This is a genomic window from Barnesiella intestinihominis YIT 11860, assembly GCF_000296465.1.
In the GTDB taxonomy this organism is placed as follows: Bacteria; Bacteroidota; Bacteroidia; order Bacteroidales; family Barnesiellaceae; genus Barnesiella; species Barnesiella intestinihominis.
Window position 1 is genome coordinate 57,672 of the sequence record NZ_JH815205.1, and the last position, 115,343, is coordinate 173,014.

93 protein-coding genes, 2 tRNA genes and 2 pseudogenes (2 of these 97 cut by a window edge) are annotated in these 115,343 nt (G+C 47.1%); 43 read left to right on the forward strand and 54 right to left on the reverse strand.

Annotation, left to right across the window (positions count from 1 at the left end):
• From traK to HMPREF9448_RS09145, 12 genes and pseudogenes are all read right to left on the reverse strand, one after another.
• A protein-coding gene (gene traK, locus HMPREF9448_RS09090; protein WP_004291519.1) for a conjugative transposon protein TraK crosses the window boundary here: on the reverse strand, window positions 1-218 show its 5' portion. The gene continues 406 nt to the left of window position 1, outside the view; the window shows 218 of its 624 coding nt (coding positions 1-218); the start codon lies at window positions 216-218; the stop codon falls past the left edge of the window.
• Window positions 219-249: 31 nt separating this feature from the next.
• Window positions 250-1,254 (reverse strand): conjugative transposon protein TraJ, encoded by a 1,005-nt coding sequence (traJ, locus tag HMPREF9448_RS09095; RefSeq protein WP_004291518.1) that lies wholly within the window; start codon window positions 1,252-1,254, stop codon window positions 250-252.
• Window positions 1,255-1,257: 3 nt separating this feature from the next.
• Complete coding sequence (locus tag HMPREF9448_RS09100; RefSeq protein ID WP_004304283.1) at window positions 1,258-1,887, reverse strand: DUF4141 domain-containing protein; 630 nt, start codon at window positions 1,885-1,887, stop codon at window positions 1,258-1,260.
• A 23-nt stretch (window positions 1,888-1,910) separates the two neighbouring features.
• A complete protein-coding gene (locus tag HMPREF9448_RS09105) occupies window positions 1,911-2,291 on the reverse strand; it encodes a DUF3876 domain-containing protein (protein ID WP_004291516.1) in 381 nt (126 codons plus the stop codon).
• A gap of 260 nt (window positions 2,292-2,551) precedes the next feature.
• Window positions 2,552-4,375: a reverse transcriptase domain-containing protein gene (locus HMPREF9448_RS09110; protein WP_008862302.1), complete on the reverse strand. Its 1,824-nt coding sequence runs from the start codon at window positions 4,373-4,375 to the stop codon at window positions 2,552-2,554.
• Between the two features lie 561 nt (window positions 4,376-4,936).
• Window positions 4,937-7,324, reverse strand: a pseudogene (locus HMPREF9448_RS09115) (TraG family conjugative transposon ATPase); the annotation flags it as partial.
• Window positions 7,321-7,653, reverse strand: a complete 333-nt coding sequence (locus tag HMPREF9448_RS09120) for a DUF4133 domain-containing protein (RefSeq protein ID WP_004291514.1) — start codon at window positions 7,651-7,653, stop codon at window positions 7,321-7,323. The pseudogene HMPREF9448_RS09115 and the gene HMPREF9448_RS09120, both read right to left, overlap by 4 nt.
• 10 nt (window positions 7,654-7,663) lie before the next feature.
• Window positions 7,664-7,981, reverse strand: coding sequence for a DUF4134 domain-containing protein (locus HMPREF9448_RS09125; protein ID WP_002560983.1), 318 nt, complete (start codon window positions 7,979-7,981; stop codon window positions 7,664-7,666).
• Window positions 7,982-8,182: 201 nt separating this feature from the next.
• Complete coding sequence (locus HMPREF9448_RS09130) at window positions 8,183-8,911, reverse strand: hypothetical protein (RefSeq protein WP_004304280.1); 729 nt, start codon at window positions 8,909-8,911, stop codon at window positions 8,183-8,185.
• Between the two features lie 16 nt (window positions 8,912-8,927).
• On the reverse strand, window positions 8,928-9,281 hold the full coding sequence (locus tag HMPREF9448_RS09135) for a DUF3408 domain-containing protein (RefSeq protein ID WP_004291505.1): 354 nt from the start codon (window positions 9,279-9,281) through the stop codon (window positions 8,928-8,930).
• Window positions 9,282-9,283: 2 nt separating this feature from the next.
• Window positions 9,284-9,724 (reverse strand): DUF3408 domain-containing protein, encoded by a 441-nt coding sequence (locus HMPREF9448_RS09140; protein WP_004291503.1) that lies wholly within the window; start codon window positions 9,722-9,724, stop codon window positions 9,284-9,286.
• 2 nt (window positions 9,725-9,726) lie between these two features.
• A complete protein-coding gene (locus HMPREF9448_RS09145) occupies window positions 9,727-10,653 on the reverse strand; it encodes a ParA family protein (protein ID WP_005783105.1) in 927 nt (308 codons plus the stop codon).
• Here HMPREF9448_RS09145 and HMPREF9448_RS14850 point away from each other — a divergent pair.
• The 4 genes from HMPREF9448_RS14850 (at window position 10,652) to mobC (ending at window position 14,901) form a co-directional block, all read left to right on the forward strand.
• Window positions 10,652-10,816 (forward strand): hypothetical protein, encoded by a 165-nt coding sequence (locus HMPREF9448_RS14850; RefSeq protein WP_196029218.1) that lies wholly within the window; start codon window positions 10,652-10,654, stop codon window positions 10,814-10,816. The two genes, HMPREF9448_RS09145 and HMPREF9448_RS14850, sit on opposite strands and share 2 nt — an antisense overlap.
• A 381-nt stretch (window positions 10,817-11,197) precedes the next feature.
• The gene (mobA, locus tag HMPREF9448_RS09150; protein ID WP_004291488.1) at window positions 11,198-11,626 is read left to right on the forward strand and encodes a conjugal transfer protein MobA; all 429 of its coding nucleotides are present in this window, start codon (window positions 11,198-11,200) and stop codon (window positions 11,624-11,626) included.
• Complete coding sequence (mobB, locus tag HMPREF9448_RS09155; RefSeq protein WP_004291483.1) at window positions 11,605-12,852, forward strand: conjugal transfer protein MobB; 1,248 nt, start codon at window positions 11,605-11,607, stop codon at window positions 12,850-12,852. The genes mobA and mobB overlap by 22 nt, the downstream gene beginning before the upstream one ends.
• Before the next feature lie 30 nt (window positions 12,853-12,882).
• Complete coding sequence (mobC, locus tag HMPREF9448_RS09160; RefSeq protein ID WP_004291482.1) at window positions 12,883-14,901, forward strand: conjugal transfer protein MobC; 2,019 nt, start codon at window positions 12,883-12,885, stop codon at window positions 14,899-14,901.
• Window positions 14,902-15,032: 131 nt separating this feature from the next.
• Here mobC and HMPREF9448_RS09165 read toward each other — a convergent pair whose 3' ends face one another.
• From HMPREF9448_RS09165 to HMPREF9448_RS09225, 13 genes are all read right to left on the reverse strand, one after another.
• A complete protein-coding gene (locus HMPREF9448_RS09165; protein WP_004291481.1) occupies window positions 15,033-18,287 on the reverse strand; it encodes a P-loop NTPase fold protein in 3,255 nt (1,084 codons plus the stop codon).
• Window positions 18,288-18,303: 16 nt separating this feature from the next.
• On the reverse strand, window positions 18,304-19,434 hold the full coding sequence (locus tag HMPREF9448_RS09170) for an ATP-binding protein (RefSeq protein ID WP_004291480.1): 1,131 nt from the start codon (window positions 19,432-19,434) through the stop codon (window positions 18,304-18,306).
• Window positions 19,435-19,735: 301 nt separating this feature from the next.
• Window positions 19,736-20,341, reverse strand: coding sequence for an RteC domain-containing protein (locus HMPREF9448_RS09175; RefSeq protein WP_004304269.1), 606 nt, complete (start codon window positions 20,339-20,341; stop codon window positions 19,736-19,738).
• A 238-nt stretch (window positions 20,342-20,579) separates the two neighbouring features.
• Window positions 20,580-21,002 carry a dihydrofolate reductase family protein gene (locus tag HMPREF9448_RS09180; protein ID WP_004291474.1) on the reverse strand — a complete coding sequence of 141 codons (423 nt, stop codon included), beginning with the start codon at window positions 21,000-21,002 and terminating at the stop codon, window positions 20,580-20,582.
• A 279-nt stretch (window positions 21,003-21,281) separates the two neighbouring features.
• Complete coding sequence (locus HMPREF9448_RS09185; protein WP_004291471.1) at window positions 21,282-22,604, reverse strand: sigma-54-dependent transcriptional regulator; 1,323 nt, start codon at window positions 22,602-22,604, stop codon at window positions 21,282-21,284.
• A complete protein-coding gene (locus tag HMPREF9448_RS09190; RefSeq protein WP_004291467.1) occupies window positions 22,597-24,915 on the reverse strand; it encodes a hybrid sensor histidine kinase/response regulator in 2,319 nt (772 codons plus the stop codon). Before HMPREF9448_RS09190 ends, HMPREF9448_RS09185 begins: the two co-directional genes overlap by 8 nt.
• Window positions 24,915-26,840 (reverse strand): tetracycline resistance ribosomal protection protein Tet(Q), encoded by a 1,926-nt coding sequence (gene tet(Q), locus HMPREF9448_RS09195; RefSeq protein ID WP_004291466.1) that lies wholly within the window; start codon window positions 26,838-26,840, stop codon window positions 24,915-24,917. Before tet(Q) ends, HMPREF9448_RS09190 begins: the two co-directional genes overlap by 1 nt.
• Before the next feature lie 657 nt (window positions 26,841-27,497).
• Window positions 27,498-33,314, reverse strand: a complete 5,817-nt coding sequence (locus HMPREF9448_RS09200) for an N-6 DNA methylase (protein WP_004291462.1) — start codon at window positions 33,312-33,314, stop codon at window positions 27,498-27,500.
• A complete protein-coding gene (locus tag HMPREF9448_RS09205) occupies window positions 33,304-33,756 on the reverse strand; it encodes a DUF1896 domain-containing protein (protein WP_004304266.1) in 453 nt (150 codons plus the stop codon). Before HMPREF9448_RS09205 ends, HMPREF9448_RS09200 begins: the two co-directional genes overlap by 11 nt.
• A 162-nt stretch (window positions 33,757-33,918) precedes the next feature.
• The gene (locus HMPREF9448_RS09210; protein WP_004291456.1) at window positions 33,919-36,006 is read right to left on the reverse strand and encodes a type IA DNA topoisomerase; all 2,088 of its coding nucleotides are present in this window, start codon (window positions 36,004-36,006) and stop codon (window positions 33,919-33,921) included.
• A gap of 60 nt (window positions 36,007-36,066) precedes the next feature.
• Window positions 36,067-37,638, reverse strand: coding sequence for a DUF3945 domain-containing protein (locus HMPREF9448_RS09215; RefSeq protein ID WP_004291455.1), 1,572 nt, complete (start codon window positions 37,636-37,638; stop codon window positions 36,067-36,069).
• Window positions 37,639-37,658: 20 nt separating this feature from the next.
• A complete protein-coding gene (locus tag HMPREF9448_RS09220; RefSeq protein WP_004291454.1) occupies window positions 37,659-38,009 on the reverse strand; it encodes a helix-turn-helix domain-containing protein in 351 nt (116 codons plus the stop codon).
• A gap of 3 nt (window positions 38,010-38,012) precedes the next feature.
• Window positions 38,013-38,438 carry a helix-turn-helix domain-containing protein gene (locus tag HMPREF9448_RS09225; RefSeq protein ID WP_004291432.1) on the reverse strand — a complete coding sequence of 142 codons (426 nt, stop codon included), beginning with the start codon at window positions 38,436-38,438 and terminating at the stop codon, window positions 38,013-38,015.
• 138 nt (window positions 38,439-38,576) lie between these two features.
• Between HMPREF9448_RS09225 and HMPREF9448_RS09230 the strand changes: the two genes are divergently transcribed.
• Together HMPREF9448_RS09230 and HMPREF9448_RS09235 are read left to right on the forward strand one after the other, a co-directional pair.
• Window positions 38,577-38,876 (forward strand): helix-turn-helix domain-containing protein, encoded by a 300-nt coding sequence (locus HMPREF9448_RS09230; RefSeq protein WP_004291426.1) that lies wholly within the window; start codon window positions 38,577-38,579, stop codon window positions 38,874-38,876.
• A 31-nt stretch (window positions 38,877-38,907) separates the two neighbouring features.
• Window positions 38,908-39,213: a helix-turn-helix domain-containing protein gene (locus HMPREF9448_RS09235; RefSeq protein ID WP_004291424.1), complete on the forward strand. Its 306-nt coding sequence runs from the start codon at window positions 38,908-38,910 to the stop codon at window positions 39,211-39,213.
• A gap of 77 nt (window positions 39,214-39,290) precedes the next feature.
• Here the strand turns inward: HMPREF9448_RS09235 and HMPREF9448_RS09240 are convergent, their stop codons facing one another.
• Window positions 39,291-39,653, reverse strand: coding sequence for a hypothetical protein (locus HMPREF9448_RS09240; protein WP_004291423.1), 363 nt, complete (start codon window positions 39,651-39,653; stop codon window positions 39,291-39,293).
• Window positions 39,654-39,664: 11 nt separating this feature from the next.
• A complete protein-coding gene (locus HMPREF9448_RS09245) occupies window positions 39,665-40,900 on the reverse strand; it encodes a site-specific integrase (RefSeq protein ID WP_004291422.1) in 1,236 nt (411 codons plus the stop codon).
• Between the two features lie 427 nt (window positions 40,901-41,327).
• On the opposite strand from HMPREF9448_RS09245, the gene HMPREF9448_RS09250 reads away from it, so the two are divergent.
• Genes HMPREF9448_RS09250 through HMPREF9448_RS09265 form a run of 4 tightly spaced genes read left to right on the forward strand, consistent with a single transcriptional unit; the run spans window position 41,328 to window position 43,777 of the window.
• On the forward strand, window positions 41,328-41,855 hold the full coding sequence (locus tag HMPREF9448_RS09250) for a nitroreductase family protein (protein ID WP_021891999.1): 528 nt from the start codon (window positions 41,328-41,330) through the stop codon (window positions 41,853-41,855).
• A gap of 14 nt (window positions 41,856-41,869) precedes the next feature.
• Window positions 41,870-42,637 (forward strand): Rossmann-like and DUF2520 domain-containing protein, encoded by a 768-nt coding sequence (locus tag HMPREF9448_RS09255; protein WP_040296197.1) that lies wholly within the window; start codon window positions 41,870-41,872, stop codon window positions 42,635-42,637.
• A gap of 11 nt (window positions 42,638-42,648) precedes the next feature.
• Window positions 42,649-43,173: a KdsC family phosphatase gene (locus HMPREF9448_RS09260; RefSeq protein ID WP_008862305.1), complete on the forward strand. Its 525-nt coding sequence runs from the start codon at window positions 42,649-42,651 to the stop codon at window positions 43,171-43,173.
• Window positions 43,174-43,195: 22 nt separating this feature from the next.
• A complete protein-coding gene (locus HMPREF9448_RS09265; RefSeq protein WP_008862306.1) occupies window positions 43,196-43,777 on the forward strand; it encodes a Maf-like protein in 582 nt (193 codons plus the stop codon).
• Window positions 43,778-43,917: 140 nt separating this feature from the next.
• On the opposite strand, the gene HMPREF9448_RS09270 is transcribed toward HMPREF9448_RS09265, so the two are convergent.
• The 3 genes from HMPREF9448_RS09270 to HMPREF9448_RS09280 form a co-directional block, all read right to left on the reverse strand.
• Window positions 43,918-45,114, reverse strand: a complete 1,197-nt coding sequence (locus HMPREF9448_RS09270; RefSeq protein ID WP_008862307.1) for a TPR end-of-group domain-containing protein — start codon at window positions 45,112-45,114, stop codon at window positions 43,918-43,920.
• A gap of 474 nt (window positions 45,115-45,588) precedes the next feature.
• The gene (locus HMPREF9448_RS09275; RefSeq protein ID WP_008862308.1) at window positions 45,589-47,943 is read right to left on the reverse strand and encodes a PKD domain-containing protein; all 2,355 of its coding nucleotides are present in this window, start codon (window positions 47,941-47,943) and stop codon (window positions 45,589-45,591) included.
• Between the two features lie 14 nt (window positions 47,944-47,957).
• Window positions 47,958-50,822, reverse strand: a complete 2,865-nt coding sequence (locus tag HMPREF9448_RS09280) for a T9SS-dependent choice-of-anchor J family protein (RefSeq protein WP_008862309.1) — start codon at window positions 50,820-50,822, stop codon at window positions 47,958-47,960.
• Between the two features lie 410 nt (window positions 50,823-51,232).
• Between HMPREF9448_RS09280 and HMPREF9448_RS09290 the strand changes: the two genes are divergently transcribed.
• Together HMPREF9448_RS09290 and HMPREF9448_RS09295 are read left to right on the forward strand one after the other, a co-directional pair.
• Window positions 51,233-52,402, forward strand: a complete 1,170-nt coding sequence (locus HMPREF9448_RS09290; protein ID WP_008862311.1) for a hypothetical protein — start codon at window positions 51,233-51,235, stop codon at window positions 52,400-52,402.
• Between the two features lie 869 nt (window positions 52,403-53,271).
• Window positions 53,272-54,609: a DEAD/DEAH box helicase gene (locus HMPREF9448_RS09295; RefSeq protein ID WP_040296198.1), complete on the forward strand. Its 1,338-nt coding sequence runs from the start codon at window positions 53,272-53,274 to the stop codon at window positions 54,607-54,609.
• 10 nt (window positions 54,610-54,619) lie between these two features.
• Here the strand turns inward: HMPREF9448_RS09295 and HMPREF9448_RS09300 are convergent, their stop codons facing one another.
• A complete protein-coding gene (locus HMPREF9448_RS09300) occupies window positions 54,620-55,303 on the reverse strand; it encodes an RluA family pseudouridine synthase (protein ID WP_008862313.1) in 684 nt (227 codons plus the stop codon).
• 326 nt (window positions 55,304-55,629) lie between these two features.
• Between HMPREF9448_RS09300 and HMPREF9448_RS09305 the strand changes: the two genes are divergently transcribed.
• Window positions 55,630-57,783, forward strand: a complete 2,154-nt coding sequence (locus tag HMPREF9448_RS09305) for an outer membrane beta-barrel protein (protein WP_008862314.1) — start codon at window positions 55,630-55,632, stop codon at window positions 57,781-57,783.
• A gap of 75 nt (window positions 57,784-57,858) precedes the next feature.
• On the opposite strand, the gene fabG is transcribed toward HMPREF9448_RS09305, so the two are convergent.
• Both fabG and HMPREF9448_RS09315 read right to left on the reverse strand, forming a co-directional pair.
• Window positions 57,859-58,605 (reverse strand): 3-oxoacyl-[acyl-carrier-protein] reductase, encoded by a 747-nt coding sequence (gene fabG, locus HMPREF9448_RS09310; RefSeq protein WP_040296157.1) that lies wholly within the window; start codon window positions 58,603-58,605, stop codon window positions 57,859-57,861.
• 59 nt (window positions 58,606-58,664) lie between these two features.
• Complete coding sequence (locus tag HMPREF9448_RS09315; protein ID WP_008862316.1) at window positions 58,665-59,243, reverse strand: TetR/AcrR family transcriptional regulator; 579 nt, start codon at window positions 59,241-59,243, stop codon at window positions 58,665-58,667.
• A 240-nt stretch (window positions 59,244-59,483) separates the two neighbouring features.
• On the opposite strand from HMPREF9448_RS09315, the gene HMPREF9448_RS09320 reads away from it, so the two are divergent.
• From HMPREF9448_RS09320 to HMPREF9448_RS09340, 5 genes are all read left to right on the forward strand, one after another.
• Window positions 59,484-59,555: transfer RNA gene (locus HMPREF9448_RS09320), tRNA-Met, on the forward strand.
• A 346-nt stretch (window positions 59,556-59,901) separates the two neighbouring features.
• A complete protein-coding gene (locus tag HMPREF9448_RS09325) occupies window positions 59,902-60,531 on the forward strand; it encodes a hypothetical protein (RefSeq protein ID WP_008862317.1) in 630 nt (209 codons plus the stop codon).
• A 736-nt stretch (window positions 60,532-61,267) separates the two neighbouring features.
• Window positions 61,268-62,851 (forward strand): hypothetical protein, encoded by a 1,584-nt coding sequence (locus HMPREF9448_RS09330; RefSeq protein WP_008862318.1) that lies wholly within the window; start codon window positions 61,268-61,270, stop codon window positions 62,849-62,851.
• A gap of 37 nt (window positions 62,852-62,888) precedes the next feature.
• Window positions 62,889-64,469: an NAD(P)/FAD-dependent oxidoreductase gene (locus HMPREF9448_RS09335; RefSeq protein ID WP_008862319.1), complete on the forward strand. Its 1,581-nt coding sequence runs from the start codon at window positions 62,889-62,891 to the stop codon at window positions 64,467-64,469.
• Window positions 64,466-64,891, forward strand: coding sequence for a GtrA family protein (locus HMPREF9448_RS09340; protein WP_008862320.1), 426 nt, complete (start codon window positions 64,466-64,468; stop codon window positions 64,889-64,891). The genes HMPREF9448_RS09335 and HMPREF9448_RS09340 overlap by 4 nt, the downstream gene beginning before the upstream one ends.
• A 108-nt stretch (window positions 64,892-64,999) precedes the next feature.
• Here HMPREF9448_RS09340 and HMPREF9448_RS09345 read toward each other — a convergent pair whose 3' ends face one another.
• The 7 genes from HMPREF9448_RS09345 to HMPREF9448_RS09375 form a co-directional block, all read right to left on the reverse strand.
• On the reverse strand, window positions 65,000-65,494 hold the full coding sequence (locus HMPREF9448_RS09345) for an SPOR domain-containing protein (protein ID WP_040296200.1): 495 nt from the start codon (window positions 65,492-65,494) through the stop codon (window positions 65,000-65,002).
• A 177-nt stretch (window positions 65,495-65,671) separates the two neighbouring features.
• Entirely contained in the window at window positions 65,672-66,799 is a 1,128-nt protein-coding gene (gene hisB, locus HMPREF9448_RS09350; RefSeq protein ID WP_008862322.1) for a bifunctional histidinol-phosphatase/imidazoleglycerol-phosphate dehydratase HisB, read from the reverse strand.
• Window positions 66,800-66,810: 11 nt separating this feature from the next.
• Window positions 66,811-67,845, reverse strand: coding sequence for a histidinol-phosphate transaminase (gene hisC, locus HMPREF9448_RS09355; RefSeq protein ID WP_008862323.1), 1,035 nt, complete (start codon window positions 67,843-67,845; stop codon window positions 66,811-66,813).
• Between the two features lie 11 nt (window positions 67,846-67,856).
• The gene (hisD, locus tag HMPREF9448_RS09360; protein ID WP_040296201.1) at window positions 67,857-69,143 is read right to left on the reverse strand and encodes a histidinol dehydrogenase; all 1,287 of its coding nucleotides are present in this window, start codon (window positions 69,141-69,143) and stop codon (window positions 67,857-67,859) included.
• A gap of 7 nt (window positions 69,144-69,150) precedes the next feature.
• Window positions 69,151-70,002, reverse strand: a complete 852-nt coding sequence (gene hisG, locus HMPREF9448_RS09365) for an ATP phosphoribosyltransferase (protein ID WP_008862325.1) — start codon at window positions 70,000-70,002, stop codon at window positions 69,151-69,153.
• A gap of 270 nt (window positions 70,003-70,272) precedes the next feature.
• Complete coding sequence (locus tag HMPREF9448_RS09370; RefSeq protein WP_008862326.1) at window positions 70,273-71,292, reverse strand: inorganic phosphate transporter; 1,020 nt, start codon at window positions 71,290-71,292, stop codon at window positions 70,273-70,275.
• Window positions 71,293-71,311: 19 nt separating this feature from the next.
• The gene (locus HMPREF9448_RS09375; protein WP_008862327.1) at window positions 71,312-71,959 is read right to left on the reverse strand and encodes a DUF47 domain-containing protein; all 648 of its coding nucleotides are present in this window, start codon (window positions 71,957-71,959) and stop codon (window positions 71,312-71,314) included.
• A gap of 239 nt (window positions 71,960-72,198) precedes the next feature.
• Between HMPREF9448_RS09375 and mnmD the strand changes: the two genes are divergently transcribed.
• Window positions 72,199-72,855 (forward strand): tRNA (5-methylaminomethyl-2-thiouridine)(34)-methyltransferase MnmD, encoded by a 657-nt coding sequence (gene mnmD, locus HMPREF9448_RS09380; protein ID WP_040296159.1) that lies wholly within the window; start codon window positions 72,199-72,201, stop codon window positions 72,853-72,855.
• A gap of 5 nt (window positions 72,856-72,860) precedes the next feature.
• Here the strand turns inward: mnmD and HMPREF9448_RS09385 are convergent, their stop codons facing one another.
• The 4 genes from HMPREF9448_RS09385 to hypF are packed head-to-tail and all read right to left on the reverse strand — an operon-like array spanning window position 72,861 to window position 76,886.
• Window positions 72,861-73,481 carry a class I SAM-dependent methyltransferase gene (locus tag HMPREF9448_RS09385; RefSeq protein ID WP_008862329.1) on the reverse strand — a complete coding sequence of 207 codons (621 nt, stop codon included), beginning with the start codon at window positions 73,479-73,481 and terminating at the stop codon, window positions 72,861-72,863.
• Window positions 73,478-74,227, reverse strand: a complete 750-nt coding sequence (hypB, locus tag HMPREF9448_RS09390) for a hydrogenase nickel incorporation protein HypB (protein ID WP_008862330.1) — start codon at window positions 74,225-74,227, stop codon at window positions 73,478-73,480. Before hypB ends, HMPREF9448_RS09385 begins: the two co-directional genes overlap by 4 nt.
• Before the next feature lie 21 nt (window positions 74,228-74,248).
• Complete coding sequence (locus HMPREF9448_RS09395; protein WP_008862331.1) at window positions 74,249-74,599, reverse strand: hydrogenase maturation nickel metallochaperone HypA/HybF; 351 nt, start codon at window positions 74,597-74,599, stop codon at window positions 74,249-74,251.
• Window positions 74,574-76,886, reverse strand: coding sequence for a carbamoyltransferase HypF (hypF, locus tag HMPREF9448_RS09400; RefSeq protein WP_008862332.1), 2,313 nt, complete (start codon window positions 76,884-76,886; stop codon window positions 74,574-74,576). The genes HMPREF9448_RS09395 and hypF overlap by 26 nt, the downstream gene beginning before the upstream one ends.
• Before the next feature lie 84 nt (window positions 76,887-76,970).
• Here hypF and HMPREF9448_RS09405 point away from each other — a divergent pair, with 84 nt between their 5' ends.
• The 10 genes from HMPREF9448_RS09405 to HMPREF9448_RS09450 all read left to right on the forward strand — a co-directional run bounded on the left by HMPREF9448_RS09405 (window position 76,971) and on the right by HMPREF9448_RS09450 (window position 86,961).
• The gene (locus tag HMPREF9448_RS09405; protein WP_040296203.1) at window positions 76,971-77,219 is read left to right on the forward strand and encodes a HypC/HybG/HupF family hydrogenase formation chaperone; all 249 of its coding nucleotides are present in this window, start codon (window positions 76,971-76,973) and stop codon (window positions 77,217-77,219) included.
• Window positions 77,209-78,294, forward strand: coding sequence for a hydrogenase formation protein HypD (hypD, locus tag HMPREF9448_RS09410; RefSeq protein WP_008862334.1), 1,086 nt, complete (start codon window positions 77,209-77,211; stop codon window positions 78,292-78,294). The genes HMPREF9448_RS09405 and hypD overlap by 11 nt, the downstream gene beginning before the upstream one ends.
• Before the next feature lie 10 nt (window positions 78,295-78,304).
• A complete protein-coding gene (gene hypE, locus HMPREF9448_RS09415; protein WP_008862335.1) occupies window positions 78,305-79,345 on the forward strand; it encodes a hydrogenase expression/formation protein HypE in 1,041 nt (346 codons plus the stop codon).
• Window positions 79,346-79,367: 22 nt separating this feature from the next.
• Window positions 79,368-80,555, forward strand: coding sequence for a hydrogenase small subunit (locus HMPREF9448_RS09420; RefSeq protein WP_008862336.1), 1,188 nt, complete (start codon window positions 79,368-79,370; stop codon window positions 80,553-80,555).
• Between the two features lie 11 nt (window positions 80,556-80,566).
• Window positions 80,567-82,285 carry a nickel-dependent hydrogenase large subunit gene (locus HMPREF9448_RS09425; RefSeq protein WP_008862337.1) on the forward strand — a complete coding sequence of 573 codons (1,719 nt, stop codon included), beginning with the start codon at window positions 80,567-80,569 and terminating at the stop codon, window positions 82,283-82,285.
• Between the two features lie 24 nt (window positions 82,286-82,309).
• Window positions 82,310-83,071 (forward strand): Ni/Fe-hydrogenase, b-type cytochrome subunit, encoded by a 762-nt coding sequence (gene cybH, locus HMPREF9448_RS09430; protein ID WP_008862338.1) that lies wholly within the window; start codon window positions 82,310-82,312, stop codon window positions 83,069-83,071.
• Window positions 83,040-83,561, forward strand: coding sequence for a hydrogenase maturation protease (locus HMPREF9448_RS09435; RefSeq protein WP_008862339.1), 522 nt, complete (start codon window positions 83,040-83,042; stop codon window positions 83,559-83,561). The genes cybH and HMPREF9448_RS09435 overlap by 32 nt, the downstream gene beginning before the upstream one ends.
• A 371-nt stretch (window positions 83,562-83,932) precedes the next feature.
• Complete coding sequence (locus tag HMPREF9448_RS09440) at window positions 83,933-84,775, forward strand: DUF4886 domain-containing protein (RefSeq protein WP_008862341.1); 843 nt, start codon at window positions 83,933-83,935, stop codon at window positions 84,773-84,775.
• A gap of 11 nt (window positions 84,776-84,786) precedes the next feature.
• A complete protein-coding gene (locus tag HMPREF9448_RS09445) occupies window positions 84,787-85,605 on the forward strand; it encodes an endonuclease/exonuclease/phosphatase family protein (RefSeq protein ID WP_008862342.1) in 819 nt (272 codons plus the stop codon).
• Window positions 85,606-85,893: 288 nt separating this feature from the next.
• The gene (locus tag HMPREF9448_RS09450) at window positions 85,894-86,961 is read left to right on the forward strand and encodes an MBL fold metallo-hydrolase (protein WP_008862343.1); all 1,068 of its coding nucleotides are present in this window, start codon (window positions 85,894-85,896) and stop codon (window positions 86,959-86,961) included.
• Window positions 86,962-87,146: 185 nt separating this feature from the next.
• Here the strand turns inward: HMPREF9448_RS09450 and HMPREF9448_RS09455 are convergent.
• Together HMPREF9448_RS09455 and asnA are read right to left on the reverse strand one after the other, a co-directional pair.
• Window positions 87,147-87,220, reverse strand: a tRNA-Asp gene (locus HMPREF9448_RS09455).
• A gap of 149 nt (window positions 87,221-87,369) precedes the next feature.
• Window positions 87,370-88,404: an aspartate--ammonia ligase gene (gene asnA, locus HMPREF9448_RS09460; protein ID WP_008862344.1), complete on the reverse strand. Its 1,035-nt coding sequence runs from the start codon at window positions 88,402-88,404 to the stop codon at window positions 87,370-87,372.
• A gap of 294 nt (window positions 88,405-88,698) precedes the next feature.
• Between asnA and HMPREF9448_RS09465 the strand changes: the two genes are divergently transcribed.
• From HMPREF9448_RS09465 to HMPREF9448_RS09480, 4 genes are all read left to right on the forward strand, one after another.
• Window positions 88,699-89,667, forward strand: coding sequence for a DUF2156 domain-containing protein (locus HMPREF9448_RS09465; protein WP_008862345.1), 969 nt, complete (start codon window positions 88,699-88,701; stop codon window positions 89,665-89,667).
• Between the two features lie 173 nt (window positions 89,668-89,840).
• The gene (locus tag HMPREF9448_RS09470; RefSeq protein ID WP_008862346.1) at window positions 89,841-92,393 is read left to right on the forward strand and encodes a zinc-dependent metalloprotease; all 2,553 of its coding nucleotides are present in this window, start codon (window positions 89,841-89,843) and stop codon (window positions 92,391-92,393) included.
• A gap of 67 nt (window positions 92,394-92,460) precedes the next feature.
• Complete coding sequence (gene hflX, locus HMPREF9448_RS09475; RefSeq protein ID WP_008862347.1) at window positions 92,461-93,693, forward strand: GTPase HflX; 1,233 nt, start codon at window positions 92,461-92,463, stop codon at window positions 93,691-93,693.
• Between the two features lie 44 nt (window positions 93,694-93,737).
• Window positions 93,738-95,744: a DUF4954 family protein gene (locus tag HMPREF9448_RS09480; protein WP_008862348.1), complete on the forward strand. Its 2,007-nt coding sequence runs from the start codon at window positions 93,738-93,740 to the stop codon at window positions 95,742-95,744.
• A gap of 170 nt (window positions 95,745-95,914) precedes the next feature.
• Here HMPREF9448_RS09480 and HMPREF9448_RS09485 read toward each other — a convergent pair whose 3' ends face one another.
• Window positions 95,915-96,763 carry an urea transporter gene (locus tag HMPREF9448_RS09485; protein WP_040296208.1) on the reverse strand — a complete coding sequence of 283 codons (849 nt, stop codon included), beginning with the start codon at window positions 96,761-96,763 and terminating at the stop codon, window positions 95,915-95,917.
• 51 nt (window positions 96,764-96,814) lie between these two features.
• Window positions 96,815-98,002 (reverse strand): carcinine hydrolase/isopenicillin-N N-acyltransferase family protein, encoded by a 1,188-nt coding sequence (locus HMPREF9448_RS09490; RefSeq protein ID WP_008862350.1) that lies wholly within the window; start codon window positions 98,000-98,002, stop codon window positions 96,815-96,817.
• Window positions 98,003-98,166: 164 nt separating this feature from the next.
• Between HMPREF9448_RS09490 and HMPREF9448_RS09495 the strand changes: the two genes are divergently transcribed.
• The 7 genes and pseudogenes from HMPREF9448_RS09495 (at window position 98,167) to dprA (ending at window position 105,336) form a co-directional block, all read left to right on the forward strand.
• On the forward strand, window positions 98,167-98,778 hold the full coding sequence (locus tag HMPREF9448_RS09495; RefSeq protein ID WP_008862351.1) for a TetR/AcrR family transcriptional regulator: 612 nt from the start codon (window positions 98,167-98,169) through the stop codon (window positions 98,776-98,778).
• A gap of 61 nt (window positions 98,779-98,839) precedes the next feature.
• Window positions 98,840-99,400, forward strand: a pseudogene (locus HMPREF9448_RS09500) (class I SAM-dependent methyltransferase); the annotation flags it as partial.
• A 38-nt stretch (window positions 99,401-99,438) separates the two neighbouring features.
• Window positions 99,439-101,250 (forward strand): ABC transporter ATP-binding protein, encoded by a 1,812-nt coding sequence (locus HMPREF9448_RS09505; RefSeq protein ID WP_008862353.1) that lies wholly within the window; start codon window positions 99,439-99,441, stop codon window positions 101,248-101,250.
• A gap of 18 nt (window positions 101,251-101,268) precedes the next feature.
• A complete protein-coding gene (locus HMPREF9448_RS09510) occupies window positions 101,269-101,895 on the forward strand; it encodes a class I SAM-dependent methyltransferase (protein WP_008862354.1) in 627 nt (208 codons plus the stop codon).
• 3 nt (window positions 101,896-101,898) lie between these two features.
• Window positions 101,899-103,629, forward strand: coding sequence for an ABC transporter ATP-binding protein (locus HMPREF9448_RS09515; RefSeq protein ID WP_008862355.1), 1,731 nt, complete (start codon window positions 101,899-101,901; stop codon window positions 103,627-103,629).
• Between the two features lie 188 nt (window positions 103,630-103,817).
• Window positions 103,818-104,216 carry an acyl-CoA thioesterase gene (locus HMPREF9448_RS09520; RefSeq protein WP_008862356.1) on the forward strand — a complete coding sequence of 133 codons (399 nt, stop codon included), beginning with the start codon at window positions 103,818-103,820 and terminating at the stop codon, window positions 104,214-104,216.
• A gap of 22 nt (window positions 104,217-104,238) precedes the next feature.
• A complete protein-coding gene (gene dprA, locus HMPREF9448_RS09525) occupies window positions 104,239-105,336 on the forward strand; it encodes a DNA-processing protein DprA (protein ID WP_008862357.1) in 1,098 nt (365 codons plus the stop codon).
• Between the two features lie 76 nt (window positions 105,337-105,412).
• On the opposite strand, the gene HMPREF9448_RS09530 is transcribed toward dprA, so the two are convergent.
• The 5 genes from HMPREF9448_RS09530 to HMPREF9448_RS09550 all read right to left on the reverse strand — a co-directional run bounded on the left by HMPREF9448_RS09530 (window position 105,413) and on the right by HMPREF9448_RS09550 (window position 109,709).
• Complete coding sequence (locus tag HMPREF9448_RS09530; protein WP_008862358.1) at window positions 105,413-106,363, reverse strand: cation diffusion facilitator family transporter; 951 nt, start codon at window positions 106,361-106,363, stop codon at window positions 105,413-105,415.
• Window positions 106,364-106,373: 10 nt separating this feature from the next.
• Window positions 106,374-107,432 (reverse strand): tryptophan--tRNA ligase, encoded by a 1,059-nt coding sequence (gene trpS / locus HMPREF9448_RS09535; protein ID WP_008862359.1) that lies wholly within the window; start codon window positions 107,430-107,432, stop codon window positions 106,374-106,376.
• Window positions 107,433-107,558: 126 nt separating this feature from the next.
• Window positions 107,559-108,353 (reverse strand): inositol monophosphatase family protein, encoded by a 795-nt coding sequence (locus HMPREF9448_RS09540; RefSeq protein ID WP_008862360.1) that lies wholly within the window; start codon window positions 108,351-108,353, stop codon window positions 107,559-107,561.
• A 72-nt stretch (window positions 108,354-108,425) separates the two neighbouring features.
• Window positions 108,426-108,902, reverse strand: coding sequence for an Lrp/AsnC family transcriptional regulator (locus tag HMPREF9448_RS09545; protein WP_008862361.1), 477 nt, complete (start codon window positions 108,900-108,902; stop codon window positions 108,426-108,428).
• A 174-nt stretch (window positions 108,903-109,076) separates the two neighbouring features.
• Complete coding sequence (locus tag HMPREF9448_RS09550; RefSeq protein ID WP_008862362.1) at window positions 109,077-109,709, reverse strand: HAD family hydrolase; 633 nt, start codon at window positions 109,707-109,709, stop codon at window positions 109,077-109,079.
• 366 nt (window positions 109,710-110,075) lie between these two features.
• Between HMPREF9448_RS09550 and HMPREF9448_RS09555 the strand changes: the two genes are divergently transcribed.
• From HMPREF9448_RS09555 to HMPREF9448_RS09565, 3 genes are all read left to right on the forward strand, one after another.
• A complete protein-coding gene (locus HMPREF9448_RS09555) occupies window positions 110,076-110,609 on the forward strand; it encodes a GNAT family N-acetyltransferase (RefSeq protein WP_008862364.1) in 534 nt (177 codons plus the stop codon).
• Window positions 110,610-110,752: 143 nt separating this feature from the next.
• Window positions 110,753-111,631 (forward strand): metal ABC transporter solute-binding protein, Zn/Mn family, encoded by an 879-nt coding sequence (locus tag HMPREF9448_RS09560; RefSeq protein ID WP_008862365.1) that lies wholly within the window; start codon window positions 110,753-110,755, stop codon window positions 111,629-111,631.
• Window positions 111,612-112,274, forward strand: coding sequence for a metal ABC transporter ATP-binding protein (locus HMPREF9448_RS09565; protein WP_008862366.1), 663 nt, complete (start codon window positions 111,612-111,614; stop codon window positions 112,272-112,274). Before HMPREF9448_RS09560 ends, HMPREF9448_RS09565 begins: the two co-directional genes overlap by 20 nt.
• Before the next feature lie 106 nt (window positions 112,275-112,380).
• Here HMPREF9448_RS09565 and rpoC read toward each other — a convergent pair whose 3' ends face one another.
• Window positions 112,381-115,343, reverse strand: the 3' portion of a protein-coding gene (gene rpoC / locus HMPREF9448_RS09570; protein ID WP_008862367.1) for a DNA-directed RNA polymerase subunit beta'. 1,312 nt of this gene lie beyond the right edge of the window; 2,963 of the gene's 4,275 nt are visible here — the last part of the coding sequence; its start codon lies off the right edge, out of view; its stop codon occupies window positions 112,381-112,383.

Consider the following 115,343-nt stretch of genomic DNA (forward strand, 5'->3'; position numbering starts at 1 on the left):
TCCGCCGGGCGGTTCTGCGACAAATCCTGAGACAAGGCGAGCATCAGGCTCTTGCCGTTGTCCAGCACATAGATTTTCTCCCGTTGCTTCTCTGCGAAACGGTAGGAGTTCCACACGCTCCACACCGTCACCACGGCGCACAGCGAGAGGAAGACGATACCGAACAGGCGTATCTGCCTGAACGACGATTCGATGTTTCTAAGTGATTTGAATTCCATTTATATTTTCCAATTTATGATTGCACATTGATTATTTCAGCAATTTGCCGACACGTCCGACTGCGTTTCCTGCGGCTGCACCCGCCACGCTGCCCGCCATGCTTCCGGCTCGTCCCGCCATCTGGTTCACGTTGCGACCGTAACCGCCCATGCCTCCGGCTTGGATAATCCAGCCCGCAACGGTGGGAATGGTAAAGTAGCCGATGATGCCGATGCAGAGGAATACGATATACACCCCGTCGCTCGAATCCAGCGAGAAGTTCGGGTCTGCCTGCATCCGCTCGATGTCGTTTTGCAGCATCAGAACCTGTATCTTCGCCAGTATGGTGCTGAACATGTCCGATACCGGTAGCCACAGATAGACCTGTATATAGCGGCATATCCACTGCGTGAGCGTGTTTTGGAAACCGTCCCATACCGACAGGGCGAAGGCTATCGGACCGAGAATCGCCAGCACCACGAGAAAGAAGGTGCGGACGGTGTCTATCACGAGGGCGGCGGCTTGGAACAGCAGTTCGAGTATCTCGCGGAAGAAGTCGCGGATGCTCTTCTTCATGTTGTACATTCCCCGGTCGATATACATTCCCGCCATCGTCACCATGTCGGAGGGCGACCAGCCGAGTTCCTCCAGTTGCTTGTCAAATTCCTCGTTGGACACGAGGTAGGCGGTTTCGGGGTTGCGTACCATCGCCTCGTATTCCAGTTTGTCCTTCTGCTCCCGGTATCGGTTCATGTCCAGCGTTTCCGCCTCCAGCATCTTTGCCGTGCCCTGTACGACGGGTGAGAGGATGCTGTTTATCGTGCCCAGCACCACAGTCGGGAAGAACATGATGCACAGACCGATGGCAAAAGGACGGAGCATCGGGAATACGTCTATCGGTTCAGCTCTCGCCAGCGACTGCCATACCCGGTAGGCGACGTAGAACAGCGCACCCAGCCCGGCGATGCCTTTCGCCACACCAGCCATGTCCCCACACAGCGGCATCATCTGCTCATAAAGTGAACGTAAAATCTGATGAAGGTTGTCGAACTTCATAGGCTACCAGTATCTTTCGTTCATGTTCCCGTACAGCCCCATGATGCGGTCGAGGTCGTTCTTCTTTTTCGCACGCAGGTAACTCACGGAGATGTTCTTGTTCGTGTAGTAGCTCACGAGGTTGCGGTAACGCTTCATCTTCGAGTGGCAGCGTTCCACCACGTCCATGCGCTCCTTGTCGGTCATGGAGAGCGTGGTGATGTTCACCACGTTCCTGAGTTCCGTCAACACTTCGTTGCTTTCCTCCAGCAGTTTCGTGTAGCCGAAAGCGATTGCGGAAAGCTCTTCGGGTCTGAAATTCCCGTCACGGAGCATCCGTTGGAAACTGTTCACATAGATGTCTGTGATGTCGCCCACCATCAGGATGGTCTGCTGCACCTTGCGGGCGTCCTTGACCAGATTGTTCACCGATTTGAGGGCATCGTAATACTTCTTGCCCTGCTGATAGATTTTCACCGTCTCCTGAAAGTTGCTCACCATGTTCGTGGCGGTCTTGGAGGTATGGATGATGTTTTTGGAGGCATTGATGATGCCCTGCGCTAGATTGCCCGGATCGCTTACGACCCACTGTGCGCTTGCCCTGCCCGCGAAAAGCAGGCACAGGCAGATAATCATTGTTATTCTTGTTCTCATGTTACTTTGGATTTTAGTGGTTGTTATTCTTCGGTCGGATGTCCCGGCTGCGGCTTCACCCGCACATAGTCCCCGTTTGGCGAGAAAGTCAGCACATCCGTGGCCTCGTTGTAGGACACGTCGATGCGGAAGCCGGTGTTCATGAACAGGTTGCCGTTCTCCTCCTGCAAGAGATAGGTTTCCGGCTTGAGCTTGCGGCGCAGACCGCTACGACGGAACACCGTCACTTTGTAGGCTTCGCCCTCCTTGTAGATAAGCACGTCAGGTTTTCCCTCCACGCTCTCCCAGTTCCCGCACAGCATGTCGCGGCGGTTGTCGGCCACGTCGCAGGATTGCAGCATCATGACCGCCAATCCGATAAGGCACTTGCTGACTTGCAGCATTTTCACTTTTGGTAAATTCATACGCGTTTTTCTTTTTTGGTTGATACATTCTGTTTTTTAGTTATTCCTTGTTTCTCCGCCTTTCGGCAAGCTGCCGGATGGCGGCTTCGATGTCGTCGCCCAGCTTCTCCGCCAGACGGTAAACCTCCACTTTTTCCGTTTCCTCGGTGGTGTACGCGTAGGCTAAGTACCCAGCGCCTTGTCATATTTCTATGATAGGTTTCCGGGCACTCGCCCCCGAACCGGACTTACAAGTCTCCCTGTATCCGGCTCTCCACTAATTAATTCAGTCTGATCCGTCGGTCGGGGTCTATCTTTGCATGACATTTCGAGCAGACCGCCAGCGTTTTGCGCCGCCGTGCGATCATGTTCTTCTCCCAATCGGACTTACCTTTCAGGTCTTTGAGTTTGCGGACATGGTGCATTTCGAGTTTGTCCGTAGCACCGCATAATTCGCAGACTTGGAGTTTCAGCCTTTCCATTAGGCTGTTACGACCGCCCGTTATTGTAACTGTCCGCGGGATAGTGTCGCATGAGGTAGCCCCTGCGATTTTTTTGCGTTTGAAACCGTCGTGATAGAATGATTGGTAGAGCGTTTTACCCTTACTGTTCTCATATGCCACTTTGAACGTCCCGTCCTTTTTGTACTGGAATAGGATTTTCTTTACAGACGACTTGTACTTTCTTGCGAAAGTCTTGTACATGCTGTATGACATGATGTGATAGAAAGAGTTGATGGCCGGGCTGTTATTGGCTATCGAGTAGTAGTTGTAGAATCCCCGGATTTCGGCGTTGAACTGACTGACTATTTCCAGGTCGTCCAAATCGATCATGTACGTTCTGACGATGGATTTCCATACCTCTTTGCCGTTCACGACCGCTATTCTTGCGGCCTTGTAGTCAAAGAGTTTCTTTCGCATCGTTTCAAAATTCAGATACAAGACCGGGACGTGTCCGAACGCCCTGACCGTTCTACCGTTTTTATCCTTGCGTAAATCATTGCTCCTACGGATAAAAATGTCGAATCCGAGGAACTTGGCGGGTTTCTGTGCGTTGGTTATCAGTGTCTTTTCATCTGACAGTTCCAGTTTAAGAGCCTCTTTCAAATAGTTTTTAATGTCCTCTTTTACCGTTTTGCAGTCTTCCAGACTACCGATTATTCCAATCAGAAAGTCATCTGCGTACCGAACGTATTTTATGCGTTTGATACTGCTGTCCATTTCATTACGCGCGGGAAACTTGTGCCTTTCTTCCCGTAGCCGCTTGATTTCAGCGGTCATCTGTTCTCTTACCTTTTCATCTTTCTCATTTTTCAGCTTCTTAGCCAGCCGGTATCTCCGCTGCTCGTAGAGCTTGTACTGAGCGTTGCCTTTCCGTATTTCCCCCTTGTTGAACCGATTGATGTATTCCCGGATGTACTTGTCGAACTTGTCGAGGTAGATATTCGCCAATATAGGACTGACGATACCGCCCTGCGGTGTCCCGCTGTACGTTCTGTGAAACACCCAATCTTCGATGTATCCGGCGTTAAGGAATTTGCGGATAAGCCGTAGAAATCTCTCGTCGGCGATGCGTTCCCGCAGGATGCCTATCAACACATCATGATCGATGTTGTCGTAGAACCCTTTGATGTCGCCCTCGATGAACCATTTCACGGCTGTGAATGACTTCTGTATGCTGATAAGTGCGGTATGGCAACTACGCCCGGGCCGAAACCCGTGTGAGGTATGCTCAAAACTGCCCTCGTAGATAGCTTCCAGTATCATTCTCACCACTTCCTGCACCAACTTGTCGTTGAATGAGGGGATGCCAAGCGGACGTTTCTTGCCGTTTTTCTTCGGTATGTACGCCCTTTTGGACGGAGCTGGTTGATAAGTCTCGTTTTTCAGACTTTCAATCAGTTGCTCAATGCGTTCAATGCTCATTCCACTGACGGTTTTACCGTCAGTTCCTGCTGTCATGTTGCCCGGTTTTGCGTAAATGCGCTCGTAGGCCACATAAAACATTTCCGCATTAAACAGCACTCTATACAGCCGCTCAAACTTGTAGTTTGAATTACCGCTGTGTTTAGACAGACTGTTTAACACATTCTTTGGATTTCTCATGTCTCACACATTTTCCGTTAAATTGTTAAACTTAATTAGCTGCTTCCCTTCGCCATGTACAGGGCGTTACCCTGCTCAGACTACTATGGAAGCTCCGTTGCCATGCCGGATATTCATAGGTCTACACCTAATAGCCTTGCGGCGTTCCGGTTTAGGCAATCCCCGTTTAGGAACTTGACAACTGTTTGGCGCGATAGATTGTCGGATACGACTTTCGTCCTTTACTGCTTATGGCAGTTGCCCTGCGGTCAGTTTATGCTACATCCGCTATCTGTCATCGGTGTAGTACCGCAGTGTGACGTATATAACTATCTTCCGTCACCGCCCAAGGATACGACTGCTCGGACTATCGTTCAACCAATGCAGGCTTTATCCTTATATCTATCTTTTTAACTTGCCATTCAGTCGCAGCCTGATAGTTGGCTGACTTATGGCTTTACCAACGTGCTGTGTTCCCTTATGGGGTTTCCCCCTCCGGTAAGCGGTTGTTAATGGGCATTTTAAACACTTGCCCAGTCGCTTGCCAAAGCGACATTCGTCAAATTCCCTTTACGGGCGCACCAGATACTCTTCCGCGCTGACCTCCGTGGCATAGACCGCCGACTGCGTGCCGCCCAAGCCTATCCACACCTCCTTGTAGAGCCGTGAAGGGTTGTTCGCCATGTTGATGGAGAGTATCTGCGACTTCTCCTTTTCCGTCAGTCCGAGCAACGCCTGTATCTGGTCGAACTTGTTCATATATTTCCTTTGGTCAAGCAGGATTTTACAATCCGAGTTGTTGATAATGCTCTCTTTGACCACCGGAGAACTGATAATGTCGTCCACCTCCTGCGTCACCACGATTGCCTCGCCGTAATATTTTCTGACCGTCTTATACATATAGCGCAGATATTCAGCCATGTTCGCCGATGAGAGGGCCTTCCAAGCCTCTTCCACGATAAGCTGTTTCCGCACGCCTTTCAGCCGCCGCATCTTGTTGATGAAGGCTTCCATGATGATGATGGTCACGACGGGGAACAGTTCGCGGTTTTCTTTAATCGAATCTATCTCGAAGACGATGAACCGCTTGCCGAGCAGGTCGATGTTCTCCGTGGAGTTGAGCAGGAAATCGTAACGCCCGCCCCGGTAATACTGCCGCATGGTGGTGAGCATGTTGTCGATGTTGAAGTCGGACTTCTCCACCTTGATGTCACGCTGTGCCAGTTCCTTGCGGTAGTCGTCACGCATATACTCGTAGAAGGTGTTGAACGACGGCACGATGCTACGGTCGGATTGGATGCGCTCAATATAGGCACTCACGGCACTGCCCAGCTCGCCGCTCTCCGTCTTTGTCACCTTGTCGTCCTCCGACTTCCAGAGCGTCAGCAACAGGGTCTTGATGCTGTCCTTCTTCTCCACGTCGAAGATGTAATCGTCGGTGTAGAACGGGTTGAAGCTGATGGGCTTATCTTCCGTGTAGGTGAAATACACACCGTCCGCTCCGCCTGTCTTGCGTCGGATCATGCCGCACAAGCCCTGATAGGAGTTTCCCGTGTCCACCAATACCACATGTGCGCCTTGCTCATAATATTGGCGCACGAGGTGGTTCATGAAGAAAGACTTGCCGCTGCCCGAAGGACCCAGCACGAACTTGTTGCGGTTGGTCGTGATACCTCGCTTCATGGGCAGGTCGGAGATGTCAAGGTGCAGCGGTTTTCCCGTGAGCCTGTCCACCATCTTGATGCCGAAGGGCGAGAGCGAGCTGCGGTAGTTGGTTTCCTCTGTGAACAGGCACACCGCCTGTTCGATGAAGGTGTGGAAACTCTCTTCCGCCGGGAAGTCCGCCGCATTGCCGGGTATCGCCGCCCAGTAGAGTGTCGGGCAGTCGATGGTGTTGTGGCGCGGCACGCATTCCATGCTTGCCAACTGGCTGCCCACGTCGTTCTTGATATGCTTCAGTTCCTCCGCATCGTCGCTCCACGCCATGACGTTGAAGTGTGCCCGTACCGAGGTCAGTCCGTAGGAATGGGCTTCGTTCAGGTATTGGTCTATCCACTCGCGGTTGATGCTGTTGCTCCTTGAATAGCGAGATAGCGACTGCATGTTACGGGCGGACTTCTCGAACTTCTGCAAGGTTTCCTCACTGTTGTCTATCAGCACATACTGGTTGTAGATATGGTTGCAGGAGAGCAGAAGCCCCACCGGGGAGGCGAATGACAGTCGGCAGTCACTCCGGTCGGTGGAGAGCTTCTCGTAACGGGTGTCGGTAGCCACCTTGCCCGGCAGGTCTTCCGCGTCGGAGAGGGTGTGCAGACACAGGCGGTTGTCGCCGATGCGCATCTCCCTTGCCGAAAGCTCGATGTCCTGCAAGGTGGTGTCACCTTCCGGCATGAGCGAGAAGTAGCGTTCAATAAGTCCCGTCTTTCCCTCAGTACCCACAATCTCATCGGTGGAGAGGCGGCGCAGCCTGACAAGCCCGCTGTCGTTCATGATGCGCTCGAACTGTTCGCAGGCTTCCAAGAACTTGGTCGTGGTTTCCCTGTCCAGCTCCTTCGGGATGATATGTCCCCGGCACAGCGTGCTGAAATTGCTCTGCATCCGGTTACGCTCCTTTGTTGTCTTGGTCAGGTAGAGGTAGCAGGTGTGTTTCAGGTACGGACGCTCGTTGAAGTGACGCTCGAAAGAGCGGCTTAAAAAGCTCATGTCGTCCTTCTGAAGCTCCGGTTTGTAGCGTTCCTTGATGAACCAGTCCTGTTTGTGGACGACGGAGTAGTCCGGCAGCACCTTGATAGCCTTGCACCAGCAACTGTGTATCGCCTCGTACTCCGCACCCGTCACGGTGTAAAGTTCCGGTAGTTCCACCTCGAAAGCCACCGTGATGTCGGCGTCCTTTGAGATGATGCAGCCATGCTCCACCGCTAAAAGTGGGAACCTGTTTTCCAGTGTTGTCATTTTCGATGTATTCCTCATTGTCTTTCTTCCTTTCGTTGTCGTTTGAACAGACGGGTTATCCGCCGCCGGTTGATAAGGTATCGGGGATGGCTCCGTGCCGCTCCTAATTTCATCAGCCCGTGTTCACCGTACCGGGCGTTCAGCGCGAAGGTCTGCCATACAAGGAGGGAGGACGATGCCGCGCCGAAGCCGATACATATCCACTGGTCGATACCGACCATGTAGAGGATGACGAACAGGACGAAGAGAGCCAGCAGACCTCCGCAGAAGATGAAGAGGTACTGTGCCTTCAAGCCCTTGAACTCTACCGGACGGCCGATACCCTTGTTGATTGGGTATTCAGCCATACATTATTTATTAAAGGAAGAATGAGCGCAGGATGGTGGCGGCAACAATCAGGAAGATGCACGCGCCGAACCACGAGGCGGCTGTCTTGCTGGTGTCGGGGTCGCCCGATGAAAACTTGCCGTACACTTTTACGCCCCCGATAAGCCCGACGACTGCACCGATGGCGTATATCAGTTTAGTTCCGGGGTCGAAATAAGAACTCACCATAGAGGTGGCTTCGTTGATGCCCGCGATGCCGTTTCCCTGCGCGAAAGCGGAGGCGGTTGCGGCGATGACAAGTGCCGCGGAGAGGATTGCTTTTCTGTTTTTCAAGATGTTCTTGTTCATAAACTGTTCTTGTTTTTTGCCGTCAAAAGGGTGGATGGTCCTTTGTCGGGCGGTTGATACTTTGTTTCTTTACTTTGGTTTTAGTGGATGCCCGTTTGTTTCCACGGACGTGGGCGTGTCCGTTGCGGATGGGGATGCGCCTTGCGTTTCCTCGCCGCGTGGGTTGATGTCATTCTTTCATGTTCATTTCTTTTATTGTTGTCATACATAGTTGCGAATGTCGAACTCCTCGATGTTGTCCGGCACGACGAACTCCTTTTCAGATTTCTTCAGCCGAATCTCGATAAGCCCCTTGATGCGGATGCCTATCTCCGAAGAGCCTTCCATCATTTTCTCGTACAACTCCGTGCCCTCCATGTCGGTGAACACCTTAGCCGCCTTTTCACGTTCCGCCTGTGTCGCGTCCGGGTTTTTGGCGGTCTTGCAGGCGTCGTCAATCTCGTCAAAGCTGCTGCCCGAAGCCCGTGGCGTGTCCGAGGCGTCCTCTTCCGGTTCGTCGTCCCCGTATCCCAGTTCCTCCGGCGGTATGCTCGTGAAGGTCTCATCGAGTTTTTCCTCCGGGACTTGTGCCGGGCGGGATGCGTTTCCCGTTTTTCCGTCGTCAAAAGTAGCCTCTTCCTCCGACAGCTCAATGCCTTTTTCAATAGTGGCGGCTTCTTGCGTCGGTATGGCAGCGGTTGTCCGGGTGGATGCCATCCTGAAACGGCTCTTGCCGATGATGTCCGCCTTTTCCGCAGGGACTTCCTCGTGTGCCGCTATGCGTTTAGCCTCATTCCCGTCCAGTGACCGCCATAATCCGACAATGCCCTTGAAGAAGCGGACAATCCGCGTGTCCATGATGCGCTCGTAAAGGAGCAGGAACAGGAACCAGAGGTTGCAGCCGACCGATACCGCCAGCAGAATGTCTGTCATGCTGATTGTGTAATTCATATCCTTCCGTTTTTGGTTAGAATACTGAATTGTAATTTCGGGCATAAAGGCTCTTTATCGCATCTTCGCACTGGTTGAAGTGGTGCGTCAGCACATGGTCGATGTAAGCGGACAGCGTAAGCCGGTCATGCCCGATTACACGGGTGATACGCATGATACGCTCGTGGTACTCCGGGCGCACATACGCCATCTTCCCCTCACGTGCCTTTACTTCCGGGTCGCGGATGAACAGGCGTTCATAGTCCTTCTCACTGCATTTGCCGCTTACCGGGACAGGCGACAGTATTTCCACACTCGCCTGCACTTGGGTAAACATACCTCCGCAGTCTTGCTGTGGTCTTTTTTCATTCGGTGTCATTTCTTTTTCCATTTTCAAATCAGATCTTCACGTTGTTTCTTGTACAGTTCGTTGATTCTCTCCTTGTGCTGTTCCAGATGCTGGCGCAGCACGGTATCCACATATCCGCCTACTGAGATTTCCCCTCCGGCGATGTCGTTCACGATTCTGAGGATCTTGCCGTGGACGTCACGGCTGATATAGACACATTGGCGGGTCTTTATCTCGTTGCGGCGCAGGAATAGCTCGTTGTAGTCCTCGTCCTGCCTTTTCCGGCGTCCACTTTCCCTCTGCGCTTTTTCCCGTGTTACGGGTTGCACAGGAGATGGTTCCGGTGCGGCGGTGTCCTCTTCGGTCGGTGCAGCTGCGGGTACTTCCTGTGCGGGGCGCAGTGTCCCGTCCTGTGTGCGCCGCCCGATGGAGGCTAACAGCAGTTCCTCGTCGATGCCTTCCGTGTTCACTTTCCTGCTGCCCATGCTCACTGCGGTCTGATGATGTCGCTTATCTCTTCGGAAAACTCCCGGATGCCACTCCCTTTCAGCAGTGCCGTGTCCATCGGGAAGATGGTGGAGCGGAAAACGCTCTTGCGCTCTTCCGAAAGGTCACGGCGGAACTTCTTGCTGTCGGGCAAGCGGGTGGAAAGTACCGGAAAGCCCATTTCGGCTATCACTTCCTCGTAGATGCCGTACAAGTCGTTCCTCTCCCTGCCGTCCACCATCGTCCAGAACAGATGCAGCCCCTTTGTTTTCGCCTGTCCGGTAGTCATCAGCCTGTCGCGGAACATCGTGACGAATTTCAGGGTACTCTCCACGACAAAGCGGTCGGCACTCAGCGGAGTGAAAATGTAGTCCATCTGCGAGAGCGTCTTTATCACGCCGTTGCTTCGGAGTGTGCCGGGCATGTCGAAGAACACCACGTCGGGTTTCACGTCCTCAGTGGCAATCATCCTCTCGGCATCGTCGAGGGCGTTCACCGCATTGCTTTTGACGATGGTGTAGGCGTTCTTTTTGATCCGGCGGAAATGGTCGCAAGCGAGAGCCTTGAAGTAGGTGCTGCTGTCGATAAGCCCCATTTCGTGTTCGCGCAGCCCGTGGATGCTGTGCTGCGGGTCGTCGCAGTCCACGACGGCGACATTGTAGCCTTTCACGTTGTGCAGGTAGCTGGCGGCAAGTGCCGTGACAGTGGATTTGCCGATGCCACCTTTCTGTGTTGCGAATGCAACGAAGATTTCCTTACTCATAGTTCCATTTATTTTAATTGTTGATGATTTGTTTTTCTGTTTCCATACGGATTTGGCTGTCGCACCATCCGCTTCCGTGACTACACACGCAGGCGGGTCGTCGCGTATCCGGTTCTGTGGTGAAGCGGTGCGTCGGACAAATGGTGATTGACGACATTGCGTCATGAAGTCATTGAATCCATACGTCACCGAATTGTCGGAGAACCGGGTTTCCGACGGTTCGGGTATCCGTTTCGGCAAGTATCCGAAGAAGCGGATTTCCGGGTATTTGAATGTTCCGTTTATCATATCTTCAAATCGTTCGTTTCTTGAATCATGCTGCAAATAAACAAGTATATTTTGGAACCTGTATCACTTCTCCGGCAAGTGGCGGCACGTTGCGCCGGTTGGCAGTCATTGACCGGGTCAAGCATCTGTCCGATACCGCTTTAAGGGCGTAACTTTGCACCCGGACAGCAGGGTTCGCCGATGACGCGCGGCCCGGAGTCCTGAAAGGTATTTTCCCAATCCGTCCCCTGACGGATTTTTATGTTCACCTGAACATAGCAAGATGTCTTTTCAGCCGCTCAAAATATTTTGAGCAGCCACGAAAAGCACTTGCCCTTGCAGGGGGCGGGCTTTCCCTCCGAAGTCGGGAAGCCTTTCAGAACTGCGGTGCTGTAATCCGAAGCGGCGGCTTATGCCGTCAATCCGCTAAATCCAAAGTAATATGAAAGAGAAAAGGAAAAGCAAATCAGGGAGAAATCCCAAACTTGATCCGGCGGTGTACCGGTACACCGTCCGTTTCAACGAGGAGGAACACAACCGTTTCCTCGCCATGTTCGGAAAATCGGGTGTCTATGCACGGTCTGTTTTCCTCAAAGCGCACTTCTTCGGGCAACCGTTCAAGGTGCTGAAGGTGGACAAGACGTTGGTGGACTATTACACCAAACTGTCGGATTTTCATGCACAATTCCGTGCCGTGGGTACGAATTACAACCAAGTCGTGAAGGAACTGAGGCTGCATTTTTCAGAGAAAAAGGCGATGGCGTTGCTCTACAAATTAGAGCAACACACCGTCGAACTCGTGAAACTGAGCCGCCGGATTGTGGAACTTTCAAGGGAAATGGAGGCAAAATGGTCGCAAAAATCAGTGTAGGAAGTTCGTTGTACGGCGCGATTGCCTACAACGGGGAGAAGATTAACGAGGCGCAGGGGCGGCTTCTCACCACCAACCGCATCTACAATGACGGTTCGGGAACGGTGGACATAGGCAAGGCGATGGAGGGTTTTCTCACCTTCCTGCCACCGCAGATGAAGATCGAGAAGCCGGTGGTGCATATCTCTCTCAACCCGCACCCGGAGGATGTGCTGACCGATATTGAGTTGCAGAATATCGCCCGCGAGTATCTGGAAAAACTCGGTTTCGGAAACCAGCCTTATCTTGTATTCAAGCACGAGGACATCGACCGCCACCACCTGCACATCGTGACGGTCAACGTGGACGAGAACGGGAAAAGGCTCAACCGGGATTTTCTCTACCGCCGCAGCGACCGTATCCGCAGGGAACTGGAACAGAAGTACGGATTGCATCCGGCAGAACGTAAAAATCAGAGATTGGATAATCCGTTGCGCAAGGTGGCCGCATCGGCAGGTGATGTGAAGAAGCAGGTAGGCAACACCGTGAAGGCTCTGAATGGGCAGTACCGTTTCCAGACGATGGGCGAATACCGTGCGCTCCTTTCCTTATATAATATGACGGTGGAGGAAGCGAGGGGCAACGTGCGCGGACGGGAGTATCACGGGCTGGTCTATTCCGTCACGGACGACAAGGGTAACAAGGTGGGCAACCCGTTCAAATCCTCGCTTTTCGGGAAGTCCGCAGGCTATGAAGCCGTACAGAAGAAGTTTGTCCGTTCCAAATCGGAAATCAAGGATAGGAAACTGGCAGACATGACGAAACGCACCGTCCTTTCCGTGCTGCAAGGCACTTATGACAAGGACAAATTTGTATCCCAACTCAAAGAGAAGGGCATCGACACCGTACTGCGCTACACAGAGGAAGGGCGCATCTATGGGGCTACCTTCATCGACCACCGCACGGGATGCGTGCTGAACGGTTCGCGCATGGGTAAGGAGCTTTCGGCGAATGCCTTGCAGGAACACTTCACCCTGCCATACGCCGGACAACCGCCGATACCGCTATCCATCCCTGTGGATGCTGCGGACAAGGCACACGGGCAGACCGCCTACGACAGTGAAGATATATCGGGCGGTATGGGCTTGCTCACTCCCGAAGGTCCGGCGGTAGATGCCGAGGAAGAGGCTTTCATCCGGGCGATGAAGCGCAAAAAGAAGAAAAAACGCAAGGGCTTGGGTATGTAATCAGAGTATCAACAATTAAAAAATCAATGTATGTCACAACAAGAAGACGATTTGAGGGCATTGGCGAAAATCATGGATTTTCTGCGTGCCGTGAGTATCATTTTAGTGGTCATGAACGTGTACTGGTTCTGCTACGAAGCCATCCGGCTGTGGGGCGTGAACATCGGCGTGGTGGACAAAATCCTTCTGAACTTCGACCGCACGGCGGGGCTGTTCCATTCCATTCTCTACACGAAGCTGTTTTCCGTCCTTTTGCTTGCCTTGTCCTGTCTGGGTACGAAGGGTGTCAAGGGTGAGAAAATCACTTGGGGGAGAATCTGGACAGCATTTGCCGTCGGGTTCGTGCTGTTTTTCCTGAACTGGTGGTTGCTGCCCCTGCCGCTGCCGCTTGAAGCGGTGACGGGACTGTATGTCCTTACCATTGGAACGGGCTATGTCTGCCTGTTGATGGGTGGTCTGTGGATGAGCCGCCTGTTGAAACACAATTTGATGGAGGATGTTTTCAACAACGAGAACGAGAGTTTCATGCAGGAAACGAGGCTTATCGAAAGCGAGTATTCGGTCAATCTGCCGACACGTTTCTATTACAGGAAACGCTGGAACAACGGTTGGATCAATGTAGTTAATCCCTTCCGTGCGTCCATCGTGTTGGGTACGCCGGGCAGCGGCAAGTCCTATGCCGTGGTAAACAATTTTATCAAGCAACAGATTGAAAAGGGCTTTAGTCAATACATCTACGATTTCAAGTATCCCGACCTATCTACTATTGCCTACAACCATTTGCTGAACCACCCGGACGGCTACAAGGTAAAGCCGAAGTTCTATGTGATCAACTTCGACGACCCGCGACGCTCTCATCGGTGCAATCCCATTCACCCGGATTTTATGGAAGATATTACGGATGCCTATGAGAGTGCCTACACAATAATGCTCAACCTCAATAAAACGTGGGTGCAAAAGCAGGGCGACTTCTTCGTGGAGTCACCTATCATTCTGTTTGCCAGTATTATCTGGTATCTCAAAATCTATCAGAACGGGAAGTTTTGCACGTTTCCCCATGCTATCGAGTTTCTGAACCGCCGTTACGAGGATATATTTCCGATACTGACCTCTTATCCGGAGCTGGAGAACTACCTTTCGCCGTTCATGGATGCGTGGCTTGGAGGGGCTGCGGAGCAGCTCATGGGTCAGATAGCGTCGGCAAAAATCCCGCTTTCGAGGATGATTTCACCGCAGCTCTACTGGGTGATGTCAGACAGCGAGTTTACGCTGGACATCAACAATCCCGAAGAGCCGAAAATCCTCTGCGTGGGTAACAATCCCGACCGTCAGAATATCTACGGTGCGGCACTCGGTCTGTATAATTCCCGTATCGTGAAGCTCATCAACAAGAAGGGGATGCTGAAGTCATCGGTCATCATCGACGAGTTGCCCACAATATACTTCAAAGGGTTGGACAATCTTATAGCTACCGCCCGAAGCAACAAGGTTGCCGTGTGTCTGGGCTTTCAGGATTTCAGCCAGTTAGTGCGTGACTACGGGGACAAAGAGGCGAAAGTGGTGATGAACACTGTCGGCAATATTTTCTCCGGTCAGGTGGTGGGGGAAACAGCCAAGACGCTCTCCGAGCGGTTCGGTAAGGTGTTGCAGAAACGGCAGTCCATCTCCATCAACCGGCAGGATGTTTCCACCTCCATCAACACGCAGATGGACGCGCTCATTCCACCGAGTAAGATTTCCGGGCTTACGCAGGGAATGTTTGTCGGTTCTGTATCCGACAACTTCAACGAGCGTATCGAGCAGAAGATTTTTCATTGCGAGATTGTGGTGGATGCCGAAAAGGTGAAACGGGAAGAAAGTGCCTACAAGAAAATTCCCGTCATTACAAACTTCACGGACGAGGACGGCAACGACCGCATGAAGGAAACGGTGCAGGCGAACTACCGGCGCATCAAGGAAGAGGTGAAGCAGATTGTGCAGGAGGAACTGGAGCGTATCAAAAACGATCCGGTGCTGTGTAAACTGCTACCAGATAATGAGACTGTCTAACAAGTCCCCAAAATTGAAAATTATCCCTATCGAAGTTTGAAGTGACCCCCAAAAGTTGGATACAATTTTTTGGGGGGGCACTTCAGTTCTGACGGGTAAAATCGTAAAATTCGGACTTGTTAGACAAATACTTACGCGGTTTCAACCTCAGGTACTGAATCTATCGAATTGACAAATTTAACCAATTGCGGATCTGAATCTTTTTGTATGAGGTTTCGGAGACTCTTTTTCAATTCATAAGCATCATCCCCTGCTGTATTTATTAAATCCATATAAAAATCTTTGTTTTGCAGAATCAATGAACGGCATGCCCCATCGGAAATTACAGGTTTCACTATTTTATCAATAACGTCTCCAGCTTGACTTTTCAAATTACCATGCGATCTAAGCCATGTTTCGAAAAATTGAAACTTTATTGCATTGATAGTCTTTTTACCGATGCAGAAATCATTTCTTATATCGGTAACTGTCGATTTAATTTTTCGTTTATCCAATCTTTCAACTATATTCTTGAAACAATTAGGGAAAGGATTCAAACTTTGAGTTCCAGAAGCAATATCCATCAGAATCTTTTTGCCAAATTCAGTCAAGTTATCTGGCAAGGATTTGATTTTAGCCAGTAAATGTTTTATTGCGACAAACCAATAATATGATGTATGTGCTGTTCTTTGGGCGTATAATGTATCAACACTTATTTCAGACAACGCTTCGAACGCTATTTTATTGATATGATCGGTCAGGACATTGCTTATTTTAGTGGTCAAATCGTAAAAAGATGCGTCAGGAATTACATCTTTAATATTGTTCTTAGTGATATACTTATCCAAATCGGTATTCCACTCTGCTAAATGCTCGATAAATACCTCATCCGTTACACCTATTCTGTTCTTAATATCTTCAAATTGGGGCAATATGTCTGAGAGCAATAATTTATAGCCAAGTTTATGATTTACCATGTATTGTAGTGTTTCATTTAATAGCGGTATATTCCATCCCACACTATTTACTAATAAGTCTCCATGATCCACATAATAGTCCATGAGTTCTGCAACATATTTTATATCTCCACCCTCTATTAAGGAAACGGAATGACCATGTGCCAATTGCATGGCGACTAAATCGTAATATCCAGACTCTTTAATGTTTCGGCCATCAGTTTCTAATTCAGAATGCAACTGATTTATGTAGGTTGAATCTAACGTTACAGGTAAAGGTCTTTCTTCGTCAGATGCCAATAAACGATAGGTTGTAAATATAGCCCCTATATTATCTTTATTTACATTCTGTTCATCAATGCAATTCGTGATCGCTTGCAAAAGCGTTGGAAACGTATAGGTAGAATTATCTTTTAACGTTTTTACAATATCTGCATGGTCGAAATTATCGGGTAGTAAGTTTGCCAAATAATTATCGAGCGCCTCCGAATTTGTTGCTACTTGATAATATTTATATGCTTTAGTTGTCGCGTTATCCCGATAGGCAGCATCTGTTGCATTTGCAGCTTGAATATAATCGATAAATGTATTTGGCTTGACTGTTTTTGCTTCAATCAATGACGTAAAATCGCACGCCAACTTATTTTGCGCAATAAACCTGTCTATTGCATCTAACGTTTTGAAATAGTCGCCGCCATTGAAGTCATTGAACCGAACTATCTTCTTATATAATTGAGCAATCACATGGTTTTGGCTTTCCGTGTCTAAATGCAACAGCAGTTCTTGGTATTCGACAGGGAACACCTGCTTCTCTATGGATTCTTTTAATTTCAATTGTGCTATTCTTTGCCATACACGCAGAATAACATCGCTCTTTCGAGTTAATTTATGCAAACAATGTATAATCTTATCGATAAGCGCATTGTCCATACATTGTATAACTTCTTCTAATACAGTGTCAAATTGTTTATTAGTCTCTGCATATTGATTTATGTCGTGGTCTTCTTCTCCGTTGATGCAGCCTTCAATATATTTTTTCAATGGAATTTGTCGAGCATCTTCAACATCGACACCATATACCAAAGCTGCAATTTCGCGTTGTGTTTGCAGATCATTGTTAATTATTGTTTGAATGCCATTCAGATAGTCGCCGGACAATATTTGTTCTACTGGATTTGCCAGAATATCCGTCTTCTTCAAACAGAACAATGCTATGTTTATCATCAAAATTTCGTTACACCACTCTTGTTTAAGAGCGACCATCTCATTGATATATGATATAATTTCCCTAACATTGGCATTAGGATTTACCAATCTGAATATCCGATTTATAGTTTCTTTCGCTTCATTTTCTGTTTCTCCAAATGCTTCAACAAACAGTTTGTTGAATATACTTCGATAGTCGGTAATAACAGGAGGAGCAACACGATAAACAATAGGGAAAGTTTTATTGATAAAATACTTGGTCAGTTGTTTCGTTTGTTCGTCGGTCTCATCTCCGAATGCACAAGCTAAATGTGTTTCATCGAAAGGAATAACAGCCCAAACATTTTCAAAACCGCTATCGGCGAAGAACGTATGGATAGAAGACCATAATTCTTTTACTTTTTCAGCGGGGAGACGATCCATGTTGTCAAAAACAAGGACTAATTTACGTTGTCCTTTTTCCTTGATAAAATCAGAAATGTCTTGCATCCATGTTTTGAACTCGTAAACCGTTGGTTCGTCTTCGCTCAAAGTCTCATAGCAAACGTCCTTTTCGACTTTATCTTGATAAATAGCTAACATATAACTCCATCCATATTTATGATCTTTGCTATATGCCCATTTCCAAACGCACAATGCAATAAGAACTGGCAGTGCAGCTATGATAATAGACAATAAAGAAAACCACCATGTTGTGGGTGTAGGTTTTACTGCATACGCAATAAATGTAAATATCGGAGTTAAAACTGCAACCAAAAATGCCGCAACCATACCATTACTGATAAGGGGATATTTTTCGGTTACGGTCTCCGTTTTACGGGCTAATAAATATTTCAGCTTTTCAGACCATGATACGGTTTTCGTACCTCCACCTTTGACTTTTATTGTTGCATTTCCAGATAGGATACCATCATCAATAAGTTTGCTTGTAAGCAATTCCAATATAGAGCGGCGTTGCAAGTCCTCTTGATGTCCCCATGCGTCATACTCAAAAAAGTAATAGTCGTCTGATAATTCACGTTCCAACATTTTAACCACGTTGGATTTTCCAGATCCCCAAATACCTTCGATGCCGATAATTCGAGGTAAAGTACATTCCTCATCCAATGAATCATTCTGACAAAAATGGCGAGCAATAGTTTTTGCCAACCTTTCTTGCGAACCTCCATCGAATTTGTCAATACCACACGGTTTATTTTGGATAAACCGCGGATATTGCTGTTTGGATTGTAGTTTTGTTTCCATATACGTAATTTATTGATTATACGAACTCCAAATAATTCTCCCGATTTACCACATGAAACTCGGCATAGGGATAGGCTTCTTGGAAGGCTTTCGGTGCGGCCGGCATTTTATTTCCCCACTTGAACTCCAAGGCGGTAAGACTGTCGGCACTCTCCTCAATCAGGTCGATTTCCTGTTTGTCGTAGGTGCGCCAGAAATAGAACTCCCTGTGCAGTCCCTCATTGAAGTTCGCTTTGCGCCGCTCTCCGATGATGTAGTTCTCCCACAGCGCACCGACATCCTGCCGAATGGCCAGCGGTGAGAAAGCCCCGATAATGGCATTGCGAATGCCGTTGTCGTAGAAGTACCACTTGCCAGCTTTTGTAACCTCCTTGCGTAGGTTACGCGAATAAGCCCCCAGACGATAGATAACGAAGACCTTTTCCAATAGGTCGAGGTATTTTTCAACGGTCGTCTTGCTCATGCCGAGTTGTTTACCTAACTCTTCGTAAGAAACTTCGCTGCCCAACTGAAAAGCTATCAATCGCAGTAGATCGCGCATCTTGCTCGAATTTTTTAAGCCGTCAATTGCTAAGATATCTTTAAGCAGGTATGCACCGACAATATCACGTAGGTAGTCTGTTTTACGTTCATAGTTCTCCATCATTACTACTTCGGGATAGGAACCGTAAATCAAGCGCGCTTCGAGGTTCTGGCGGGTTTCAAGTGCCGTTTCCGTCTGTGCGATTTCCCGTTGCGAGAATGGTGTAAGGAGAAATTGCGTACTGCGGCCGACCAACGGTTCACCAGTCTTATTCAGCAAATCGAATGACGAAGAACCACTTGCCAAGACACTTATTCCCGGTATTTCATCAACTATCAACTTCAGAATACTACCGATTTGTGGTATGTTCTGTGCCTCATCAATAGCCAGCAAATCAATACCATCCAATAAATGCCGATAATTGGCTATTGAGCGATTCTCCAATAGTGCTAATGTGTCGTAGTCTTCGCCGTTGAGCATCATCGTCCTACCTGAATAGTTGTCCACAATTTTACGCATCATTACCGTTTTACCAACACGGCGAGCACCAAAAATCAGTACTGCTTTATTGGGCGCGATTCGTGCTGTAATCTTCTCTTGAAGTATTCTATTTACTGTTTCCATACCTTATAAAATATAATGCAAAGATAATCATATTTTTTTAATTGGCGAATTTTACAAAAAAAACGGGCTATTAAATGGCGATTTTTACAACCACAATCTTATGGAAGTTGTTTCATTGTTTTTAGTAATGATATATGTTCATACTATGATGACTCAATAATTTACCAGACATACGTTTCTGAAATTTGTCCTTATAGGAATGAAAAACTCACATATATTGTGCTAATTAATATATAATTAAATGAAAATAAAAAGACAGGATACGAGTATTCCTGTCTTCTCATATGTAATGGATATTTTTTTATTTTCTCATCCGCTCCAACTCCTCATCACGCAACATTCTCTCGTTCAGTTTTTCCTGCATCCTGTCAATGAAATAGGTGCGGCTTTCGTTCTTCCGGCGTTTGATATCAGTGTAGAAGCGGTAGCAGTCTTTAGAATCAACCCCGAATATCTTATAGAGAAGTGGGGCGAGCTGTTTGAGCGGCATATTGCCGTTGTTGATGCAGCCCATCACGTCTATGCCGTAGATAAGTTCCACGAGGTCGATGGCATTGCCCGTCCATTGAAGAAGGCTGGCGGTGGTTTCTGTTGCGTTGTTGGCGGATATTAGTGGTGGCACTTGGGGCGTGGCAAGGAATTTCTGCATCTTTCTTACGAAAGACAGAGCCTTGCTGACGTAGGCGGCAATCTCTCTTTTTTCTTCTGACAGATTACGTACGGGATGGTGCTGCAACTCGATTTCGATGTAGGCAAGCGCGATGACGGTAAGGTTCATGTCCATGCCGCCGTTGCACAGTTCGATCACTTGGGTGGCGAAAGCCGTGTATGCCGTTTCCATATTGCAGTCGCCGGCTTCGTTTATCAGGCGGAAAAAGTCGGTTTCCGCCAGCAAGAAATAATTCATGGTTCTGTCAATTTTGAAAATTACACTTTGTTTTCTGCGTGCGCACATGAATATAATTGGCAAAAAACGCGGCAGAAAATAAAAAATCCAACACTCAATTTTACAAAGTGCTGGATTTCAGAGGTATAAAATTCAGTATTTTTTCACAAGGACAAATTATCTCCGACTTAAATTGTTTGTAATCGGAACATTTATTCTATTCCTGAAAATAGAAATGTATGCTTGCCGCACATTTTGGCTATCTTGCTTTTTTATCAAGGATATAGATAATGCGACATACACCGTTGGGATAGCTTTTCAAAGAGGAAAGCGTCCAGTGTTGCTCTGGCAGAGCCGACTTAAAAAAATGTCGTCCGCTTCCGGATATGAAAGGAACGGTGTATAGTATGATTTCATCCACAGCGTGCATCCGCAGCAGTCCGTTTATATAGTCTGCCGTGTCCGGTGTGGCTTCCGCGAGGTAACGGATGTTTGTGCAGTCTTTTCTCCATTCGTGCAGCATTGAAATGGAATAGTCCGGTGTCACACGGTAAAAGGCTTTCTTCCTGATTTCATCAAGACCGCAACGGTCAAGGCACAAATCCTGATGTGCTTTATCATATAACTCTGAAGAAAGACATCCGTCCATCGTCAGTACGGCGAGAATCTGAACTTTACCCATAATCGTTTCCTTTCGTTAGGCAAGGGTAAAAAAGTAGCGTGCAATTCACACTACCTTCAAGCGATGGCTCTGGTAAAGCCTTTACGGAGAGTACGTGAATGCACGCTATGCGTAAGCATAGCATAAGCATCACGCAATCGTCTCCGTAGTTCCAATTTACCAGATTTTCGCTTGAAACGCCTTGCGGTCTTATCCTATATGTTGGCGGCGAAAAGCTCCTGCCAATCGCCGTTTTTCTCAAATGTTATGCAAAGATAGCCAAATTCAGTGAATTACGGGCTATGATTGCTTGAATTTATATTTAAGTCCATACTCTTCAAGTTTGCTGTATAGTGTTGTCCTGCCTATGCCGAGCAGTTCTGCGGCGACACTCCGGTTGCCGTTTGCCTGTTTCAACGCACGCAATATCCGCTCCTTATCCTCCGCGTCATTGCGCAAGGCGAAGCTGACAGTAGAGGTCGGTTTCGTCACGGCAAGTTCCAGATGCTCTTTCATGACAACACCTTCCTGCGCCTGCAATACAGCACCCATAACTTTCTGCCGAAGTTCCCGCACGTTGCCCGGCCATGCGTGTGTCAGCAACGCTTTACGTGCTTCGGAACTGAACCCGCTCACGCTACACTCCAGCTCTCTGTTTGCCATATCACGGAAGAACTCTGCCAGCGGCATAATGTCTTCTTGACAGTCACGCAACGGAGGAACGGTTATCCCGAAGTCGTGCAGGCGGTACAGAAGATCCTGCCGAAAACGCTTTTCATTCACCGATACCTCCAAATCTTCATTGGTAGCAGCGATGATGCGGACATTGAAATTCCGGTCTGCCTTGTCTCCGACCGGGCGATACCGCCTCTCCTGTATGGCACGGAGCAACATCTGTTGGGTTTCCAACGCGAGGTTTCCTACCTCGTCCAGAAACAACGTGCCGCCTTCCGCCTCATGGAAATATCCTTTCTTGGCATTGTCCGCACCTGTAAATGCACCTTTGACGTGTCCGAAGAAAGCCGACGGTGCAAGCTCTTTGGAGAGTGAACCGCAGTCCACCGCCACAAATGGCTTGCCTGCACGTTTGCTCTTGTCATGCAACAGGTGGGCAATATGCTCCTTGCCCGTGCCGTTCTCACCAAATATCATCACGCTCATATCGGTGGCGGCTACCAGCCTTATGCGGTGCATGATTTTCTGAAAGGCGGAACCTTCACGGGCGAATATAGGCATACGGCGTTGTCCTGCCTGACGTTCTTTCAGTATGGAACGGATCAGGGGGACAAGTTTATCCTCCACAAGCTGTTTGGGAATATAGTCTATCGAGCCGAGTTTCATGCTTTCCACGGCGGTATTAACTTCGGCGTAGTCGGTCATAATGATGAAGGGCTGCATCTTTCCCTCCTTTCGCATCCAGCACAAAAGGTCTATGCCACTGCCGTCAGGCAGACGCAGGTCGGCAACCACGATATCATTATCTGTTGCCTGTTGCAGATGTTTCTTCGCGGTTGAGAGGTGGTAAGCCTTCATATTGCGGTAGCCCTCCCGTGACAGCATATTGCAGACATATTCGCAATACACGATGTTGTCTTCCACCACAATTATTTTTGTCTTATTCATCTTCGTATTTTCTCCTTTCCTCTTCTGCCAACCGTATTATTTCCACTCCCTTATCCAGCACGGCAGTCACGGCATGGCTTAACGCTTCACCATCCGGGAGAGCATCGCCACGAAGCAATCCGTAAAGTACATTCAGCGGTTGGTCGGCACGGAGCACCTCCCACGAACTGCGCAGGTGGTGGATCAGGGAATCCAGCTTTTGCAGGTCTTTTTCTTTTGCTGCATCCCGTACCGCCTGCATTTCCTTTTCTGTTTCAGTTATCAACTTTTCCAGCATGACGGCTTCATTGCCATAGGACAATAAGGCGGAAAAGTCCGGTTTCCCGTCCGGTGTCGCTTTTATGGCACACCTGTCGGAAACCTCCATCAGTTCCGATATGGAGAACGGTTTGAACAGGCATCCGGCAAAGCCTTTTGCCAATAGTTCCCCTTTGTTACAACTGCCCGAAGCGGTTGCCACAACCACCGGGATTGTTGGTGAATTGCCCACGTTGGACGAACGCAACAGTTCCAGCAATTCGAAACCGTTTATATCGGGCATATTCAAGTCTGTCAGCAACAGGCTGTATTCTTTCTGGCGTATCATTTCCATCAGTGCCGCAGCATCGGTGCAAGTGTCGCAGTGTATTCCTTCTTGGGAATACATCTCTTTCAGCATCAGAAGTAATACCTCATCATTGTCAATGGCGACAACATCATGGAATTTATTGTTATGATAAACAGGTGTATTGCTTGTATATCCAAGCTGTTCTTCAGCTTCCTGCATAGAAATTTCAACTGTGAAACGACTGCCTTTCCCTTTCTTGCTGTCTAAACGGATTGTTCCGCCAAGCATCGACACAATATTACGCATTATGGCAAGCCCAAGCCCGAAACCCTCCTTTGCGGCGGCATTTGATAGACGTTCAAACGCACCGAACGCTTGTTTCTGTTCCTCTTCTGTCATGCCTGTACCTGTATCTTCAACGACCAGTGTCAGAACTCCATTATCATATTCAGTAATCAAAGAAACACCGCCTTCTTCTGTGAACTTGACAGCGTTTGACAGCAGGTTATTCCCGATTTGTATTATTCGCTCTTTGTCGGTCAATACAATGGCATCGTGTCCAGTCTTCACGGACAAGGACAGCCCTTTGTTCACGGCAACAGGCATGAACTCCGTTTCAAGTGTGTGCGTGATTGCTGAAATCCGGCAGGGTGACAGACGGGGCTGTTCCTTGCCGTTGTCCAGGCGGAAGAAGTCAAGCAAAGTGTTAAGCATATCCCGCATACGGTCGGAGGATTGCAGTATGTTTTGGATATACTGCCCGGACTTATCCTCACACTGTTCTTTCCGTATCAGTCCGGCATAGCCTGTTATTGCTGTCAGCGGTGTGCGCAGTTCATGGGTGATAGTATGTACCGCCTTCTTCCTTGACGTTATCAGTGCCTCGTTCCGTTGTACGGATTGTTCCAGTTGCCTTATCAAATCAGTTGTCTTGTGCTTGTATTGTTTAATGCTTTTTGCATCACGATGTATGATGATGTAGGAAATTAACAACAATAGAAGAACGAATCCCATTAAACCGCCTACTTGCATAAATGACTTTTCACGCATGGCAACTATTTCGTTTTCCCGGCTTTGCAGTTCGGTTTGTACCTTTTCTTCTATTTGGCAAATCAATTCTTGCAGTTGTCTGTTAAGTTCTGCATTACGAGCTGCAAGGCTGTCGGCTTGTTCCGACAATTGGCGATCCTGCACTTTCTGTTCGCTGATTACGTTTCTATTGACCGAATGAAGGATAGTGGTTGATACTGCTGGAGTTACTTCCTTTTTTTTGCCGAATATGCCTAAGAAACCTTTTCGTTTTGGCTTTTTGGACTGTTCCTGCACACTTTTCTGTACAATAACCGGAATTTGATTGGCTATCTTCTTGTTAATAGATTGTTGTTCATCCATTAACCGGACTATCTGGAACATCTGTCGTTCCTTATCCTCTAAAAGACTGCGCACACTATCGATGCGCTCTGCTGGATAGGTGGCCTTGAAACGGCAGAGCATACTGTCCATTGCCATACGCCGTGCATGGTAATGCTCGATATCTTTATCGTTCCATTCCAGTATTGTTTCACCCAATAGAGAAAATTTTATCATTTGAATATTGATATTGTTTATTTCTTTTCGGAGCTCGTCTATTTTTTTATTGCCAAGTTCTAATGCTTCTATCTCCTGCCATTCATAGAGGCTATTATATGCCATACATCCGATAAGAATGGAGATAAGTATATATCCCAACCGTATTGCCTTATAGAAATTTCCTGACCGCTCCATTATTTTAATGACATTGATTTTTGGAACATGAATAAAAGTTTATCTTTTTCGTTCATGCGGATATTATCAGAATAACCGTCTTTTGTTATTTGATACCCACATGGCTTAACCATAAAAATGCCTAAGCCCTTAGTGTACGAACTTACTTCTGAGGCATAGTCTTTACTTGTATTTAATGGAACTTTCCCTTTAATATGACACCACTCATTATTACAACTGATGTCTTCAATCTCAGACATCAGTTTTTGCAAATCTGTAATAGCTTTGGAACTCGCTACTTGGGGTATCTGCAACTCAAAACAGAGCATCGGTTCGAGAATGTCCACACCTGACTGTTGCAAAGCCAGCCTGAAGACATAAGGGGTCAGCTGTCTGAAATCAGCAGGTGTACTTACCGGGCTATAATACTCGGCTTGAGTAAAAGTTACTTTCAGATCTGTCACTTCCCATCCATGTAAACCAGATTGGCAAGACATACGAATCCCTTCAAAAACGGCATTTTGAAAAGAATGGTTCAGATAACCATAGGAGATGTCACTTTCGATTTGCAACCCTGCCCCTAACGGTAAGGGTTCAAGAGTCAGCCCTATTGTGGCCCAGTAAGGGTTGGGTGGTACTTCGATCTGAATAATCTTATTGACCTTTTTTATAGGTCGTTCTTTGTAGATAGTCTTGATCTCATCAAAATGGACCTTTACGGAAAATCGTTCTTCCAGCAATGTCTGTATGATTTCCTTTTGGGTCAAACCATATAACGAGATTTCCAATTCATCACTATATGAGTTTATGGAAAAGGACAAAGACGGGTCTTCAATCCACAATGTATTCAGAGCGGATATCACCTTGCTTCTCTCTTCGGGCTTATTTGGCCGGACGGAGGATTTGAGAGCGGGATGCTGATGAGATAATCCTTGAATCAAACAAGGTTTAGCACCTAAATAATCTCCGATTCGAAAATCTTCTATATCTTCTACAATCGCGATATCATTGGCACCCACTTCATCAACATTTATCTCTCTGCCCTGATAAATAGTCTTTAGATTTTTAATCTTGATGAATTTTTCCGAATCGTTGATTCTTACAACGTCTCGAAGTCTCAGACTTCCGTCAATTATTTTAAGAAAACTTCTTTTATGCCCTTTGGGGTCATGCTCTATCTTATAGAGATAAGCTGAAAGTCTGTTTGAGACTGATGCCGGAGGAAGTATAAAAGAAGAAATGGCGTCCAACAACTCATTGATACCGATATTGAACATTGCTGATCCATGTAGCACCGGATAGACTTTGGCTTTTGCCACAAGAGCGATTATCGTATTCCAATAATCAGCCGGTGAAATTTCGCTATCCGCCAAATATCGTTCTAATATATCGTCGTCATGGTTGCATACAAATTCTTTGTATTCTTCCTTTATATATGTTTGGGAGCAAACCGGATAAACCGATCCATCGACAACAGTTTGCATAAACAGGACATCTTGCGACAGATTTGTTTTTATATCCATATACAAACGCTCCAAATTCACACCGGCACGGTCAATCTTATTGATAAATATAATTGTCGGGATTTGCAGCTTTTGTAAAGTACTGAACAGCAACTTTGTCTGCGCTTGTATGCCTTCCTTTGCGGATAAGATGAGGACTGCTCCATCAAGCATTTTGAATGTCCGCTCCACTTCCGCAATAAAATCCATGTGTCCCGGAGTGTCAATGATATTGCATTTCACTCCATTCCAGATAATAGATGTCGTAGAAGCCCGGACAGTAATTCCTCTACGTTTCTCTATATCCATAGAGTCCGTTATGGTGTCACCATTATCCACACGGCCGCACTTTTCCGTTGCTCCACTGGCAAACAGCAGATTCTCGGTTACGGAAGTTTTTCCTGCATCAATGTGAGCAAGAATTCCTAAATTTATAATATTCATTTGGATTAAGCAATAATATACTACAGTAGATGCATTGTCGAAACGCACCTTTTAATACCTCCTCGTAGCATATGAGAACTACAGGATTACTAACTCGTATTAATATGTATATTATTACTGCCGCATAACGATTACAAAATTACACAAAAAAATATATCTAACAAAAGTGGGAGGATTTTTTAACTTTTTACCATAGACATTTTATTAGGGAAGCGTAGGTTCAACTGGCAAGTACAAATAAGTAGAAATGTTTGAACAACACCGTTTTAGGAAGTTGAAAAATCAAGTTTCTCTCTCGGTATAGCGTTTATTTTGGCCAATATCTTCTTTAGTTTAGCATTTGTGTATTTCCCATTCGTGTTCTATTTAGCTCCTTATTATGAGTATGTAGCAAGTTACTTATCAAATTCAGCCTCTTTGAGGGTCAAATATGGTTTTGCAAATGGTGACTGACAAGACATAAACAAGGTCAGCAGGAATTTTTTACATAAATGGACATGAATGTATATAACCTAAAATAAGAATAAATTTTAATAAGGGCTGCCCAAAAAGAAAAAAATGCAGTTGCCATCCTATAGATACTTGCAGAAAGGATAAAATTTACTTTTAGACCTTTTGGGATAGCCCTTATTAATACTTCAGATAAAATTCCTTAGGTTATATTTTCAATCCTTTGGACCGGGTTTCCTCCTTGGCATACAGTCCCGGACGCCCGATTATGACATGGTTGGCAACGATACTATCCGCCGGACTGCGTATCTGCGGCGGTGCATTTTCGGGATATTGCGCCTGCCTGTTCCTCACATCTTCCGCTTCCGGCTTGAGCTGTTGCCCTTCATTCTCCTTTTCTGCGACTTCGGGCGTGGGTGGCGCAAGCTCCAGCTGAATTTTTCGGTCAAGGGCGGCAAGTTCGGACTTCAACTGCTTCAGCTCGTCCTCCTTCTTCCACACCTTACCCGCTATCTCCTGTAACTGCGGTATCTCCATCTCCAGCACCTCGTTCTTCGCCTTGTACTGGTCGATGATGGAGGGTATCCTCTCCATCGCGTTGAGGAAGTTGCGGGCGGCGGCCAACGGGTCAGCCATCGCCAGATGCCCGTTGTTGTAGGTGTACTTGTAGTTCCCCTCGACCACGAAGCGGTTGTCGGTGAACTCCAATCCCTCTTTGAGTATCCTTTCGCTCACCACCTTTATCGGAAAACCGTAAAGTTCACCGACCTGCGTGTACAACCCTCCGGTCGTGGCATTCTTGGCTATCTCCTGCAAACGCTTTCCGATGACCTTCTCATCGGCGGAATCCACTCCGTCCACCTTTATTATATTAAGGCGGTTGCCCTCCTTGTCGGTCTGCACCACCGACAGGAAGCGGTTCCAGTCCTCCGTCATGGCATCTATGAAAGCCGTGTTGTTGCGCAACTCGCCGGTCTTTGACTCCAGCTTGAACTCCGAATCACGCTTGCCCTTGTTGAACGACTTGCGTTCCCCTTCGAGCGATGCGATCCGCTTTTCCAGTTTCGCCTTGTCCAACAGGTCGGTATTGCCGGAGAGCAACGCCATGTATTCCGAGAAATTCATGCCCGATTTTTCGTCCATTGCCCCCTCGTCGATGGTACGCGCACCCATCGCACCGCTTTTGAGCTGGCTTATGAAAGTCTGCTTGCAGTGCAGGAGGTTGAACTTGTAGCTGTCCAGTGACTTCTCCACCGCGTAGATGATTACATCCACGTTGTTCCCGGCGAAATGTTTGGCAATCTCATTACCTGCCCTAACTCCGCGTCCGTCACGCTGTTGCAAGTCGGACGGTCGCCACGGCGTATCGAGATGATGGATAGCCACACACCGTTTCTGGGCGTTCACACCCGTTCCGAGCATAGAGGTAGAGCCGAACAGCACACGCACCGTCCCGGCGTTCATGGCGTCTATCACCGCCTTCCGCGCCTTGTCGGTCTTGCACTCCTGAATGAAGCGCACCTCGCTTGGCGGTATACCGTAGTCCTCCGTCAGTTTGCGCTTGATTTCCGAATAGACGTTCCACCCGTCGCCCGGCTGGTATGTCCCCAAATCAGAGAAAACGAACTGCGTGCCTTTCTGGGCGTCGTATTTTTGATAATACTCCGCGATCATCTTGGCACAGTGACTCGCTTTGTTGTCGGGATGATCTTCGTAATTCGGGTCTATCATGCGCATGTCGAGTGCCATTTTCCGGGCATAGTCCGTGGCGATGAGCATCTTCGCCTTTTCTTCCGTTTCCGAAAGCGGCAGCCTGCCCAACAAGGTGGCATCGCCCGTCTTGGCGAACTGCATCAGTTTCTGTATGAAGTCCTCCTGTTCCGGCGTGGGCGGTATATGGTGCAGTATCTCGTTCTTGGCAGGACGGTCAACGCCCACATCCTCCGCCGTGCGGTAGTCCGTGATTTCATTATAGAAGGCGGCAAGCTCCGGCACTTTGATGAAGTAGCGGAAACGCTCCTTCTGGACCACATTGTTCGTCACGTTAAATTCAAAATCCGTCGTCTTCTTGGCAAATATCGCCGCCCAAGCGTCGAAACACCTTATGTCCTGCCGTTCCAGCTCCTTCGGGCGCAGGTACTTGAACAGCAGGTACAATTCAGTCAGTGAGTTGCTGATAGTCGTGCCGGAGAGGAAGGTCGCACCCAAGTCTTTTCCTGTGCGCTCCTGTATGGTGCGTATGGCAAAGAGCATGTTAAGTGCCTTCTGGCTTCCCTCGCTGTTTCCCAATCCCGCCACACGGTCGTGGCGCGTGTTGAAAGTCAGATTCTTGAACTGGTGGCTCTCATCTATGAAGATGTGGTCGATGCCCATCTGCTTGAAATCCACCACGTCGTCCGTGCGTGACTTTATGGCGTGTTCCACCTTCTCCAGCTTCGCTTCAAGGTTGTGCTTGCGCTTCTCCAATCCTTTCAGCATCGCCCGCGACACGTTCTTTCCCTGCTGCCGTAGCACTTCGAGGTTTTCCTCCACCGTGTCAAGCTCTGCTTGCAGGATGCGCTGCTGCAATTCCGGCGACTGCGGTATCTTGCCGAACTGGTCGTGCGACATGATGACGCAATCGTAGTCGTTGTTCTTTATATTATTGAAGAAGCGCACACGGTTGGCGGTCGAAAAGTCCTTCTCCGAAGCGTACAGAATACGTGCGTTGGGATATGCCGCCTGATAGGTGGCTGCAATCTCCGCAACGTTGGCTTTCAGCCCGATAATCATCGGCTTGTGTGCCAAATTCAGACGCTTCATCTCATGCGCGGCGATGCACATTATCAGCGTCTTACCGGTTCCCACCTCGTGGTCGCAAATTCCGCCGCCGTTCTGTTTCAACATCCAGACGCAATCCATCTGTGAGGGATAGACGCTCTTGATACCCCGGCTTGCCAGCCCTTTCAGGTTGAGGTCGGGAAAGGTCTGATGGGAGCCGTCGTAGCGCGGGCGCACGAAACAGTTGAACTTGCGGTTATACATCGTCACAAGCCGCTCCTTGAACTGCGGCGACTGCTCTTCGAGCCATTCGGAGAAGCCGTTTCGTATCTCGTCAATCTTGGCGTTGGCGAGTTGTATTCCCTCGCTGTCGCGCATCTTGATGTCGTTGCCATGCTCGTCCTTGCCGATGGACTTCATCATGTCAGGGCAGGTGTTGTGCAGGGCGTGTTTTAGGAGGTGCATACCGTCATAGTTCCGGTAATACCCCTTCACCAGAAACTCGTCCGTGATTTTCATGGTGCGGTAGCCGCACACCACCGAAAACTCGTCCATGCTTGCGGAATAGGCGATTTTCACCTCCGTGTCGAACAGCCGGCTCATGTAGGCGGCATAGACACCCGTCGGAATCCAGCGTTCCCCGAAATTGAAGTCCAGATCCTCGAAGGCGATGCGCTGCGGCTCGGCATCTTTCAGAGCCTCCAACGCCTGCTTCACCTCCGGCATACGCTCATTTTCGGGATTGTCACCCATCCATGCCTCTATGCGTTCCGCTTTCTCTATGACATTTCCGGCGATGAAACGGTCTTTGATTTCGTAACCGGTCACGAGCGGATTGTAGTAGATGCGCCCTTGCAGGGCAGTGAGCAAATCCTCCGCCGTGCTGTCGGTTATCTCCCGCATATAGTCGAGATTGACCGTACCATATTTGTTGAGCGACGCAGACAGGGCTTCTTCGGGAGAGCCTACGTTGGCATGGCTCTCCACCGCGAAGGAAACAGGATGCTCGAAGATGTCCGCCTTGACGAACTTTCCGTTTTCCATCCGTTCCAGCGAAAGGATGTCGCGCCCGCCCGCATCCATCATCACTAACTTCACGTTCTGCTTGGCGTTGAGGTTGCCGTAGCGCATGACAAACTCATCGTAACAGGTATTCAGATGCTCTCGCCACGGAACATTTGCCTCGCGCCGGAGCGATTCATAACGGTACAGACGCTCGTAGGCGTCACGCAGCGACACATACAACAACGCCTTTTCCTTCTGGTATCCTTTCAGGTCGAGCGGCTGGAATGTCGCCCCGTATGGCGTGATGTCTTTCAGGTAGCCGATGTTATGACGCCCCCGGTCAGCCACCAGCGACCCTTCGCGCAGGTGCATCTCCGGCGTGCGGTGGTAGGCACGCGGAGAAAGGTCCACGACTTCCTCCTTCGGCTTTTCCGCTTCGATGTCGGGGAAAAGGAAAGTCCCCACCGCTTCCGATGGGGTATCTGTAACGGCAGGTGCGGCGACTGCCTCCGGCTGTGTTTCCTCCTGTCGTGGCTGCTCACGGGAAGTTTCCGGCACGGCTTTCACTTCCGTCTTTTCCGCCACTTGTTTCTCGTTATGCTGCCTTGCCAGTTCCCGAAGTTCTTTCCTACGCTCCGGCGTCAAACCCATCATCATTTCATAGAAACCGTTGATGGGAGGATTGGTATCCCAGTCCAGTGTGGCATAGATGTCGTCCGGGTCGGCAGGCTTGGCGGTGTTCTCCGCTTTCACCTCCTTATTCTCCATTGCGGGTTTTGCAGTTGGAGCTGTCGGTGTAACCGTGACTTTCGGTTTGGGCGGAGTGGACTTTGCCGTAACTGCCTTTTTCACCGTCTTTTTCTTTTTGGAGGTTTTCGGTTGGCTGACCTCTTCCGTCATCCCCCAGAGGTCAAGCAGGGTGAGCTGCACGCCTGCGGAATATTGCGGGCGCGGTTCTATCTCCGGCTTTTCATCTGCGGGTTGCGGCTTTTCTGTCGGAGTTTCCACCGTCTGCGCCGAGGATACTGTTTCCAATTTTATGGCAGGACGCTCTACTTTATTTTGAACGGCAACTTTTTCTTCCGTTCCTGCCTGCCGGATTGAACCCGAATACAAGCGCATGGCAAGCCTGTAATGGAAATCCTCGTCGAGCATACGGCGCAAATCCCCGGCGATGCCTGCTGCCTTGCCCTCGTGCAGATAAACCATAGCGGGCTTCCCGTAGGGGTCTGTGTCAAGTTTCGCCATCGTATGCACGATGCGTTCCGGGTGGTGGATGAAATAGGCGTTGTCGGTCAGGGCGGTTTTCGTGTCCGTCTGTATCACGGTCATCAGCCGCTCGTCCTGCGACATTTCCTTCTTGCTGAGGTTCTTTTGCAGGACAATCAGGTCACTGCCCACCTCCGTGCCCGCGTTGTCCGTGAACAGGTTGTTGGGCAGGCGTATCGCGGATACCAGATTGGCCTGACTGAACAGCTCGTTACGCACGGAGGTCTTGGTGCTATTCAATACCCCTTGCGAGGTGATGAACGCCACGATACCGCCGTCACGCACGGCATCCAGTCCTTTGAGAAAGAAATAGTTGTGGATGGTTTTCTGGGCGGAGCGTCTGCCGAAAGAGTCGCTCCGCTGAAACTCCGCGTCGAACACGGCAATGTCACCGAACGGAATGTTGGACACCGCCAAGTCGAAATAATTGTTGAACGGTCTTTCGATTTTCTCAAAACCGCAGGTGCGCATTTTCTGGTCGGGATAGAGATGCCTCAAGATTGTACCCGTGAGCAGATCCTTCTCGAAAGCCATCACATCCGCATTGGGGCTGTGCCGCAGCATGGAATCCACGAACACGCCGACACCTGCCGACGGTTCGAGCATACGGGCGGGGCGGACGCTGTAATCTGCCAGCACGTCCGCGATGGTGTCGGTTATCTCTTTGGGGGTGTAGAAAGCGGTCAGCACGGACGCTTTCAGCGAATCCACAAACCGCTTGTACTCTGTTTCGTCCTTGCTGTTCTCACGGATAAGCCTGTGCAGCTCCACCGTCGGGGCGAACAGTTCGAGGTCGGATTTCGCCCACCGGACGGCATCCGTCAGTTCCTTTGCAGGGTTGAGGATACATTTCAGACCGCCGAAACCGCAGTACCTTTGAAGTATGGCACGCTCTTCGGTTGTCGCTGTCCTATTTTCCCTGTCAAGGATGAATGCCGTCCGTATCGCCTCGATGTTGTCCCGCAGTTTCTGTTTGCGGTTAAACGCCATATTCGTCTAAGTAAAGGACGGTTGCTCCCGTCAGCTCCGTGTAGAGCAGGTCGTAATCGGAAGACAGGGCGAAATTGTCATCCGAGAGGTCATAGACGGAGAACACGTTGCCGACAAGCGGCAGCAGTTTCAGGACAAAGGCTTCACGCTTCTCTTCCGGCACTTCATCGGCAAACTCGTTTTCCACGACTTCGCGGAGGATGGCGTAACGGGAATAATGCAGCCCGCGCAGCAGCGTGTCCATCGCCAGTTCCTGCGCACCATCGGCGGGATAGCCTTCAAGCCGTGCCCTCTCATACGTTTCGGCGGCACGGTCGGCCCGTTCCCGTATGAAAGCGGTGTCGTCAGCCTGTTCAAACTTGTTCGTGCGGAGATAGTCCAGCAGGTACAGACCGTAATAGGAAAAGTCGGTCTGACCCTCGTTTTTCTTCTTGTTGTTCATTACTTTGGATTTAGCGGATTGATAATTAACGGGATAATCGGTTGGAAAAAGGAAGAAAAAGGCACTCGGTATCCCTCCGAGTGCCACCACTAAATCCAAAGTATGAGTGTAATCCGGTATCGAAGAACAATTCATTACTCTGAACAAGTGGCAAAGTTAATACTATTTCTTCCGTCCTGAAAATTTCTTGTCCTTTTTAGCCTCCGGGAACACAAAAGTCGTGTTATATTCCCCGTCAAAGGCGACAACAGCATCGAAACTCTTGCCCTGTTTGCTCTTGAACCCTTTGAGCAGCTTGGTATGCCCTTCGGTGAGCAGGTCTTTGATTTCATCGTCGGACAGGGTGCGTCCCGCTTTCAGCCGGAACACGGGCAGTCCGCACTCCGTGTTGTCGCAGCGTACCACCTTGCCGTAGAACCGCATCCTGCCCGTGCCACACTTGGGACACGCGCAGCCGGAGTCACGGCTGCCGAAGAGCTTGTCGCACGAGATCAGTTCGGAGGTTATCTCACGTGTGTACGCCTCTATCTCCTTGCGGAAGGTGTCGTCGGACAGTTCCCCGCGCTCGATACGCGCCAGCTCCTTTTCCCATTCGCCCGTCATGGCAACATCGGCGATGCGCATCGTCTTGACGACGGAATTGAGGGCAAGTCCTTTTTCGGTGGGAACAAGCGACTTCTTGCAGCGTTCCATGTAACCGCGCTTGAAAAGCGTTTCGATGATGGAGGCGCGTGTGGCGGGAGTACCGATGCCACAGTCCTTCATCGCCTGCCGCAGTGCGTCGTCCTCAATTTCCTTGCCCGCCGTTTCCATTGCCGAGAGCAGGGTGGCTTCGGTATGCAGCGGCTTGGGTTTGGTCTTTCCTTCGGTAATGGACGAGCCTTTCGGTGTCAGCGTGTCGCCTTCCTGCCAGCCGGGGATGGTAATTTCCTCTTTTTCCTCGCCATAGACGGCACGCCATCCGGTTTGCTTCACGACGCTGCCTTTTACGGTAAACTCCACTCCGGCACATTCCGCCGTGACAGTGGTCACATCCTTGACGCATTTCTCAGAGAATGCCTCGACCATGCGCCCGGCAATCATCTGATAGATGGTATTGTCCTCTTTGGAGAGGAAGAGCGGTTTCTCACCCGTGACGAGCAGGGCATGGTGGTCTGTCACCTTGCCGTCGTCCACGCTGCGGCGTGTCGGGGCGGCTTTTGCCCGCACCTTGTCTTTCCATTCGGGCTGTGTGCCGATGAAAGCGAGCAGTTTGGGAATTTCGGCAAACACGTCTTCGGGGATGTAGCGGCTTCCCGTTCTCGGATAGGTTATCAACTTCTTTTCGTAGAGTTTCTGCGCGATTTCAAGCGTCTGTTCCGCCGTGAAGCCGTGCTTGGCGTTGGCTTCTTTCTGGAGCGTGGTCAGGTCGTAGAGCAAGGGAGTTTCCTCCGTCTTCTCCTTGCGCTCGGCTTTCGTGACAGTGGCGCAACCTGCCGCCTTTACCTTATTATATAGTTCCATCGCCGGTTCTTTCTCTTTCCATTTCTCGGAGGATGAGAATTTCACGACTTCGCCGTCGCAACCGTCCGTTGCGATATGGAGCTGCCAGAATGCTTCGGACGTAAAGCGGCGGTTCTCCCAGTAGCGTTCACATACCATAGCCAACGTTGGTGTCTGCACCCGCCCCACGGAATACGTGCCGTGTCCGGCGGCGATGGATAACGCCTGTGTGCCGTTGATGCCCACGAGCCAGTCGGATTCGCTCCGCGCTTTGGCGGCGAGGTAGAGGTTGTCGTATTTGCTGCCGTCTTCGAGTTTCCGCAGTCCCTCGCGGATAGCTTTGTCGGTGAGAGAGCTGATCCACAGGCGCACGAAAGGAGTGGTGCAACCCGTATAGTGGTAGAGGTAGCGGAAGATAAGCTCTCCCTCGCGTCCGGCATCGGTCGCCACGATGATATGTTCGCTTGTGTCGAACAGTCTTTTGATGACTTTTATCTGCGACACCACGCCGCTGTCGGGCTTGTAACCTTTCTCCGTCCTGACCTGACGGGGGACGAGCGTGAATGTGTCGGGAATAATCGGGAGGTTGTCACGGACAAATCCGCGCACGCCGTAGCCGTCGGGCATGGCAAGCTGAACGAGGTGTCCGAATGCCCATGTCACGGCATAACCGCCTCCCTCGAAATATCCTTCCTCTCTCTTTGTCGCGCCCACGATGCGGGCGATTTCACGTGCCACGGAGGGCTTTTCTGCAATGATTGTCTTCATGTCTTCTTCTTTTTTGTTGATACTTTGGATTTTATTTTGGATTCAGTGGCGGACACGGGATTACATTTTCATGCCCTTGCCCGTTTTCTTCTGCGGCTTCTCCTGCTGCTGTTGCTGGCGGGCGTCCTTCGGGTTGGTCTGACCTTTCTGCAACGGCTCTCTCAGATTCTTTGTAGCCTCGTTGGTCTTGCCATCGTTGTTCACCGCCACCTGCGTGCGGCTCTCGTTGGACGGAGCAACCTGCTGTGCATTGTCAGGGTTCGTGTCGTAGCGGTACGGGCGTCCCTTCTCCGGGTTGAACTTGATATACATCGTGGCATGGAAGCCCTGCTTGTCGGTCACGTTCTCCAGCTTCACGGCTTTACCCGCCACATAGTCGGCTTTCTGCTGGTCGGTGAAGCTCACGCCGCTCCATTTGCTGATGGGGCGGATGCTGCCGTCCTCGTTCGTCCACGTGTTGCGGCGTTGCTCCTTCTTGGTCTGTGCGGCATTTTCCCCGCCCTGCGCCTGACTTTTCGATGTGTCGCCTTTGGTTTCCTGTGTCTGTGCGGTACGGGGCGACTTGCCGGTTCCCGGCACGAACTCCACGCCGCGCTGCTCCACGTTCACTTGCAGGGTGGTGACGAACTTTCTGCCGTCGTTGCGCTCGATGAGCTTGTCGCGTACGGGCAGTCCGGCGCGGAGCATGTCCCGCTCCTGCGTGGTGATTTCCGTCTTGCCGATGCGCTCCGGGATGCGCACCCTGCTTGCCGGAATGTCCGTGATTTCATTCGTCTTGCGGTCGATGCTGATGTAGGAGGGGATGATCTCGCCCGTTTCCCTGTCCACAATGTCCACGACCCTACCGAGATTGCCCGTTTCGCGGAGGTTCTTCCGGTCATTGTCGGAGAATTTGTGTTCCTTGTACTCATCCAGCTTCTGCTCCTTGCGGATGAAGTGCGGCACGAGGCTGATGTTTCCCTCACCGTCCTTCTTGAAGGAGAGGCGGGCGTCCAGCTCGAATGATTCGCCGCCGAAGGTCGGTTTGACCTTTACCAAGTCGGACTTGCCATAGTTGAGCATCTTCGTAAGGTCGCCGGACTTTTCAAGGTTGTCCCGCTTTACGCCCCATCTGTCCTCCAGCTCCTGCCAGTTGATTTTACTCTCGTCGATGGGCTGGTAGCCACGTTTGCCCTGCATCTGTTCGGATTTGTCCTGTTGCTGTTCTTTCCGTTGTTCCATGTTCTCCTGTTTTTGAGGTTCTTGTTTCTCTGTCTGTTGTGCTGCCATCTCTTCCTGCACCTTCTTCTCATAGTCGGAGGTGTCCACCTTGTGAGGGGCGAGCAGCTCCTTGTTCGCTTCGGGGTCTTTCAGCAGTTGCTTCATCACCTCTAAGAGATTTTCAGCTTGGTCTGCCGCAATGCGGTAGAAACCGAAGCGGCTGGGTTCCTTGCACTGCCGGAAGAAGTTCTTGAAGAAGTTGTCCAGCACGTCGCCATGTCGGTCGAATTGCAGGAAACTCTGCGCGTTCTCCGCTTTTGCGGGGGTGCGCTTGGGTGTGCCGTCCGCGTTCAGCCCGGCTACCACGCTGATCTCGCCTGTCTTCTCGTCACGGACTACCAGCACGTCCTTTTCGTCTTTTTTCTTTGCCATCTGAAAAATGTTTTAATGGGTTATTTATGAAAGAAATTATGGATACGAGCCTTGTAGAAGGCTATATCTTCCTTTTTGAAGTCCTTGATATGGTTGGAAAGGAATGTCAGCACGTCCTCCTCGCTGTAATAGGTCTTCTTGCCCAGCGTCTTGTAGGGCAATGCGCCTACGCTGCGGTAGCGTTGGAGGGTGCGTTTGCTTATCTGGAGCAACATGCACAAATCCTGATTGTCGAAAAGGCGGATGCTTTCCGTGATAGTGGGCTGTTTCCCCTCAGCCTTCATCGCCAGCAGCAGTTCGTCCTGACGGTCGAGCCGTTCCATCAGCTTCTGCATCCAGCCCTCGAAGTTGTTTCGTGTGAGCAGTTCCATGACCTATGTCCTCCTTCCTTTTGGTTTGCCGCCCGTGCGCAGCGTGTGGTTGTGGAACAGGGTGTCTATTGTCCCTTCCTCGTTCCTTACTGTGTTGTCCTCCAATAGCCGCAGTATCTCGGAAAGGCGGTAGCGGCAGCTTCCGCGTACCACCACATACTCGATACGGTGGTCGGTGCGCATACGCTGCATGGTGCGCTTGCTCACGTTGAGCATCTTCGCCGCCTGTGCCGTGTCAAGCAGCTTGTCTTCGGTTTCCCGCTTCCGTTTCTTCTCGTCCCTTGCCTCGCGGATGTACCCTGCGATGTTCGCAATCTGCGCCATCATCTCCTTGTAGGCGGAACTTTCCATTGTTATCACTTTCATGTTCAGTCCTTTCTTTTTGTTTCTGCGACAAAATTCGGCAATAAACAAAAGGGGCTTTAACAACTCACTACGTGACTCACGTAAGATTTTTGCGGAAGATGGCTCCGTAACCCGGTCAAACGGCGCAACAGGCAGCCTTTCAGCGGAAAACGATACGTCTTGTATGCCGTTTCGTTACCTTTGCGGCAAACTCTAAATGACATGAATATGGAAATAGTATCTATCGAGAAAAAGACTTTCGAGATGATGGTGGCGGCATTCGGCGCACTCTCGGAGAAGGTCGCCGCCCTGAGGCGCAAAAGCGACACGGGGCGCATGGAAAGATGGCTCACGGGCGAGGAGGTCTGCGGGCAGTTGAGAATAAGCCCGCGCACGTTGCAGACGCTGCGTGACAGGCGGCTTATCGGCTACTCGCAGATAAACCGCAGGTTCTATTACAAGCCAGAGGAGGTGAAGCGGCTGATACCGCTTGTCGGCACGCTCTATCCGCACGGCAGATGATTTGATTTATTCACCCACTGAATCCGAAGTTATGATGAACGAGAACAACGATGTTTTTACGATGGAAGACGAGCCGATAGCCTCTGTGGTGCAGGATATGCGCAAAGGCTCGAAATGGCTGTCCGCATTTCTGGAAAGCTACCGTCCTCCGCTGGACGGGGAACGTTACCTGACGGACGGCGAGGTGTCGGAACTGCTCCGTGTGAGCCGGCGCACCTTGCAGGAATACCGCAACAACCGCGTGTTGCCCTTCATACTTTTGGGAGGGAAGGTGCTTTACCCGGAAACGGGGCTGCGCGGGGTACTGGAAGCGAACTACCGCAAGCCGCTGGAGTGAGGCGGTTTCATGAAAAAGTAAACGGGTGACACCTTTTGTGGTGCTACCCGTTTACTTGTCTTATGGGGTATGTGCAATCAGCAATACCCGGCTTTTCCGTTCTGTATGAACATCACGTATGTCTGCCGTTTCTCTTGTGAGAGTGCCTTTCCCACCAGCCATGTGCGGAACAGGTGGGTGTTGTAGGTATTCACCCTGAAAGCGACCGGGATGATGATTTCAAGGGCGTACACGTCCGCGTGCAGCCCGTTTTCAAGCTGCATGTAGCGGCACACCTCGTAGTCGTTCAGCACGTCCGACTTGCGGACGGCTCTGATGGCGGCGTTCACTGCCGGGACGGTCGTATGGAACAATCCGGCTATTTCGGTGGCGGTCATCCACACGTCGTTACCGGTTACGCTGACTGCCTTGTCCTCGATGATGATTGTGTCACGTTTCATGGCTTTTCTTTTTAGATGGTGCAACCTGCAAATTCCTCGACGCCGTTCAATCTTGCGGCAAGGTTCTCCATGTCCTGATTGAGCTTCTCTTTGGTTATCTTTGCGTAAATCTGCGTCGTCTTTATGCTCTTGTGTCCGAGCATGGAGCTGACCGTTTCGATGGGAACACCGTTGGAGAGGAATATCGTCGTGGCTGCCGTGTGGCGGCTCTGATGCCACGTGATATGCTTGGTGATGCCGCAACGCTTGGCGACGGCACGGATACCGGCAAGGCACGTGTTATAATGCGGAACGGGAAATATCCTGCCGTCCCCGCACAGTCCCCGGTATTTGCCGATTATGCGGTTGGCGATGTCGAGCAGGCGGATGTTGGACACCACGCCCGTTTTCTGGCGGTTGATGTTTATCCACTCGTGTTCGTCGAAGTAGGTGCGGATATTCTCTTCCGTAAGGTTGCGCATATCCGCGAACGACAGCCCCGTGAAGGCGCAGAACAGGTAGAGGTCGCGGTACAATTCCTGTTTGGCGTTTTTCAGTTTCCCCTCCATCAGCAGGCGGATCTCATCTTTGGTCAGGAAACTGCGTGTTGTTTCCTCCTTCTTGATTTCATACTCGCGGAACGGGTCGCGCGTCAGCCACTCGTTGTTGATGGCGATGAATACCATCGTCCGTAACGGGCAGACGTACAGCCACACGGTATTGGTGCAGCAGTGCTTGTCCGTGCGCAGGAACATCTCGAAGTCGGAGATGAAAGCCGGGGTAAGCTCTTTTAGGGCGATGTCCTTCACATGGTAGCGGATGTCGAGGAACTCTTGCATGTGCTTGTAAACGGTGCGGTACTTCAGCAGCGTGCCTTTGGCTTTCATGCCTGCCTCCACCTGCTTCTCGTAGTCCTCGTTGTGCTGGCGGAACACCTGCATCAGCGTGTGGTAGCGGTGTTCCAGTCCGAGAAAGGCGTTCTTCACCTTCTCCGCCGTGACGAAGTTGTCACGCTCCATGATTTCCTGATAATGCCTGTTGATGCGTACCCGCATCTTGTCAAGCATACGGTTCGTTTCGAGTGCCGCCGTGCTTCTGCCCGTGACACGTCCACCTTTGGTGTCCCACAGTTTCGGATCGACAGTCAGTTTGCAGCTGAACTGTGTCTGGCTGCCGTCCACCGTGATGCGTCCCATGACGGGAACTGTCCCGTCCTTTTTCACTACCTGACGCTTGAGGTAGTAGATTACTGAAAATGTACTCTTCATTGTCCTTAATTTTTGGGTTTCAAAATTAGTTGGTGAAGAGTCCGGTGTTGGTACGCAAAACGGGGAGGAACGGCGCAATCTTTTTCCGTAACCTGATTTTTCGCATGAGTTATGGATAACTCACTATTCCTTAGAGCCTTGTTTCGCTATTCGTACCCGTTTGTCGCATTTTCGGGCATGGTTACGAACAAGTAACGTAGCGGCGTCAGGATTTGGCTTCGGCAGGGATTGTAATGGCTTCACGGATTATCGCCACTTCAACCAAAACCCTTGTAACTCAATTCTATCACTATATCTTTCCGCATTTCACTTTTTTGTAGTAACTTTGCTATGTAAAGATGATTTGTATGGTGACAAAAAGGGTCTTTACTCTTTCAGACAAATCAAAATGGATAAATTTCATAACAAACTTAGAACCTCTATCCTTATGAAAAGCCTGCACGACTTGTTAATTCATCGGCGGAGTATCCGCAAATACACCCAAGAGGCGCTATCGCCCGAAGCCGTAAAAACCATTCTCGAAGCGGGATTGCTCGCTCCTTCGTCCAAACGCTGCACTCCGTGGGAGTTCATTGCGGTGGAAGACAAAGAAACGCTCGCCCGTTTGTCCGAATGCAAGACTTCGGGAGCCAAACCCATTGCCGGAGCAGCGCTCGCTATCGTCGTCACCGCCGACATGACCCTTACCGATACGTGGATCGAGGATGCCTCTATCGCTGCCATTCTCATGCAGTTGCAAGCCGCCGACCTCGGTTTGGGAAGCTGCTGGATACAGGTGCGGGGACGGTTCGGAGCTATGGACGAACCTGCCGAAGATTTTGTGCGGGAGACATTGGGAATCCCCGAAGAGATGGGAGTGCTCTGCATTCTCTCCATTGGACATAAAGACGAAGAGCGCAAGCCTTTCGACGAAGAAAAAATGATGTGGGAAAAAGTTCATATCGGCAAATGGTAATCCCCTGCATCGACATGAAGATTATTCTCATCGGAGCCGGCAATTTAGCCACGCAATTAGCGGTCGCTTTACAAAAAAAGGGAATGACTCCGGCTTATATATACAGTCGTACCCGAGAATCGGCCGAACAGCTGAGCGAACGATTGCGCGATGTGCCCTATTCCACCGACATCAGCCAAGTCCCCACCGACGGCGATCTCTATATCTTCGCCGTGAAAGACTCCGCTCTGCTCGATTTGGTTTCCCGCATGCCCTCCAATCGAGGCCTTTGGGTACACACGGCGGGAAGCATGGACATGGAAGTGTTCGCCCCGTATACCGCACGGTACGGTGTATTCTACCCCATGCAGACATTCAGCAAAGAACGGGAAACCGACTTCGACGATATTCCTATTTTTGTCGAAACGAACCATACGGACGATACCGAACGTTTGCAAAAATTGGCAGGTCGGTTATCGACAAAGGTTTACGAAGCGACCTCCGAACAGCGCAAGTACCTGCATTTGGCTGCCGTGTTCGCCTGCAACTTCTCCAATCACCTCTACGCCTTGTGCGACCGCATTCTGTCGGAACACGGGCTGCCGTTCGAGACCATGCTGCCGCTCATACGGGAGACTGCCGCGAAAGTAGCCGACATGCCGCCGGCACAAGCTCAGACCGGACCGGCAATCCGATACGACAAAAACGTCATAGACAAGCAAATGGCTCTGCTTTCAGACCCGACCATGCGGCAGATTTACGACCTGATGAGCCGGAGTATTCACGAAACCAACAAACATTAAAAACAACGACTATGAGCCGAACCGATTTCGACCTCTCACGAATAAAGGCTTTCGCCTTCGATGTGGACGGTGTCCTTTCTCCCGATACGATCCCCCTGCATCCATCGGGCGAACCCATGCGGATCGTCAACATCAAAGACGGGTACGCCTTGCAGTTCGCCGCCAAAATGGGCTACCCCATCGCCATTATTACCGGCGGACGCACCGAGGCTGTCCGCAAACGTTTTGAAGGATTAGGATTAAACCATGTCTATATGGGAGCCGCCGTAAAAATCGAAATTTTCAAAAAATGGCTGGACGAGTGCGGGCTGCGTCCCGACGAAGTCATGTATATGGGCGACGACATTCCCGACTACGAGGTCATGCAGATAGCCGGTCTGCCGGCTTGTCCCGCCGATGCCGCCCCCGAAATTAAACAGATAGCCCGCTACATCTCGCCGTTCGGCGGCGGACAAGGTTGTGGGCGGGACATCATCGAACAAATCCTGAGGGCACAAGGCAAATGGATGTCCGATAAAACAGCCTTCGGCTGGTAACCACACAAAACAACGAAACACCATGCTATCGCATCTCAAAAAATACGAAATTCTGTTGGCGAGCAATTCACCCCGCCGCCGGGAACTTCTCGCCGGATTAGACATCGACTATCGGGTAACAGCCCTTCCCGAAGTGGACGAATCCTACCCCGACACCCTTTCGGGCGAAGAGATTCCCCTCTACATCTCGCAAGAAAAAGCAGCCGCCTACCGCCGCTTTATGAAGGATAATACGCTCCTTATTACTGCCGACACCATCGTCTGGCTCGATGGGAAAGTATACGGCAAGCCTCGCGATATAGCCGATGCTAAAGCCATGTTGCAAGCCCTGTCGGGAAAAACCCACACCGTCATCACCGGTGTCACGCTCACCTCTCTGCAAAAACAGATTTCCTTCGCCGTCTCCACCGAAGTCACTTTCGCCGCCCTCGGTGACGATGAAATCGATTACTACGTGGAGACGTACCGCCCCCTCGACAAAGCCGGAGCATACGGCGTACAGGAATGGATAGGCTACATCGGCGTGACCGGACTCAAAGGCAGCTATTACAACGTGATGGGATTGCCTATACAACGACTGTACACCGAATTAAAAAAATTTTAGACGCTGTTTTAAATTTATTCCGAGACAGATTGAGACCAATCTGCGAGACAGGGGCTCAATATGGCCGGAACATACCTACTTGCAATGATAATATTATTTCTCAATAAATTTAAAACAGCATCCAATATCTCCCGTCGATATCATTTATATGGAGAAGCCCAGAACCACGACTCATTCGAAGTACTCCACCGTTTATCGTAAGGCTCGCCCGTCGGAGACAGCGTGATGTACACAGGACGCCGTTTCCCCTCGACATAAGTTTCATTGTTAAAGCCACTGCAATCGGAACATTGCAGATAATAAAGATTTTTGCTCATGTAATAATCCAAATAATAATCGTTGGTACACGGAGTTTTATGATTCCAGTTAGCGTCCTCGTTAACCGTCACGAACTCACTTTTTTTCAATCGGTCTCGAACCTCCGATATACTCAACAAATTACCTTTATCGTCCATGACATAGGCATTCCATGTGGGGTCTACCCACAACCACTTGTCGAGAGTGTTGGAATAAACGACGTTGATCACATGGCAATCGTTTATATAGCTTTTCGGAAGACAAGTCACGTAGCGGGACTTGAATCCCATAGCCAGATAACACTCGTTCAACATCTGCGCCATCATACGGCAATTAACGCCCCTATCCTCCTTCTTGCAAATTTCATATAGAGCTATCGCATTTTTCTCTTCGGGATTATAAGACGAACCGTCGTGACGAATCGTATTGTGTACCCACGCCAACAGATTTTTTATCTTGGATATTTCGTCACCGGCTCCCGCAATACTGTCCAAGTTGAAATATCGGCGCACCCGTACCAAATCGCGGTCGTTGGGGTCCATATATGTGAATGCAGGCAAAGAGTCGATAGATGCAGCATCGTCATACCCCGGTGATTTTCGGAGTATATATCCGAAGTCGCCTACCTCACGCAAACGCTCCATCGCCTTCTGAAAACGTTTGTCGTCCCTCACGTTATCCAAATCGGTATCTTTTTGGGCATGGGCATAATCGTAATAACCGTATTGAATAGCTTTCTCAAAGGCATCGACCGCCGCTTTTTTCCGTTTCATCATGGATTCGCAACAAGCCATATTGTAATATGTGTCGATAAAACACCACGAACACTGTTTCAAGACAGAATCTGGCACAGATTCACAAGTTTTGAGGAACTGTCGATATGTTTTCAATATCAACTTATGATCCTTCCAATTTTTCTGAACGACAGGAGTCACACTCCGGCTAAAATAGACTTGCACACTATCGGCATTCCAATCGGATTCCGCAGCCACACCACTGAAACAGAATGACAAAAACGCTATCCATAAAAACTTTTTCATAAACATTAATTTTAAGTATATTAAAGAGACGGGGAAAATACTAAAAACATAACACAGACTCTTAATAAATTAAGAAAGGATAACATTATAATAATATTATAAAAATATCGAAAGAAGGTATGCCAAAACTCAATTTTACCCAAAATTTTTAAGTTGAAATTCGAGTTGTCCAAAAAGAAGAGCCGTATCAAACTCTGTTTCGAGTAATGATACGGCTCTTTCAGATTCAGTAATTACAATCTGTAACTTTCCACCCTCCCCTTAGGAACCACCGTCAAACCTCCTCAACCTGTATTCTGAAAAATAAAAAAGTCAACCATTAGGCCACCAAGAGATTTATGTTCCGTTATCAGGTGTAGCTTTTTCACCCTCCTCCCCTGCCGTGTCCCGTAGCATTGCGGGGTGTTTTGTACGCAAAATATAGGGGAGGTGGCACGTAGTGACGGAGGGGTTAAACCATACAATGTTACCCAACTATCTCTTCACACCCTTAACGACTGTGATTTCATGTTTCCCGACGACCCGAATAAAATACGTTCCCGGAGCCCACGCCGAAGCATCTACGGTCACAAGACGAGCTTGCGAATCGACATGCTGTCGATACACCTCCCGACCGCCTTCGTCCAGCACGGAAATACTTCGGGTATTCTCAGGAACACGTACAATAAATTCAGAGTTGAAAACAGACGGATAAATAGAAGCCTTCTCTTCCGTAACTTTCTCTATTGAACTAACTCCGTTCACATTCTGAGTGACTTTGATGTCATAAGTCGAAATACTATCCGAGACCGTGAGCGTAGCGACACGTTCCTCAATACCGTCCGGCAAACGGTCATAGGAAATTTGCAAGGTGTCCAATGTCAAGCCATTCGGCTTACCTACGACCCGACACCACTCGGCATCACTCCGAATAGGAGTTTCATAACCGTATATCGAATAGAACGGATATTTAACCGTACCGGCTGCCTTACCCACCACCAGCGGTTCACGGTCTACCGGCATAGGCGACATAACCGAATGAACGATCGAAGGCATAATCATATAAGAAGTATGATTCGCTCCTGCGGGGAAATAAGTGCTCACGTCTCGCCACTCTCCATCTTTCAACATATAAGCCGTGTTACCGTGGTCCCGGAAATCGGCCATAGCGAACGACACATCTACACTGTCGTTCTTCTCGGGAATACCGTCCACCACAATGAAAAACTCGTCGTCGATCACCGTCGGGTCAAATTCAAATTCCGTAGCGGTCAATGAACTGCCCGAAGGGGTTTCCAATTCGAATACCCTCCACCACATCGAGTCGAGTTTCTTGCCTGGCAATCCGTTCTCGCTGGTATACAGATGCACGCCCACATCGGCAATCTGGTCGGTTATACTCGCAGCCGAAGCACTCACAAAATAAACATAAGCTCCGAATACCAATATCGGACGGGACGGTTTGGAAAACTTCTCAGCATAAGCAGTAATATTCAATTTATTCGTCCCGGGGAAAGTTCCTCTATCTTCCAAATCGAACGTCGCAGCCCTATCTCCCGGCTCTAAATTCGTAATTAACCCACTGTACTCGACCGACACCTCTACGGTATCGTTCGATTCGCCATGTTCGTTCTCCACACGCAGACTCACCCCTTGTTTATGCATATAACTATACCCTACGATAGGGTTTTCCTCGTGCGACGTCACCCGGGCATACGGTTCGGGATCGACACCGTCGAAAGTCCACTCCCACGAAGTAGGATAATTGGTCGAATTGTCCCGATACTGCACCCCCACCAGCGGAGCTACCATCGGCAAACGCGTTTCGCTGAACCGGAATGTAGCCGGTGGTAATATCTGCGCAAGCGGTGCGGATCCGGTAACCTTCACGAATCCCGTGCGGGTCTTCGTATCGCTCCCATCGGCATTACTTACCGTCAACGTCACATCGTAAACGCCGTCTCGCGTATAGAACACTCGGGGATTCTGGTCGGTCGATGTCGACGGCGTTCCGCCCGGGAACGACCATTGCCATGCCGTAGGCGAACCCGAGGACATATCGGCGAAAGCAATCACCTCGCCCGTGGCTGCCTCGACTTGTTCTACGGTCGATACTCCGGTAATTTTTAAACCGTCGATAGCGAAATCGCCCATATAACCACCGGTTCCGAACGAATCGTTTTTTCCGGGACCATACGTAAAACGAATCTGAATCTTCTGACCGGAATATTTCTCCAAAGAAACCGAAAACTCATGCCAACGCCACGGCTTCTCTCCGTCCTCGTCGACGCTATTCCAAAGAATTTCCGAAGTCTCAAAAGCATCTGCCGAAACAGAAATCTGCAAGCGACAGTAATCGTCCATATTTTGGGTAAACCCTATATATCCTTTCAACATAGCATTTGCAGGAACATCGATCTGCCCACTTGTCGCCATAGCGATTCCTCGTTTGAAAGACTGATAAGGGCCCTCTATATACAACGATTGAACATCGTCTGGATCATAAGTAGAAAAATCTCTACTGGGGTCAGTCGTACTCGTGATTTTTTTCACAGTCCACGAAAAATCCTCGGCATTGGTAAATGTCCAGCCATCTGTTCCGTCGTCAAAATCCTCTTCCCATACAGTTACAGCACTGCCGGCACTCTGACAACTAAAATCGGCAGTCACACTCGCCGCAGCCGATTGAAACAAATTCGGTCCCTGTTTTTTCCCCACGAATTGAATACGGGGAGCTTCTTTCGTAGCGACCTTATCGTGAACTCTCTCGTTCATCGGCCGCTGAGCGCTCATCGGTATACTCACCCAAAGAGCAGCTGTTAAGATTAGGCTTGAAATAAAACTTTTCATACACTTCCTATTTATTATTTGATAAATTTTATCTGTATCGTTTTCCCTTCTTCGGTCACGACATGAGCGATATAAAGTCCGGCCGGAAGTTGGGACAGATCCATTCGTCCGCTTTCCGATTCACAAGACACTACCGTTACCCCTGCCGCATTGATAATTTGAATATCGCCACCCTTGTCAAAAACTAACGAATGGTTACTACGATCGAAATAAACTTCATTCATACACTCCAAACCATCGATACCGGAAATGACATTACTGATAATCGAACATGAACTTATATACAATCCCCACGGATCCCGGGTAGTAGCATGTAAACCGATATACCAGATCCCGTCTGACGGAACACTGAAATCTACTGTATAAAGTTCCGACAAAGTCGAATTGATTTCCGGGTACGAAGCGATCACCGTTTGGCTTTCACCGGGTAGAACATCACTGCCCAATGTCACTTCAATGGACTCAGGATAACGATATTTCTCTGCCCGGGCCCTAAATTCAAGCGTATACGAACCCTTCTTAGCTTCGAACGGCGGCGTAAACAACCAGTCGTCGGCAGCCGAATAGGCCGTATATTTCATCTCCTTCTCAGTAGCATCATATACCCAACTTTTCGTATCGTTATTGGCATCGACGATAGTCCATAAAGCCATCTCATCGGCGCTATCCATACTCGTCTCGTACGGAAGTCCCAATGCACTGCCGAATACCAACGCATTCGAGGTTACCGACTCGCTTTCCATATCGCCCGACAGCGTCGTTACCGTATAGCGATACAAAGCCAAAGAAAGGTCATCGCTATCGACATAAACCGTATCGGTCAAACTTTCCGTCAACATCTCGCTCCCGGGATCACGGACGATTCTGTATCTCAAATTCTCCACATCGATATATCCGCCATTCACACCCTCTGCGGGAGCTCTAAAAGTAACTTGCGGTTTACCTTCCACATCGGTCAATTCCACATCAGTTACCGATTTCGGAGTATCTGCACCTATCCAAGCCGATTCCACCACGGCGGCCTCACCGGCATTCTCCTCGACATAACCGATGACTCTATATTCATATTTGCCCGGAGCAGGCACATCTTCATCGATCACCTGTTCCGAACCTCCTTTTATCGGATCTTCTTGTGTATAAATAAGAGTTTCGCCCCGATACAACTCCATTTTCGTCAACATCGGCAGTTGCGTACCGGCAGCCGAAAGAGAAGGATTGGTCCATGCAACCGTGGCAGACATAGCGCCCTGTTCACCGGGAGCAACGGTCAAATCGGAAACGACGGCCGGGACAACCACTGTTTCGTCCACCGACAGGTCATCGATGAATATAGCATACCAATTGGTCTGTCCGTAACAATGGAAACCTATATGGTATCCACCCGACTCGGAAACAGAAAAGACAACCTCTTTCTCTTCCATCAAAGCAGACTGAATTGTATCCCGGAACAATCGGGTAGATTGAGCTTCCGCCGTGGCGGCCCGACCAATCGTCACGCTCAAATCCTTATAACTTTCCTCAGAAGCCGCATTTTCAAGCCCAGTTTTGAAAAGTAGTTTATAATTCTTCCCGGCCACCAAATTCAATTTAGGCGTAATAAGCCACTCATCGGCATCACTACCGCCCCAATACTGAACCATTTTTTTCGAGCTATCATATTTCCAAGTCGAATTATCCCCGTTGGCACTCAGTATAGTAAACAAATCGAGCGATGATTCGGTATCGAAACTCTCGCTATACGGTAATTCTTTCGCTCCTCCGGCCACAACCTTATTGGAAGAAACCGATACGCTCGCTTTACCATCGAACATTGCGACGACCGTATAAACATAACTGCCCAATTCCAGGACTTCATCGATATAAGGGAAGGGGCCCGAAAAACTTTTGGACAAGACACCACCCGGGGTACGGCCGATTTCATACGTAAGCGCCTCGGTATCGATATATCCACCGTTCTTTCCGACTGTCGGTGGCATAAACGAAAGGCTCACAGTCGCATCCTCTGCCGAAGCTACCAAATCGGTAACTGCCATAGGAGTATCATTCCCTATCCACGGGGAAGTAACGGTCGTTGCTGAGCCCTGAGAATCCCCGAACGTATTATAAGCGACCACTTTATATGTATAATTTCCGGCGGTCTCGATAGAAGAATCTATCCAACCAGCTTTTCCTCCCACAGTAGCCGTATCGAGAGTAGCGACCAAATCTGTCCCCCGATATATTTTAGCGCCCAAGAGGTTCGAAAGCGCACCGCCCAAATGGTCGGACGAAGGCCATGTCCATGAAAGAGTCGCCGACATCGCTCCCCTCTCCCCCGCAACGATGGAAAGGTCTGTAATTTGTGCCGGATAAACGGGAGCCTCTTCGATAACGATCTTCTGGAAATAGAGATCGCCATTATACGATTCGCTGTAACAACGCAATCCCACATAAAAAACACCGCTCTCCGCCGGTGAAAACGTCCCCGATTTTTCCACGAACAATCTACTTTGAAAAGATTCGTCATAAACCAACCGGGTCGTCAGCCCTTCTACCGTAGGCGCCGTCCCTATTTTCAATTCTATTTTTTGTTTATCCGAACCAAATGTAGAAGAATGCTTCACATAAGCCGACACCTTATAGGCTTTCCCGGCTTCGAGGGTCACCGCCGGAGCGATTAGCCAATCATCGGCGGCATTACTCTTATCTTGCGTATACATCGCATTGCCATCGTTATAGGCCCACGTATTGGCACTTACGTCGCTATTGACATCGATCACTGTCCAATCACGAGCAAAAGTCTCGGCATCGGTTATTTCCAACGTACAAGGAGGAACAGTCTGAGCCCACCCTACCGAAAAACAATAGAAAAGAAAAAGAACAGAAGTAATTTTTTTCATAGCTATTCTATTTTAATTAATATGAAGAAAAAGCATCTTTTATTCAAAAACTATCGAAATGCCATCTCGAATGCAAAGTCTCTCTATTCTCCCACTCCTAAAAACAGACAACCGAAAACAACGAAAATTGAGTTTTACATAGTCGAATTTAATCTTATCTATATGCAAATATAATATTATTATTTTACAATCTGCAATCATTCTTTGATTATTTTTTTTAAAAAATATAACAATCATCTCCTTTTAAAAAAATATGACAACATTCATCGGCATTTTGCGACAAATGGGAAAAGCCCGATATTCGTATAAATCGAGGGCGTAAGCAATCCGACAGGGAAAACAAATACATTTGTTCGATAAAGTCTCTTCCCTTTTTCCGTATCTTTGCCCCATAAAAAAAACGGCATATCATGAACCTCTATCTGTTCAATCCCGAAAATGACTTGGCCATAGCCTTCGGTGGAGAAAATTACACCCCTCCACCGGCAGCGCAACTCATCGGGAAAGAACTCTCCGCCCTTCCCCTTTGGTATGCCGACGACGACACCACGATATACATACCCGATAAATTACCGTCCGATTTTCTTCACACATTAGCCCCGCTCAATTTAAAGATTTCTACGGTAACACCCGACCGGCTCGATGGAGCACAAGTAAAACAGATACATGTTTGGGGGTGGAACCGCGATTTGATAAAACGTTTGAGATTAGCGGGAATCGATAAAACCCTATTACCGTCCGCACGACAATGCGATACCATTCGGGAACTATCCCACCGAAAATTTTCCGCCGAAATCGGGAAATACCTTCGTAACCGCATCGATTACCCTTTTCCCGAACTTCCGGTAGAACTACACACAGCCGACGAGATTCGATCCTTCACAGAACAATCCGATCGTAAAATCCTGAAAGCCCCGTGGTCGGGTAGCGGGCGCGGACTCTATTGGAATCTTTACGGATATGACACGGCATTGGCTCAATGGAGCAACGGAGTATTGCAGAAACAAGGTATGCTTATGGGCGAACCGGTCTATGACAAAATCAGCGACTGGGCTATGGAGTTTCACAGCGACGGATTCGAAGTAAAATTCGCTGGATATTCCTCGTTCCTCACCGACCGTCACGGAGCATATAAAGAAAACCGGTTGGCAAGCGATGCCGTTTTAGAACTCGAACTGACCTATGCCGTCGGCTTCGAAATCATTACTGCCGTCAAAGAATCGCTTATCGACTTTTTCACCGAACGCATAGCCCCGTACTACACCGGATATTTCGGGGTAGATATGATGACCTATCGCGACAAACGAGGAAACACACTCTTGCACCCGTTCGTCGAACTCAATCTACGCATGAATATGGGTATGGTCGCACGCAAACTCGCCGACCGCTTTTTGCCGCCGGAGACGGAAGGGCGATACCGTGTAGACTATTATCCCAAACCGGGAGAACTCCACAACGACCACGTCGCCCGACTAAAAACAAATCCACCCCGCATAACCGACGGGAAGCTCCTGCGCGGATACCTCGCACTCACTCCGGTTTCCCCCCACAGCCGATACAGGGCAAGTATAGAAATCTAAATCCCCATATGTCCCTCTGCGTCAAAATGAACTACTGTAATTAAAATAAGAGAAGGAAAACACACTTTAAATAAAACCGGTTGAATATACTGCCCACATAAGCCATCTAAAAAAATAAACGAGCTGCAAATTCAAAAACATATACGATTGAAATATAATATTTTCCACCCCCTCCGGCTTTCGGACACCTCCCCTATGTTTTGCAATGCAAAACATAGGGGAGGTGTGCACAATGTATCCTTATACCGAAACTGAAACGCCACTTCCAATCCTCTCCCCCTGTGTCTCCGTTAGGGAATATAGGGGGAGTGCCCGCAGGGCGAGGGGGTTGAAACGACGGAAAGGTTAAAAAAACAGCAACAATCGGGTATCATACTCTCCCCCTGCCGTGTCCCGTAGCCTTACAGGGTGTTTTGTCGTACAAAATATAGGGGAGGTGGCACGTAGTGACGGAGGGGTTAGAAAATAGTTAGGAGTATTTATTACCGTTGTAAAATAAAGGGGCTATCAAACAATATGAAATAATGAATAGGCAAAAAAAAAATTGATTGTCTCACGACAACCAATCTTTGTTAACCTTAATCTTAATCTAATACTATGAAAAACACATTGCAAATGTATGAATTTTCTGTTATACAACATAATTTTCAAACACAATTCTAACACATTTAACATTATTTCAAATATAAATATACTTGTACTTTATTGGATCGTCATTTTTTTCAAATTATTTTTCAATCCGATTCTCCATTGTAAAAGCAAATCGATGCGCTTTATTTTTCTCGTTCTTTGTACAACACCAAAAGTCAGAATTCCGACATAAACAAATAAATTTGCTTCGACCCTCGGCTTACATTATCTTTGCAGACATGAAAGAAACATCGGCCCTTATCGACAAAGCGTGTCGCAACTTGAATATCGACTCACTGAACGGCATGCAGAAGCAAATGCTCGAAACGGCTACACGGCCAAACGACATTATACTGCTCTCACCCACAGGCTCGGGAAAAACATTAGCATTCCTTCTGCCCGTACTGTCTCGAATCTCCCCCAAAATTGCCGGAGTGCAAGCGCTCGTCATCGTTCCCTCCCGCGAGCTCGCTTTACAAATCGACAACGTATTGCGTAAAATCGCCGCAGGTATAAAAATAGTTTGCTGTTACGGCGGCCACTCCGTACGGGAAGAAAGTAAATCGCTCGCCGTAGCTCCCGCTCTTATCGTGGGAACTCCCGGAAGAATCGCCGACCATATACGCCGGGGACGAATCGTACTCGAAACGCTCGATACCCTCGTCCTCGATGAATTCGACAAATGCCTCGCCTTAGGCTTTCAGGACGAAATGCAAGAAATCATCGCTCCCTTGAAAAACGTAAAGAAAAAGATTCTCACCTCGGCAACCGACAGTGAATCTCTACCGGCCTTCACTGATTTGAAAAAACCGGTAAAGCTCAATTTCCTCGGTTCACGGAAAGACAACGAGACTACGCCGACCGACAGACTATCGCTCTACCGAATCGACTCGCCGATAAAAGACAAATTGGAAACGCTGCTTGCCCTATTACACAACCTCAAACCGGGACTCACCCTCATCTTTTGCAACCAACGTGAAAGCGTAGACCGTGTACGGCAGTTCCTCACCGACCGGGGCATTATCGCCGAAGCCTTCCACGGCGGCATGGAACAAGCCGACCGAGAGAGGGCGCTTTGCAAATTCCGCAACCACAGCAGTTACATCTGTATCTCTACCGATCTGGCCGCACGGGGGCTCGACATTCCCGAAGTCAAATACATCGTACATTACCACCTGCCCGTCGACTTCGAAAGTTTCACGCACCGCAACGGACGTACCGCCCGCATGCATGCCGAAGGAGAAGCATTTATCATTCTCGGCCCCACAGAACAAATGCCCGAATACGCAACCGAGGCGACCGACTTCCGAATCGACCCGAAAGCCAACTTCCTGCAAACTCCGCCAATGGCCACATTCCATTTCGCAGCCGGGAAAAAAGAAAAAATAAGCAAAGGAGACATCGTGGGATTCCTCACTCAGAAAGGAAAGCTCGCAGCCGACGAGATAGGGCTCATCGAGATTAAAGACCATTACAGCTATGTCGCTGTAACTCGCGACAAAGCGCACGAAACACTCGCCCGCCTCAAAAACGAAAAGATAAAAAGGAAAAAAGTAAAGATTTCTTTCGGGTACTGAAAAGCACGTTCTATTTTCCTTCCACCATTTTTTCGAATGCCTGCCACAAATTATCGGACGGGACAGGAGCCGTCACGCTCACAAGCTCCTTCGAAACCGGGTGGACAAACTCGATATGACGGGCATGTAACGAAATCCCCCCATCGGGATTGGAACGCTCCGCTCCGTACTTCAAATCCCCCTTGATAGGCGAGCCTATCTTGGCAAGCTGACAGCGGATCTGATGATGCCGGCCTGTTTTCAAATCCACTTCCAACAAGGTATAACGATCGCCCCGAGCCAAAATCTTATAATCCAATACAGCACGTTTCGCACCCGGTTTCTCCCGGTCGTACGCTACCGACTTGTTACTCTTCTCGTTTCTGACCAAATAATGTACGAGTTCGTCGCTCTCCTTTTCAGGAGCTCGTTTCACGATAGCCCAATAACTTTTCTTTACCTCGCCGTTACGAAACATATCGTTCAATCTCGCCAGTGCCTTGCTCGTCTTGGCAAACACTACCAACCCACTCACCGGACGGTCGAGCCGATGAGTTACTCCCACAAAGACATTACCCGGCTTATTATATTTCTCTTTCAACCACGCCTTCAACATCTCGCTCAACGGAGTATCTCCCGTCTTATCGCCTTGCACGATCTCAGAGCAATTCTTATTGACAATAATCAGATGATTGTCTTCGTAAAGGACTTCCATAATCTACACAAATTTCAATCTTGTGCAAAAATAGCACAAACCGAGCGCAGAAACAAATGTGCTTGGATATATCAAGACCCCGCCTATTTTTTCGCAAGCCTTGCAAAATAGCGCAAGCCCAAAAAAGACAAAACGAACTTTTCGTTTTTCCTATCGAATCGTAGCTTACCTTACCTTCACTTCTCTTGCCCCGACCGAGCCCCCTATTAAAATATATAGAAAAACTTATAACCAAAGACTGGACGATAAAAAAAATTTATTTTTGCACAGTTTTTTTGCAACCGAATGTAGAGAAATTACGTCTCTATTAGAAAACGACACATACAATGATAAAAAAAGTACTCCTCCTTGCAGGTATATTAGCGGTCTTTTCCACGACAAAAGCGCATCCCGCAACCGACAACGATACGATAGAAGTAGTTTATGCCGACACAACGGGAATCGACATCGACTCCATAGAAGCCTCGATAGATCACATAGAACTCGACGAAGTAACCGTAGAAGCCTCCGCTTGGGTACGTAAAGCCGATCGCAATCTGCTTTTCCCCAATGCCCAACAGATAAAACAATCGAAAAACGGATTGCAATTACTGCAAAAACTGCAAATACCGGGTATCGTCATCAACCCCACCGACAATAGTATATCGTTGACCGATAAAAGCGAATTAAGCCTGCGTATCAACGGACGTCCGGTCACGGAAAAAGAAATACAAGGCATTTCTCCCGAGCAAATCATACGGGTAGAATACATCGATAATCCGGGAATACGTTATGGCGAGGCAGGAGCCGTACTCGACTTCATCATTAAAACGCCCACTTCGGGTGGTAGTTTCATGGGGAATTTTACACCTTCGCTAAACCGAGGGTGGGGACAATATTGGACTTCGGTCAAAGTCAACACCGGCAAATCAGAATTCTCCTATTCCGGGTGGTTCGCACCACGCTGGAATCTGGAAATGGGTCGTAGCAATACAGAAAGATACGAACTTGCCGATGGTTCCCGGTATGTCCGCACCGAGCAAAGCCAAAAAGGAAGCGGGTTCGAGGCTTGGCACAACGGACACACACTGAACTACAACTTCCTCGACCCTCAAAAACAAATGTTCAATGCCTCGCTCAATTTCAATAATAACAATTATAAAAACAAATACAAAGGCATTTTGACCGACGAGCGTCCCGGAGGAATCGAAAACAACATGTACGACCGCACGGAATACATATCTTTACATCCTTCGCTCAACCTCTACTACCAAAATAATTTGAAAAAAGACCAACTCATCATGGCAAATCTCGTGACCAGCTATGAAACATCGCACAGTCACAGACTTTACAATGAAAACGATTTAGCCACGGACGCCCCTATGGTAAACATCGATAACCTCATCAAAGGGAAAACATTCTCGGTACTCGGCGAAGTCGATTACGAAAAAACTTGGAAAAACAGCCGGCTTACCGCCGGAATACGGCACACGCAGTCATGGATACAAAACAAGTATGTCGAACAAAATACCATCGATCGCATGAATCAAGGCAACAGCTATATTTTCGGCGAATACTGGTTACGCCTCGGGAACCATTTCGATGGGTCGGTCGGACTCGGATACAGCCTCTATCACTATGCGCCACAAAACAGGCAGTCCCACACCTACTCCATTTGGCGTCCCCGGTTCACGGCCCGATATACCATCGACGACTATTCCTCCCTACGATTCAACTTTGTCCGCATGGGCAGCGTAATCACCCTCGACATGCTCAGCCCGGTCGTTCAAGACATAGACGGGATTCAACAATCGACCGGTAACCCCGATGTAAAACCCTATGCTACCTATAAATACGAACTGCAATACCAATACAACCGAGGAATATTTTACGGAAAACTCGGCGCATTCTATACCCATGCTCCCGGTGCGATCATGCCCGAAAAATACTGGGTCGGGGACAAAATACTCAGCCGGGTAGACAATCAAAAGAATGCCGAAGAATTACGATTCTACCTCAACACACGCATCAATGTCATTCCCGGCTGGCTCACCCTCAGTGCTGCCCCGGGTTGGCATAGATACTGGATGCGAGGAAATACCTACACACATACCTACAACAATTTTTTCATCGATGCCAGTATCGATATTTCCCATTGGGGATTTACGCTCAACGGCATACTCCAAACCAATTTCAATCGATTTTGGGGAGAAACCCTCACAGGAGGTGAAAATGTACACGGAATTAAACTATCCTATGCCTACAAAGACTGGAACTTCGGGATCATGGTTCTCGATCCCTTCATCAACAATTACAAAGTAAAATCCGAAAACTGGAACCGCTATGCGGGATATTACAGAGAAACGACAACCAATATGATTAAACAACTCCTAACTCTCGACATAAGTTGGAATATCAATTGGGGACGGAAACACGAAGCCGGACAACAACGAATCAACAACTCGATCAACAGCGGCTCGGTAAACGCCGCCGGGAAATAAATATAGGAACAATACAGGGGCTATATCATTCAGATATAGCCCCTGTACTATATATATCTTGTCGTGCAGACCCGATTACATATTCATACCGCCGCAGCAGTGGATAACCTGTCCCGTTACATACGACGACAAATCCGAGGCAAGGAAAGTAGCTACATTAGCCACATCTTCGGGCGTACCGCCTCGACGCAAAGGAATTTGTTTAGCCCATTCGGCTTTCACTTCGTCCGAAAGAGCCGCTGTCATATCGGTAATGATAAAACCCGGAGCGATAGCATTGGCACGCACGCCGCGAGAGCCCAGCTCTTTGGCGATGGACTTCGCCAAACCTATCATACCGGCTTTCGAAGCCGAGTAATTACACTGTCCGGCATTACCCGATACACCGACGACCGAAGCCATATTTATAATACTCCCGCATTTCTGTTTCATCATAATAGGAGTTACGGCATGGATAAAATTAAATGCCGATTTCAAGTTCACGGTAAGAACCATATCCCATTGCTGCTCCGTCATGCGCATCATCAAACCGTCACGAGTGATACCTGCGTTATTCACCAAAACATCGATACGGCCGAAATCCTTTACAATTTCTTCCACCACCTTGTGAGCCTCTTCGAAATTAGCTGCGTTCGAAGCATACCCTTTGGCTCTCACGCCAAAAGCGGCAATCTCTTTTTCGGTAGCTTTACCGTTCTCGTCGATAACAAGATCCGTAAATGCGATATCAGCTCCTTCCGAAGCGAATTTCAGGGCGATAGCCTTTCCTATGCCCCGTGCTGCGCCGGTAATCACAGCGACTTTTCCTTCAAGTAATTTCATAACTCTTTTTTTCATAATACAGGGACAAGACATGCGCCTCGTCCCTTTGGTTCATATTTCTATCGTTTTATTCCGTATAAAATAAAATCCAATATATAATCCTTCAATCTCGATCGGTCTATTCCCGATTCCGAAAAATTATTGCGGATATAAGGGACGTCCAGCCCCCGAAGCGCATAATGAAGCACCGAAGCGGTAGCCGTCACATTAGGAATATGAAATACACCTTGCTCCACGCCCTCGCTCAATATGCTCCGCAACAAGGCCACTTCTCGCAAGTCTATACTCCTCCGGGCCTTCTCCACTTTCCAAATATCCCTGAAAAACTCCGCTCGCAATGTCCCGTTACGCACGACAGCTTCTTTCACAGCCTCCAAACGGATATTGATATAGTTGAGCAACTTCTCTTCGGGAGGCAAATCCCGGTTTGTAAGCCCCTCCAACCGAGCGTATAAATGCTTCGATTCGGCTTCCACGACGGCCCAATAAATCTCATTCTTATTCTTGAAATAGGTATAAATCGTACGGCGACCCTTTCCCGACGCCTCGGCTATATCGTTCATCGTCGTAGCGGCCACACCCTGACGGGCAAACAACTGACGGGCAACATCGATAAGCAATTCTCGTGTACGAACCATAATCCTAATTCATCTATCTGCACATCTGTACAAAACTTGTGCGAAATTACACATTTTTATCATGAAATACCAAAGTATGCACCCCGTTTTTCCTTCATACCACGGTATTTACATTTTTAACAATAAAATAATTTTCTGTCATTCAATAACTTAAATAAACTCCAAGAACAAACTATATATATTTCTCTTCAAAATATTTGCTATTTAAAAAATTATCCATACCTTTGCACTCACAAACATCGCGGGGTGGAGCAGTGGTAGCTCGTTGGGCTCATAACCCAAAGGTCGTCGGTTCGAATCCGGCTCCCGCAACTACACAAGGACTGTATATTACAGTCCTTTTTTATTTTCCCCCTTTCAAATCTAACACCTCGTCGAGTTCAATAATAAGAATATTATACCCCTCCTTTGCTTAGACTGCAAAAGAACCGCTTTAACCTCTCCCCTGCCCCATAGCATTGCGGGGTGTTTCCATAAGGGAATATAGGGGAGGTGTCCGCAAGGACGGAGGGGTTAATAAAAAAAGTACATGGATAACTAAGACAGCCCTTCCGGGTTCATTCTTCTCGCTGTTGAGAAAAATAAACGAATAAAAGTATAATCATGCCATAATTCCACTATCCCCCTATCCTACCTTCGCAAAAAAATCAAACGAGCGATGATAGATACAAGATTCGAAACAACCATAGACCTGAGAGGTGAAATCGAGAACTACCGACAAGTAGCGCTCATCAAATACTACAAGATTCTCCTCGAACTCGACCCCCGTCGGGACAGACTGACCATGCTCGCCGTCATTCGTTGTATCGACAAGCTCGAAAGACATTCCCAAGAACGAAAACGACCCCGAAACGACAAGAAGAAAATGCTGGCCGAAGGAACTCTCGCTTGGCACTACCAGAAACGCAACCAACTCTTCCGAAAAGCCGGACTATACGACATCGAGTCCACCCAGTTCCTCGTCGACCACGAAGAAATCTTCGACACACACGAGGAACGGGAAGAGCGCGAACGTTTCGAAGCCTGCCGTCGGGAAGCTCTCAGAAGGAAAACCGAAACGCACGAGGCCGAAGAAAAAGAATCCGTGCAACCGGCCTCCGCTCACGAAGCCGATAAGGACCTGCAAGAAGACTACACGACAGCCGGGTCCGAAATCTCCGCGCACACCCCGCAGCCCTTATCGCCCCTATCCGGGAGCATCTGGTGCGGCACTCCTGCCGGTAATCCCATTGGAGAACCTGCACCCGGATTCCATCGATCCTCCTTCGATTGCAACAGAAGAGAATAAATCCGACAGGTGGAGGGTGAACCTAATCCCCTCTTTTTCCCTCTCGATTTCGATGAGCAGAAACTGGAAGTCTCCCTTCTCCCCTACCATACCTCATAACATAACGAGCCATTTTCTCGTCTCCTCTGTGTTTTGCTAATGCAAAATATGGAGCGAAACGTCATGTCGTATCAACAAAAAGATTCAAGACCGTCAAAAGCACGAATTAAATCCCCGCCTTTATCGGGCGGTGAAGTCGCAAGGAAGACGGAGGAAAAAGGGCGAGGACTGTCCGAGCGGAGCGAGTTCCGCAGACCCCGACGGCGACCATAGCGACGAACCCAAAAGCCCGATAACAGCGGCGGCGCTTCTTGGTTCGTTCTTCTCGCTGTTGAGAAGAATGAACAAATAAAGCGAATTAATGTAACAAGGACTTTCTTTGACTGGGAAAGAAAATCATTAGTATTCAACCTTCTCCCCTTGCCGTGCCCCGTATGCGGGGGTATCGCACTGCAATGAGCGGAGGGTTACTCTCAATCTCCTCCTCTGTGTTTTGCACCGCAAAATATAGGGGAGGTGTCCGCAAGGACGAAGGGGTTAATAAAAACAGCAGCCCGAACGGTTCGTTCTTCTCGCCACTAAAAAGAATAAGCGAATCCCCCCTCACGAAAAGATTGAAATATGGCAAAAAATTTCATTCCATATAAAAAATAGATTATTTTTGTTTTAATATTTTTATAATAACATATCGATAATTATGAAGATCCAGAAAAACCGAGCCATTTATATAGGGTTGTTGATCATCGTATGGGCATGTGCCTACGTTTACATTTTTAATGAAAAAATAGATATAAACGGGGACAACTGCCGGTACTATACATTTGCCTCGTCTCTCGCTTCTGGACAAGGTTATGCCGATATATCGGCTCCCACCCCTCACCCCACCAATGCCTTTCCCCCGGGATATCCTTTATTGATGACCCCGCTAAGATTTTTTACCGACAGCATCATAGCTCAAAAAATACTCAACGGGCTTTTCCTTTTAGGCGGAGCTTTGTTACTGTTCTTTTTTATGATCAAACGCAAAATACCCGAAAGCCTTGCACTAGTAGGAGCCTGCGCCGCCATTCTGAGCGATCGGGTACTTCACTTCTCCACGATGATGATGAGCGAGATGTCTTGCTTTTTCGTTTCAACCGCGGCCATTTTCCTCTTAGCGAATATGAAGAAAGAAAAGCCATTCTATAAAGACCTTTCTTTCTACGGCATGTTAGTCATGGTCATACTCTGCTACCACATTCGTACACAAGGAGTTGCTCTATTCGCCGCCGTCGTGCTCTTTTTTCTCTGTACGAAAAAGTGGAAAGAAGCGGCAAGCACAGTCGCCGGATTCATCATCGGTTGTCTCCCGTGGATATGGAGAAATAAATCGTTAGGTATCGGGCAAAGCCGTTATTTCGAGTCCATTGCACAAGTAAATCCGTGGAGACCCGAAGACGGATCGCTCGATCTGAGCGGTATTATCGACCGCTTTTTCGAAACGCTCGGTATGCTGGTTTCCAAAGCCCTGCCCAACTCGGTAATCCCCTATTTTAAAGTCAATTACTCCGCCGAAGTTTCCGCCGGATTTTTCATGTGGATCATAGCGATACTGCTCATTTTTCTCATCATACGCGGTTTTTGGGCTTTCGGGAAGTACCGTTGGGTACTCATCGGTTACACCGTTTTCACTTTCGGACTCGTTTCCATTTTCAGTACCCCCAGTGAAAACCGCTACATTACCACACTTATTCCCTTCATGAATATGGGATTACTCGTAGGCATCTACGCCGTGGCGACGGATACGATCCATCGTTTCAAATTAAAATATACTTTCTCCCCGTGGGTACTCTCCCTTTTATTGCTCACCGGCATAGGAAACATACAGGAGTTACACGCCATGAACAAAATGCCGTTCCCGCCGGCCTATCAAAACTTTTTTCGATTGGGTCTCGTGTTAAAAGAACATGTTTCGCCCGAAACCGTAGTAGCCTCCCGAAAAGGAGAATTACTCTACATGTTTTCAGGGACACGAGTCGCCGGCTACGCCTATTCACAAGACGACCGCGCTGTAATACAGAAAATGCTCGACGACGGGGTGGAATATGTCATTCTCGACCAGCTCGGATACAGCTCTACCCCCCGATACCTTTACCCGGCGATACAAAAGAACGACGACCTTTTCTTCGTCGCTTCCCATGTACCCAACCCGGATACCTATCTATTAAAATTCGACAGAGAGGCCGCCAAGAAAAAACTTTCTCAATCCCAACGGCAAGATGGAAAAAATACGCTACCTTAGAGCCGGGAAGCGATCCTTTCAATTTCAATCGACAGATATGAATACAATCGATAAAAATAAAAAGCAAGCCGTCATCGCCGGAGCCGGTCCCGCAGGGCTCACCGGAGCCTACGAGCTACTCAAACATACAGACATTCACCCTGTCGTATTCGAGGAGTCCGGTGACATAGGCGGTATTTCCAAAACAGTTCGATATCAAGGTAACCGCATGGATATAGGAGGACATCGTTTCTTCTCCAAAAGCCAACGAGTTACCAAGTGGTGGAACGAAATCATGCCGTTACAAGGCGCCCCCTCTCTCGATGACAGGTTGCTGGGAACCACCGGCAAAGAATTTGCCCCAAAAGGTCCCGATCCTGAAAAGACCGACCGCGTGATGCTCGTAAGAAACCGCATATCCCGCATATTCTACCTGCATAAGTTTTTCGACTATCCCATATCGCTCAAACTGAAAACGTTCACCAACATGGGCCTTTTCCGCACCATCGAAGCCGGTTGCGGATACGTATGGTCGGTATTCTTTAAAAAGCCCGAAACATCGTTGGAAAACTTCTACATCAACCGGTTCGGCAAACCGCTTTACAGAATGTTCTTCGAGGACTACACCGAAAAAGTCTGGGGCGTACACCCCTCGAAACTGGGAGCCGACTGGGGTGCACAGCGAGTAAAAGGACTGTCGGTATTCGCCATACTCAAAGACATGCTCAAAAAAAGTTTCTCCAAAAAGGAAAACCTCAAAGAGGTGGAAACCTCGCTCATCGAGCAATTCGTCTATCCCAAACTCGGTCCCGGACAACTTTGGGAAACTGTGGCCGGCGAAGTATCTGAAAAAGGAGGCGAGGTCATCACGGAAACCCCGGTCAAAGAGATTCACATCGAAGGAAATCGGGTAACGAGCGTCACAGTCGATACACCTTCGGGCGAACGGAGGGAAGTACCCTGCGACTATTTCCTTTCGTCCCTCCCGTTAAAAGACCTCATACAATCTATCCGGGGAATCGATGTACCCGACGATGTGAAACGCATTGCCGAAGAACTGCCTTACCGCGATTTTATCACGGTGGGACTATTGATGAAAAAACTATCCATAAAAAATCGAACAAAAATAAAAACTTTCGCCGATCGCATCCCCGACACATGGATTTACATACAGGAACGCGATGTGCGAATAGGCCGTCTGCAAATATTCAACAACTGGTCGCCCTATTTGGTAAAAGACTACGAAAATACGATATGGATAGGGTTAGAATACTTCTGTACCGAGGGCGACGACTTTTGGAAAATGTCCGATAAGGACTTCACGCAAATGGCTATCGGTGAGCTGACCCAAATAGGGATCATCGATCCCGACGATGTCTTGGATTCGGTACGCATAAAAGTCAAAAAAGCCTACCCCTCTTATTTCGGCAGCTATTACGAACTCGATAAGGTAAAAGATTTCTTGAACAAAATAGAAAACCTTTGGTGCATAGGCCGCAACGGGCAACATCGGTACAACAACATGGATCATTCCATGATGACCGCTATGGTCGCCGTCGATCACATCGCCACCGGGAATAACGATAAAAGCGAGGTATGGTCGGTAAATACAGAAGAAGAATATCACGAAAGCAAATGAACCCGACCCATAAATTCAAAAAAATCTTCTACGGAGCATCCGATAATCTCCTTATCCAATTCGTGCGATACTTCTTTGTCGGAGGATTCGCCTTTATCGTAGACTTCGGACTATTGTATATCCTCACCGAATACGCCGGACTGCATTATCTCCTCTCGGCGACCCTCTCGTTCATAGCCGGGTTGGTCATCAACTACATCATCAGTTGCATTTGGGTATTCAACAATTCGAAATTTAGAAACCGCATTGTCGAGTTCCTTTTCTTTGCCGCAATAGGAGTCGTGGGGTTAGGGTTCAACGACCTTCTCATCTGGCTCTTCACCGACTGTATCGGCACACACTACATGTTCTCCAAAATCGTTGCTGCCGCTATGGTCTACTTATGGAACTTCTTCGCCCGCAAATACTTGGTATTTAAATAAACGGAAGAGCAGACGAGCCACAGAAGTCTCTTACCAGTCTGTCCAGAACATAAAAAAGGCTGTCCCAACCGCTTGGAACAGCCCCGTATAAACTACTTGAACAATTTTCTACTTGTTAATCAAGAACCAAGCATCGGTAAACTGAGGGTACTTAGCCTGCAATCCTTCGCGGGCTTGTACGGCAGTAGCCCTGTCGTCGAACGAACAAGCTACGACACGATACATACCTTGTGCATTCTGAGCCAATACGGCAGGATAGCCGTCGGCACGCAAACGCTCGCAAAGGCTCTGTGCATTGAGTCGCTGACGGAAGCTCCCCACGATTACATTATAACTCTTCAACAAAGCATCGTTCCCGTCGACAGCGTTTATTTTCTCACTCTGTTCCCGAATAGGAGCCGTATTCGTTGTCGTCGTTGTTGTCGTCGTTGTTGTCGTCGAAGGGGTTGTCACCACGGGTGTAGTTCCGGTTGTAACAGGCTCTTCTATCTTCTTCTCTTGGGCCTTCTCATAAGCAGCCTTATAGGCACTTTGGCTCGACTTACACGATGCCATACCACCGATTAACAAAAGGGATAATCCCCAAATCCAATTCTTTCTCATAGGGTTATAATTTTTAGACATTTACTCGATTCCTTATTTCTATTCGCCTTTACGAATACAATGCAAAAGTAACAAATAAACTTTATTACAAAAATCAATCTTACAAAAATACAAGGATCACCTATCATTTTGTTTAACCCTGCCCCCATTTCAAAATCTCAGGATTTGCTCCCCGATTCACAAAACACCTTTTGTCGAAGGCAATTCACGGTCGGTAATATCCCGTTTCACTGCCATTCGTAAAGCTCGCGCCAATGCTTTGAAAATCCCTTCTATTTTATGATGTTCATTCGTACCTTCCGCTTGAATATTCAAATTCATACGAGCCGCATCACTGAACGACTTAAAAAAATGGTAGAACATCTCGGTAGGCATATCGCCGATCTTCTCACGGTGGAAAGTTGCATTCCACACCAACCACGGCCGTCCCCCGAAATCGAGGGCGACCCTGCATAAGCAGTCGTCCATAGGCAAAGAAAAGCCATACCGACCTATACCCCGTTTGTCTCCCAACGCCCGAGCAAAGGCCTCACCCAAAGCTATCGCCGTATCCTCTATCGTATGATGTTCGTCCACCTGCAAATCCCCAGTCACGAACACAGACAAATCGACTCCGGCATGCCGTCCTAACTGGTCCAGCATGTGATCGAAGAATCCCAACCCGGTATGCACCTCGGTTCGCCCCGTCCCATCGAGATTCAGCGTAACGCAAATATCGGTCTCGGAGGTACGCCGGTCGATAATAACCCGACGAGTTCCGGCACATAAAATCTCGGCGATTTTCCACCAGTCATCGGTCACCGCTTCGCAGACCGATGAAAGTCCCTCAGCGTCCAATTCAGCCACACCCCGCTCAGGCAAAGCGAAATAAATCGCTTTACAACCGAGATTGGCGGCCAGTTGTACATCGGTCATTCGATCGCCTATAACATAGGAATGTTCCAAATCATACTCTCCCGACTGGTATCGAGAAAGCATAGCCGTACCCGGTTTACGGGTCGGAAGGTTCTCTTCGGGAAACGAGGAGTCTATGCAAACCTCGTCGAAGCGAATACCCTCGTTGGCGAAAGCCTGTATAATTTTACGCTGCACCGTCCAAAAATTCTCTGCCGGAAACGAAGACGTGCCCATACCATCTTGATTGGTCACCATCACCCACTCGAAATCGAGACGAGTAGCCACATAAGCAAGACTCTGAAACACTTTGGGCACAAATTCCAATTTTTCAAGCGAATCGACTTGTTTATCCACAGGAGGTTCTACTACCAATGTTCCGTCCCGGTCGATAAAAAGAACTCTTTTCATAACTCTCGAATTTAGCTGTAACTTTTCAATGTTTCCAATAAAACATTCATTTCCCGATCTGTCCCGATAGTGATACGCAGACAATCGCCGCATAAAGCAACTTTTGAGCGATTACGAACGACGATTCCATCGGTAACCAGTCGTAAATATATCTTCTCGGACTCCACCATCTTCACCAATACAAAATTGGCATCACTCGGATAAACCGTTTTTACCATCGGTATGTCGGACAGGCGCTCGACAAACCGCGACCGAACCGATAATATCTCATCAACCCACCGCCGGACTTCGTTCTCTCGGTCGAGCATTTCCATCGCATAACGCTGAACCAAATCACTGATGTTATACGGATATTTCACTTGATTATAATAGCCGATGATATCAGGCGAAGCAAATGCCATTCCCAGACGGACTCCGGCACTACCCCATGCCTTCGAAAAGGTTTGCAGCACAACCAAATTATGAAATTCGTTCAACCGGCGAATCCACGAAGGCCGGGACGAGAAATCTATATAGGCTTCGTCCACGACCACAATCCCGTCAAAAGCAGTTATCAATCGCTCGATCTCGATGGCAGGAAAGACGTTGCCGGTAGGATTATTCGGCGAACATAAAAACAACAATCTGCTATGAGTGTCGATAGTTTGCAATATAGCATCGCAATCCAACGAAAAGTCTTTCTTCAAAGGGACTTCGCGATACTCCACGCCGTTAATGTCGGCACATACTCTATACATACCGTAGGTAGGAGTTATCGAAACCGCATTATCCCGTCCGGGTTCACAAAAGATACGATACAGTAAATCTATCGCTTCGTCACTTCCCACACCGAGAAAAATGTTTTCGGGCATTACACCCCGTTGTTTTGCCAACTTCTCTTTCAAATCGTTTTGCAACGGATCGGGATAACGATTATACGGAAGATTAAACGGGCTTTCATTGGCATCAAGCCATACCGAAGCCTCTCCCGAAAATTCATTCCGAGCCGAAGAATAGGGTTTTAATTGTCGAATATTGGGACGCACCCATTGTTCTATTTTTTTCATAACTGCACTTTTTAAGAATGAATAGACTGCAAACGCACCGTCACAGCTTCTTTATGCGCCTCCAATCGTTCGGCCTCCGCCATTTTCTCGATCACCGGACCAAGATTTTTCAACCCTTCGGACGAAATCTGCTGGAAAGTAATTTTACGGGTGAAGCTATCGAGATTTACCCCGCTATACGATTTGGCATACCCACTGGTCGGAAGCGTGTGATTCGTCCCCGAAGCATAATCGCCGGCACTTTCAGGGGTATAATATCCTAAGAATACCGACCCAGCATTAACGATTGCCGAAGCCCACTCCTCGGCGTCTGTACGATGCACGATGAGGTGTTCGGGAGCATACGCATTGACAAAGTCGGCCAAATCGGTCTCTCGCTCCAACAAGACGACCGAGCTGTGAGAAAGAGACTTCTCCACCCATTCACGCCGAGGCAATCGGTCCAGTTGTCGTTCGATCTCAGCCGGGAACAAATCGGCTATTCTACGATCGGTAGTCAGCAGTATCGACTGACTGTCAGCCCCATGCTCGGCCTGCGACAAAAAATCGGCGGCAAGGAATCGTACATCGGCGCCCGAATCGGCTACAATCATCACTTCCGAAGGCCCTGCCGGCATATCGATAGCTACACCTTGCACGGATACTTGCTGTTTAGCGGCCATTACATAACGATTTCCCGGTCCAAAAATCTTATATACCTGCGGAACACTCTCCGTGCCAAAAGCCATAGCACCTATGGCCTGCACTCCTCCCAGTTTAAAAATACGGTCTATCCCTGTCTCACGAGCCGCATACAATATAGCGGGGGCTATCTTACCCTCCTTTCCGGGAGGAGTACACATCACGATTTCATGACAACCCGCCAAACGAGCCGGGACAGCCAGCATCAGTACCGTAGAAAAAAGCGGAGCTGTACCGCCCGGCACATAAAGACCTACTTTTTCTATTCCCACTGGCTTCTGCCAACACCACACACCGGGTGTGGTTTCTACTTTTTTCACTTCGATAGCCTGCGAGGCGTGGAACTTACGAATGTTGTCGATAGCCTGTCTTATCGCCTTTTTCAAAGACTCGGGCACAGCCGCGATCCCTTCTTCCATTTCGGCAGGCGTCACCTGCAATGCATCCAATACAACCCGATCGAATTGCTTCTCATAACGTCTCAACGCATCATCTCCTTCGCATCGTACCGATTCTAAAATATCGGACACCGTGCGAGATAAAGAGATTAAATCCATTTGCGGACGAGCCATAATCACCTTCCATTCGTCCCGCTTCGGATATTTCCAAACCGTCACTGTCATATCACAAAATCATCTTTTCAATATCCAACACCAATATACCCTCGGCTCCTGCCGTTTTCAGCCGATTAATAATCTCCCAAAAGCATTTTTCGTCGAGTACCGTATGCACCGAACACCACTCCTTATCTGCCAGAGGCATGACCGTGGGGCTTTTGATTCCCGGTAACACTGACAACACGTCGTTCAACTTCTTTTGCGGGACATTCATGAGAATATACTTTTTATCATCTGCGGCTTGTACCGAATCGAAACGAAACAACAGCTCGTCCAGTATTCCCCGCTTTTCGGGAGAAATAGAATCCGTTCCTATGAGAACAGCTTCCGATTCGACGACGGTTTCAACTTCTTTCAATCGATTGCTAACCAACGTACTGCCCGAACTGACAATATCGAATATGGCATCGGCCAATCTAATTCCGGGAGCTATCTCAACCGAACCGGTAATTACATGAATGTCCGAAACTATCCCGTTCTTGTGCAGATAATCTGACAATATTCCGGGATAAGACGTCGCTATTTTCTTTCCCGAAAACCAGTTTCTATCTTGATAGTCTATGTTTTGGGGTATAGCTAATGAAAGGCGACACTTCCCGAAGCCTAACTTTTTCAAAATACCCACAGGGCAACGCTTCTCCATGACCTCGTTCAATCCCACGATTCCTACATCGGCAACCCCCGAAGCCACAGACTCAGGAATATCGTCGTCCCTTAGAAACAACACTTCCACGGGGAAGTTTCGTGCAGGAACCAACAACGTCCTCTTCCCTCCCGGTATCTTGATACCTGCCTCCTCTAACAAAGCCATAGACTCCTCATATAGTCTCCCTTTCGACTGAATAGCTATCCTCAGCATAATTCTTCATGTTTTTAATAAGTAAAATCCATATAAAAAAGGCTTACCATAATCCGGTAAGCCTACAACATTTTCCTATGTTATTTTTACATACAGACTCACCCTATCCCCCAAAGGGACAATGCACGTGACTGTGATGTAAAAATAGAACCATCATTAATCTTAACTATAAATTTTCAACAAATATAAGGCATTAAATACAAAATACAAATTATTTCACTATTTTTCTTTCAAATTTATATATTATATCGTTTTTTAGTAACAACGAACTTATCCTAAAAAGAAAGTAACGACCATATAAATACCTGCTGCCAAAAGCGCACTGACAGGAATCGTAAGAATCCATGCGACTAAAAGACTTTTCGTCACACCCCAACGAACCGCAGACAAGCGTTTGGTCGCTCCCACACCGATAATAGCCCCGGTAATGGTATGTGTAGTACTTACGGGAATCTTTAAAATTTCGGTTAAATAAAGCGTGAACGCCCCTGCCGTTTCGGCTACCACTCCCTCCAACGGAGTAACCTTCGTAATTTTCGTTCCCATTGTTTTTACTATCTTCCAACCTCCCGACATCGTCCCCAACGATATGGCCGTAAAGCAGGCAAACGCAACCCAATCGGGCAAATCGGCAATGCTGTTTATACCCATACCTAAACCCATCGAGTGAGCGGCAATCATAGCGGCGGCAATAATACCCATTACTTTCTGGGAATCGTTCAAACCATGCCCGATACTAAACATCGCCGAAGAAACCAACTGTAATTTCTTGAACCAAACTTCGGCCTTATGGGGTTGAACCCGGCGACAAATATGAAGGACCAATATCGTAAATCCGAACGCTACGACCATTCCTATAAAGGGAGCCAAGAAAATAAATGCGGCTATTTTGAGAATAATATTGAGCTGAATCGCCCCGAATCCACTCGCCATAATGGCAGCACCGGCAAATCCTCCGATAAGTGTATGCGACGAAGAAGACGGAATACCTTTCCACCAAGTAATCAAATTCCATGCGATAGCGGCAATCACACCCGACAAAATAATAGGCAGAGTGATAAACTCTTCTACCACGGTCTTGGATACGGTATTGGCTATACCAAACCCACCGATAATGTATTTGGCAATAAAGAACGCGACAAAATTAAAGAAAGCAGCCCACAAAACCGCTTGAAAGGGTGTGAGGACTTTTGTCGACACGATTGTCGCTATCGAATTGGCAGCATCATGAAACCCGTTGATAAAATCGAACAGCAATGCCAGTACAATAATAACTATCAATAACTCCATAACATAACTCTTTACGGATTTATGCGTACTTAACAATCAACGTTCTCAGGATTTTTCCAACATACTCGGCCGAGTCGGTAGTCTTCTCTAATATCTGCATGATCTCTTTTATCTTGATAATCTCGATACAGTCTTTCTCCTCCTCGAATAACTTTGTGATGAACAGTTCATACACATCGTCTGCCTGATTCTCTATATCGTGTAATTTCGAACAATATTCTCTCAATGTAGCCGGATTCTTGCGAAACGTATCCAACTCGTCCATCGCTTTACAGATATAATCCGCCTCTTTCTGTACCAACAAACTCAGTTCCTTTCCGCTATCGCCGATAGGTCGCGGATTATAAATCGCTATACGTTTCGCACAACTGTTTATTCCATCGATGACATCGTCCATGTGAGAAGCCAATGCCTGTATATCCTCTCTGTCAAACGGAGTAATAAAAGTAGTTCCTAATTCATCAAAAATCAAGTGAGCCAATCTATCCCCTTCACGTTCTAAATCTTTAATTTTTTTATAATAGGAAGATCGTTCCTCCGGCTTGTCATGTTGCATGCTCTCTACCAAAACAGCCGAAGAAGAAACCAACACTTCGGAAAGTTGTTTCAACAATGGGAAAAATTTGGGTTCCTTAGGGGTAAATCTGCTAAAAAAGGAATTTTTCATAAATGTGTATAATATAATTATTTAATGTATCCTCTTTCTCGATTTATCCTTATCTACTCAATACCAAGAAGATAAAACGGATATATCTTTTGTAGATTGCAAAGGTAGAAGAATGTATATATACATCATATTACATTTATTTTAAATTTTCACATGGCTTAATTTTTTATTTCATATCATACATAAAAAGATTGTTTTATTTTTGTTCCCGAATATTCCTCACCAAGATGCAAAATAATATGATTATAGAACAAACCGAAGATGGTATCCCCACTCTCTATTTGCCGAGAATGGACGAACATTACCACTCCACCAAAGGGGCTTTGGCGGAAGCTCGGCATGTATACATCGACTCTGCATTGCGAGCTTCTGGGAAAAAAGAAATCAATGTCCTTGAAATAGGTTTCGGAACCGGATTAAACACATTTCTTACATTTCTCGAATCACAGGAAAAAGGATTAAGGATAAATTATACCACCTTCGAACTATATCCTCTCTCCCCCGACATAACCGAAAAATTGAACTACCCGGCGCTCATAGCCCCAAGCTCAGAATCGATATTCGCTCTTTTACATCAATGCGAATGGAATCAAAAGATCGCTATATCACCCTTGTTTACCTTATACAAACGCCATGCCGACCTCACCCGAACCTCTCTCGAAGGAATATACGACGTGGTTTATTTCGATGCGTTCGCTCCCGAAAAGCAACCCGAAATGTGGGACGAGAAAATTTTCCGGGAGATTTTCAGTCACTTGTCTCCGGGTGGTATTCTGAGCACCTACTGTGCGAAAGGGGAAATAAGACGAAGGCTTCAATCTGTCGGGTTTACGGTAGAACGGTTACCCGGCCCGCCGAACGGTAAACGGGAAATTCTAAGAGCATCCAAAAGATAACTCTGTCAATAGATTGCATCGGCTACCGAGGCACCCAATTTCCTACCGACTCGCTGTAACAAGATATAATAGTATTCATCGGTTTCATCGAACGAAGCCACAGACAAGCCTATCTCCGTAAACTGGGCGACTTGTTCCGCTACCGGTAATAAATTTCGGGCAAAAACTTTATCCGATATACGTTTGTGCATTTCATTTAATTGTTCCCGACTTTGGGAATGGGCAATCAACAATCTACCACCACAATACAGATTATCGGTTACCAAGCGGGCAATCGTATCTACCGGATAACGAAAATGAGGGAACACCGAATACAGCAAAATAGCATTGAAACGTCCACCCAAACGATCCCGCTCCACATCGGCCCGGACAAAGCTAACTCCTGCATTGGGAAAACGCAAAGAAGCCTCCCTCAGCATCTTTTCAGAACTGTCCACAGCCACAATAGGAGCATAGTGCCCTACCTGTTCCCGGATAAAAGGTATCATAACTCCCGTTCCCGTACCTATGTCGAGAACCGTATCGCCTTGTTTCAATTGTAAAACAGACAGCACTTTTTCTATCCTCCCGGTATCATACCGACAAGTTTTATTCCACACCCCGGCCATCTCATCAAAAAAATTCATTTCTCCTCCTTTCTCTCAAAACAAGCCAACAAATACTCGCACCACTCATCCATGCCCATACCCCGGGTCGCCGAAATTTCAAAAAAACACAACTGAGGATTTATTTTCAAGGCATTATCTTTCAATCGGGCGACATCGCTATCCACATAAGGCAACAAATCTATTTTGTTGATTATACAAATATCAGCACCGGCAAACATATAGGGATACTTCAACGGCTTATCGTCTCCCTCGGTCACACTGAGAAGAACGACTCGGAGATTTTCGCCCAAGTCGAACATGGCCGGACACACCAAATTGCCTACATTCTCTATAAACAACAACGTATCTTTCACGGCCAATTCATCGAACGCCGACGATACCATACGGGCATCGAGGTGACAACCATTGTGTGTATTGATTTGTATGGCTGGAATACCCAAATTCCTAATACGTCCGGCATCATTGTCGGTATGCTGGTCTCCCTCTATTACGGCAATCTTATGAAAATCTCTTCCACCCAGCCGTTTAATAGTGCTTTCGAGTAAAGTCGTTTTACCCGATCCCGGCGAACTAACCAAATTTATCGCCCAACAACCTGTTGTATTCCATATATTTCTATTCTGCCCGGCAATCCTATTATTCTCACTTAAAATATCTTGTTCTACGGCAATATCAACCGTTTTCCCATGTCCGTGAGCAATTCCCAGACGATGCATTTCTTCATGGCTCATCTCCTGATGGCCACAACCGCAAGTCGTACACATATCTTTTTAATTTTAATATTATTACTTATCTGTTTCTACAATCAGTGAGGTAAGACGAAACTCTTGTCCCGAAACCAACCGTGTTTTATAGCTTCCGCATTTCGGGCACGAGGCATATAACGAAACCGGTGAAAACGACTCACCGCAAACACCGCAAACCGCCAACGGTTTCACCCGATCGACCATTACCCGAGCACCGGCAAACGCACTTCTCTCCAAAACCATATTCAATGAAAATAAAAAAGCATCATTATCCACACCCGATAAATCGCCAATAGTTATCTCGATGCATCGAACCGAACCACCACCATGTAGTGCCAGCTCTTTTTCCACCAGCTCCACCACGCTACAAGCCAACGACAACTCGTGCATGCCTCTTATCATTATGGTTCATCGATTGTTCTATCCATGCAGCTGTTACGGCCATTTGTCCCACGGCAATACCGGCATCGTTACAAGGGACGGAAGCAGGCAAATAGGGTTGTAACCCCAACTGTCTCAACATGGGCATCAAAATATCGACCAACAACTTATTTTGGAAAACACCCCCGCACAGGACGACTCTCGACAACTTTTGCCGGACAGCCTGTTTCGCCAATTCAACGCACCACATAGCCGCATAGGTTCGATGAAAAGCCGAAGCTATCTCAGAGCGGGGAACTCCTTTCTGTAAATCGTTCAAAACAGCCTTCACCAACCACGAAAAATCGAGAGGATTATCTTTGTCGAAAGGATAAATTTTCAAGATAGAACGGTCGGCTACCTGTTCCAACTTTTGAGGAGCTTCCGATCGATATCGATTGAAATCCGCTATACCCAATAGAGAAGCGACTGCATCGAACAGCCGGCCTGCCCCGGAACTTAACGGAGTATTGATACGACGGGCAATCATACGACTCACCAATTTAATACGGTCCTCTCCTACCCGTTTTACGAAATTGTCGGGTAAAGGCATATTCTCTCCATACAACGAGTACAACAGCGATACGGCCATTCTCCACGGTTCACGAGCGGCAATATCGCCTCCCGGCATCGGCAAATAAAGATGGTGCGATAACCGCCTATATTCCGTACGAGAGCACCGGATCAGTTCTCCGCCCCAAATCGTGCAATCATCGCCATAACCGGTTCCGTCGAGACATAACGCCAATACATCGCCGGTGAGCGCATATTCGGCCATTACAGCTACGGCATGGGCATGGTGATGTTGTACCCGATACACAGGTATATGCCTCTCGACTGCATATCGTTCACCCCATGCCGTAGCGAAATAGTCGGGATGCAAGTCACAGACCACACACCTCGGTTCGAATCGAAACATTCGAGAAAAATGAGAAATCGATTCTTCAAAAAAAGAAAGGTTTTCCCGGCAAGACAACTCGCCTATATGTTGACCCAATAAAATATCTTCTTTTTTCCCTATCGCAAAGCAGGAAACCTGTTCGGCCCCGACAGCCAATATTCCTTCGGTAGCCTGCACGTTGCGTAATGGTTCGGGAGTATATCCCCGCGACCTTCGTATGGGACGACAAACTCCGTCATATTCCTGTACGACAGAATCATCGACCCGGTTGTAAATATCCCGATTGTACGAAACGACCGAATCGACTTTGGAATCAAACAAATCATGAGCCTCCTCATCTGCTATGACGATAGGACGTCCCCCCATATTCCCACTGGTTACCACGATTCGTCTCAATTCGGGAGCTTCTGTAAACAAATCATAATGTATCGCCATATAAGGTAATAGAACTCCCAAAGACCGATATCCCTCATTCAGCCACGGCGCATTATGCACTTTCTCCTCCGCCAGCACGATAGGCCGCCTCCACGAGTTCAACGCTTTTCGCTCCTCATCGGAAAGATTCAAATCGACCATTACCTCCCGTTCGTCCCGATACATGACAGCCAAAGGCTTGGCATAACGACCTTTCAACTCCCGTATTCGGGCGACAGCCTGCTCATTATCGGCATCGCAGATGAGGTTGTAACCGCCCAAACTTTTCAAAGCGACGACACCTCCATTCGACAATACATCGGATATTCGCGAAACTATACGGATATAAACCGTATCCTCATTCCCTTCGGAATCCCGCAGCGTATAATGCGGGCCACATTCGTTACAAGCGATGGGTTGTGCATGGAAACGGCGATCATTTACATCGGCATACTCCTCCCGACACGTATCGCACATACCAAAAGAGCTCATAGTCGTAACGGCTCTATCGTAAGGTAATTTTTCGATAATGGAAAAACGAGGCCCGCAATGCGTACAATTGATAAAGGGATACCCCATGCGATGCAACTGGTGTTTCCGGTCTTTCAAACAATCGGAGCAAATAGCTATATCGGGGCTTATACGTGTGATTTCGTCGCCAGAACTACGGCTGGGAGCAATATCGAAACTTTCATATTTTTTCGAGACACGGCATTGTACTGTTTCTATATGTTCGATAGAAGCGACCTCCGGAACCGATTTTATCAAAGCCTTCAAGAATTTCTCCTTTTGAATACAGGTAGATTGCAACACGATAAGAACTCCGTCATTACTATTATCCACGTACCCACGTAATCCCATCTCATTAGCCAAGCGGTATACATAAGGACGGAATCCTACTCCTTGCACAAGACCTCTGACATGTATGTGATATTGATTCATCTGCAAAAGTTTTTTCAGATTTCTTTCTAAACAATACAATTGTAAAAGTTGTTCATTATCCGTACCAAAACTATTACTCAAACTATGTGCTTAGCTATTCCCGGAAAAATTCTCGATATAGATACTTCCTGTTCCCTGCGTATGGCGACAGTCGATTTCGGCGGTATACATAAATCCATCTGCATACAATATGTCGACGCGGAGCCCGGCGATTTCATCTTGGCTCACGCCGGCATGGCGATAACCCGTCTCGATAGTGAAGAAGCAGAAGCTACATTGGAGGATTTCAAGATCCTCGCAGATAACCTTAATCCCGACAACCATGTGGTATGAAAAACAATTCAGGGATAACGGTAATCTTACGACATTACTCCAAGCAATCCGACAAATAGCTACGTTCCCGATACGAATCATGGAAGTATGCGGGGGACAAACCTATGCCCTGTCCCGGTATCGAATCGAAGAATTACTCCCCGACACGGTACAAATGATTCACGGGCCGGGATGCCCGGTATGCGTCACCCATGAAGATACCATATCGCAAGCTATCGAAATAGCTCGGAATCCCCAAACCATATTCTGTACCTTCGGAGACATGGTACGTGTGCCCGGGACAAAAGGAAGTTTACAACAACTCAAAGCCGAAGGAAAAGATATACGTATTGTCTATTCTCCTCTCGATACGTTACGGATAGCCAGTGAAAATCCCGAAAAACAAGTCGTCTTCTTCGCCATAGGATTCGAGACGACCACACCCCTATACACTTTGTTGTTGCAAGAAATCGTCTCCCGAAAAATAACCAATCTATCCTTGCTGACCTCCTTGTTCACCATACCCGCCGCCATATCGTTTTTAGCCCAAGACCCCGAATGTAAAATAGACGGACTGTTGGCAGCCGGACACGTATGCTCGATTACCGGGCTCCGAGAGTACGATGCCTTGGCCGAAAAATTGAAATTGCCCATCGCTGTAACCGGATTCGAACCGGCCGACTTATTATATGGCATTTATCAAGTTATACGGTTGAAAGCACAAGGCATCGACCGTACCATAAACGCTTACCGAAGAGCCGTACCTACACAAGGGAACAGAATGGCCCGACAAAAGACAGAGCGTTTCTTCACACCCTATGACGCCTATTGGAGGGGATTGGGAAAGATACCCGTCAGCGGATTGAGACTACGCCCCGAATATGAACAATACGAAGCTCGAAATCGTTTTTTATGCAAAGTAAAACCGGGCATTCAAGCCTCCGCATGTCGGGCAGGAGAAATCATGAAGGGGAAAATATCTCCCGAAAAGTGTCCCTTGTTCGGCAACCGTTGTACCCCCGATACCCCGTTAGGGGCATCTATGGTATCGTCGGAAGGAGCTTGCTCTGCTTTTTATCGTTACAGAACTAACTAAAAAACGAAATATGAATTTACCCGACTGTCCCACACCGACACAAAAATACGACCGAATCGTCATGGCCCACGGCGGCGGAGGACGAATGACAAGCCGTCTTATCGAAAAGATTTTCTATCCGGCCTTTCAAAACAAATGGCTCGAACAAGCTCATGACGGAGCGACATTGAATTTGCCTTCCGCCCGAATAGCTATCACAACCGACTCGTTCGTCGTAGACCCATTGTTCTTTCCCGGGGGAAACATCGGAGACTTGGCTATAAACGGGACCGTAAACGATTTACTGTGTTGCGGAGCCACTCCTCTCTATTTATCGGCAGGATTTATATTAGAAGAAGGCTTACCCATAGAGACATTGAAACAGATCGTACAAACCATGCGAAAAGCGGCCGGGAAAGCCGGTGTCTCTATCGTCACCGGAGACACCAAGGTCGTCGAACACGGCAAATGCGACAAGATTTTCATCAACACGACCGGAGTCGGGATCGTCCCCGAAAATATCGATATAGGACTTCACCGCATCAAGAAAGGAGATGCCGTAATCGTCACCGGCGATATCGGGAATCACGGAATCTGTATTCTCTCCACACGAGACAGTTTAGGTTTCGAGACCTCTATCCAAAGCGATACGGCGGCACTCACCCAAATCGTCTCTAATCTACTGGCCGGAGTTCCCGATGTACATATACTACGGGATCCCACACGCGGGGGATTATCGAGCACGCTAAACGAAATAGCCGAGGGTGCGAACGTAACCATCGCCATAGACGAGAACGAATTACCCATCAGCTCGTCGGTCAACGCCGCATGCGACCTGTTAGGCTTAGACCCTCTGTATGTCGCCAACGAAGGAATCATGCTTGTCTTTTTACCGGACGAGTATGCCGAACGGGCTCTACAAATCATTCGAAGTGACATACATGGGAAAAACGCACGGATAATAGGACATGTAACCGAAGACAGACACCCAGAAGTAATTCTAAAACTATCCTTAGGACAAACACGGATTCTCGATATGCTGAGCGGAGAACAATTACCGCGCATTTGCTGAAACCATAAATCGGAAGAAAACAATGGAAAAAGAACAAACTTTCTATCAGGAGCTGAAAGCCAAAGGATACACCCGTCGGCAATTCCTTAAATTCTGCGGTATCATGGGAGCTATGTTGGGCCTTCACCAAACCGGTATAGCCCAAGTTGTCAACGCACTTCAAACCAAACCCCGCAAGCCGGTTCTTTGGTTTCACTTTCAAGAGTGTACTTGTTGCAGCGAATCATTCCTACGGTCGTCTCACCCGCTTGTCGGACAAATTTTGCTTGAAATGATTTCTCTCGACTATTCCGACACGCTCATGGCAGCCAGCGGTTTCCAAGCAGAAGAAGTCCGAACCCGTTCTATGAAAGAGAATTGGGGCAAATACATCATGATTGTGGAGGGTTCGATTCCACTGGGAAATCCGGGATACTGCACTATTGCCGGACATTCCGCTAAACAGGTATTCGACGAGGCTGCCCACGGAGCGAGTGCTATTATCGCATGGGGAAATTGCGCGTCCTCCGGTTGCATACAAGGAGCTTACCCAAACCCGACAGATACGAAACCCGTACATAAAATTATCTCTGGTAAACCGGTCATTAACGTTCAGGGCTGCCCTCCTATCGCCGACGTCATGGCCGGAGTTATCACTTACATATTGACTTTCGACCGGTTACCCGAATTGGATAATATGGGCAGACCCGTCTCTTTCTACGGACGGCGTATCCACGATACTTGTTATCGCCGTCCCGCCTACGATGCCGGACTGTTTGTCGAAGCCTTCGACGATGAAAATGCGAAAAAAGGATACTGCCTATATAAAATGGGTTGCAAAGGACCGAATACATTCAATTCGTGCGCAGTCATCAAATGGAACGAAGGGGTCAGTTACCCCATACAATCGGGGCACGGGTGCATTGGATGCGCCGAACCCGGATTCTGGGACGCCGAACCCATGTACCATCACCTCCCCGACATCAAAGGATTCGGCATCGAAGCGACGGCCGACCAAATAGGATTGGGACTGACAGCCGTAGCCGCTGCGGGAGTAACCGCACATGCCATCGTGACAAACATACAAAAAAGAAAACTCATTAAAAATCAGATGGACAACGACGATATCGATAAAGAAGAATTCGCCGTAGAAGAACATCAAATCGAACGGGAAGAAAAAAGACTCGACCAAAAAGCTCATAAACTGGAAAAAGATAAAGATAACCGATAAAAATTCGAATTATGACTAAACGAATTGTTGTAGACCCTATTACGAGAATCGAGGGCCACCTCCGCATGGAAGCCGATATAGAAAACGGTGTCATCACCGATGCTTTCAGTACCGGGACGATGATACGGGGAATCGAGATCATTGTCAAGGACCGCGATCCTCGCGACGTTTGGGCATACGTGGGCCGAGTATGCGGAGTCTGTACCTCCATACATTCGCTCTGTTCTGTCAGGGCGGTCGAAGATGCGCTACACATCGTCATTCCGCCGAATGCCGAGCAGGTGAGAAACCTCATGCAATCGGCCGTAACCATACAAGATCACGTTACACACTTCTATCAATTACAGGCTCTCGACTGGGTCGATGTCATGTCGGCCTTGAATGCCGACCCCAGAAAGGCAGCCGAAGTGGCGCAAAGCCTATCGGAATGGCCTAAAAACTCCATCGGTTATTTTGTCGAAATACAAAAGAAAATACGCACGTTCATAGAGACCAGCAAATTCAGTATTTTCTCCAACGGATATTGGGGACACCCGGCCTATAAACTTCCGCCGGAAGTGAATCTCGTGGCTTTGGCTCACTATCTCGAAGCGCTCGAAGTTCAAAAAGAAATCGTCAAAGTCCAAACCATTTTCGGAGGGAAAAATCCCCACCCAAATTTCTTGGTCGGGGGTATGGCCTGCGCCGTCAACATAAACGATCCCAACGCCCTCAACATGGAACGATTGAATTATGTCGCTCAAATCATTGAACGTACGCAGACCTTCGTCCGCCAAGTCTACCTTCCAGATGTTCTGGCCATACTTTCCTATTACCCCGAATGGACGAAAATAGGCGGAGGGCTGCATAATTATATCGCCTATGGAGATTACCCTATGGGTAACTACGGGGAACTGTCGACCTATAAAAGTCCGAGGGGTATTGTCGTCGGTCGCGACTTATCGAAAGTCGTCGAATTCGATCCCTGGGCTATGGACGGGCTGTTGGAATTTGTCAACAATTCGTGGTATTCTTATACGCAAGGCAAAGATGTGGGGCTTCACCCGTCGGTCGGCGAAACTCATCTGAACTACACGGGTGCTACGCCACCCTATGAATACCTCGATAGAGACCAGCCTTACAGTTGGATCAAAACTCCCCGATACAAAGGTATGCCTATGGAAACAGGGCCATTGGCCCGTAATATCGTAGGACATGCATCGGGCAACGAAGCCTATAAAGGAATCACACAACGGTGTTTGAAGCAACTGAATGTCCCCTACGAAGCGATGTACTCCACAGCCGGGCGTACTTTGGCACGAGCTATCGAAGCAAATTTATTGGCAGACTGGCAAACCGAGTTTTACACGGCTTTACTGCAAAACATAAAGAACGGAGACTACCGTATGTTCAACGGTATAAAATGGGAACCAGACACTTGGCCGGAAGCAGCGCAAGGTGTAGGACTCACCGAAGCCCCGAGGGGTGCACTGGCCCACTATGTAGGCATTAAAGATAAAAAAGTCTTCAATTACCAAATGGTCGTTCCTACTACATGGAACGCCTCTCCTCGCGACACCAAAGGACAACATTCGGCTTTCGAGGCCTCCCTTATCGGAACTCCGGTCATCGATCCCCGACTGCCGCTCGAAATCATACGCACCATACACTCGTTCGACCCCTGTATGGCATGTGCCGTACATCTATATGACGAAAACGGTGAACATATACACCGATGTGAAATGTTATAATATAAACCCCAAGCAGTTGAATATATGATAAGCCGGAAAAAATCTTTACGTGAAGTCTACGTGTGGGAACTCCCCGTACGCATATTCCATTGGGTCAACGCAACAGCTATCGTCGTATTGTGCGTTACCGGATACATTATCGGCAACCCACCCGCTATACAACATGCCACACCACCCGAAGCTAACTATTGGTTCGGTTGGGTACGGTTTATCCATTTCGCTGCCGCATTTGTTTTCATTCTCAACTTTATTGTTCGCCTATATTGGGCTTTCGCCGGTAACTCGTTCGCCCGATGGAACAATTACCTCCCCCTCACCCGAAAACAGTGGAGGAGTATTTTCGATACCACCAAAGTCGATGTATTGTTGTTGTCGCCGAAACCGGTCTATGACATAGGACACAATAGCTTGGCCGCCTTTACATACTTCGGGGTCTTTGTCCTATTCTTTATCCAAACCATCACAGGACTGGCCATGTTCTGCGTGTCCACCAACAATGTTTTGGAACCCTTTTTCACTTGGGTATTACTCAAATGCGGAGGGTTCTTCGTCGTAAGACAAATACATCATATCGCCATGTGGGCATTCATTCTCTTTACGATTGCCCACATATATCTGGTATTTTACCACGACTATATCGAACGAAACGGAATAGCCTCCTCGATCATAGGAGGCTGGAAATTCGTTCGGGAGGATTTGGCGGAAGAGTACGAGACCGAACAAAAACAGCAACAACAACTTCAAAAACAAAAAGATGGAATCGCAAACGAAACAACCGAAAAATAATCCTACACCCGATAAGATACTTGTTTTGGGAATAGGGAACCTCGTACTCAACGACGAAGGCATAGGAATACACGTAGTCAATGCTCTAAACGAGATGGAGATACCACAAGGTGTGGACGTGCTCGACGGTGGAACCGGTGGCCTTGCCCTGTTGGAAACATTGCAAAGTTACCGGCAACTTATTCTCGTAGACGCAGCACTCGACAACAATCCGGTCGGGACGATTCGGCGATTATCGCCCAAATACTCCAAAGACTATCCGCCCTTGCTAAGCGCACACGAAATAGGATTGAAAGAAATGATAGACGCCATGCTATTACTCGGACAAGCACCCCGTATCGAACTACTTGCCATCAGTGTGCGCAACTGTCATCACTTAGGCATGCAACTATCGCCCGAAGCAAGAAAAGCCATACCACAGGTATTGCAACTTATTTTTGAAATCATCAACGACCTGCAACACGATCGCTGCTTGATGGGAGCCGAGTAAAATCGCATATCCCGACTCGGCGAAATCAGAAATTTTATATTTCGTCGTAAACCGTCCCATCGTTATATCGGTCATTGTTACAGAACGATATATTTAGAAGTTGTTTTAAATTTATAGAGAAATAATATTATCATTGCAAGCAGGTATGTTCCGGCCATATTGCGCCCCTGTCTCGAATCTAGAATCCCTTGATTTTTGTCAATAGCCCGCTATTGACTGCATATCTCGGACTCCAATCTGCTTCAACATAGGTCTCAATCTGTCTCGGAATAAATTTAAATCAGCTTCTAAAAAAGTATTGATTTTTGAATCGCCGATAGAAAAAATTGAGTAATTTGGCAGCATAATTCGAAAAATTTAAATCATCACTTATGAAAACAAAAAATTCCTTTCTGCTTATTTTATGCTTGCTATTATTTTCTTCTTTACATGCCCAAAACGAACCTGTTAAGATATTGGCTATCGGAAATAGTTTTGCCGACGACGGAATCGAATACCTTGACGAAATCGCTATCTCGGCGGGAAAACACATTATCGTCGCCAACACTTATATCGGCGGGTGCTCTATCCAAAGACACCTCGATAACGCCCGGCACGACAAACACGATTACAAATACAGAAAAAATATAGATGGGAAATACACCGAAGAAAAAGGGAAGAGTCTATTGGAAGCCCTGAAAGACGAGGAATGGGACTACATTGTATTTCAACAAGCAAGCTCTTTCGCCGGACAATACAGCTCTTATTTCCCCGAATTGAAAGAACTCATGGAATACGTCAAGGCGAATGCAACCAATCCGAATGTAAAATACGCCATGCAACAAACTTGGGCTTATGCAAAAGACTCCAACCACCCTGGATTTTTCAGATACGGGAAAAACCAAAAAGCCATGTATGAAGATGTCGTATTTTCTTATGACAAAGCGGCTCAAAAACAAAACATATCGATCGTCATACCCACCGGAACAGCTATTCAGAACGGACGTAGCAGTAGCTTGGGTGATACATTCTGCCGTGACGGTTACCATCTGGATTTAAAATACGGCCGCTATACGGCTGCTTGTGCATGGTTCGAAACATTCTTCGGAGAATCTCCGATAGGCATTACCTATCGTCCCGAAGGAGTTACCGATGAACAAGCGTCGATAGCACAACATGCTGCTCATTTCGCCATACTCCGTCCTACTTCTGTAACCGATATGAGTAACTTTTAATACACGGTATCATGGTTCAACATATTAAAAATATTACTATCCTCTTTTTTCTCCTACTCTCCTTATCGGTAAGTGCTTGTTCAAAAGATGATTTCACCCCTGCCTATCCCAAAAGCGAGGGTGTAACCCGTCTCGTTTCCTACAACGTAGGTGTTTTTGCCAAATATGCAAAAAGCGGTTACAAGATGACGGCTCGCATGATGAAAGAACTGGATGCCGATGCCGTCTGCATGCAAGAACTGGACAGTTGTACGACTCGTACCAAACACGTTTTCCAAGTGAAACGTTTTGCCGAACTCATGGGGTGGGAATATGTCTATGCCAAAGCCATGCCCTATCAAGGAGGATATTATGGTACAGGACTTGCCTGTAAAGATAAAATTCTGAAAAAATTTTCCATCGCTCTACCACAAGGCGGAGAACCTCGTACCGTAGCCGTAGCCGAGCTCGAAGACTACATTATAGCCTCTACTCACCTCGATTTGCAAAAAGAGACACAATTGGAAGAGGTAGAAGTCATCAACAAAACTTTTACCGAATTATATAAAGATTGCCCCAAACCGATATTCTTGTTAGGAGATATGAATGCTGAGCCAAACTCCGAGACCATTCAGATGCTCAAAACATGTTGGGACATTCTTTCGGTAGAAGGAAACACATACTCGTCTCATAATCCCGACAAATGTATCGACTTCATTCTACAATTGAAAAATGGTGTGAAATGCGAAGTCATCGAATCCAAAGTACCCACCGTATTCCATACGGGCGACGTAACCCAAGCATCGGACCACCTGCCTATTTACGTAGACGTGAAGATTCCAAAAAATTAATATTTCCTTTACTGAACAAACGCTCTCCCCGGCACGGTGCTGTCGGGGAGAGCGTTTTAGCCCGCCAATCGGTAAAAATGGTAGATATATCGGTAATTCATATAAATGAGATACACAAAAATGACGTAATTTCGTATTGAACAAAAATGATCTATCCATTTTAAAGAAAGCCTTATGAACCGATTCATCGCTATTTTAGTTTCTTATAGCCTCGATATCGGCATACTGCGATTCACCAAATGAAAACCGAAAAAGAAAAGCAGCCGGGTAGTTCGTAATCTTACATGTATGAGACGTATGACACTATATATTCTATTAGGTATAATCATATCGATAACCATCGCAGGCATTGCCTTCCTGCACCAGCCGAGTTTCGGACGGTTACCGAAAGGAGAACGACTGGAACATATCAAACGTTCACCTAACTATCGGGAAGGAGAATTTAGAAATATCGACACGACCATATTAATGACATCGCACAAAAGCCGACTATCCGGGATATGGAGTTTTCTGTTTCGCAAAGTAGAAGGACTACGCCCCGACGAACCCATTCCCGCCATAAAAACCGATCTCCGTAAAATCCCGCTCGAAGAAAATGCTTTGGTATGGTTCGGACACTCGTCTTATCTATTGCAAGTCGATGAAAAACGTATATTGGTAGACCCGGTGTTCTGTATGGCTTCGCCCGTATCGTTCGTCAACAAACCTTTCCGAGGGACAGAAATCTATTCTCCCGACGACATGCCAGACATCGACTACCTCGTTATTTCCCACGACCATTGGGACCACTTGGACTATCATACGGTCAAACAATTGAAAGGCCGCATTGGGAAAGTAGTCTGTCCATTGGGTGTGGGCGAACACTTCGAACATTGGGGTTTCGATAAATCCCGAATCATAGAACTCGATTGGAAAGAGAGCGCAACACTCTCTCAGCAATTCATCATACACTGTCTGCCCAGCCGTCATTTCTCAGGCCGAGGACTCACTCCGAATCAAACCTTGTGGGCATCATTCTTGCTTGAAACACCCGACCGAAAAATTTTCATCGGAGGAGACGGCGGATACGGTTCCCACCTCAAACAAATAGGCGAACAATTCCCCGATATAGACTTGGCCATATTGGAAAATGGACAGTACAACGAGGATTGGAAATATATCCACACCATGCCCTCCTTATTAGAGCAGACGATAAAAGACCTCAGAGTTCACAGAGTCCTTACCGTACATCACTCTAAATACGCTCTCGCCCGTCATCGGTGGGACGAACCTTTGAAAAATGCTCGCAACTTGTCTCGCAATGACTCGCTGACTATCCTTATGCCTGTTATCGGCGAAGTGGTGAACCTCTTCTGAACGACATAATACGAAAAGTTTCTTCCCTACGAAGCCGTTATATAAATAAAAGAATGACTTGCCAGATTGGGAATAACTCTCCTCACCAGACATATATCCCGCAGCGGGGAATTACATTTGACCTCCATTTGTAAAAATTAAAAAGCAAAGCTCTGAAATTCAAAAATTTCAGAGCCTTGCTTTTGCGGTGCGGACGGGACTCGAACCCGCGACCCCATGCGTGACAGGCATGTATTCTAACCAGCTGAACTACCGCACCAATTTCGTTTTGCGTGTGCAAAGATAGAACGCTTTTTTCAATTCTGCAACTCTTCGATTCAAAAAAATAGAATTATTTATTTCTTATTATCTCCGACAGAAATACAAGGAAATTGAAAGAGTCTCATATTCAACGCAAAACTCACACAATTAAAGCAAATGAATATTATGCCGCGCACACTCGGCAATTTGCTCCTCGGGCCAAATACTGGCCTGTACCTCGCCAATGTGTGCCTTTTGCAAAAGAAACATCGAGAAACGCGATTGCCCTATCCCCCCGCCTATCGAGAGGGGTAACTCGTCATTCAACAGAGCCCGATGGAAAGAAAGCTGAGCCCGCTCGGGACAACCGCAAATATCGAGCTGACGCAACAGAGCCTCTTTATCCACCCGTATCCCCATCGACGAAAGCTCGACCGGAGTTCCCAACACGGTATCCCAAAAGATAATATCGCCGTTCAGGCCCAAATAACCATCGCTGTTGGGAGTCGTCCAATCGTCATAGTCGGGAGCGCGCCCGTCATGACGAGTTCCGTCGCTAAGCTGCTGTCCTATACCGATAAGGAATACGGCCCCATACCGACGGACAACGGCGGCTTCCCGTTCTTTCGGAGACAAACGAGGATACTCTTGCAACAACTCCTCGGTATGTATAAATGTAATCTCGTCGGGCAAAGTCGGTGTAATGTGAGGAAACTCGGCATAGATGAGACTCTCGCACTCTTTGATAACCTTATAAATACTTTTCACGGTCTTTTTAAGGTATTCGACATTACGATCCTCCCGTGTAATCGTCTTCTCCCAATCCCATTGATCGACATACAACGAATGAAGATTGTCAAGCTCTTCGTGTGTGCGAATCGCATTCATATCGGTATAAAGCCCGAATCCCGGTGCAATGTCATATGCACCCAATTTCACCCGCTTCCACTTGGCGAGCGAGTGAACGACCTCGGCCTGTCGCCCGCCCATATCGGCAATGGGAAAAGATACCGCCCGCTCGCTTCCATTCAAGTCGTCGTTCAGCCCCGTACCGGAAAGAACGAACAAAGGAGCTGTTACCCGACGCAAGTTAAGCGTCTTGGACAATCGTTCTTGAAAAGCATCTTTCAACATTTTTATTGCCATTTCGGTAGTTTCGGGCAACAACTTCAATTTATATTTCGGAGGAATTATCAGTGACATTAGGATTCTCTTTGGTTAATATTATATTCACTTCGCATAAAATATTTGCAAATATATATCATTTTTCCAATAACAGAAATTATATCATATCAAATTGAGAAGTCAAACGCACAATATTATAACTTTTATAAAAAAGATTGTCGAATAATTTTAATTTTCTGAAACCAAAAGACAAAATAAATTGTTTATAAATATACACCTATAAAAATTATATACTTTTGCACCGAAAAAATGCGAACATAAGCTGCGGTTTTGCCGGCTCTACCTTCGCACGAAAAAACAAAATTCACACTCATGGATACAAACCGACTTGGCACTATGCCCGAGCCAAAGCTCTCGAAAGAAAGCGAACATAATCTTGTTTTCAAACCCATTACACTGGACTCTCTTTCCGAAATCGAACCCTTCCTGCACCGACAATGTTACCGCACCTGCGACTTCTCGATCGGCGGCATCTACATGTGGGTAGATTATTTCGGCTACGAATATTGTATTTCCCAAGATACGCTGTTTATCAAAGGAGGAGAGGAAGATAATTTGCAAAACACGGCTTTTGCCGTACCCGTCGGCAAATTGAATCTGCAAGAATCCTTACCGTTACTGAAAGAGTATTGCTGCCGACACAACGTCCCGTTCATTTTGTCGGCCGTACCCGAACCGGCCGCACTGGAAATTCAACAACTTTACGGCTGCCCGATAACCGAATTGCCCGACTGGGGAGACTACCTATACAATGCCGTAGACCTTGCGACATTAGTCGGACACCGTTTTAACAAAAAGCGCAACCGAGTAAACAAATTCAAAAGCACCTACCCCGATTATCGCTACGAGATGATCACATCGCAGAACCTCCCGGAAATAACAGCTTTTTTCGAGACCTACAAACAAGAATATCAAAAAGATAGTTTGCTGTTCACGTACGAAGAAAGCAAAGTGGTTCAAGTATTGCACGAATATGAAAAACTGAAATTTGAAGGAGGCGCTCTGCGGGTATCGGGACAAATCGTAGCATTTTCTATCGGCGAAGTTATAGGCGACACGCTTATCGTCCATATCGAGAAAGCCCGTAAGGAAGTGGCCGGGGTATACGAAGCCATCAATCAATTCTATTCGGCGCAAATGGCCGAAAAACACCCCGAAGTGAAATACATCAACCGAGAGGACGATGCAGGGGATGCCGGCCTACGTGAAGCCAAACTGTCGTATAACCCCGAAACCATCTTAAAAAAATACAATATCGCACTTAACGAATACACTCTGTAAATCTATTTTTCTTACATAAAGACAGCTTTTCACCGCTTCCTCTTCCTTTTCTCATAAAAACAGCCGATATGAGTTTCAATTAGCCGTTTGCAAATAGGCTTGGTTTTGGACAAAGTTTATATTATCTTTGCGCAGTATGCCATTATAAAACAGACTCACAAAAAAACAAGTATATGAAGAAATTGCTATGGGCCATTCTTGCGACGGCTATCATCGCAGGCGCAAATCCCGAGACATGTTATGCCAAAAAGAAAAGTAAGAAAAATGATAAGAAAGAACAGGTAAAAGACACGACTGCCAAAGAGTCGAAATACGAAAAGCTCATCAAAGGAGCTAAGACTCAAAAGGGTATGTTCACGCTACACATTACGAATGACAACAAACTGCTGGTCGAAGTACCCGACTCGTTGATGAACCGCACGTTCCTGTTGTCGAGCCGTGTAGCCGCCACGACCGATCCCAAAATATTCGTCGCCGGCGAAATGACGACCAATCCGTTCATGATACGATTCAGCAAAAACGAACAGTCGCTCTTCATGCACCTCGTTCAGCACCGGAACATCATCGACGAGAACGACCCCATAGCGGCATCTTTTGACAAAAATTTTGGAGACCCTATTATCAAAGCATTTAAAATCTCTGCCAAAAACGGGAAAGACGTGGTAGTCGACATGAGTGATTTTTTCAAAGGCAATGAAAAAATCATCAGCCCTATGCCTACTCCGACTCCCGGCAGCTCTTCCAAAATAAAAACCGGAACCTACACGGCCGCCAATTCCTATATCTTAGGGGCAAAGAGTTTTCCTCAAAACAGTGAAATCCGTTCGGTATTGAGCTTTACCGGCGACAATAATTGCACCGTCACTATGCATCGCTCGTTGGTTCTTCTTCCCGAACGACCTATGACACCGCGTATCTACGACCGTCGGGTAGGATTCTTTTCGAGCGGTAAGAATATCTATTCCAGCGACAAAGATCGTATAGACTACACCAAATATGTACATCGCTGGCGTCTCGAACCGAAAGAGGAAGACCGCGAAGCCTATTTCAGAGGTGAACTCGTAGAACCGGCCAAACCCATTGTTTTCTACGTGGACAGTGCCTTCCCCGATAAATGGAGGGACATCGTAAAACAAGGCGTAGAAGACTGGAACACGGCATTTGAAGCCGCCGGCTTCAAAAATGCCATTATTGCACGCGACTATCCCAAAGACGACCCGGACTTCGACCCGGACGACATGCGATACAGTTGTGTGAAATATGCCGTGACCGACATAGCCAACGCTATGGGTCCGAGTTATGTAGACCCCCGCAGCGGCGAAATTCTGACAGCCGATGTCATCTGGTATCACAACGTAATCTCTCTCGTTCACAACTGGCGGTTCGCCCAGACAGGAGCTGTGGATAAACGGGTGAGAAAGGAAACCTTCGACAACGATGTCATGCGCGAATCTTTACGCTACGTCGCTTCGCACGAAATAGGTCATACACTGGGACTGATGCACAATATGGGGGCCAGCTACTCCTTCCCTATCGACTCGCTGCGCAGTCCTTCGTTCACGCAAAAATACGGAACCACGCCCAGTATCATGGACTATGCCCGTAACAACTTCGTGGCACAACCCGGCGACTACGAAAGAGGAGTACGGCTCACGCCGCCCATTCTCGGCGTCTATGACATTTACGCTATCAACTGGGGATATCGTCTCATACCCGATGCAAAAACACCGAAAGACGAAATCCCTACATTGGATAAGTGGATCGAAGAGAAAAAGGACGATCCCATGTACACTTTCGGAGCACAACAGTTCCCCGGAGCTTACGACCCGACAGACCAGACCGAAGATTTGGGAAACGATCATTTCCGCGCAGGAGAAATGGCGGTTTCCAACCTCAAAATCATTATGAAAAATTTCGAAAAATGGCTGTTCGACGAGGGTAAAGATTTCACTACGATTCAAGAGCAATATGCCGCTATCGTACAACAATACAACCGTCACCTGCGACACGTCACTCCCTATATAGGCGGTGTGCTCTTCAAAGAAGTGAGACAAGGAGAGAATGAACTACCCTACACTTATCTGGACAAAGCTACGCAGAAAAAAGCCATGCGGTGGATTTTGAACCAAGTACGCACCTATCGAGACTGGTTGATGCCGGCCGATTTAATGCAACGAATCAATGCACCCACCAACTATGCCAGTTCGGTTCACCGTTATATTCCGGCCTACCTTGTCAACCCCACGGTGCTGTTCCGTATTCAGGAAGGCGGTATCATAGACCCCGTGAAAAATTACACGCTAGACAGTTACCTCAACGATTTGATCGCCGAAGTATTTAAAACGACTTATCAGGGACGTAAATTGAACAACATCGAACGCGACTTGCAAAGCGAGACCATCAATCAATTCATTCGCTATTCGTCGCTGAAACCGGCTTCATCGGGGATAAGAAATTTAGACTTCACCGACGACATCGACCTCGAAAGCGAAGCGTTCCCTTGCAGCCACGCCCTTTGCCGTCATCACGATTCGGAAGAGCAATCGTTCACCCGTATCAACATGGGGCCAGCCCTATCGTCGGCCGATATGGCTCCTTACATGACCGGTGCGCTCAAAAAAGTTTTGGCGTTATACAAGCAAAAAAGAGCGGCCACGGCCGACAGTGCCACCCGCAATTTCTACGACTATCAGATCATCACGATAGAAAAACTATTTAATAATTAAACTCCGATAAAAACAAAGAGGTAAGAAAAAACATTATTTTTGGAGTACGTCTTTGTAAACATATAGAATGAAAGAATTTATTTTAACCCAAGAAGAAACCGAACGCACCGTTTTAGTGGGATTGATCACCAACACCCAAAACGAAGCGAAAGCAAACGAATATCTCGACGAACTGGCCTTCTTGGCAGAAACTGCCGGAGCGTTGCCCGTGAAGAAATTCCTTCAACGACTCGACACGCCTAATTCCCGCACTTTCGTCGGGTCGGGAAAACTGTCCGAAATAAAAGCATACATCGAAGAAAACGAAATAGGCATGGTCATCTTCGATGACGACTTGTCGTCGAAACAGGTACAAAATATCGAACGGGAATTGCAAGTGAAAATACTCGACCGCACCAGTCTCATTCTCGATATTTTTGCCAAACGGGCACAGACTGCCAATGCCAAACGTCAGGTAGAACTGGCACAATACCAATATCTGTTGCCCCGACTCACCCGGCTGTGGACTCACCTCGAACGACAACGAGGAGGTATCGGCATGCGTGGACCCGGCGAAACTCAAATAGAGACCGACCGGCGTATCATTCTCGATAAGATTTCTCACTTGAAAGAGGAGCTGAAAAGCATAGACCGACAAAAAAGCATCCAGCGGAAAAACCGGGGGAAGTTGGTACGAGTAGCATTAGTCGGTTATACCAATGTAGGAAAATCGACTTTGATGAACCTGTTAAGCAAGTCGGAAGTCTTTGCAGAGAACAAACTCTTTGCCACGCTCGATACGACCGTGCGCAAAGTGATTGTCGACAACCTTCCCTTTCTGCTCTCCGACACGGTAGGATTTATCCGCAAACTGCCTACCCATCTGGTCGATTCGTTCAAATCGACACTCGACGAGGTGCGGGAAGCCGACCTTCTGCTACACATCGTGGATATCTCGCATCCAGCTTTCGAAGAACAGATAGAAGTAGTTAATAAAACCTTACAGGAAGTCTGCGACTCCACTGACAAACCCATGATACTCGTGTTCAATAAAATCGACGCATTTTCCTATGTGGAAAAAGCGGCCGACGACCTCACCCCGAAAACGAGAGAAAACATTACGCTCGACGAATGGAAAGAAACGTGGATGGGAAAAATGCACGACAACTGCATTTTCATATCGGCCAAAGAGAAAAAGAACATCGACGAATTGAAAACGCTGCTTTACCAACGGGTGAAAGAGATACATACGACAAGATTCCCTTACAACGATTTCCTGTTTCAACACTACGACGAAATAACGACCGACGAAGAATCCTGAATCCATAACCGGGCTACCCTCCGGCCTTTTACAAAATTTGTCCGATGAAGAATTACCGTAAACTCAATATTGCAGAAATCAATCAACTCACGACTCAATTTTGTACGGCCGAGGACTGGTCGAAAATAAATGTAGTCGAAGGGTTCTCTCCCGATCATATTACCCACACCCGTTTTTCCGGAGAAATCGAGCTGGGGATATTCGAAAAAGAGATGGAGCTTCCGGGTGGATTAAAGAAAAAAACGGGACTCCACCACGTCACCTTGCACAATTGCTCGATAGGGAACAACTCATTGATAGAAAACATTCCCAACTATATAGCCAATTACCGGATAGGAAGCGACTGTTTCATACAAAATGTAAACCTCATTCTCACCGAAGGCGAAAGCTGTTTCGGGAATAATACCGAAGTATCTGTATTGAACGAGACAGGAGGTCGGGAAGTCCCCATTTACAATCGGCTGTCGGCACAACTGGCCTACATCATCGCCATGTATCGGCATCGCCCCGACCTGATAGCCCGCCTTCGAGAAATGATAGAGGCATATTCCCTCGCACAAAAGAGTTGCTACGGGAAAATAGGCAACGGCGTGCACATCGTCAATACAGGAACTATACGAAATGTTTGTATCGGAGATTACTGCCAGATAGACGGGACATCGAGACTCGAAAACGGTAGTATCAACAGCAACCGAGAAGCTCCGGTATACATCGGGCCGAATGTTACGGCCGAAGATTTCATCGTCAGTTCGGGAGCCCATATAAGTGACGGTGTAGTAATGTCTCGTTGTTTCATCGGACAAGCCTGCCACCTCACCCATCTTTTCTCGGCTCACGATTCGCTCTTTTTCAGCAACTGCCAAAGCGAAAACGGCGAAGCGTGTGCTATCTTTGCCGGCCCCTACACGGTCACCATGCACAAATCGAGTTTGCTCATCGCCGGAATGTTTTCTTTCCTGAACGCAGGCAGCGGGTCGAACCAAAGCAACCACATGTACAAACTCGGCCCTATCCATCAAGGAGTCGTCGAACGGGGCTCGAAAACGACCAGCGACTCGTATATCCTGTGGCCGGCCAAAGTAGGTGCATTTTCCCTCATCATGGGACGCCATGTCAATCACCCCGATACTTCGGGCATGCCGTTTTCCTACCTGATAGAACACGGAAATCGCTCTTATCTCGTTCCCGGTGCGAATCTCAAAAGCGTGGGAACGATACGCGACGCACAAAAGTGGCCCAAGCGAGACAAGCGCACCGACCCCGACAAGCTCGATTGTATCAACTTCAATCTGCTCAGTCCCTACACCATACAAAAGATGCTGCAAGGCATCGACACATTACAGGGATTGAAACAGACATCGGGTGAAACGTCGGAATGTTACTCCTTCCAAAGCACTACGATCAAGAACAGTTCCCTCAACAAAGGAATAGACCTGTACACCCTCGCTGTCCATAAATTCATGGGTAACTCGATCATCAAACGACTTGAAGGAGCTCCGTTCTCCGATCTGAACGATTTGCACGACCGGTTGAAACCGACCGACCTCCTCGGAGAAGGCGAATGGATAGATCTGTCGGGATTGATTGTACCCAAGCAGGCTGTTAAAGACGAAATAGACCATATCGTCGGTAATCCCGATTCCACGTTAGAAGAAACCGAATCTTTCTTCCAAGCCATGCATCGGCGTTACTACGACATGGAATGGACATGGGTTTGTTCGATAATGCCCCGTTGGTATGGAAAAACAGTCGACAGGCTGTCCCCCGGAGATATTATCCGAATCGTACGGCAATGGAACGAAGCCGTTGTGTCGCTCGACCGAATGCTCTATGACGATGCCCGCAAAGAATTTTCGATGATTTCCCGTATCGGATTCGGTGTGGACGGTTCTACCCGGCAACGGGATTTCGATTTTGAACAGGTTCGGGGCGAATTTGAGAACGATGCCTTCGTCAAGATGGTCTGCAAGCACATCGAAGATAAAACCGCTTTGGGGAACGAGTTGATAGACCGCCTCGAAGCATTGATAACATCGATATCTCAGCATTAAAATGATATTGCCTCCCCGCTACTATCTCTTGCAACATCACAGGAATATAATGAAAAGCTATTCAACCCCTCCACCGCTTCGTGGCATCTCGCCCTCATCTGGCTCACAGTCAGGCAAGCGAAAAATCACATTACTGAGTATTCCCGAACAGCTGTGACATTTATCGTTTACTACCAGACTTTTCTCAAAAGAACAACGGTCCACGTCGCAAGGACAAACGGAGCCGTCAGCGTCGTTATCCCGATGCGCATTCCGGCAATTTGTAATACCGTACTTAACAGCACGGCCGCGGTCGCCTCTCCAAAACCTTTTAAGGATGCCGTGCCGAGTGCGATAGCACAAAGCACCCCGTTGTACCCCAATAATCCGGCTTCCGCACCGAGGATTCCCATATCCGGAAAAAGAGCCGCTCCAAGCGGCAAAACAGCGCCCCACATGGCATAAAGTCCATTCAACCGGGAGTTGATCCATATTCCTACGAGGAAAAACAAACCAGACAAAACGGTTCCACCTTGAAACATGACTTGTCCGATGTGCAAACAGAACACTTGAAAAAAATCTATATTCACCGGCTCCTGCACGGCTACGGAGTCGGACGAGAGCTCCAATGAAGGAAATACAGTCCGTTCCAACAACAGCAAAAGCCAAGTGACAAGAATAAACGGTGCAGTATACCCCGGCACGAACCGTTGACGTTGAAACAAGCGCATCACCCATGTAGAAAGGGCGGCTCCTATTATCAATAACATAAAAGCCCATACGGATATGTTCATAAACACACCCACGGCAATACCGACCAAAGTCCCGTTAAAACCATACAATCCGTTTCGTATATCCTCGCAGGAATATCCTGCTATCCGGGCAGTCGATGTACTCACAACCGTTCCCAATAGAGCCAGACCCGCCATATACAAAGAATTACAGGCTATCCCGGCCAACATCAAGACTCCCGACCAAGCATTATTCTGAAACATCACCTGCCCAATCCCACGAAATAAAATCTTTATCTTTTCCAAAATATCATTTTGCCAATCCATAACCCAAGAACAGAAAAAGTACATTCGTACTTCTCATTTCAAAATTTGGCCGAAAAGTGTAACGATTTTTTGTTGGACAATATCGAGCAGACCGCCGACATGCTCGTTGTTCCACTCACCTTTCCGACGAACCTCGTCCAACACGATTCGACTCTCGGCGTATATCTCTTTTTCGAGCAATAACAATCTTTGGGCATATCCGTTACCTTCGGGATTATAAAGCAATGCCATATGCAGATAATGCGGGCCGCTGCCTCTTTCCAAAGAAAACACTTTGTTTTTCAATCGGTTCGACCATTCGCACAACGGAGAGCGCACAGAATCTTCCGCCCCCTGCAACAGGGTCGGAACACCATACTCGCAGCCGATCCACACCGGCAACACGACCGAACAGGGAGGATACCCCAATATCGTCCACATGGTAGTGAATACAGGAGACTCTTCGGGTTTCACGCCTTCGATGACAACAGAAGCCGATGTACTGCGGCGAGGTATGAAATCCTGATCGACCACCCATGCATCGGTCGTAAAATCCCGTCCCAACAAAATGTGATAAAACGAGCGGGAACAAACGCCTGTAATCCATTCGGGAGTAATACTGCGCTCGGAGGCAGCACGTGAAAACAACCGGGCGGCATTATCGTAACGGATATAACCATAACCTTCGTTCGGCCTCCCCGATACAGAATAATTGGTACGAAGCAGATAACCGTCGGGACTATCTTTTACGTCATAACGGAATACCTCGTAACTATTCACTTCGAAATAGGCTGCTCCACCCAAAGCATCGACCACCCCGAAGTTAGCCTCCACCCCTATCGGACGAGGAAGAGAATCGAGTAACCGGGCGAAATCCTCTACCGTACGGCACTCGCCCAACACTTGTTTCATCACAACCCCTTCTCGGTCGGACAACGATGAAGTATCGTTTTTAAGATTATATGAAGCCGTATTCATGATAGCGAATCCAGAAGTATTATACCCGGCCCACACTTCGTTGGCCATCGTATCGACCCCGTTCACAAGTCCGACAAATTCCAACTTTCCTCCTTCTGCTTCGAAATGAACGATACGATTATTCAAATCCGATGCATCGCGATGTTTCCACAACAACGGACGCCCGTCGGGTGTTACCCGCCCCGAAACCACGGCCGAAGTACACGGGAACATAGGTATCCAGCCCACCAAATAGACAATAATAACACTCAACAATTTACGCATAACATCATCTTCACATCAATGCGTAAAAATAATATAAGAAATATTAGAATCAAACATACTCGTACAAAAACGTACAAACTCTGACAGAAATCCCAATTTTTAGGTATTGATACTCCTTTAACGGAAATCTAACTTTGCTTCACAAAATAAGTACTAAAACATTTATGCAAATAGCCAAAGAACATATCCGACAAAACATTCTAAATGCTGCTTTGCCCCTATTCTATGCCAAAGGCTATTCCAAAGTCACCATTCGTGAAATCGCCGACGACTCCCATGTAGGGTTAAGTAATATTTACAACTACTATAACAGCAAAGAAGATATCTTTCGCGAACTCGTACAACCCGTGATCAATGATTTTGAAATCATGTTAGACAAACATCATGGAAAAAGCGGATCTGACATCATGGAAATGTATACCGAACACTATCTCCGGGCTGTCATAGCCGAATACATATCGTTAATCAAAAAATATCGTAATCTGTTATTCCTGCTTTTATTTCGTTCGCAAGGGACTTCCTTAGAAAATTATAAAAGAGATTTTGCCGACCGTTCGACCGAAGTCGTCAAAGAATATTTTCGAAACATGAAAATAAAACACCCTGAACTAAATATAAACATATCGGAATTCACGATTCACCTGCATACCGTTTGGATGTTCACCATGCTGGAAGAATTAATCATGCATAAAAAGGTCTCCGATGAAATAGAACAAATAATAACAGAATACATGATTTTCAGTACAACCGGGTGGAGAGAGCTTATGAAAGGATAGGTTCTCTCTTTTTTTGAATGATTTTGAATATTGTTCGTTTTTGAAAATAACAAATAAGAATATGAAAAGAAAATACGAGTTCAAAAACATTGTAGCCGAAACACTGCTTATTCCACTTTATATGCGGGCAAAAGAAAGTAGGCGAAAAGATGCGATTCTAAAAGACAAAATGGCGGAACAATTAATCGCCTGCATCGAATACGATTATTCCAAATTCGACGGAGCAAAACTGAGCGAAGTAGGTTGTGTCGTAAGAGGTAGGTATTTCGACGATGCTGTCCGCCGATTTATCGATAACCATTCCCGACCGATTGTAGTCAACGTCGGTTGTGGATTAGATACACGTTGCCAACGCATTCATCGGGAAAACGATCCGACAAAATATTACGAACTGGATTTACCCGAAGTAATCTCTTTGAGACGAGAATTGATTCCCGAACCGGAATACGATACCTATATATCTTCTTCTTTATTAGAAACAAAATGGTTAGAGTGTTTGAAAACACAACACCCCGATTGTGATTTCATTTTTATCATCGAGGGCGTACTCATGTATTTCTATGAAGAACAAGTGAAGGCAGTTCTCCATAACATAGCTTCCCATTTTTCCGGCGGGGAAGTACAAAAGAGATCAACCATTAACTCAAAAACTCAATTCACATGACACCAAATAAAAAGAAAGAAGGACTTGCCCGTCTATTTCAAATAGCAGGTGAGCGAAAAGGCTTACTGATATTATCCGGTATATTGTCGGCAATCAGTGCTTTGTGTATGCTCGTACCTTATTGGTCGATATATGAAATTCTCAACGAACTCCTATCGAAAGCAGGAAATCTAGGTTCAATCGACAGCGATTTACTCATATACTGGGGGTGGATAGCTTTTGGAGGATTAATCATCGGATTGATACTACTCTATGCATCACTCATGGCATCACACGTAGCTGCTTTTCGCATCTTATACGGACTGCGTGTAAAACTATCCGAACATATCGGGAAATTATCCCTGGGATTTCTCAGCGATACCTCCACAGGTGCTATCAAAAAGACAATAGAACAAAATATCGAGAAAATAGAATCCTTCATAGCCCATACGATTCCCGACATGGTAAACGTCGCGGTAACCGTAATTTTCATGTTTGTTATTTTCTTTTCACTCAACGGTTGGTTAGCTGCAATTTGTCTTGCTTGTATCGTATTAAGCATTGGATTACAATACATCAACTTCATGGGCAAAACTGCAAAAACATTTACCGCCAACTATTTTGACACACAGGAGCGTATGAGCGCATCGGCTGTACAATACGTACGAGGTATACCCGTCGTGAAAATATTCGGACAGAGCGTAAAATCCTTCCGACAATTCCACGACGAAATTCAAGGATATAAAAAATGGGCATTGAAAGTTTGCGATACATACGAACCAGGCATGATCACTTTCACCGTGTTGTTAAACTCCATCGTCTCGCTTATTATCCCCGTCGGTCTGCTACTCATCAGTAACCAACCACACAATATCGCACTGGCCGCCGTATGGCTATTTTTCATCATCATGGGACCCGGTGTAACTTCACCGGTATATAAATTAATGTTTCTAGGAGGAGGTACTCGCGAAATCGACGAAGGAGTAAAACGCATAGACCGAATACTCGACGAAAAACCCGTTCCAGAAACAACCTTACCCCAAACTCCCCAAAGTTATGACATCGAATTCAGAGATGTCAGTTTCTCCTATGAGAGCAAAGAGCAAGTCACTCGCACAGAGGCGTTACGTCATATTTCTTTCAAAGCGTCACAAGGCGAAATCACAGCACTCGTCGGGCCGTCTGGTTCAGGGAAAAGTACGGTCGCCAGCCTCATACCCCGATTTTGGGACGTCGGCGAAGGCGGTATCTACATAGGAGGAGTCGATGTGAGAAACATCAAAACCGAGGAACTAATGAATCTTATATCTTTCGTCTTTCAAGATACATTCCTTTTTTACGATACATTGTATGAAAATATAGCCGTAGGTTCACCCAATGCCACCCGAGAACAAGTAGAAGCCGCCACTCGTGCCGCCCAATGTCATGAGTTCATTTCAAATCTGCCCGACGGATACGACACCCGCATTGGCGACAAAGGAGTATTTCTATCGGGCGGTGAGGCGCAAAGAATCTGCGTGGCACGGGCCATACTGAAAAATGCACCCATTCTCGTACTCGATGAAGCTACGGCTTTTGCCGACCCCGAAAATGAATACAAGATGCAACAAGCCTTGCAACACCTCATCAAAAACAAAACCGTCATCATCATAGCTCACCGATTATCGTCCATCGTATCGGCTCAACAAATCGTCGTACTCAAAGAGGGCTCGATAGCGCAAATCGGTACACATCAAAAGCTTAGCTCCATACCGGGAGTTTACCGACAGATGTGGGAAGCATACACCGATGCATTCCAATGGGAATTAAAAACCGAATATAAAGCTTAACATAACATTCACAAGAATATGAAAAAGAAAAACATAATCAACTCTATACTACAAAATACCCGTATGCCCGAAGGGTTCTTCGGTAGAATAATTCTACGAGGTATGAACAAGGGACATGCTTCACTCTCCCGCTGGGGGCTCTCCCAAATAGAATGGAAATCCGACTGGACGATACTCGATATCGGGTGCGGAGGTGGAGCGAATCTGAAACGCATGGCAGACTTCTGTCCGCAAGGGAAAATATACGGTATCGATATATCCTCCGAAAGCGTAAAATTCGCTCGAAAGGAAATCAAGAAACTGCTGAATACTCGTTGCTTTATCTCGCAGGGAAACGTAATGAACCTACCCTATGAGAAAGGAACGTTCGATCTGATTACTGCTTTTGAGACCGTCTATTTTTGGGGAAATCTGCAAAAAACTTTCAACGAAGTACACCGGGTTTTGAAAAATGGAGGACTCTTCCTTATCTGCTGCGAAGCTAGCGACCCCTCCGACGAAACATGGACAAGCCGTATCGACGGCATGGTCGTCCATTCTGCCCAAGATTTAGAGTCCTGTCTTGCCCGGTGCGGATTCTCAAATATCACCACACACCGTAGAAATAAAGAAAATATCTGTGTAATCGCACAAAAAATTCAGTAAATCATGAACGCTATTCAAAATATAACCATCGGCCAACCGGATCGTTTGAAAAAGCCCGTTGGCTATACCATATTATCCAATTTGGTAAATATCATACCCTTTTGCCTCTCTATCGAAGCTATCGACGTTATTTTCCGAGCTTTCGACGGGAACGGTACACCACTCGATACCACTCGATTATGGACAATTTCCGGTATACTCGTCATATATGTAGCCGTCATGGTAGCGGCCGAAAGAGCCTCCTACCGGGCGAACTTCCGTGAAGCCTATGCCATGAGTGCCGACGGACGCATCGCTCTGGCAGAACACTTGCGCAAATTATCACTCGGATTTCTATCTCGCCGTGATCCGGGCGACCTGTCCTCTATGATTATCACCGACTTCACCATGGCCGAAACCGGCATATCCCATCATCTGCCTCAACTAATGGGTGCTCTTGTCATGCCTGTACTGGCTTTCCTGTCTCTCCTCTGGATAAATTGGCGCATGTCGGTAGCTATGTTCATAGCTCTTCCCGTAGCCATTCTGATCTTATGGCTCAGTACAAAATTACAACAACGGCTCAGCAGTAAACAGATAGAAGCGAAAATAAACGCAGGCAACCGCATGGAAGAATATCTACAAGGTATTCGGGTCATGAAAGCTTATAATCTTTTAGGCGATCGCTTCGTCAGATTACGCAAAGCGTTCTCCGATTTACGAAAAGCCTGCATACGACAAGAAGCCTTGTTGGGCCCGTTCATCATGCTCTCTATCACAATCGTCCGAGCCGGACTAACCTTAATGATCCTGTGCGGAACCTACCTTCTTATTGGAGGAGAACTCTTGCTAACCACTTTCGTCCTTTTTCTGGTCGTCGGCTCACGGGTATTCGACCCACTGACTTCTGCCTTGACAAACTTCGCCGAATTTCGTTATTTTTCCATTGCCGGAGGACGCATATTAAATTTAATGAAAGAACCCGAAATGAAAGGAGATAGACCCGCTCCCAACGGCGGTGACATTGAATTTCATAATGTATCTTTTGCTTACCAAGATAAAAAGGTTCTGCACCATATTAACCTCACTTTGAAACAAGGTTCCCTAACCGCACTCGTGGGACCGTCGGGCAGTGGAAAAAGCACCTTGATGAAACTCTGTGCCCGATTCTATGATCCTGGGGAAGGTACTGTTTCAATGGGTGGGCAAGACTTATCTACATTAGAGCCCGAATCCCTTATGAAAAATATATCTATGGTTTTCCAAGATGTTTATCTATTCCAAGATACGATTCGCAACAATATCCGATTCGGGAAAAATGATGCTACCGACGAAGAAATTATCGAAGCTGCCAAGAAAGCACAATGTCACGAATTTATCACGAAGCTTTCCAAAGGTTACGATACGATGATAGGTGAAGGAGGTTGTACTTTGTCAGGAGGAGAAAAACAACGCCTCAGTATCGCTCGTGCCATCTTGAAGGATGCTCCCATCGTATTGCTCGACGAGGTGACTGCCTCGCTCGACCCAGAGAATGAAGTGGAAGTACAACGAGCCATTAACACCCTGATAGCTGGTCGTACTGTCATTGTTATCGCTCACCGTCTCAAAACAATCCGTAACGCCGACACGATAGTCGTTCTCGATGAAGGTCGCATTGTAGAAAAAGGCAGACACGAAGACCTTCTGAATAACCACGGATTGTATGCTCATCTCTGGGATATACAAACTCAAATTGCCGGTTGGAAATTATAAGGTATCGCACCGAAACACCGTTCGAGAAGATAAAGGATACAAAGGGGGAACCAATTAATTGGTTTCACCCTTTGTTTATATTATCTTTGCATCGGGAGGTGAAAATAAACTTTCGGTACGATCGAGAATGTCTGCTTTCGCTCCCTGCTTGCACGGTATTTACATAAACCATCAATGGAAAACTAGTTATGGAATATATTTTTGAATTGGAAATGCAAGTGCGCGACTACGAATGCGACATGGAGGGAATCGTTAACAATGCCATCTACCAGCACTACCTCGAACATACCCGTCACGAATTTTTAGCATCATCTGGAATCTCATTTATCGAGATGCACGAGAGAGGTGTAGATCCGGTAGTCAATCGCATCGAAATAAACTATAAAACACCGCTCCGCAGCCGCGACAAATTCATCAGCAAATTATACATGCGCAGGGAAGGCATCAAATATGTCTTTTATCAAGATATTTACAAGACTTCGGGAGAAACATGCATCAAAGCTGTCGTGGAAACGGTGTGTACCGTAAACGGACGAATAAGCCGAGGTGAAGAATTTCTCCCTTATTTCGAGAAGTATCTGCAATAATCCTTTTCTCATTCAAGCCATTATGGAACAAGAGGTGATATATCGTATTGCATTATCCCGATTAAAAGGAATAAACAAAGCCCTCGCCCAGCACATTCATGAAACGGTCGAAAGCCTCGAAACTTTCTTTGAATTACCGGAATCCCAACTACAAAAAATTACCGGGATAAAGGGAAGGATTCTTCACGAAGACAACCGGCAAACAGCCTTACAGGAAGCCCGCAAGGAAATGGAATTTATCCGAAAAGGGAACATCGAACCTCTCTATTTCACAGAGCCGAATTATCCCCAACGGTTACTCGATTGTATCGATGCCCCACCCTTGCTCTATTATCGGGGTAATGCCGATTTAAACTCTTCTAAAATAATCAGTATCGTGGGAACGCGCCGGGCGACCGAATACGGTAAAGATTTCTGTGAAACCCTGATTCGGGATTTATCGGAATATTTTCCTCAACTGGTTATCGTCAGCGGATTGGCGTATGGAATCGACATTTGCGCCCACCGTTGTGCCCTGCGACATGGCTTAAACACGATCGCCGTCCTTGCACATGGATTGGATCACATCTATCCGGCGAACCACCGTTCCACAGCCGTAGAAATGGTATCACACGGAGGATTGCTCACCGAATATACCGGCTACCACCGTATGCATCCGGCATTTTTTGTCGCCCGCAACCGCATTGTCGCCGGACTTGCCGATGCCGTTATCATCGTGGAATCGAGGGAAAAAGGCGGGGCACTTATCACTGCCGGTATAGCCGAAAGCTATCACCGTGATGTATTCGCTCTACCGGGAAGCATACAATCCGAATCGTCAACCGGGTGTAACCACCTGATACGCCGGAATCGGGCAGCCTTAATAACCTCGGCCGACGACCTCGTCGAAGCCATGTGCTGGAACGCCCCACGGAAACAAGCCGTGCAACGCTCGCTTTTTCCGGAGCTCACCGACGAAGAGCAAGTTGTTACGAACTATCTGACACAAAAGGGAGAAGGACAGATAAACCACATGACCATCGATCTGAACCAACCTTTGTCACAACTGCTCTCCATACTGGTGGAACTGGAATTTAAAGGTGTAGTAAAAGCCTTACCGGGAGGCATCTATAAATTATAGGCCATAAAACGAAAGCGGAGAAAAGCCGTATATCGACAACAACTTTTCTCCACCCATACATTCTTCGTGCAAATCTTTATAGATAAGGTTGTGTATCGCTATCGCATCCTTGCTGCTCTTCGCAACAGTCGCAATGTCCGTCACAATGTTCTTCTTTCAGTTCCAATTCGAGAGTAGCATGCTCGATACCCAAATCCTGTAAATCGTGCTTCAACCGATGTTTTACCTCGTGCATGTGCGTAATATCTTTCACAACGATATGTGCTGTCAATGCCGTTTGAGTCGTACTGATGGCCCAAATATGCAGATGATGTACATTAAGGACATCTGGATCGGACGATAGAACGGTTTCCACTTTCTGTACATCGATTCCTTCGGGCACTCCATCGAGAGCGAGTCGTAAACTCTCTTGTAACAAATGCCATGTGGAATAAAGAATCACAAGCCCCACCACGATACCTATTATCGGGTCAATGACATTCCACCCCGTATATTTGATAACAATCCCCGAAACCAACACTCCAACCGATACCAAAGTATCTGCCGCCATGTGTAAGTAAGCTCCTTTGACATTCAAATCTTTCGACTTGTCGGCAAAGAAAAGATAGGCCGTAAAAGCATTGATAACGATGCCTATCGCTGCTACCCATGCGATCGCACCACCGTCGAGGGGAGTAGGATTACTGAACTTCTCGATACTTTCATACAAAATAACGGCAACGGCAACAAACAGAATGGCAGCATTCAATAGCGAAACCAATACGGTACTTTTCTTATATCCATAGGTATATTGCAAAGAAGGTTTAGCCATCGATAACCGCAAAGCGAACATCGCCAACACAAGGCTCACGACATCGCTCAGGTTATGACCCGCATCGGATAACAAGGCCAACGAATCATAATAAAACCCTGCACCGGCTTCGGCCAACACGAAAACAATATTCAATACGATACCGACGATAAACGACCGATTCAATTTCTGCATATCGGGTGTCGGGTGAACATGATGATGGTGGTGATGTTCCATAACCGCTAATTTAGAAAGGTTTGAATCCCATGATTTCACGAACCTCTCGCAATGTTTTCGATGCACTTTCGCGAGCTTTCTCGGCTCCCATCTTCACAACCCGAGCCAAATAGGCCTCATCGTTTTGTATCTCCAAAAAACGTTCCCGAATCGGCAAAGTGACTTTAAGAATATCCTCGGCCAGCTGTTTCTTCAAATCGCCGTAACGAATTTCGCATGTATTGTATTTCTCTTCGAAATAGGCTACCGTGTCGGGAGCAGAAACGATTTTAAGAAGAGTGAACAGATTTTCCACAGGTTCGGCTTTGGGGGAATTGGGCACTTGCGGACCTTCGTCGGTTACCGCCCGCATAATCTTTTTCCTCAAAGTCTTTTCATCGTCCACCAAATAAACGCAGTTGCCTTCCGACTTACCCATTTTTCCCGATCCATCGAGTCCGGGAACTTTTATAGGGTCGCTGCCGAAATTGAAATTCTGAGGTTCGGTAAAATACTCGACACCATAAGTAGAATTAAATCGACGGGCAAAACGGCGTGTCAACTCCAAATGCTGTTCTTGGTCTTTACCCACCGGCACATAATTAGCATGCTGAATAAGAATATCCACAGCCATTAAAGTAGGATAAGTAAGCAGACCGGCATTCACCCGTTTGTTAGAATTACCTCCTATAATCTCGTGCTCTATATCCTCATCGTTATTGGTCTTTATTCCCAACTGTTTACGAGCCTTATCTTTAAATGAAGCCGTCCGCATCAACTCTCCGATACCTACGTGCATATTCATTAACAAATACATTTCGGAAATCTCAGGTACATCGCTCTGTACGAACAAAGTCGATTTCTCAGGATCAAGACCGGCAGCCAAATATTCGCAAAGGATATTCCGAACATTCTCATGTAGAGTTTTCGGATCAGGATGCGTAGTGAGGGCATGTAAGTCGGCAATAAAAAAATAACTATTGTATTTCGACTCTTCCTGCATTTTGACAAAATTACGCAATGCTCCGTAATAATTTCCCAAATGCAAATTTCCCGTGGAACGGATTCCACTGACAACAATTTCTTTCATATATATAGTTCTAACATTTCAACGGCTCATCAAAATACGTTTGCTTTCGTATTATCTATTGCAAAAATACAAAAAATAGCCGCAAAATAGTGCCCGGAATAATGAAAAAGCACGGCAGTAATTCATTTAAAGACATATCTTCCCCGGCTTGTCGGACAATCGAGGATATAATTTCTCGACGATAGCAGGAGTCCCCGCTACAATAGAAACATTACGATCCTCCCGAAACGAACGAACCGTCCCCCCGGCCTCGGTTACAATCAATATACCGGCACAAACGTCCCACAAATGCAAATTGAATTCCCAATACCCGTCCAAAATTCCGGCAGCGACACAACATAAATCAAATGCTGCCGATCCTTGACGACGCACCCCACGAACCATTGGTAAAATACGGGCCAGATTGTCGAGATTATTATCGGGGTTACGATCTTTATCTATGGGAAATCCGGTAGAAACGACAGACTCCTGAGTGTCATTCTTTCCTGAAACATGAATAGAACACCCGTTCAACATAGCTCCTTTTCCTTTACAAGCCTCGTACAGTTCGTTCAAATATGGAGCATAGACCACCCCTAAAACAGTTTCGCCTTTACATTGGAGACCAATAGAGACTGTAAATATAGGCAGTCCTTGACTATAATTGGTTGTTCCGTCCAAAGGATCGATCACCCAACAATACTCCGAATCTCCCGCATGCATACCACTCTCTTCTCCCAATATAGCATGTTCAGGATAGGTCCTCTTTATTTCGCCTATGATATAACGTTCACTTTCTTTATCTGCGACCGTAACCACATCGTGCATATTGAACTTGGTCTCGATATGCAAGTGATTCCCCCTGAAATAAGAAAGTTGTATTTTACCGGCTTCCTTCGCACAGTTTCGGGCAAAAGCAAGCATCTGCTCTATTCTATCCATACCCGTTAAAATTAATCCCGGCTTTCTTCCAGAAGGAAAGAAAGCCGGGTAATCTCTTATCCAATCTCTATTTTAATCCAGATCTTCTACCTCTTCGATAGGAAGCTGACGTCTAAAAATTTCTCGAAACGAAATCAACGTCTCGGTGCGAGATAAACCGATGGGCTGTAATTTCGTATGAATAATTTCAAGTAAATGCTGATTATTACGTGCAAACAATTTGATAAACATATCATACTGTCCTGTCGTAAAATGGCACTCCACTACCTCGGGAATCTTACGCAACTCTTCCACTACATGGGAAAAATCACCCGGATTTTTCAAATAAAAGCCCATGTAGGCACACGTTTCAAATCCTATTTTATTTGAATCTATTATGTATTCCGATCCTTTAAGAATCCCCAAATTCGTCAATTTTTGTACCCGTTGATGAATAGCGGCCCCCGACACATTGCATTCCCTTGCAACTTCGAGAAATGGTATCCGAGCGTTCGAGGCTACAAGTTTAAGAATTTTGTAATCCAACTCGTCCAATTGATGATGTCCCATGGTCTGTTTACGATTTTTACAACTGTTTTATTATTTATTTTGCAAAGATAGTAATAAATTTACACTATTCATCTAATGAACATGTTAATTTTACATGAAGTCGACTAAATATTTTCAAGCCAATCGCTTAACACAAAATCGGTTACAACCTGTAAATGCGATAAACTTTGCCCCTTATTGATAGTCTTTTATCAATTCCAAAACAGACTCGGGTGTATCGAAAGCGAATCGGGGACAGATATTCTCCGACGACACATTCCCCCACAATGCAAGGCCGAAATCGACTCCGGCATTTCGAGCGCATTGATAGTCATAAACAGCATCCCCTACATACAAAACCTCCGATTGCACTGCCCCGGCTCTCTTCAAATAAGCCAAAAGCGGATCCCCGAACGGTTTGGGCCGAGGAGAATCCGTCACATAAATAATGGTGTCGAAATAAGGGGCTATATCCCGCAAACTCGGCTCTTGGACAAACTCTGGATAAGCCTTAGACGTGACTATGCCCAACTTATATCCCTTCTCAGACAACTTCACCAACATATCGGTCACCCCATCGAACAGTTTATTGGCCGAACTATATTTCAAAAAGTTGCGAGTCCAAAGTTGGGATGCAGACTCCACGTCTTTAACACCGAGCTTCCTTAACGATACATCTCCGGGAATCCCCAACACAAAAGTCAGTTCACTCGTTTCGTACGCCCTGTGCTGAATTTCTAAAAGAGTATCCTGCCATGCCCGCAAAACAGCATATCCGCTATCCAACAAAGTCCCGTCTACATCAAAAACAAAATGTTTATACTTCATATCCTATATCGTTAATTTTTTTACATCTAAAAAACAATCACCAGCAATTTATGAGGCCTTACGGTTTTTATTCCCTATAATTACACTCGACCTCCCTACGTCCCAAATACCGCACAATACCCGTTTAAATTCATCTGAAAGATCTCATTTCAGATACAAATGTACATACGCATGCGTAATCAGACAACACTCCCATACAAAATTATACTGAAAAAGAGATGTACATTTTTCATAAAAGCCCTGTTGTCCGATGCCCAATAATATATACGATTCTAAACTACCACGAATAAGCAAACAAGTTGTCCGCTTGATTCATTTATTCTATCTTTGCATAAAATACAATGGTAATTTTCAATCTATTTATAAATGATACAACTCACACAAGTCCATGCAACCGACATTGAATTTTTAAAATTCATAGAACGCATTTATACAGAATCTTTTCCCCCGGACGAAAGGAGAGATTTTTCCGACGTGATACGGCTGCTCGAAGAAAACGACGATTTTTTCATCGTTCTTCTATCTGATGAAAACAAAGCAGTCGGATTTATCTCTTATTGGGAATGGAATGACTTTTCCTATGTCGAACACTTCGCCGTAGACAGCAGTTGCAGAGGATCGGGCTATGGGGCGACTGCCATGACCGAATTGCTAAAACGCATTAACAATCCGGCAGTTCTCGAAGTAGAAAAACCATTAGATGATATTAGTCAACGGAGAATACGCTTTTACGAACGATTAGGTTTCGTTTTATGTACACGTCCATATACCCAACCGCCATATTCTTCTGAAAAACAACCGTTAGAACTATACCTTATGTCTTTTGGAAAGATAGATCTAAATCAAGTTTTCGATACTGTCGCGTCTCGAATCCATCAAAAGGTTTACGGTGTCGAATAGCATATTCTCCAATCTGAAAAAAGTTTGATATGTAAAATGTTAAAAATGAAATTTAATATATTAAAATCCAACGAAAAGATGGTTTCTTAACAACATTATATTATTTTTGTACAAAAATATGCCGTGAGGCAAAACGTTTTATTATGAAAAATCATTCTTTTCTGAAATATTGCACGAGTATACTGCTAATATTTATCGCAGTAGCATGTACTACTGGAAACAAAGAGCAGAAAATTGTCACGGTAACTATACAACCTCAGAAATATTTTGCTGAAAAAATTGCAGGAGACCGGTTCAATATTAACTGTATCGTTCCTCCCGGCAGTAACCCCGAGGCCTACGACCCTTCTCCGTCTCATCTGGTTCATTTGGGCAAAAGTATCGCCTATTTCAAAATCGGGCACATAGGCTTCGAGCTTGCTTGGATGGATAAATTGGAACAGAACAATCCGAATATGAAAATATTCGATACTTCCGAAGGTATCGATATACTTTCAGGTACGCACGAGCACAACGATGCCGATGTACACCACCATCATTTCGATGCCGATCCGCACACATGGAGTTCCCCCAAGAATGTGCGCATCATCGCCCAAAACATGTACGAGGCGTTTGTTAGTATCGATCCCGACGGAGAAAAAGTATTTCGCAAGAACTACGAAGAACTGCTTGACGAAATAAATCAAGTGGATTCCATCATGACCGAACGGCTCTCACCGGTCAGCGGAACTATGTTCGCCATATATCATCCATCTCTCAGCTATTTGGCCAAAGACTACAACCTGCACCAGCTCAGTTTGGAATACAACGGAAAAGAACCGTCCGCTTTTTATTTGAAAAAAGCCATAGACATAGCTCGCGAAAACAACGTGAAAGTTATATTTATCCAACAAGAATTCGATGCCAAACAAGCCGAATCATTCGCATCTGAAATAAATGCGAAGGTAGTTCCTATTAACCCGCTTAGCTATAATTGGAGCGAAGAACTTTTACATATAACCGATGCCATTGCTGGAAAATAAAATAATAGCCATAGAAAACGTATGGCTCTCTTATACAGACAAGAATATCCTCGAAGATATAAATCTGGATATTTATCAAGGTGATTTTCTTTTGATTACCGGCCCTAACGGCGGGGGAAAAACGTCATTGCTGCGTACGATTCTCAGATTACAGAGTCCGACTAAGGGACGAATTTCCTTTTTCAGACAAGGAGAGCCCGTATCTTCATTAGATATGGGTTACCTGCCTCAAAAAAACAGCATAGACAGTCGATTTCCCATTACCGTAGAAGAAGTAGTAGCTTCGGGCCTTATGGGTAACACCCAAAAGGGAAATACAAAATTTGACTCTAAAAAAGAAATAGACGAAATGCTCGACCTCATGGGTATAACCGCTTTGCGCAATAAACCCATCGGGGTGTTATCAGGAGGACAACTCCAACGATCTTTGTTCGGGAGAGCTCTTATTTCTAAGCCGGAAATGTTAATATTGGACGAACCGGCATCTTATATAGATCGTCAATTCGGTAACCGTATGTTCGAGATTCTACGGGATTTATCGAGTAACGGAACAACCATCATGATGGTATCCCATGAAATAGAACCATTCATAACATTGTCCAATCGCAATCTATATATTAATCACATTTTGGGAGACCGCTAAACCCACACAACTATCGGCAAAGTCACCCGCGAGACATTTGTTTCCATAAAATAAGCGAGGCGGATAGAAGTTATCCGCCTCGCTTATTTTAGAGTCTTTTCACTTATTAGTTAGAAAAATCAGTTACATTCTTACGATTGGCAAAAACACGATCGAATTCCTCTTTGGATCCGACAATGAGTTTGTCAAACTCACGTTGCCCCGTACCGGCAGGGATCAAGTGTCCGCAGATAACGTTTTCCTTCATACCTTCCAATGTATCTACCTTACCATTGATAGCAGCCTCGTTGAGCACTTTTGTCGTCTCTTGGAAAGAAGCGGCCGACATAAAGCTCGATGTTTGCAGGGCTGCACGGGTAATACCTTGCAGAATCTGTTCGGAAGTGGCAGGAATTGCATCGCGCACCTGTATCAACTTCAAGTCTTTCCGTTTCAAAGCTGAATTTTCATCGCGCAATTTACGAGCCGTAACGATCTGTCCGGCTTTCAACGTTTGAGAATCGCCCGGATCGGTAACAACTTTTTTACCCCAAATACGGTCATTTTCGTCCATGAAGTCTCGCTTGTCGACAATCTGTTGTTCCAAGAATCGAGTATCGCCCGGATCGAGAATTTGAACCTTACGCATCATTTGACGAACAATCACCTCGAAGTGCTTATCGTTAATCTTCACACCCTGCATACGGTACACATCTTGAACTTCGTTCACGATATATTCCTGTACAGCCGTAGGCCCTTTGATAGCCAAGATATCGGAAGGAGTAACGGCTCCATCGGAAAGCGGTGTCCCGGCACGCACGTAATCGTTCTCTTGTACCAATATTTGTTTGGAAAGAGGAACCAAATATTTCTTCGTCTCACCCGTCTTGGAAACCACAGAGATTTCACGATTACCACGTTTCACTTTCCCGAAGATCACCTCACCGTCGATTTCAGAAACGACAGCCGGATTAGACGGGTTACGAGCTTCGAATAGCTCGGTTACACGAGGAAGACCACCGGTAATGTCACCGGCTTTACCAACCGCACGAGGTATCTTAACGAATACATCTCCCGTTTTAATCGTATCGCCGTCTTCAATCATCAAGTGAGCTCCCACAGGCAAAGCATAACTCTTGATTACCTGTCCGGCTTCATCGAGAATTTGTGCCGACGGTACACGGGTACGGTCTTTCGATTCGATAATGATCTTTTCTTTCAAACCAGATTGTTCGTCCGATTCTACACGATAAGTAACACCTTCTTCCACGGCTTCAAAGTTGACTCTACCGCCCACCTCCGAAACAATTACCGCATTGAAGGGGTCCCATTCGCAAATCATATCGCCTTTCTTAACGGTATCGCCGTTGTTGAAGAAAAGTTTTGATCCATAGGGAATATTGGCTGTCATGAGCACCATTTTCGTATTCGGGTCGATAATACGCATTTCGGCCAATCGACCTACGACAATCTGTACTCTTGTACCGCTATCGGATACATTTTCTACCGTACGAAGTTCGTCTATCTCCAAAATACCCTCGTAACGAGATGTAACGCTCGATACAGCCGCAATATTCGAAGCAATACCACCGACGTGGAATGTACGCAATGTCAGCTGTGTACCCGGCTCACCGATCGACTGCGCAGCAATTACACCCACAGCCTCGCCTTTTTGAACCATGCGGTTATTAGAAAGATTACGTCCGTAACATTTAGCACAAACACCTTTCTTCGATTCGCACGTCAGAACCGAACGAATCTCCACCTGTTCGATAGGAGAATCCTCTATCTTCTTGGCAATAACTTCGGTAATTTCTTCACCGGCGTGAACCAATATCTCGTTAGTCAACGGATTCACTACATCGTGAACAGACACACGTCCTAATATTCTTTCACCCAAAGAAGCTACGACCTCCTCGTTATTCTTAATCTCGGTACAAACCAAACCGCGCAATGTACCGCAATCCTCTTCATGGATAATGACATCGTGGGCTACATCGACCAAACGACGGGTCAAATAACCGGCGTCGGCTGTCTTCAATGCCGTATCGGCAAGACCTTTACGAGCACCGTGCGTAGAGATAAAGTATTCCAACACGGAAAGTCCCTCTTTGAAGTTTGCCAAAATAGGGTTCTCGATGATCTGACCGCCTTCTGCTCCCGACTTTTGGGGTTTGGCCATCAAACCACGCATACCCGACAACTGACGAATCTGATCCTTAGAACCACGAGCTCCCGAATCCAACATCATGAATACCGAATTGAATCCTTGATTGTCGGCAGAAAGTTGTTTCATCAAAATATCGGACAGACGAGAATTTACATGAGTCCATGTATCGATAATCTGATTATAACGCTCGTTATAAGTAATGAAACCCATGTTGTAGTTGTTCATGATCTGTTCCACCTCGGCGTTACCTTCGGCAACCAAAGTCTCTTTTTCGGGCGGAACGAGCACATCACCCAAATTGAAGGACAAACCTCCCTTGAATGCCATGTAGTAACCCAAGTTCTTGATATCATCAAGGAACTGAGCCGAACGAGTCACACCGCAAACTTTAATCACCTTACCGATAATATCGCGCAACGATTTCTTAGAAAGGATTTCATTGACATAGCCGATCTCCTGAGGCACATACTGATTAACCAATACACGACCCACCGACGTATTCTCGACCATGTGCTCGATAATATTACCGTCCTTATCGACATCTTTCACAACGACCGATACCGGAGCGTGCAACGAAACTTTACCTTCGTTGTAAGCGATTTCGGCTTCTTCGGGACCATAGAATTTCAGTCCTTCACCCAACGAACCCGGGCGAAGTTTGGTAATATAATACAATCCCAAAACCATATCCTGCGAAGGCACAGTGATAGGTGCACCATTGGCAGGGTTCAAGATATTATGAGCACCCAACATCAACAGTTGAGCTTCAAGAATAGCCTCGTTTCCGAGAGGCAAGTGAACAGCCATCTGGTCACCGTCGAAGTCGGCGTTAAATGCCGTACAAGCGAGCGGATGCAACTGGATAGCCTTACCTTCGATCATTTTGGGCTGGAACGCCTGAATACCCAAACGGTGCAACG

Bases quoted from the DNA above. Each gene is read 5' to 3' on its own strand.
- traJ (WP_004291518.1), bottom strand. From the start codon at position 1,254: ATGAAGTTCGACAACCTTCATCAGATTTTACGTTCACTTTATGAGCAG.
- HMPREF9448_RS09100 (WP_004304283.1), bottom strand. From the start codon at position 1,887: ATGAGAACAAGAATAACAATGATTATCTGCCTGTGCCTGCTTTTCGCG.
- HMPREF9448_RS09105 (WP_004291516.1), bottom strand. From the start codon at position 2,291: ATGAATTTACCAAAAGTGAAAATGCTGCAAGTCAGCAAGTGCCTTATC.
- HMPREF9448_RS09110 (WP_008862302.1), bottom strand. From the start codon at position 4,375: ATGAGAAATCCAAAGAATGTGTTAAACAGTCTGTCTAAACACAGCGGT.
- HMPREF9448_RS09120 (WP_004291514.1), bottom strand. From the start codon at position 7,653: ATGGCTGAATACCCAATCAACAAGGGTATCGGCCGTCCGGTAGAGTTC.
- HMPREF9448_RS09125 (WP_002560983.1), bottom strand. From the start codon at position 7,981: ATGAACAAGAACATCTTGAAAAACAGAAAAGCAATCCTCTCCGCGGCA.
- HMPREF9448_RS09130 (WP_004304280.1), bottom strand. From the start codon at position 8,911: ATGAATTACACAATCAGCATGACAGACATTCTGCTGGCGGTATCGGTC.
- HMPREF9448_RS09135 (WP_004291505.1), bottom strand. From the start codon at position 9,281: ATGGAAAAAGAAATGACACCGAATGAAAAAAGACCACAGCAAGACTGC.
- HMPREF9448_RS09140 (WP_004291503.1), bottom strand. From the start codon at position 9,724: ATGGGCAGCAGGAAAGTGAACACGGAAGGCATCGACGAGGAACTGCTG.
- HMPREF9448_RS14850 (WP_196029218.1), top strand. From the start codon at position 10,652: ATGAAGTCATTGAATCCATACGTCACCGAATTGTCGGAGAACCGGGTT.
- HMPREF9448_RS09145 (WP_005783105.1), bottom strand. From the start codon at position 10,653: ATGACGCAATGTCGTCAATCACCATTTGTCCGACGCACCGCTTCACCA.
- mobA (WP_004291488.1), top strand. From the start codon at position 11,198: ATGAAAGAGAAAAGGAAAAGCAAATCAGGGAGAAATCCCAAACTTGAT.
- mobB (WP_004291483.1), top strand. From the start codon at position 11,605: ATGGTCGCAAAAATCAGTGTAGGAAGTTCGTTGTACGGCGCGATTGCC.
- mobC (WP_004291482.1), top strand. From the start codon at position 12,883: ATGTCACAACAAGAAGACGATTTGAGGGCATTGGCGAAAATCATGGAT.
- HMPREF9448_RS09165 (WP_004291481.1), bottom strand. From the start codon at position 18,287: ATGGAAACAAAACTACAATCCAAACAGCAATATCCGCGGTTTATCCAA.
- HMPREF9448_RS09170 (WP_004291480.1), bottom strand. From the start codon at position 19,434: ATGGAAACAGTAAATAGAATACTTCAAGAGAAGATTACAGCACGAATC.
- HMPREF9448_RS09175 (WP_004304269.1), bottom strand. From the start codon at position 20,341: ATGAATTATTTCTTGCTGGCGGAAACCGACTTTTTCCGCCTGATAAAC.
- HMPREF9448_RS09180 (WP_004291474.1), bottom strand. From the start codon at position 21,002: ATGGGTAAAGTTCAGATTCTCGCCGTACTGACGATGGACGGATGTCTT.
- HMPREF9448_RS09185 (WP_004291471.1), bottom strand. From the start codon at position 22,604: ATGAATAAGACAAAAATAATTGTGGTGGAAGACAACATCGTGTATTGC.
- HMPREF9448_RS09190 (WP_004291467.1), bottom strand. From the start codon at position 24,915: ATGGAGCGGTCAGGAAATTTCTATAAGGCAATACGGTTGGGATATATA.
- HMPREF9448_RS09200 (WP_004291462.1), bottom strand. From the start codon at position 33,314: ATGGCGTTTAACCGCAAACAGAAACTGCGGGACAACATCGAGGCGATA.
- HMPREF9448_RS09205 (WP_004304266.1), bottom strand. From the start codon at position 33,756: ATGAACAACAAGAAGAAAAACGAGGGTCAGACCGACTTTTCCTATTAC.
- HMPREF9448_RS09210 (WP_004291456.1), bottom strand. From the start codon at position 36,006: ATGAAGACAATCATTGCAGAAAAGCCCTCCGTGGCACGTGAAATCGCC.
- HMPREF9448_RS09215 (WP_004291455.1), bottom strand. From the start codon at position 37,638: ATGGCAAAGAAAAAAGACGAAAAGGACGTGCTGGTAGTCCGTGACGAG.
- HMPREF9448_RS09220 (WP_004291454.1), bottom strand. From the start codon at position 38,009: ATGGAACTGCTCACACGAAACAACTTCGAGGGCTGGATGCAGAAGCTG.
- HMPREF9448_RS09230 (WP_004291426.1), top strand. From the start codon at position 38,577: ATGAATATGGAAATAGTATCTATCGAGAAAAAGACTTTCGAGATGATG.
- HMPREF9448_RS09235 (WP_004291424.1), top strand. From the start codon at position 38,908: ATGATGAACGAGAACAACGATGTTTTTACGATGGAAGACGAGCCGATA.
- HMPREF9448_RS09240 (WP_004291423.1), bottom strand. From the start codon at position 39,653: ATGAAACGTGACACAATCATCATCGAGGACAAGGCAGTCAGCGTAACC.
- HMPREF9448_RS09245 (WP_004291422.1), bottom strand. From the start codon at position 40,900: ATGAAGAGTACATTTTCAGTAATCTACTACCTCAAGCGTCAGGTAGTG.
- HMPREF9448_RS09250 (WP_021891999.1), top strand. From the start codon at position 41,328: ATGAAAAGCCTGCACGACTTGTTAATTCATCGGCGGAGTATCCGCAAA.
- HMPREF9448_RS09255 (WP_040296197.1), top strand. From the start codon at position 41,870: ATGAAGATTATTCTCATCGGAGCCGGCAATTTAGCCACGCAATTAGCG.
- HMPREF9448_RS09260 (WP_008862305.1), top strand. From the start codon at position 42,649: ATGAGCCGAACCGATTTCGACCTCTCACGAATAAAGGCTTTCGCCTTC.
- HMPREF9448_RS09265 (WP_008862306.1), top strand. From the start codon at position 43,196: ATGCTATCGCATCTCAAAAAATACGAAATTCTGTTGGCGAGCAATTCA.
- HMPREF9448_RS09270 (WP_008862307.1), bottom strand. From the start codon at position 45,114: ATGAAAAAGTTTTTATGGATAGCGTTTTTGTCATTCTGTTTCAGTGGT.
- HMPREF9448_RS09275 (WP_008862308.1), bottom strand. From the start codon at position 47,943: ATGAAAAGTTTTATTTCAAGCCTAATCTTAACAGCTGCTCTTTGGGTG.
- HMPREF9448_RS09280 (WP_008862309.1), bottom strand. From the start codon at position 50,822: ATGAAAAAAATTACTTCTGTTCTTTTTCTTTTCTATTGTTTTTCGGTA.
- HMPREF9448_RS09290 (WP_008862311.1), top strand. From the start codon at position 51,233: ATGAACCTCTATCTGTTCAATCCCGAAAATGACTTGGCCATAGCCTTC.
- HMPREF9448_RS09295 (WP_040296198.1), top strand. From the start codon at position 53,272: ATGAAAGAAACATCGGCCCTTATCGACAAAGCGTGTCGCAACTTGAAT.
- HMPREF9448_RS09300 (WP_008862313.1), bottom strand. From the start codon at position 55,303: ATGGAAGTCCTTTACGAAGACAATCATCTGATTATTGTCAATAAGAAT.
- HMPREF9448_RS09305 (WP_008862314.1), top strand. From the start codon at position 55,630: ATGATAAAAAAAGTACTCCTCCTTGCAGGTATATTAGCGGTCTTTTCC.
- fabG (WP_040296157.1), bottom strand. From the start codon at position 58,605: ATGAAATTACTTGAAGGAAAAGTCGCTGTGATTACCGGCGCAGCACGG.
- HMPREF9448_RS09315 (WP_008862316.1), bottom strand. From the start codon at position 59,243: ATGGTTCGTACACGAGAATTGCTTATCGATGTTGCCCGTCAGTTGTTT.
- HMPREF9448_RS09325 (WP_008862317.1), top strand. From the start codon at position 59,902: ATGATAGATACAAGATTCGAAACAACCATAGACCTGAGAGGTGAAATC.
- HMPREF9448_RS09330 (WP_008862318.1), top strand. From the start codon at position 61,268: ATGAAGATCCAGAAAAACCGAGCCATTTATATAGGGTTGTTGATCATC.
- HMPREF9448_RS09335 (WP_008862319.1), top strand. From the start codon at position 62,889: ATGAATACAATCGATAAAAATAAAAAGCAAGCCGTCATCGCCGGAGCC.
- HMPREF9448_RS09340 (WP_008862320.1), top strand. From the start codon at position 64,466: ATGAACCCGACCCATAAATTCAAAAAAATCTTCTACGGAGCATCCGAT.
- HMPREF9448_RS09345 (WP_040296200.1), bottom strand. From the start codon at position 65,494: ATGAGAAAGAATTGGATTTGGGGATTATCCCTTTTGTTAATCGGTGGT.
- hisB (WP_008862322.1), bottom strand. From the start codon at position 66,799: ATGAAAAGAGTTCTTTTTATCGACCGGGACGGAACATTGGTAGTAGAA.
- hisC (WP_008862323.1), bottom strand. From the start codon at position 67,845: ATGAAAAAAATAGAACAATGGGTGCGTCCCAATATTCGACAATTAAAA.
- hisG (WP_008862325.1), bottom strand. From the start codon at position 70,002: ATGCTGAGGATAGCTATTCAGTCGAAAGGGAGACTATATGAGGAGTCT.
- HMPREF9448_RS09370 (WP_008862326.1), bottom strand. From the start codon at position 71,292: ATGGAGTTATTGATAGTTATTATTGTACTGGCATTGCTGTTCGATTTT.
- HMPREF9448_RS09375 (WP_008862327.1), bottom strand. From the start codon at position 71,959: ATGAAAAATTCCTTTTTTAGCAGATTTACCCCTAAGGAACCCAAATTT.
- mnmD (WP_040296159.1), top strand. From the start codon at position 72,199: ATGATTATAGAACAAACCGAAGATGGTATCCCCACTCTCTATTTGCCG.
- HMPREF9448_RS09385 (WP_008862329.1), bottom strand. From the start codon at position 73,481: ATGAATTTTTTTGATGAGATGGCCGGGGTGTGGAATAAAACTTGTCGG.
- hypB (WP_008862330.1), bottom strand. From the start codon at position 74,227: ATGTGTACGACTTGCGGTTGTGGCCATCAGGAGATGAGCCATGAAGAA.
- HMPREF9448_RS09395 (WP_008862331.1), bottom strand. From the start codon at position 74,599: ATGCACGAGTTGTCGTTGGCTTGTAGCGTGGTGGAGCTGGTGGAAAAA.
- hypF (WP_008862332.1), bottom strand. From the start codon at position 76,886: ATGAATCAATATCACATACATGTCAGAGGTCTTGTGCAAGGAGTAGGA.
- HMPREF9448_RS09405 (WP_040296203.1), top strand. From the start codon at position 76,971: ATGTGCTTAGCTATTCCCGGAAAAATTCTCGATATAGATACTTCCTGT.
- hypD (WP_008862334.1), top strand. From the start codon at position 77,209: ATGTGGTATGAAAAACAATTCAGGGATAACGGTAATCTTACGACATTA.
- hypE (WP_008862335.1), top strand. From the start codon at position 78,305: ATGAATTTACCCGACTGTCCCACACCGACACAAAAATACGACCGAATC.
- HMPREF9448_RS09420 (WP_008862336.1), top strand. From the start codon at position 79,368: ATGGAAAAAGAACAAACTTTCTATCAGGAGCTGAAAGCCAAAGGATAC.
- HMPREF9448_RS09425 (WP_008862337.1), top strand. From the start codon at position 80,567: ATGACTAAACGAATTGTTGTAGACCCTATTACGAGAATCGAGGGCCAC.
- cybH (WP_008862338.1), top strand. From the start codon at position 82,310: ATGATAAGCCGGAAAAAATCTTTACGTGAAGTCTACGTGTGGGAACTC.
- HMPREF9448_RS09435 (WP_008862339.1), top strand. From the start codon at position 83,040: ATGGAATCGCAAACGAAACAACCGAAAAATAATCCTACACCCGATAAG.
- HMPREF9448_RS09440 (WP_008862341.1), top strand. From the start codon at position 83,933: ATGAAAACAAAAAATTCCTTTCTGCTTATTTTATGCTTGCTATTATTT.
- HMPREF9448_RS09445 (WP_008862342.1), top strand. From the start codon at position 84,787: ATGGTTCAACATATTAAAAATATTACTATCCTCTTTTTTCTCCTACTC.
- HMPREF9448_RS09450 (WP_008862343.1), top strand. From the start codon at position 85,894: ATGAGACGTATGACACTATATATTCTATTAGGTATAATCATATCGATA.
- asnA (WP_008862344.1), bottom strand. From the start codon at position 88,404: ATGTCACTGATAATTCCTCCGAAATATAAATTGAAGTTGTTGCCCGAA.
- HMPREF9448_RS09465 (WP_008862345.1), top strand. From the start codon at position 88,699: ATGGATACAAACCGACTTGGCACTATGCCCGAGCCAAAGCTCTCGAAA.
- HMPREF9448_RS09470 (WP_008862346.1), top strand. From the start codon at position 89,841: ATGAAGAAATTGCTATGGGCCATTCTTGCGACGGCTATCATCGCAGGC.
- hflX (WP_008862347.1), top strand. From the start codon at position 92,461: ATGAAAGAATTTATTTTAACCCAAGAAGAAACCGAACGCACCGTTTTA.
- HMPREF9448_RS09480 (WP_008862348.1), top strand. From the start codon at position 93,738: ATGAAGAATTACCGTAAACTCAATATTGCAGAAATCAATCAACTCACG.
- HMPREF9448_RS09490 (WP_008862350.1), bottom strand. From the start codon at position 98,002: ATGCGTAAATTGTTGAGTGTTATTATTGTCTATTTGGTGGGCTGGATA.
- HMPREF9448_RS09495 (WP_008862351.1), top strand. From the start codon at position 98,167: ATGCAAATAGCCAAAGAACATATCCGACAAAACATTCTAAATGCTGCT.
- HMPREF9448_RS09505 (WP_008862353.1), top strand. From the start codon at position 99,439: ATGACACCAAATAAAAAGAAAGAAGGACTTGCCCGTCTATTTCAAATA.
- HMPREF9448_RS09510 (WP_008862354.1), top strand. From the start codon at position 101,269: ATGAAAAAGAAAAACATAATCAACTCTATACTACAAAATACCCGTATG.
- HMPREF9448_RS09515 (WP_008862355.1), top strand. From the start codon at position 101,899: ATGAACGCTATTCAAAATATAACCATCGGCCAACCGGATCGTTTGAAA.
- HMPREF9448_RS09520 (WP_008862356.1), top strand. From the start codon at position 103,818: ATGGAATATATTTTTGAATTGGAAATGCAAGTGCGCGACTACGAATGC.
- dprA (WP_008862357.1), top strand. From the start codon at position 104,239: ATGGAACAAGAGGTGATATATCGTATTGCATTATCCCGATTAAAAGGA.
- HMPREF9448_RS09530 (WP_008862358.1), bottom strand. From the start codon at position 106,363: ATGGAACATCACCACCATCATCATGTTCACCCGACACCCGATATGCAG.
- trpS (WP_008862359.1), bottom strand. From the start codon at position 107,432: ATGAAAGAAATTGTTGTCAGTGGAATCCGTTCCACGGGAAATTTGCAT.
- HMPREF9448_RS09540 (WP_008862360.1), bottom strand. From the start codon at position 108,353: ATGGATAGAATAGAGCAGATGCTTGCTTTTGCCCGAAACTGTGCGAAG.
- HMPREF9448_RS09545 (WP_008862361.1), bottom strand. From the start codon at position 108,902: ATGGGACATCATCAATTGGACGAGTTGGATTACAAAATTCTTAAACTT.
- HMPREF9448_RS09550 (WP_008862362.1), bottom strand. From the start codon at position 109,709: ATGAAGTATAAACATTTTGTTTTTGATGTAGACGGGACTTTGTTGGAT.
- HMPREF9448_RS09555 (WP_008862364.1), top strand. From the start codon at position 110,076: ATGATACAACTCACACAAGTCCATGCAACCGACATTGAATTTTTAAAA.
- HMPREF9448_RS09560 (WP_008862365.1), top strand. From the start codon at position 110,753: ATGAAAAATCATTCTTTTCTGAAATATTGCACGAGTATACTGCTAATA.
- HMPREF9448_RS09565 (WP_008862366.1), top strand. From the start codon at position 111,612: ATGCCATTGCTGGAAAATAAAATAATAGCCATAGAAAACGTATGGCTC.